Origin of the sequence: Streptomyces griseoruber, from assembly GCF_001514205.1 — a bacterium.
Classification (GTDB): domain Bacteria; phylum Actinomycetota; class Actinomycetes; order Streptomycetales; family Streptomycetaceae; genus Streptomyces; species Streptomyces griseoruber.
On record NZ_KQ948787.1, the window covers coordinates 1 to 93802 of the forward strand.

Annotated in this window: 93 protein-coding genes, 1 tRNA gene and 2 pseudogenes; 74 read left to right on the forward strand and 22 right to left on the reverse strand. The window is 69.9% G+C overall.

Going from position 1 to position 93802, the window contains the following annotated elements:
- A pseudogene (locus AQJ64_RS41130) lies at positions 1 to 255 on the forward strand (NERD domain-containing protein); the annotation flags it as partial.
- Between the two features lie 61 nt (positions 256 to 316).
- Here AQJ64_RS41130 and AQJ64_RS41135 read toward each other — a convergent pair.
- The gene (locus tag AQJ64_RS41135) at positions 317 to 949 is read right to left on the reverse strand and encodes a hypothetical protein (RefSeq protein ID WP_240512578.1); all 633 of its coding nucleotides are present in this window, start codon (positions 947 to 949) and stop codon (positions 317 to 319) included.
- A 545-nt stretch (positions 950 to 1494) separates the two neighbouring features.
- On the opposite strand from AQJ64_RS41135, the gene AQJ64_RS41140 reads away from it, so the two are divergent.
- Both AQJ64_RS41140 and AQJ64_RS41145 read left to right on the forward strand, forming a co-directional pair.
- Positions 1495 to 1956: a GntR family transcriptional regulator gene (locus tag AQJ64_RS41140; protein WP_055633453.1), complete on the forward strand. Its 462-nt coding sequence runs from the start codon at positions 1495 to 1497 to the stop codon at positions 1954 to 1956.
- Between the two features lies 1 nt (position 1957).
- Complete coding sequence (locus tag AQJ64_RS41145; protein ID WP_055633454.1) at positions 1958 to 2524, forward strand: HD domain-containing protein; 567 nt, start codon at positions 1958 to 1960, stop codon at positions 2522 to 2524.
- On the opposite strand, the gene AQJ64_RS41150 is transcribed toward AQJ64_RS41145, so the two are convergent.
- Both AQJ64_RS41150 and AQJ64_RS41155 read right to left on the reverse strand, forming a co-directional pair.
- Positions 2512 to 2985 (reverse strand): NUDIX domain-containing protein, encoded by a 474-nt coding sequence (locus tag AQJ64_RS41150; RefSeq protein ID WP_055633455.1) that lies wholly within the window; start codon positions 2983 to 2985, stop codon positions 2512 to 2514. The genes AQJ64_RS41145 and AQJ64_RS41150 overlap by 13 nt on opposite strands.
- A gap of 2 nt (positions 2986 to 2987) precedes the next feature.
- On the reverse strand, positions 2988 to 3746 hold the full coding sequence (locus tag AQJ64_RS41155; RefSeq protein ID WP_055633456.1) for a helix-turn-helix domain-containing protein: 759 nt from the start codon (positions 3744 to 3746) through the stop codon (positions 2988 to 2990).
- A gap of 1414 nt (positions 3747 to 5160) precedes the next feature.
- On the opposite strand from AQJ64_RS41155, the gene AQJ64_RS41160 reads away from it, so the two are divergent.
- From AQJ64_RS41160 to AQJ64_RS41215, 13 genes are all read left to right on the forward strand, one after another.
- Positions 5161 to 5418, forward strand: a complete 258-nt coding sequence (locus tag AQJ64_RS41160; RefSeq protein WP_055633457.1) for a DUF6284 family protein — start codon at positions 5161 to 5163, stop codon at positions 5416 to 5418.
- Positions 5418 to 5708 (forward strand): DUF6303 family protein, encoded by a 291-nt coding sequence (locus AQJ64_RS41165; RefSeq protein WP_055633458.1) that lies wholly within the window; start codon positions 5418 to 5420, stop codon positions 5706 to 5708. The genes AQJ64_RS41160 and AQJ64_RS41165 overlap by 1 nt, the downstream gene beginning before the upstream one ends.
- Positions 5705 to 6712, forward strand: coding sequence for a hypothetical protein (locus AQJ64_RS41170; protein ID WP_055633482.1), 1008 nt, complete (start codon positions 5705 to 5707; stop codon positions 6710 to 6712). The genes AQJ64_RS41165 and AQJ64_RS41170 overlap by 4 nt, the downstream gene beginning before the upstream one ends.
- Positions 6712 to 7095, forward strand: a complete 384-nt coding sequence (locus AQJ64_RS41175) for an RRQRL motif-containing zinc-binding protein (RefSeq protein ID WP_055633459.1) — start codon at positions 6712 to 6714, stop codon at positions 7093 to 7095. The genes AQJ64_RS41170 and AQJ64_RS41175 overlap by 1 nt, the downstream gene beginning before the upstream one ends.
- A gap of 78 nt (positions 7096 to 7173) precedes the next feature.
- Positions 7174 to 8700 carry a hypothetical protein gene (locus AQJ64_RS41180; RefSeq protein ID WP_055633460.1) on the forward strand — a complete coding sequence of 509 codons (1527 nt, stop codon included), beginning with the start codon at positions 7174 to 7176 and terminating at the stop codon, positions 8698 to 8700.
- Positions 8701 to 8702: 2 nt separating this feature from the next.
- Positions 8703 to 10835 carry a hypothetical protein gene (locus tag AQJ64_RS41185; protein WP_055633461.1) on the forward strand — a complete coding sequence of 711 codons (2133 nt, stop codon included), beginning with the start codon at positions 8703 to 8705 and terminating at the stop codon, positions 10833 to 10835.
- Positions 10836 to 11055: 220 nt separating this feature from the next.
- On the forward strand, positions 11056 to 11364 hold the full coding sequence (locus tag AQJ64_RS41190; RefSeq protein ID WP_055633462.1) for a hypothetical protein: 309 nt from the start codon (positions 11056 to 11058) through the stop codon (positions 11362 to 11364).
- A gap of 24 nt (positions 11365 to 11388) precedes the next feature.
- Positions 11389 to 11838, forward strand: a complete 450-nt coding sequence (gene ssb, locus AQJ64_RS41195) for a single-stranded DNA-binding protein (protein ID WP_055633463.1) — start codon at positions 11389 to 11391, stop codon at positions 11836 to 11838.
- A gap of 91 nt (positions 11839 to 11929) precedes the next feature.
- A complete protein-coding gene (locus tag AQJ64_RS41200; protein WP_055633464.1) occupies positions 11930 to 12661 on the forward strand; it encodes a DNA cytosine methyltransferase in 732 nt (243 codons plus the stop codon).
- Positions 12658 to 13584 (forward strand): bifunctional DNA primase/polymerase, encoded by a 927-nt coding sequence (locus AQJ64_RS41205; protein ID WP_055633465.1) that lies wholly within the window; start codon positions 12658 to 12660, stop codon positions 13582 to 13584. The genes AQJ64_RS41200 and AQJ64_RS41205 overlap by 4 nt, the downstream gene beginning before the upstream one ends.
- 193 nt (positions 13585 to 13777) lie before the next feature.
- Positions 13778 to 15025 carry a DUF3631 domain-containing protein gene (locus tag AQJ64_RS41210; RefSeq protein ID WP_055633466.1) on the forward strand — a complete coding sequence of 416 codons (1248 nt, stop codon included), beginning with the start codon at positions 13778 to 13780 and terminating at the stop codon, positions 15023 to 15025.
- 190 nt (positions 15026 to 15215) lie between these two features.
- Positions 15216 to 15410: a helix-turn-helix transcriptional regulator gene (locus AQJ64_RS47195; protein WP_079062245.1), complete on the forward strand. Its 195-nt coding sequence runs from the start codon at positions 15216 to 15218 to the stop codon at positions 15408 to 15410.
- Positions 15407 to 16879: a tyrosine-type recombinase/integrase gene (locus AQJ64_RS41215; protein WP_079062246.1), complete on the forward strand. Its 1473-nt coding sequence runs from the start codon at positions 15407 to 15409 to the stop codon at positions 16877 to 16879. Before AQJ64_RS47195 ends, AQJ64_RS41215 begins: the two co-directional genes overlap by 4 nt.
- Before the next feature lie 62 nt (positions 16880 to 16941).
- Here the strand turns inward: AQJ64_RS41215 and AQJ64_RS41220 are convergent, their stop codons facing one another.
- Entirely contained in the window at positions 16942 to 18234 is a 1293-nt protein-coding gene (locus tag AQJ64_RS41220; protein WP_055633467.1) for a serine/threonine-protein kinase, read from the reverse strand.
- Between the two features lie 503 nt (positions 18235 to 18737).
- On the opposite strand from AQJ64_RS41220, the gene AQJ64_RS41225 reads away from it, so the two are divergent.
- From AQJ64_RS41225 to AQJ64_RS41290, 17 genes are all read left to right on the forward strand, one after another.
- On the forward strand, positions 18738 to 19004 hold the full coding sequence (locus AQJ64_RS41225; RefSeq protein WP_055633468.1) for a DUF6959 family protein: 267 nt from the start codon (positions 18738 to 18740) through the stop codon (positions 19002 to 19004).
- Positions 19005 to 20486: 1482 nt separating this feature from the next.
- A complete protein-coding gene (locus AQJ64_RS49395; RefSeq protein ID WP_157880901.1) occupies positions 20487 to 21176 on the forward strand; it encodes a hypothetical protein in 690 nt (229 codons plus the stop codon).
- Entirely contained in the window at positions 21176 to 21697 is a 522-nt protein-coding gene (locus AQJ64_RS49400; protein WP_157880902.1) for a hypothetical protein, read from the forward strand. Before AQJ64_RS49395 ends, AQJ64_RS49400 begins: the two co-directional genes overlap by 1 nt.
- A gap of 365 nt (positions 21698 to 22062) precedes the next feature.
- On the forward strand, positions 22063 to 22914 hold the full coding sequence (locus AQJ64_RS41230) for a helix-turn-helix domain-containing protein (protein WP_079062248.1): 852 nt from the start codon (positions 22063 to 22065) through the stop codon (positions 22912 to 22914).
- Between the two features lie 96 nt (positions 22915 to 23010).
- Positions 23011 to 23412, forward strand: a complete 402-nt coding sequence (locus AQJ64_RS41235; protein ID WP_055633470.1) for an ATP-binding protein — start codon at positions 23011 to 23013, stop codon at positions 23410 to 23412.
- 175 nt (positions 23413 to 23587) lie between these two features.
- Positions 23588 to 24439 carry a sigma factor-like helix-turn-helix DNA-binding protein gene (locus AQJ64_RS41240; RefSeq protein WP_055633471.1) on the forward strand — a complete coding sequence of 284 codons (852 nt, stop codon included), beginning with the start codon at positions 23588 to 23590 and terminating at the stop codon, positions 24437 to 24439.
- On the forward strand, positions 24436 to 25257 hold the full coding sequence (locus AQJ64_RS41245; protein ID WP_055633472.1) for a hypothetical protein: 822 nt from the start codon (positions 24436 to 24438) through the stop codon (positions 25255 to 25257). Before AQJ64_RS41240 ends, AQJ64_RS41245 begins: the two co-directional genes overlap by 4 nt.
- Before the next feature lie 178 nt (positions 25258 to 25435).
- Entirely contained in the window at positions 25436 to 25783 is a 348-nt protein-coding gene (locus AQJ64_RS41250) for an SCO3933 family regulatory protein (protein WP_055633473.1), read from the forward strand.
- A gap of 5 nt (positions 25784 to 25788) precedes the next feature.
- Positions 25789 to 27159: an FtsK/SpoIIIE domain-containing protein gene (locus AQJ64_RS41255; RefSeq protein ID WP_055633474.1), complete on the forward strand. Its 1371-nt coding sequence runs from the start codon at positions 25789 to 25791 to the stop codon at positions 27157 to 27159.
- Between the two features lie 82 nt (positions 27160 to 27241).
- Complete coding sequence (locus AQJ64_RS41260; RefSeq protein ID WP_055633475.1) at positions 27242 to 27454, forward strand: hypothetical protein; 213 nt, start codon at positions 27242 to 27244, stop codon at positions 27452 to 27454.
- A 23-nt stretch (positions 27455 to 27477) separates the two neighbouring features.
- Positions 27478 to 28176 (forward strand): DUF2637 domain-containing protein, encoded by a 699-nt coding sequence (locus AQJ64_RS41265; RefSeq protein ID WP_055633476.1) that lies wholly within the window; start codon positions 27478 to 27480, stop codon positions 28174 to 28176.
- A 14-nt stretch (positions 28177 to 28190) separates the two neighbouring features.
- Positions 28191 to 28370 carry a mobile element transfer protein gene (locus tag AQJ64_RS41270; protein WP_055633477.1) on the forward strand — a complete coding sequence of 60 codons (180 nt, stop codon included), beginning with the start codon at positions 28191 to 28193 and terminating at the stop codon, positions 28368 to 28370.
- Between the two features lie 14 nt (positions 28371 to 28384).
- Positions 28385 to 28540, forward strand: coding sequence for a hypothetical protein (locus tag AQJ64_RS49915; protein WP_099053934.1), 156 nt, complete (start codon positions 28385 to 28387; stop codon positions 28538 to 28540).
- A 19-nt stretch (positions 28541 to 28559) separates the two neighbouring features.
- Positions 28560 to 28865 (forward strand): hypothetical protein, encoded by a 306-nt coding sequence (locus AQJ64_RS41275; RefSeq protein ID WP_055633478.1) that lies wholly within the window; start codon positions 28560 to 28562, stop codon positions 28863 to 28865.
- A 98-nt stretch (positions 28866 to 28963) separates the two neighbouring features.
- Complete coding sequence (locus tag AQJ64_RS41280) at positions 28964 to 30331, forward strand: replication initiator (protein ID WP_055633479.1); 1368 nt, start codon at positions 28964 to 28966, stop codon at positions 30329 to 30331.
- Positions 30307 to 30501, forward strand: a complete 195-nt coding sequence (locus tag AQJ64_RS41285; protein WP_013000706.1) for a helix-turn-helix transcriptional regulator — start codon at positions 30307 to 30309, stop codon at positions 30499 to 30501. Before AQJ64_RS41280 ends, AQJ64_RS41285 begins: the two co-directional genes overlap by 25 nt.
- Positions 30498 to 31904 (forward strand): tyrosine-type recombinase/integrase, encoded by a 1407-nt coding sequence (locus AQJ64_RS41290; RefSeq protein WP_055633480.1) that lies wholly within the window; start codon positions 30498 to 30500, stop codon positions 31902 to 31904. Before AQJ64_RS41285 ends, AQJ64_RS41290 begins: the two co-directional genes overlap by 4 nt.
- Before the next feature lie 229 nt (positions 31905 to 32133).
- On the opposite strand, the gene AQJ64_RS41295 is transcribed toward AQJ64_RS41290, so the two are convergent.
- Positions 32134 to 32205, reverse strand: a tRNA-Arg gene (locus tag AQJ64_RS41295).
- A 119-nt stretch (positions 32206 to 32324) separates the two neighbouring features.
- On the opposite strand from AQJ64_RS41295, the gene AQJ64_RS41300 reads away from it, so the two are divergent.
- The 26 genes from AQJ64_RS41300 (at position 32325) to AQJ64_RS41425 (ending at position 60724) form a co-directional block, all read left to right on the forward strand.
- Positions 32325 to 32855, forward strand: coding sequence for a response regulator (locus AQJ64_RS41300; protein WP_079062252.1), 531 nt, complete (start codon positions 32325 to 32327; stop codon positions 32853 to 32855).
- A gap of 165 nt (positions 32856 to 33020) precedes the next feature.
- The gene (nrtL, locus tag AQJ64_RS41305) at positions 33021 to 34301 is read left to right on the forward strand and encodes an ArgS-related anticodon-binding protein NrtL (protein WP_059203480.1); all 1281 of its coding nucleotides are present in this window, start codon (positions 33021 to 33023) and stop codon (positions 34299 to 34301) included.
- Between the two features lie 15 nt (positions 34302 to 34316).
- On the forward strand, positions 34317 to 35708 hold the full coding sequence (lysA, locus tag AQJ64_RS41310) for a diaminopimelate decarboxylase (protein WP_055633762.1): 1392 nt from the start codon (positions 34317 to 34319) through the stop codon (positions 35706 to 35708).
- A gap of 221 nt (positions 35709 to 35929) precedes the next feature.
- Entirely contained in the window at positions 35930 to 37228 is a 1299-nt protein-coding gene (locus tag AQJ64_RS41315) for a homoserine dehydrogenase (protein ID WP_055633763.1), read from the forward strand.
- A gap of 6 nt (positions 37229 to 37234) precedes the next feature.
- Complete coding sequence (gene thrC, locus AQJ64_RS41320) at positions 37235 to 38293, forward strand: threonine synthase (protein WP_055633761.1); 1059 nt, start codon at positions 37235 to 37237, stop codon at positions 38291 to 38293.
- A gap of 290 nt (positions 38294 to 38583) precedes the next feature.
- Positions 38584 to 39528 (forward strand): homoserine kinase, encoded by a 945-nt coding sequence (gene thrB, locus AQJ64_RS41325; RefSeq protein ID WP_055633760.1) that lies wholly within the window; start codon positions 38584 to 38586, stop codon positions 39526 to 39528.
- A gap of 406 nt (positions 39529 to 39934) precedes the next feature.
- Positions 39935 to 41965: a transcription termination factor Rho gene (gene rho, locus AQJ64_RS41330; protein ID WP_055633759.1), complete on the forward strand. Its 2031-nt coding sequence runs from the start codon at positions 39935 to 39937 to the stop codon at positions 41963 to 41965.
- Positions 41966 to 42124: 159 nt separating this feature from the next.
- Positions 42125 to 43948: a trypsin-like serine protease gene (locus AQJ64_RS41335; protein ID WP_244902724.1), complete on the forward strand. Its 1824-nt coding sequence runs from the start codon at positions 42125 to 42127 to the stop codon at positions 43946 to 43948.
- A gap of 168 nt (positions 43949 to 44116) precedes the next feature.
- Positions 44117 to 45250 carry an LCP family protein gene (locus AQJ64_RS41340; protein ID WP_055632552.1) on the forward strand — a complete coding sequence of 378 codons (1134 nt, stop codon included), beginning with the start codon at positions 44117 to 44119 and terminating at the stop codon, positions 45248 to 45250.
- Between the two features lie 148 nt (positions 45251 to 45398).
- Positions 45399 to 45623, forward strand: a complete 225-nt coding sequence (rpmE, locus tag AQJ64_RS41345; RefSeq protein ID WP_055632551.1) for a 50S ribosomal protein L31 — start codon at positions 45399 to 45401, stop codon at positions 45621 to 45623.
- A gap of 108 nt (positions 45624 to 45731) precedes the next feature.
- Entirely contained in the window at positions 45732 to 46808 is a 1077-nt protein-coding gene (gene prfA / locus AQJ64_RS41350; RefSeq protein ID WP_055632550.1) for a peptide chain release factor 1, read from the forward strand.
- A gap of 39 nt (positions 46809 to 46847) precedes the next feature.
- Positions 46848 to 47693, forward strand: a complete 846-nt coding sequence (prmC, locus tag AQJ64_RS41355; protein WP_055632549.1) for a peptide chain release factor N(5)-glutamine methyltransferase — start codon at positions 46848 to 46850, stop codon at positions 47691 to 47693.
- Positions 47694 to 47745: 52 nt separating this feature from the next.
- Positions 47746 to 48393 (forward strand): L-threonylcarbamoyladenylate synthase, encoded by a 648-nt coding sequence (locus tag AQJ64_RS41360; protein WP_055632548.1) that lies wholly within the window; start codon positions 47746 to 47748, stop codon positions 48391 to 48393.
- Positions 48390 to 49070 (forward strand): arsenate reductase/protein-tyrosine-phosphatase family protein, encoded by a 681-nt coding sequence (locus AQJ64_RS41365; protein WP_055632547.1) that lies wholly within the window; start codon positions 48390 to 48392, stop codon positions 49068 to 49070. The genes AQJ64_RS41360 and AQJ64_RS41365 overlap by 4 nt, the downstream gene beginning before the upstream one ends.
- A 168-nt stretch (positions 49071 to 49238) precedes the next feature.
- Entirely contained in the window at positions 49239 to 50489 is a 1251-nt protein-coding gene (locus tag AQJ64_RS41370; RefSeq protein WP_055635053.1) for a serine hydroxymethyltransferase, read from the forward strand.
- Positions 50490 to 50694: 205 nt separating this feature from the next.
- On the forward strand, positions 50695 to 51996 hold the full coding sequence (locus AQJ64_RS41375) for an MraY family glycosyltransferase (protein WP_055635052.1): 1302 nt from the start codon (positions 50695 to 50697) through the stop codon (positions 51994 to 51996).
- 311 nt (positions 51997 to 52307) lie between these two features.
- Complete coding sequence (locus tag AQJ64_RS41380) at positions 52308 to 52763, forward strand: Cg1360 family ATP-synthase-associated protein (RefSeq protein WP_055635051.1); 456 nt, start codon at positions 52308 to 52310, stop codon at positions 52761 to 52763.
- A 225-nt stretch (positions 52764 to 52988) separates the two neighbouring features.
- A complete protein-coding gene (gene atpB, locus AQJ64_RS41385; RefSeq protein ID WP_079062249.1) occupies positions 52989 to 53810 on the forward strand; it encodes a F0F1 ATP synthase subunit A in 822 nt (273 codons plus the stop codon).
- 72 nt (positions 53811 to 53882) lie between these two features.
- Positions 53883 to 54134, forward strand: coding sequence for an ATP synthase subunit c family protein (locus AQJ64_RS41390; protein ID WP_055635049.1), 252 nt, complete (start codon positions 53883 to 53885; stop codon positions 54132 to 54134).
- A 36-nt stretch (positions 54135 to 54170) separates the two neighbouring features.
- Complete coding sequence (locus tag AQJ64_RS41395; RefSeq protein ID WP_055635048.1) at positions 54171 to 54716, forward strand: F0F1 ATP synthase subunit B; 546 nt, start codon at positions 54171 to 54173, stop codon at positions 54714 to 54716.
- A complete protein-coding gene (locus tag AQJ64_RS41400) occupies positions 54713 to 55528 on the forward strand; it encodes a F0F1 ATP synthase subunit delta (RefSeq protein ID WP_055635047.1) in 816 nt (271 codons plus the stop codon). The genes AQJ64_RS41395 and AQJ64_RS41400 overlap by 4 nt, the downstream gene beginning before the upstream one ends.
- A gap of 146 nt (positions 55529 to 55674) precedes the next feature.
- On the forward strand, positions 55675 to 57264 hold the full coding sequence (gene atpA, locus AQJ64_RS41405; RefSeq protein WP_055635046.1) for a F0F1 ATP synthase subunit alpha: 1590 nt from the start codon (positions 55675 to 55677) through the stop codon (positions 57262 to 57264).
- Between the two features lie 21 nt (positions 57265 to 57285).
- Entirely contained in the window at positions 57286 to 58203 is a 918-nt protein-coding gene (locus tag AQJ64_RS41410) for a F0F1 ATP synthase subunit gamma (RefSeq protein WP_055635045.1), read from the forward strand.
- Positions 58203 to 59639 (forward strand): F0F1 ATP synthase subunit beta, encoded by a 1437-nt coding sequence (atpD, locus tag AQJ64_RS41415; protein WP_055635044.1) that lies wholly within the window; start codon positions 58203 to 58205, stop codon positions 59637 to 59639. Before AQJ64_RS41410 ends, atpD begins: the two co-directional genes overlap by 1 nt.
- Positions 59640 to 59757: 118 nt before the next feature.
- Positions 59758 to 60132 (forward strand): F0F1 ATP synthase subunit epsilon, encoded by a 375-nt coding sequence (locus AQJ64_RS41420; protein WP_055635043.1) that lies wholly within the window; start codon positions 59758 to 59760, stop codon positions 60130 to 60132.
- Between the two features lie 145 nt (positions 60133 to 60277).
- Positions 60278 to 60724, forward strand: coding sequence for a DUF2550 domain-containing protein (locus AQJ64_RS41425; protein WP_055635042.1), 447 nt, complete (start codon positions 60278 to 60280; stop codon positions 60722 to 60724).
- A 21-nt stretch (positions 60725 to 60745) separates the two neighbouring features.
- Here AQJ64_RS41425 and AQJ64_RS41430 read toward each other — a convergent pair whose 3' ends face one another.
- From AQJ64_RS41430 to AQJ64_RS41440, 3 genes are all read right to left on the reverse strand, one after another.
- Positions 60746 to 62566, reverse strand: coding sequence for a glycoside hydrolase family 18 chitinase (locus AQJ64_RS41430; RefSeq protein ID WP_055635041.1), 1821 nt, complete (start codon positions 62564 to 62566; stop codon positions 60746 to 60748).
- Between the two features lie 128 nt (positions 62567 to 62694).
- Positions 62695 to 63339 carry a response regulator gene (locus AQJ64_RS41435; RefSeq protein ID WP_055635054.1) on the reverse strand — a complete coding sequence of 215 codons (645 nt, stop codon included), beginning with the start codon at positions 63337 to 63339 and terminating at the stop codon, positions 62695 to 62697.
- Positions 63340 to 63371: 32 nt separating this feature from the next.
- The gene (locus tag AQJ64_RS41440; protein WP_055635040.1) at positions 63372 to 64550 is read right to left on the reverse strand and encodes a sensor histidine kinase; all 1179 of its coding nucleotides are present in this window, start codon (positions 64548 to 64550) and stop codon (positions 63372 to 63374) included.
- 153 nt (positions 64551 to 64703) lie between these two features.
- Here AQJ64_RS41440 and AQJ64_RS41445 point away from each other — a divergent pair, with 153 nt between their 5' ends.
- The gene (locus AQJ64_RS41445) at positions 64704 to 65318 is read left to right on the forward strand and encodes a hypothetical protein (RefSeq protein ID WP_055635039.1); all 615 of its coding nucleotides are present in this window, start codon (positions 64704 to 64706) and stop codon (positions 65316 to 65318) included.
- Here AQJ64_RS41445 and AQJ64_RS41450 read toward each other — a convergent pair.
- Complete coding sequence (locus AQJ64_RS41450) at positions 65238 to 65810, reverse strand: cob(I)yrinic acid a,c-diamide adenosyltransferase (RefSeq protein ID WP_055635038.1); 573 nt, start codon at positions 65808 to 65810, stop codon at positions 65238 to 65240. The genes AQJ64_RS41445 and AQJ64_RS41450 overlap by 81 nt on opposite strands.
- 434 nt (positions 65811 to 66244) lie before the next feature.
- Between AQJ64_RS41450 and AQJ64_RS41455 the strand changes: the two genes are divergently transcribed.
- Both AQJ64_RS41455 and AQJ64_RS41460 read left to right on the forward strand, forming a co-directional pair.
- Positions 66245 to 66568 (forward strand): STAS domain-containing protein, encoded by a 324-nt coding sequence (locus AQJ64_RS41455; protein WP_059203481.1) that lies wholly within the window; start codon positions 66245 to 66247, stop codon positions 66566 to 66568.
- Positions 66569 to 66817: 249 nt separating this feature from the next.
- Positions 66818 to 69337, forward strand: a complete 2520-nt coding sequence (locus AQJ64_RS41460; RefSeq protein WP_059203482.1) for an ATP-binding protein — start codon at positions 66818 to 66820, stop codon at positions 69335 to 69337.
- 94 nt (positions 69338 to 69431) lie between these two features.
- Here the strand turns inward: AQJ64_RS41460 and nucS are convergent, their stop codons facing one another.
- A complete protein-coding gene (gene nucS, locus AQJ64_RS41465; protein ID WP_055637356.1) occupies positions 69432 to 70112 on the reverse strand; it encodes an endonuclease NucS in 681 nt (226 codons plus the stop codon).
- Between the two features lie 264 nt (positions 70113 to 70376).
- Here nucS and AQJ64_RS41470 point away from each other — a divergent pair, with 264 nt between their 5' ends.
- The gene (locus AQJ64_RS41470; protein WP_055637355.1) at positions 70377 to 70769 is read left to right on the forward strand and encodes an SCO5389 family protein; all 393 of its coding nucleotides are present in this window, start codon (positions 70377 to 70379) and stop codon (positions 70767 to 70769) included.
- Positions 70770 to 70858: 89 nt separating this feature from the next.
- Here the strand turns inward: AQJ64_RS41470 and AQJ64_RS41475 are convergent, their stop codons facing one another.
- Complete coding sequence (locus tag AQJ64_RS41475) at positions 70859 to 71887, reverse strand: LLM class flavin-dependent oxidoreductase (protein WP_055637354.1); 1029 nt, start codon at positions 71885 to 71887, stop codon at positions 70859 to 70861.
- A 222-nt stretch (positions 71888 to 72109) separates the two neighbouring features.
- Here AQJ64_RS41475 and AQJ64_RS41480 point away from each other — a divergent pair, with 222 nt between their 5' ends.
- A complete protein-coding gene (locus AQJ64_RS41480; protein ID WP_055637353.1) occupies positions 72110 to 72460 on the forward strand; it encodes a hypothetical protein in 351 nt (116 codons plus the stop codon).
- Between the two features lie 18 nt (positions 72461 to 72478).
- On the opposite strand, the gene AQJ64_RS41485 is transcribed toward AQJ64_RS41480, so the two are convergent.
- The 5 genes from AQJ64_RS41485 to mce form a co-directional block, all read right to left on the reverse strand.
- On the reverse strand, positions 72479 to 73357 hold the full coding sequence (locus AQJ64_RS41485) for an ABC-2 transporter permease (RefSeq protein WP_055637352.1): 879 nt from the start codon (positions 73355 to 73357) through the stop codon (positions 72479 to 72481).
- Positions 73354 to 74703, reverse strand: a complete 1350-nt coding sequence (locus AQJ64_RS41490; protein WP_059203483.1) for an ATP-binding cassette domain-containing protein — start codon at positions 74701 to 74703, stop codon at positions 73354 to 73356. Before AQJ64_RS41490 ends, AQJ64_RS41485 begins: the two co-directional genes overlap by 4 nt.
- A gap of 215 nt (positions 74704 to 74918) precedes the next feature.
- On the reverse strand, positions 74919 to 75857 hold the full coding sequence (locus AQJ64_RS41495; RefSeq protein ID WP_055635089.1) for a coiled-coil domain-containing protein: 939 nt from the start codon (positions 75855 to 75857) through the stop codon (positions 74919 to 74921).
- A 183-nt stretch (positions 75858 to 76040) separates the two neighbouring features.
- Entirely contained in the window at positions 76041 to 79922 is a 3882-nt protein-coding gene (gene scy, locus AQJ64_RS41500) for a polarized growth protein Scy (RefSeq protein ID WP_055635090.1), read from the reverse strand.
- Between the two features lie 232 nt (positions 79923 to 80154).
- On the reverse strand, positions 80155 to 80595 hold the full coding sequence (gene mce, locus AQJ64_RS41505) for a methylmalonyl-CoA epimerase (protein ID WP_055635091.1): 441 nt from the start codon (positions 80593 to 80595) through the stop codon (positions 80155 to 80157).
- Positions 80596 to 80746: 151 nt separating this feature from the next.
- Between mce and AQJ64_RS41510 the strand changes: the two genes are divergently transcribed.
- The 3 genes from AQJ64_RS41510 to AQJ64_RS41520 all read left to right on the forward strand — a co-directional run bounded on the left by AQJ64_RS41510 (position 80747) and on the right by AQJ64_RS41520 (position 84283).
- Complete coding sequence (locus AQJ64_RS41510; RefSeq protein WP_079062250.1) at positions 80747 to 81958, forward strand: acetyl-CoA C-acetyltransferase; 1212 nt, start codon at positions 80747 to 80749, stop codon at positions 81956 to 81958.
- A 34-nt stretch (positions 81959 to 81992) separates the two neighbouring features.
- Positions 81993 to 82949: a methylmalonyl Co-A mutase-associated GTPase MeaB gene (gene meaB, locus AQJ64_RS41515; RefSeq protein WP_055635093.1), complete on the forward strand. Its 957-nt coding sequence runs from the start codon at positions 81993 to 81995 to the stop codon at positions 82947 to 82949.
- Between the two features lie 143 nt (positions 82950 to 83092).
- Positions 83093 to 84283 (forward strand): MFS transporter, encoded by a 1191-nt coding sequence (locus tag AQJ64_RS41520; RefSeq protein ID WP_055635094.1) that lies wholly within the window; start codon positions 83093 to 83095, stop codon positions 84281 to 84283.
- Positions 84284 to 84371: 88 nt separating this feature from the next.
- On the opposite strand, the gene AQJ64_RS41525 is transcribed toward AQJ64_RS41520, so the two are convergent.
- The 3 genes from AQJ64_RS41525 to AQJ64_RS47200 all read right to left on the reverse strand — a co-directional run bounded on the left by AQJ64_RS41525 (position 84372) and on the right by AQJ64_RS47200 (position 86005).
- Positions 84372 to 84848, reverse strand: a complete 477-nt coding sequence (locus AQJ64_RS41525; protein ID WP_055635095.1) for a MarR family winged helix-turn-helix transcriptional regulator — start codon at positions 84846 to 84848, stop codon at positions 84372 to 84374.
- A gap of 92 nt (positions 84849 to 84940) precedes the next feature.
- Positions 84941 to 85705, reverse strand: coding sequence for an AIM24 family protein (locus AQJ64_RS41530; RefSeq protein ID WP_099054002.1), 765 nt, complete (start codon positions 85703 to 85705; stop codon positions 84941 to 84943).
- A gap of 141 nt (positions 85706 to 85846) precedes the next feature.
- On the reverse strand, positions 85847 to 86005 hold the full coding sequence (locus AQJ64_RS47200) for an Arc family DNA-binding protein (protein WP_079062251.1): 159 nt from the start codon (positions 86003 to 86005) through the stop codon (positions 85847 to 85849).
- 50 nt (positions 86006 to 86055) lie between these two features.
- On the opposite strand from AQJ64_RS47200, the gene AQJ64_RS41535 reads away from it, so the two are divergent.
- Positions 86056 to 87360 (forward strand): RNA-guided endonuclease InsQ/TnpB family protein, encoded by a 1305-nt coding sequence (locus AQJ64_RS41535; protein WP_240512699.1) that lies wholly within the window; start codon positions 86056 to 86058, stop codon positions 87358 to 87360.
- Here AQJ64_RS41535 and AQJ64_RS41540 read toward each other — a convergent pair.
- Both AQJ64_RS41540 and AQJ64_RS41545 read right to left on the reverse strand, forming a co-directional pair.
- Entirely contained in the window at positions 87311 to 87961 is a 651-nt protein-coding gene (locus AQJ64_RS41540) for an AIM24 family protein (protein WP_055635097.1), read from the reverse strand. The genes AQJ64_RS41535 and AQJ64_RS41540 overlap by 50 nt on opposite strands.
- A gap of 1 nt (position 87962) precedes the next feature.
- Positions 87963 to 88595: an AIM24 family protein gene (locus AQJ64_RS41545; protein ID WP_055635098.1), complete on the reverse strand. Its 633-nt coding sequence runs from the start codon at positions 88593 to 88595 to the stop codon at positions 87963 to 87965.
- A 176-nt stretch (positions 88596 to 88771) separates the two neighbouring features.
- Here AQJ64_RS41545 and AQJ64_RS41550 point away from each other — a divergent pair, with 176 nt between their 5' ends.
- Both AQJ64_RS41550 and AQJ64_RS41555 read left to right on the forward strand, forming a co-directional pair.
- A complete protein-coding gene (locus AQJ64_RS41550; RefSeq protein WP_055635099.1) occupies positions 88772 to 89125 on the forward strand; it encodes a DUF3817 domain-containing protein in 354 nt (117 codons plus the stop codon).
- The gene (locus tag AQJ64_RS41555; protein WP_055635100.1) at positions 89122 to 89415 is read left to right on the forward strand and encodes an MTH1187 family thiamine-binding protein; all 294 of its coding nucleotides are present in this window, start codon (positions 89122 to 89124) and stop codon (positions 89413 to 89415) included. Before AQJ64_RS41550 ends, AQJ64_RS41555 begins: the two co-directional genes overlap by 4 nt.
- A 44-nt stretch (positions 89416 to 89459) precedes the next feature.
- Here AQJ64_RS41555 and AQJ64_RS41560 read toward each other — a convergent pair whose 3' ends face one another.
- Complete coding sequence (locus AQJ64_RS41560; protein ID WP_055635101.1) at positions 89460 to 90113, reverse strand: TetR/AcrR family transcriptional regulator; 654 nt, start codon at positions 90111 to 90113, stop codon at positions 89460 to 89462.
- Between the two features lie 286 nt (positions 90114 to 90399).
- On the opposite strand from AQJ64_RS41560, the gene AQJ64_RS48700 reads away from it, so the two are divergent.
- The 4 genes and pseudogenes from AQJ64_RS48700 to AQJ64_RS41580 all read left to right on the forward strand — a co-directional run.
- Positions 90400 to 91452, forward strand: coding sequence for a matrixin family metalloprotease (locus AQJ64_RS48700; protein ID WP_240512700.1), 1053 nt, complete (start codon positions 90400 to 90402; stop codon positions 91450 to 91452).
- 100 nt (positions 91453 to 91552) lie between these two features.
- Positions 91553 to 92062, forward strand: a complete 510-nt coding sequence (locus AQJ64_RS41570) for a MarR family winged helix-turn-helix transcriptional regulator (RefSeq protein ID WP_055635102.1) — start codon at positions 91553 to 91555, stop codon at positions 92060 to 92062.
- A 43-nt stretch (positions 92063 to 92105) separates the two neighbouring features.
- Positions 92106 to 92444, forward strand: a complete 339-nt coding sequence (locus tag AQJ64_RS41575) for a DUF3817 domain-containing protein (RefSeq protein WP_055635103.1) — start codon at positions 92106 to 92108, stop codon at positions 92442 to 92444.
- A gap of 361 nt (positions 92445 to 92805) precedes the next feature.
- Positions 92806 to 93802 (forward strand): annotated as a pseudogene (locus AQJ64_RS41580) (virulence factor); the annotation flags it as partial.

The following is a 93802-nucleotide window of genomic DNA, read 5'->3' on the forward strand; positions in this document are numbered from 1 at the left end:
GAGGCCAAGCGGGTAGCCCGAGTGCTTGAGCGCTACTGCGGCTTTCCCGTACCAGTGGAGCCGGTGCTCGTTTTCGTGGGCGTGACTGATTTGAAGGTGGTTGCCACGCAGCTCAGCGTGCGCGTGTATCGGGAGCTTGAGGTGGCGGCACTGGCGCCGCTCTCAGGGGTGCTGACAGTCGAGCAGGTCGAGCAGGTGTACGGCGTCGCACGCCATCGCCAGGCTTGGAGCCAGGTCCCGCCGGCGGCGACATGACCTTGCTCGTGTTTCAGGGCTGTGGCGTGATGCCCAGAGGCCTCGTCGTTTCCTTGGCCCGTCAAGCAGGAGGGGTCGCCCGCGCCTGTTCGGAGGAGAGCAGGCGTTCAAGGTTCCTTCGCTCGCCATCGAGCGCGGCGAGTATCCGTGTGCAGGTGCGTTCGAAGTCGGGCTCGACCTCGACACCGAGGTCATGGCGCAGAGTGACCCGCAGCAGATACACCCCGTCGGACATTGGACCGCTGAACCAAGCTTTGGCACGGCTGTACGACTCGTCCGGGTCAGGACTGTTCGGCAACTGCTTGACTACGGAATACCCGACTCCGAGCGCCCTATTGAGGATCGAAACAATCTCGTGGACATACTTCGGCAGCGCCATCTGCGCCGAAGAGTATTGCTCCAACCAAGCGTCCCTGGCGGTGTCAAGGACTGCTGGCTCGACGGTTTCACCACGCTCGGCTGCTCGGACGGAGTCTCGGGCAGCGACCCGGTAAGCGCGAGCCGTGGTGTTCAGACGGGCGTAGAGATCCCGCCTAGCTTCCTGCGCTCGGTCGTGGCGGTCCTCTGCCCGTTCACGATCGGCGCGCTGGTTCTGCTCCCGGGTGACGCGCTGGCTGAGCAGCGCTCCGCCCAGAGTTCCGCCGAGCGTTCCTCCGACACCGATGAGCGCAACTGCAAGCGTGGTCACGTCCACGAGATCCCCCACCTCGTTCGATCAGCTGTCCGCCGCCCGTGGCGGTCGAAGACTGCGCGGCAGCGCCGAGCAACGCTCAGGCTTCCCACCCTCGACGCCATCCACTACCGGGACGACGATAGCGAGCCGCGCGGCTGCTCGACTTCGATGCGCTGCGCCACCTGCGGGAATGCCTCAAGATCCCGTCCACGTCTCGTCCACAGACGCCGACATACGGCCGCTCCGGGCTGCATTTGCCTGCACATACGCCAAGACCCCGTCCTCAGCGAAAGTGCTGGTGGCGGGGTCTTTGGGCACCTCGTGCAAGGTGCCCCCGGCAGGATTCGAACCTGCGCACACGGCTCCGGAGAGCATGCGCATGACGGGCTGTTTAGCCGGTCTGACCTGCTGCTTACCTGAGTCGTGACCCGTCATCCTGCGGGTTCACGCACTCCTCACGCACTCGCGGTTCCGGGCTCGGCGTTTCCGGAGACTACGGACGTCCGTAGTCTCGTGGCAGCCTTGGAGGTCTTGAGGTCACGAAGGAGAGCGGAGAAGGAGAGCGAGTGTCGCAGCAGGCCAACCCTCGGGGAACCTTCCTGAAGATTGCCGACTCTGTGAAGCGGCAGATCGAGGACGACCCGGACATGACGGAGCTACCGTCATTGGCTGAGGTCATGCGCGGCCACAAGGTCTCGCGCGGGGTCGCCCTCCGCGCGTTCGGCGTACTGCGTCAGGAAGGCGTGGCCGAACCGGCGCCGGGCGGGCGGTGGCGCGTCGTGCGCGCGGGTGCGCGAGTCGACCCGCGCCCGCTCGATCAGCGAATCGGGGACATCATCACGGCTGAGGGGCTCGAAGTAGGGGAAGCGTTCCCGAGCGCTTCCGCGCTGGCCGAACGGTTCGGGGTCTCACGTCCCACCGTGGCCAAGGCGTTGGAGAAGTTGGAGACCGCCGGCGTGCTGGCGGGGGGAGGACAAGGCAAGGTGCGGAGGGTCCGCGCCCTGCCGATACGAGAGGAGCGTTCCTAGCTTGCCGAAGTTGACGGAGTGGGCCTATCCCCTGGCTGAGTCCCTGCTCGCCGAACCGCTGCCGCGGCGGTGGAGGCACTGTCTCGGGGTTGCCGAGAGAGCACGCACGATCGCTCTCGTTCTCGACCAGGACGCGGACCTGTTGGAGGCTGCGGCGGTGCTGCACGACATCGGCTACGCGCCGGACCTGGCCAAGACGGGCTTTCACCCGCTGGACGGTGCGCGCTACCTCCGGGATGCGGCTGGCGCCGACGAACGGGTCATCAACCTGGTTGCTCACCACTCCTGCGCCTGGATGGAGGCGGAAGCGCGCGGCATGCGCGAGGAGCTGGAAGGCGAGTTCCCGCGTGCGAGTGCGCACCTGAACGATGCGCTCTGCTACTGCGACATGAACACGACGCCGGACGGCACGCCCACGAACCCGATCGACAGGATCAACGAGATCACCGGACGGTATGGGCCCGACAGCCTGATCGGGAAGTTCATCCGTCGCGCCGAACCCGAGATCCTCGCTTGCACGCATCGAGTCCTCGAACGCGTCGCCGCCGCCAAGCGTCAGCCGATGTAGGGAGCCGTGCGCGTCCGGTCCATGGCGTGCTCGATCCGGAGCCGCATCGTGGGGTGCACGTCCAGCGTCGTCAGGTCCGCGGGGGAGACCCATCGGACCTGAGTCGTCTCGTTGCTCGTGCGGAGTTCGCCGCCGACCGGGCGCGCGCGAAAGCAGATGCTGAACTGTTGACGGACCTCACCGTCGTCGTACTGCATCACGTGCCCCGGGTCCGTGTAGAGCCCGGACACGTCGACAACTTCCGCCTTGATTCCGGTCTCTTCCCAGACTTCGCGCACAACGGTGTCACTGATCGACTCCCCCACGTCGTGGCCACCGCCGGGGAGTGCCCAGCGCCCGTTGTCGGACCGCTGGATCATCAGTACCTGTCCCGAGTCGTTCTGCACGAACGCGACGACGGACGGCACGACCGAGTTGGCCGGCGGGGCGTCAGGGTCGTGCAGGTAGTCAATGCGTCCCATGCTCAGGCTCCTGTGATGTCTCGGTCCGTGACTTGGCGGGCGCCGCCCCAAGTCTGTTCGATGCTATTCGCATAGGTGTCGAACAGGCCGCCGCCCGGCATGCGCCGCAGGTGAAAGACCGGTGCCATGTAGGCGCCGATGCCGTAGACGTGCGGGTTGACGAGCATCTCGTCATCGGACCGGTATATGGAGTTGTAGAGCGTCGTCGCGTGAAGTCGGAAGCCGATTTCAGGGTGGCTCTCGGCAAGGGGGCGATAGTTCACCAGGGCGTTCCGAATCTTGCCGTCCATGATCCGGTGCCCCTCGTCGATGCCACGCTGCCGGACGGCTTCACAGTCCGGGTCGCCGAGCAGGATGCGCACCTGGGTGGACCCTTCTACCTTCCCCTTCAGGAGATCGTGGAACAGCGGATCCTCGGACAGGAACAGCCCCGAGTAGACGAGAACGTCCAGGTTGTTCTGCGCTCGCGCGTAGAGGTCACGCCAGAGGCCGGACGGCACTGTGTGCCGATGCGGATAGACGGCAACGATCTCGGCTTTGGTCAGATCCATCGCGCTGTCGACGGTGCGGCTGTCGTCCCACAGCGTCGTCACGTCTACCTTGAGCGCCGCCGCCGTCGCGTACTGGTGACGCCGGTACGGCACCTTGCCCTGTGTGATCCAGCGTTCGACCGTCTTCGGGTTGACCTCGATCGCTTCGGCGAGGCTCTGCACGGTCATGCCGCAGGCCAGCAGTGCGGACCGTAAACGCTCGTTCGACATCTGCACCCCCGTTGGGACGTCTAGGAACTTCTCGACCGTAGCCAGAAGTCCCGAAGCTGTCCACAGGTGCGGTGACCAACTCCCCTGACCTGCAGCGATTCTGAATGTGCGCCAAGAAGTCCCGGCGCGAAACCAAGAGGTTCCGGCAACGTACTTGACGGACCCTCATGCAGTACCTGTAAAACAGGTACTGCAACAAACGCCCGGAGGGCTCCGAAGGGGGCTCGAAGGAAGCGCATGCGTTGATTGAGAACTCAACAGGGTGTCAAGTTCGACGGGGTGTGAGTCCCCGTCCCCGTGGCGGATGGGTGAAGGCCGCCGGCGGCCACTTCTGTGCGTGTCAGCTCTGGAGAACGTCCCTGGGGATCATCCCTCCATTTCATGGGGGTCAGCTTCCGGAACGCCACCTGGTCACGCCGCCGCCCTGCTGGCGTCAGAGCAGTGACGATGACGCACCCGACTTCCCCCGGCTCGGGGCCGGTGCGCCGTAGCAAACGGCGTACCGGTGAAGCCGGTCGTCCCGACTCACCCCGGAGGTTCCGCGGTGAAGCGACCTATACGGGCACCGCCGCCGTGGACCGGGCGGCGGCGCCCTGACACCGCCCGGTCCGTTCCTGGCCCGCAGCGCACAACGCTGCGGCCGGCTGCCTCTCCCGGCCGTCCGGCGCCACGCACCGCGTGAGCACCGTACGGCCGGGAGCGCGGGGAGCCGGAATCCGCCGACTCCGGATACAGGAGCGGCCCCCCGGGTTGCACCCCGAGGGACCGCGTACAGGCGCCTAGTTGGAGGCAACCTGTGGTGCTCAGTCTGACAGACGAACAGCGTGCCGAGTTGGCACGCAAGAACGCCGAAGCGAACAAGCGCAGCGAGGACAACGCCCGTGCCCGGGGTGGCCGGTGATGGCTGGCTCCGAGCACGAGAAGACGAAGGACCCGCTACCGCAGCGCCCCCGCGGCCCGCACCCCTACCTGTGGTGATCGGCCGCTGAATGATCCGCCCTGAACTGAGCCCGTCAGCCCCGGTATCCAGCCGCGAAGGGCGCCGGATCGAATCCGGCCCGGGGCACTGCACGACTTCAACCGATCGCCCCAACACCGAAGGGACACGCCGTGGACGACATCGACCGGGAGTGGCAGGAAGTCGAACTCGCCGACCTCATAGAAGGCTACGAAGCCATGGACCAGGCCGAATACGCCGAGTTCATGGGTGACCTGCTGGACGACTGACCAACCCGCCCCGGATCCGGCACGACGCTGCCGGATCGAATCCGGCCCGGGGCACCGGCCGCCTCTGTGCGCGGCCCGCCGCACCACCCGGATGCGGCCTCACATTCCTCTCAACGGCGAGCGGCCCCCGGGGTGCCACCCGGGGACCGCGTTCGGGCCGTTTCACCTGTGAAGGAACCCACGACCCATGAACCACATCGTGACTGTTCAGGACGTTGTTACGGCGTTCGCAGACTGGATGGAGCCGACCGACGCCGAGCTGGACGCGATCGAGTCGGAGATGCCGCAGATCCTCGCGGACATCGAGACCCTGGACGACCAGCTCACCCTGCTCGACAGCGCGCCGAGGGAGCTGGACGCGCGGCGCGCGCGTCGCGGCCGGCACCGGACGCTGTCGGAGCGGGCGACGCTCGCCAACCGCGCTGTCTCGGGCGAGGTGGCGTGATGGCGCAGACGTTCACGGCGCAGATGTCCGTGTTCAAGGGACGGTGGCGTCTGTACGTCGTCCTGCTGGACGGCAGCACCACGCGGTGGCCTGAGTTCAGCTTTGACCGGCCGGCTCCGGTGCCGACGTTCACGGAGCGCGTGGACGCGCTCAGCGTCCTCGGCTTCGAGCCGGTCCCGGGCGCTGAGTGGTCGTGGACGGAGGACCGCGAGGACCTGGACGACCCCGCCTCCGCGGTGCTGCTGATCGCCGCCGTTCAGGTGCGTTCATGGACGGGGGCGGGCGCGTGAACGCTGTTCAGATCCGTTCAGCGGAGCGGGCGCTGTCGGTGGGCACGTGGCTGATCGTGTGCGGCGCGATGCTGTACTCGGTCCTCACCGTCACCCCGCTCATGGCCTCGCACACCCCCGCCAAATGGGCGTGGACTGCGCCGATCCTGCCGATCGTGGTCGACGCCGCGGTGGTCATCGTGGTCCGTCTCGACTCCGTCCTCGCCGGTCTGGGCGGGCACGGGGGCCGGTGGCCGGTGGCGCTGCGATGGATGACCGGCATCATGACACTCGCCCTGAACACCGCAGACTCCGCCCTGGTCAAAGACATGGTCGGGGTGGCGGTCCACTCGGTGGCGCCGCTGCTGCTGATCGTCACCGCCGAAACCGGACTCGCCTACCGCCGCGCCATCACCGCCGCCGTCACCGCGCTGGAAGCCCAGCAACGGGCCGACCGCGCAGCAGCCGAGCAAGCGGCCCGCGAGCGGGCGGACGCCGCCCGCCGGCAGGCGCGGGAGGAGCGCGAGCACGCCGCGACGCTGGCGCGTGAACAGCGTGAACACGAAGCCCGGTTGGCCGCCGATGCGGCGGAGCGGGAGGAGCGTCGGCGGCGGGAGGAGCGCGAGGAGCGCACCGCCCGCGAGACGGCGGAGCGGGAGGACCGTGAACGCCGCGAACGCGAGCGTGAACACGGCGAGCGGGAGCGTGAACGCGGTGAACGCGAGGCCGCAGAGCGCGCCGAGAACGAGCGCCGTGAGCAGGCGGAGACGCTCGCCCGTGAACAGCGTGAGCACGAGGAGCGCGTGGAGCGTGATCGCGCCGCGCTGCTGGCGCTCGGACCGGCTACGGAGAAGTTCGCCGAGGACCGGGCCCGCAGGCTCGTGAAGGCGGCGTTCGAGTCGGGCGTGGCGGTGCGGGCGGCGGCGGAGTTGTGCGGCTGGTCGGTCGGGTGGGTTTCCGCCCGCTACGCCGAGCTGCGCGACCCCGGTCACGGTGGCGCTGAACTAGCGATCGCGAGCCGCTGATGCCGACCGCCTACAGCCGCTGTTTCGACCCGAACGGCGCCCGCTACGGCATCCCCACCTACCCGTGGCGCATGGCCCCGGACGGCTACGCCACCCGGCGGCAGCTCCGTGCGTTGGGGCTGCGGCCGGGTGGTCAGCCGGTGGCCGCTCAGTGCATGCGGATCAACCGCCGCGCCGACACGCCCCGAGTCGCCTACCTCTACCTGATCGACCGCGCGAAGCCCGTGCGGCCGATGACGTCGCGGAAGTGGGGCGCGCTCGCGCTCGCGATGCGGGCCCGCTGCACGTGCCCGGCCTGCGGGATCACCTTCAGCTACTGCCTGTCGACCCGGTACGGCATCTGTGGCCTGTGCCTGGCCGCCGAGGAACAGCGCGCCGCCTGAAACCCCATGTCAGCAGGCCCGACCGCAACATTCCCAGGCTCCGGCCGGGCCCTACTCCGGTGAAGGAGTACCAGCAGCATGACGGAAGTCAGCACAGAACCGGTAGCCGTTCAGGCTCCCGCCGCACCGCCCCCGCCCCCGCAGACACCCGCCAAGTCATCGACCGCGGACGCGGTGGAGCACACGCCCGGCGGCTGGCCGGTCGTCCCGCTCGCCCTGTCGGGGGCGAACACGACCGTGGGCATGGTCGCCGCCGCCACCCTGGCCGGCGGCCCGATCGCCGGAGCCGTCGCCGCCACCGGCGCCGTCGTCCTCGGCGTCGCCGCCGCCACCCGCAGCCGCAAGCCCGACCCCCGCCGCGAAGCCCGCCGGACCGCTGCCCGCATCGCGGGCCGCAGTGCGGCATCGCGAGCAGCGGGCCGTACGAGTACGGGCCGGTCGGCCACGGGGTCGGGGCGGGTGCCCGGCCAGTCCCGCCGCGGCGCCTCGCCCACCTCCAGCCGCAGCGCGGCAGGCAGCAAGACCGGCCGGACCGCGACCGGCTCGAAGACCGCACCCCGCGGTTCCGGGTTCGGTGGCAAGGCTGCGGGCCGTGCCGGGCAGGTCCGGGCGCTGCGCGCCGCGCAGCAGGCCGCGGGTGGCTCGCGCGCCGACCGGCGGGCGCAGGCCACGGCCGCGCGCCGTGCGGTCGCCGACGCCCGCCGCACCCCCAACACCCGCGCCGGCAAGCACGGTTCGGCCGCCCGCCGCGGCCCGGTCGGCCGGCTGCTCGGCGGAGCCGCGGGGAAGGCGCGGGCCGCGCAGAAAGCGGCGATCGCCAAGCACCGCAACAGGCGGGACGCCAAGACCGCCGACCAGGTCGCCGCCCAGCGCAGCACGGTCCGCAAGGCACCCGCCCGCCGAGCAGCCCGCAAGGCGCTGCACCGGTCCGCGGCCCGCTTCCACGGGCGTCGGCTGCTGGCCGCGCTGCTCGCCCTGCCGCTCGGTCTGCTCGGGCTGATCACCACATCGCTCGGACGCAAGTTCGATATCCCGTGGCTGATGTACCCCGGCCGCCGCCTGTTCTGGGGCATGGTCCGCACCGCCAAACGGCAGCGCACCGAGCGGGACGAGGAGATCCGCGAGCAGCAGCGCGAGGCGGAGGCCGCCGCCGATGCGGAGGCCACGACGGACGGCACCGAGGGGATCGCCGACCACGTCAAGCGGCCCGCGGAGCGGGTTGCGACCAGCACGAACACCGATGTGAGTGAAGGAGAGCACGTGTCCGGTTTCCGGTTCGAAGATGCCGCCGCCGAGATGGAGCAGTCCGCCAACGCCTACGAGCCCGACAACGCCATGGAGATCCTCGCCATGGTCGAGGGACTCCCGGCCGCGCTGACCAGCGTGGCGAACGTGATGAAGATCCTCGCCGAGCGTTCCGACTCCGAGTTCCCGCTGGAGAAGGAGATCGCGGACGGCTTCAACGACATCTTCGGCGCCGTCATGAGCGCCGTCGCGGTCGCCGAGGACATGGGCCCGCTGTTCCGGCAGGTGCACGAGCAGGACATCGCCCGCCACGAGGACCCCCGCAACGGCACCGAGGCCGAGAAGGGCTGGAACGTCTAACCATGAGCAGCACCGCCACCGCCAAGAAGAAGAGCACCGCCAGGCAGGACGTGGGCAGTGGTCCGGTGCTGGACTGGGCGGCCGGTCACGGACCCGTGACCGGTGCCCTGTCCGCCACCACCGGAGCCTTCGCCGTCGCCACCACCGGCGCCGCTACCCACATGCCGCCCGGCTGGGCGCTCGCCGTCGGCGCCGCCGGCGCCCTCGGTCACACCGTGGCCGGCCTGCGGGTACGCAACGCCGGCCGCACCCTCGCCACTCGCGCCGCCTCCTGGCTGGTCGGGGGCGGCTGGACCACGTGGGCCATGACCCACGGCCCGCTCACCTGGGCCGCCCTCGGCTCCCTCGCCGCCATCGGCGTCGGGATCGGCGCTGCTGCCCGCTCCACCGCCCTGTTCGAGGAAGCCCGCGAGGAGGAAGCGCTCGCCGCGGCCGAGCGGCAGATCGCTGCGGAACTGTCCGCCGAGCGCCGCGCGATCGCCGCGGAATGGGTCGACCGCATCCAGCGCGTCTGCTCGATCACCGTGCGCGTCGTCGGTGTCGAGATGTGGGAGACCGGCGCCGGCTTCTCCCTCGACGCCGAACTCCCGCCCGGCGGCGCCACCTACAGCAAGATCGCCGCCGAGTCGGGCCGACTGTCCGCCGACGCCCGGCTGCCGCACGGCTGCACCGTCGCCGCCTCGCCCGGCATCGACCAGGGCAGGGTCATCATCGACGTGACCACCGTCAACGTCCTCGCCGAAGAGCGCACCTACCCCACCGACTACGCCCCGCTGTCGGTGCTGACCGGGATTCCGTGGGGGTATCGGACGAATGCGGAAGACATCCTGGTCTACCTGCGGGAACAGTGCGCGCTGGTGGTCGGGCCGACCGGGTCGGGCAAGACGAACATGGTCCACACGATCCTGGCCGGGTTCGCGCGCACCGTGGACGTGCTGACGTGGGTGATCGACCTGAACGCGGGTTCCGCCGGTCTGCCGTGGGTGCGGCCCGCGCTCACCGGCCGGCTCACCCGCGAGGACGGCAAGCCCGTGCGGCCCGGTGTCGACTGGCTCGCCGGAACCTACGAGGAAGCCGTGGCCATGCTCGATGCCGCGGTGCGGATCGCCAAGCACCGCAAGACCGCCTATCAAGATCTACTCGCCAGGGCGAACACCGATCTCCTCCCGGTCAGCGCGCAGATCCCTCAGATCATGCTGGTCGTGGACGAGGGGGCGGAGATCCTGGTCAGCACCGACCGGCAGATGCGCAAGCTCGGAGAGAAGATCCTGGAAGTGATCCGGATCGCCCGCGCCATGGGCGTGCGCACCGTGCTGACCGCCCTCGGCGCCACCGGCAGTGTGCTGGGCAATCTGATGATCCGCCGGGAGGGAAAGGTGCGCGTCGCCCTCACCGGCGGCGAGACCGAGGGCATGGATCTGTCGAAGATGTTCCCCGGCGCCCGCGGGCTGCGCGTCGACCAGGCCCCCTACAAGGGCGCAGGGTTCCTCGGCACCCCGGAGTCACCGGCCGCCCTGTTCAAGGCGTGGCGGATCCTCCCGAACCAGATCCGGGAGATCACCGCCGCCACCTCCGACCGGCACCCCGTGCTCGATGCGGTGTCCGCGAAGGCAGCCGGACCGGCCTACGCCCGACGGTGGGACGCCGAGCGCACCGCATGGATGGGCGACCAGCCCGACACCGACACCGGCGACGACTCCGCCACCGGTTCGGGCGGGGGCGGGCTGAACCTGTCCGCCCTGCGCAGCGAGCCGACCCGGCCGGGGTCGGCGGAGGACGAACTCGCCCGCCGCTTCCGCGAGCAGATCGACGCCGAGTTCGCCACCGCCCCCGACCCGGCCCCGCCCGCCGCGGCCGGGGGCGGGCTGAACCTGTCCGCGCTCCGCCGCGAGCCCGAGCAGGACAGTCCCGCGCAGCGCGCCGCGCTCGCACTGCTGCTCGCCGCCGGCACCGACGGCACCGGGGCATCGGCGATCGCCCGCGCGCTCGCCGACGAGCACGGAACGACCCGTCAGACGGTCGTCGGCTGGCTCAAGGACTGGGTCAACGACGGCACCGCCGTACGCGTCGGGGAGGGCACCAAAGCCCGCTACGTCCACCACACCAACGCCCCCGAACAGCCCCCGCAGGACTGATCACTTGTCGCTTGTAGCCCCACCGGAACACATGTCGTCTCCCGGCCCTGTGAGGGTCGGAAACGGTCTTTGACCTGCGAGGCGACAAGCGACAAGACAAGCGACAAGACAAGACAGGCGACAAGCCGCACGACAAGCCACGCGACAAGCACACAGCCACCCGCACGGGCCCGCACCGACCTTCGGCGCGGGCCCGCGGCACACCCCGAGGGGAGCACCGATGCACCAGCCCAACCCGCCCGGCACCATCGCCCAGCACATCCCCGCCGACGTCTACGCCCGCGCGCAGGCCACCGGACAGCCGGTCGTCATCGTCGTCAACGACCACACCGCCGACGGCATCGCGTGGGGGCGGCTGCTCTACCCGTTCGCGATCGCCGGCGCCGTCGCCCTCGGCGGCTGGGGACTGGTCGCCGCCCTGTGCTGGCTCATGGACGTCGCCGCCCACACGGCCACCGTCATCGCGGGCGCCGCCGGACCCGTCGGTGTCGGCGGCATCTCCCTCAAGCTCTTCAACTCCAAGCGCTGACCGACCAAACCAGGAGAGATCCGCATGTCGTTCGGAGAGACCCCGATCACCATCATCGGCAACCTGACCGCCGACCCCGAGCTGAAGTTCACCGAGGGCGGCGCCGCCCTCGCCCGCTTCACCGTCGCCTCCACCCCGCGCACCTTCGACCGGCAGAGCAACCAGTGGAAGGACGGCACGTCCACGTTCTTCCGCTGTGCCGCCTGGCGCCAGCTCGCCGAGCACGTCACCGAGTCCCTCACGAAGGGTTCCCGCGTCGTGCTGTCGGGGCGGATCCGGCAGCACGACTGGAAGACCCCGGAGGGCGAGAACCGCTCGATGCTCGCCGTGGAGGTCGACGAGATCGGCGCGTCCCTGCGCTTCACCACCGTCCAGATCAACGGCAAGCGCCCGGCCGGCAACGGCGCGGCCGGGGACGACCCGTGGGCCACGGCCGGTGGCGCCGCTGGCTCCGACGCCGAACCCCCGTTCTAGCTGCGCCAAGGGCGGCCCCCCACTCACGCCAATGATCGCGGGGCCGCCCTTGTCCAGCCAGTCACCATCAAGGAACTGGAGATCTCCCAGCATGACGCAACCCACCGACATCCGGCGAGTGCCCGGCCGCAGGCCGCGCTTACTTGACCTGTACTCGTGCGCCGGCGCTGCGGGCAAGGGGTTCGAGGACGCGGGGTTCGAGGTGGACGGCTGCGACATCGCCGACCGCCCGAACTACCCCTTCCCCTACCACCGCGGCGACGCCCTCACCTACCTCGCCGCCCTGATCGCCACCGGCGGCATCGAGCAGTACGCGTTCGTGCACGCGTCCCCGCCGTGCCAGGACAAGTGCACGCTGACCGTGGGCACCAACCGATCGCAGGGCTGGGGCGGCACCCACGAGGATCTCGTCGCCCCGACGCGCGCCCTGCTCGAACAGACCGGCCTGCCCTACTCGATCGAGCAGCCCAACGGGCGCGCCGAGATCCGCAAGGACTTGACCTTGTGCGGCGAGATGTTCGGACTCGGCGTCATCCGCCACCGCAACTTCGAGTTGGGCGGCTGGAGCATCGAGCAGCCGGCACACGTCCCTCACCGGGGCCGCGTGCGCGGCTACCGGCACGGTCGTTTCTACGACGGCCCGTACGTCGCCGCCTACGGCAACGGCGGCGGCAAGCCCACCGTCACCGAACTCCAGCAGGCCATGGGGATCACGTGGACCGACGTCCGCGAGGAACTCACCGAGGCCATCCCGCCCGCCTACACCCACTTCATCGGCCATGCCTACCTCGCCACCCTCACCGAGCAGGGGGTGGCCGCGTGAGCGAGCCGGTCACCGTGCCGCTGGAGCACCTGCACCTGTTCGCCGCCGCCCAGCTCTGCGCCGAACGCGGCTGGCCCGTCATCCCCCTGCACCCCCACACCAAACGGCCCGCCGGGCACCCCGAACGGTCCTGCCCTCGTACCGGGCGCTGCGCGGGCGGGCACCGCACCCCCGAGCAGCGCGCCACCACCGACACCGGACTCGTCCAGGTCGCGTGGGCCAACCGGCCGTACAACGTCGGGATCGCCACCGGCCCGGCCGGTCTGCTGGTCGTCGACCTGGACGTGCCCAAGGACGAAGAGCCAGAAGGAGCGCCTGACGGCGCAACTTCTTTCAAGGCGCTCTGCGAGCGCGCCGACCAGCCGTATCCGTACACCTACCAGGTGCGGACGCCCAGCGGAGGACGCCACCTGTACTTCACCGCCCCGCCCGGCGCCCGGCTGAAGTGCAGCGTGAAACGCCTCGCCCCGCGCATCGACACCCGCGCGTGGGGCGGCTACGTCGTCGCCGCAGGCAGCACCACCGAGCAGGGCTACTACGAGGTCGCCGAAGCCGCGCCCGTCGCCCCGCTCCCTTCCTGGCTCGCCGTCCTGCTCGCCGAGCAGGGCAAGCCGGCCGGGCCGCCCGCGTTCACCCCCGTGTTCGACGGCACCAGGGCCGCCAACACCGCGCTCCACCGCGAATGCATGGTCATCCGTGCGGCCTGTGAGGGCGGCCCGTCCGGGCGGAACAACACGCTGCACAAGAGCACGTGCAAGGTGGCCCGGTTCGTCGCCTGGGGCCACATCCCGCGCGCGACGGTCGAAGAAGCAATCCAGGCGGCGGGGGAGTCGACCGGACTGCCGGCGGCCGAGTGCCGCACCACCATCCGCAGCGCCATGGACTGGATCCTCGCCCACGCCACCCCCAGGGAGAGCGTGTGACCACCACCCGCTCCCCCCTCCTGGATTGCCTCTCCGCCGCCCTGTACGGGCCGCAGGACGCCCCGCACACCCGGCCCGCAACGAGCAGGGGCGGCCGAAGGAAGACCGCCCGTCAGGGCGTCCTTTCAGCCCTTCACCACACCGCTCACCGCACCCCGTGCTCGCCTCTCAACTCCGAAGGGAGGAACGCCGCATGACCGCGACCAGCCCGACCGCCCACCCCATCGACGGGGCCGCGCTGCTGGACGAGGTGGAGGCATTCCACCGCCGCTTCAACGTCTTCCCCACCGAAGCCGCCTACATCGCCGTGACCCTCTGGGACGCGCACGCGCACCTCATGGACGCCTTGGACGGTACGGCCCGCCTGGCGTTCCTGTCCCCCGAGCCGGGCTCGGGGAAGTCACGGGCGCTGGAAATCGTGGAGACACTCACGCCGAACGCCGCGCTTACCGTCAATGCCTCCGCCAACGCGTTGTTCCGGTTGGTCGAAGCCACCCCCGGCCTGCCGACCCTGCTGTTTGACGAGATCGACACCGTGTTCGGCCCCAAGGCCGGCGGCAACGAGGAGGTCCGCGGGTTCCTGAACTCCGGATACCGGCGCGGCGCATCGTCGTTGCGCTGCGTGGGTGACGGCTCCAACCAGAACGCCGGGTTCTTTCCCTCGTTCTGCGCGGTGGCCATCGCCGGGCTCGGCTCCCTGCCGGACACCATCCTGACCCGCTCGGTCATCATCCGGATGCGCAAGCGTGCGCCGAACGAGAAGGTGGAGCCCTACCGCCGGCGCATCCACGAGAAGCACGGCCACGCCCTGCGTGACCGGCTCGCCAAGTGGGCCGACACCGTGCGGGACGCCGTGGCCGAAGCCTGGCCCGAGATGCCCGAGGGCGTCACAGACCGGCCCGCCGACGTGTGGGAACCGCTGCTCGCCGTCGCCGACGCGGCTGGCGGACACTGGCCCGAGCAGGCCCGCGCTGCCTGCCTGGAATTCGTCAACGCTGGCCGTGACGACGGCGAAGCCTCCCTCGGGATCCGTCTGCTGACCGACCTGCGTGACAAGGTGTTCCGCGGCGCTGACCGCATGCCCACCGCCGTCATCCTCGAAATCCTGCTCAAGCTGGACGACGCCCCGTGGGCCGACGTGGACGACAAGCCCCTCAACGCCCGGATCCTGTCCAAGTTGCTCGGGCAGTACGTCACCCCCGGCAACAAGCCGATCAAGCCGCGTGGCATCCGTACCCCGTCCGGCTTCCCCAAGGGCTACTACGCGGAAGACCTCACGGACGCCTGGACCCGGTACTGCCCTGCGCCCCCCGGAGAATCCGCCACGTCCGCCACGTCCGCCACACCGCAGGTCAACGGGGGTGAATCCGTGGCGGATACCGCCACGGAGATCCGCCACACGGTCGCGGAAACCGCCACACAGCCCACCCTCACCGGCTGACCGACCGGGCGCCTTCGGTGCCGCCACGCCCGCCCGGTGTGGCGGCATCTACCCGCCACAAAACCGCTCTCCGCCACACGATCAAGGCCCTGACCTGCGATGTGGCGGCGTGGCGGACGTGGCGGATCCCTGAGGAGGGGCGAGTGTCCCTCCTCTTGCTCCACTCAACAACAGAAGAGAGGACGGCGGCATGAGCGCCCGTGTGGCGGACGAGAAGATGACCATCAAGGAAGTCATTGCCGATTTGAAGGTCCCCTCGTCGACCTTTTACCGGTGGCGTCAACTCGGAAAAGGACCCCGAGCAATCAAACTCCCGAACGGCGACGTTCGGATTCGGCGGTCTGAGTACGAGCGTTGGCTTGCGGAGCGGGAGGACGCTGCGTGAGCAACAGCACGACCGGTGCAACTCAGGGCGTTCACGGAAGTGGGCGCCCTGAGGGCAACAAGGAACGCGTTTTCTCCAATGATGTCCGTGTGTGGAGCGTCTGCAAGGTGAGAAGCAAGAGCGCTCCGTATCAACTCCGCTGGATCGTGGCGGGGAACGTTTCCTATGCGTCGTTCGCCAGTTCCGCACTTGCCGACAACCGCCGTTCGGAGTTGCGGCAAGCCGTACGGAGAGGCGAAGCGTTCGATGTGGAATCAGGTCTCCCTGAATCGGAGATCCGGCAGGCGGAAGCTGCGGCAGTTGCTGCGTTGGCGGAGAAAAAGAAGGACCCCACTTGGTGGGAGTTCTCGCGGGAGTTCATGAAGCGTCGTTGGCGCACTGCGGCGGCGAAGACGAGAGAAGGGTTCGCCGACAGCCTTGCGGCCGCTGCTTTGGGCATGATGGGGGAGGGGTCCGACGCTCCGGAACTCCGCATGGTACGGCGGGCTGTGAGGTGGGCCGTCGTGCCGACGCACGAGAAGGAGGAGCCTCCGCCAGATCTGGAGAAAGCCTGTGCATGGCTCGCCGAAAACTCCCTCCCACTGTCCGCGCTTAGGCAGTCCGGAATCGCTGAGGACGTGCATTACCGGCTGGCCTACAAGCTAGATGGCAAGCTGTCAGCAAAGGACACGTACAAGCGTCGCCGACGATGCTTCAACTCCGCTATGGCGTATGCGATTCAGAAAGGGTACGTGGACGAAAACCCGATCGCGAGATTGGATCGGCCCGCTACTGCTGCGAGCGGTCCGATTGATCCCCGCGTACTCATGAACGCTACACAGGGGCGAGAGTTCCTGACGGCCGTTTCGTACGTGGGGTCTGTGCACCGCAATCGGGGGCGGAGGCTGGTTGGCTTCTTCGGCTGCATTCTGTATGCCGCGATGCGACCGGCAGAGGTCGTAGGCCTCAAAGAAGCCGACTGCTATTTGCCCGAGATAGGATGGGGTGTCCTCACTCTTCGGGAAACGCGCCCTGTGTCCGGGAAGAAGTGGACTGATTCCGGCGAGCGGCACGACCGACGCGGGCTGAAGATGCGGGACCCCGAGACGGACCGCCCGGTACCCATTCCTCCCGTTCTCGTGGCCATGCTCAGGGCTCACCTGAAGGAGTTCGGCACTGCCGCGGACGGCCGGCTGTTCCAGAACGAGCGGGGCGGTCTCGTGGGCACATCCAGCTACTGGCGTGTGTGGCAGGAAGCGCGGCCGATCGCGTTCCCGCCGCACAAGGTCGTGTCGCCGTTGGCGCAGAAGCCCTACGACGGGCGCGCCACCTGCATCACGGATTGGCTCCGCTCCGGGCTCCCCGTGGCGGAGGTGGCCCGCCGCGCGGGCACGTCACCGGAGGTCATCGACCGGCACTATGCGGGCTGTCTTGACAACAGCGAGGAGGAGAACAACAGGAAGATCGAAAAGGCTATGGGGTGGGGGTGAGGCAACCGCCTAGCCTCTCGGGTGAGTTGCGGGGACTCCAGCCAAGCTCGAATCCCCGCATCCTAGTCCAGTGCGCGGAGGATTACGCGGGGAAGTGAATAGTTCCTCAGATATGATCCCATGAAATTGGCGCTTCCCGGGTCCTCGCGGAGTATGTCCGCTACATGGGAGATGTCTTCGGGGGCAGTGAGGCGTGATACTTCGCGTGCGAAAACCTCGCCGACGTAGTATCTATGGTGACTGGCTCCGACGATCATGATGCGTTTTAGGCTTAGATGCCGAACCGGCCTGCTGTGTTTGGCTGCAACCAAGACCCGCGCGAAGAAGTCGGCAATGTCATCCGCGTAAGCAAATGGGTGCCCACCCTCGGAATATTCGTCATAGACGCGCACCATGCGTTCGAAATCAAGGGGGTGGTCCGCCGCCATCTGTGTAAGAAGCACTTGCGGCAAGGAGGGTGTGAATTCCTTGATGAAGACCTCGTCGTCTGCTGAGTCAAGTAGCAGTCGGAGGAGGGCGTCAATGGACTCCGTGTCGCCGTCGAGTGCCCTCGCTTTCAGCTCGTTCGCTTGCACGGTGGGAGAAGCTAGCTCGGCTTGCGGCGCAGTGATCAGTTCCAGTTCATGCCGGAACTCGGCTACTGATTGATATCGATCGGCTGGTTCTTCGGCAACGCATCGGCTGACGAGATAGCGGAACTTTACGTCAAGCTTTCCTATGCGCGCACGAGGGAAAGGGATCTCGCCTGTGAGACAGTGGTACATAATCTGCCCCATCGAATAGATGTCGGCGGTTTCGTCTACCTCGTGAGCGTTGTCGAACTGCTCCGGCGCCATATATGCGAACGAGCCGATCGCGCTGTTCGCCTGAGTGATGGTTGTGCTCTCGGAGGTGACCTGTCGGCACAGACCGAAGTCTGAAATGACCCAGCGCCCGTCCAGGGAGAGTAGATTGGCCGGCTTCAAATCCCGGTGTAGAACCCCCTGCTCGTGAGCGTGCTCAAGGGCGTACAAAACCTCTATGGTGATTCCTATGGCCTCACTCTCGGGAAGTGGGCCATATTTCAGGAGATCCTGAAGTGATCCCTGAGCTAGAGGCATGACGAAGAACGGGTTTTCTCGCTTCAAGTTCATCGCAATGATGGGCATAATGCCGGGGTGTTTTAGTGAGGATTGGTAGCGGGCTTCTCGCTCGAAGCGTCTCCGATCCTCGGACCCTGATGACATGTCAAGGGTGTCGAGTGGGAACTTCATGACGACGGCGTCATCGGTTTCGAGGTTGATGGCTCGCCAGACGGCTCCGTACCCGCCGCCCGGTAGCTGCTCGATCCTCTTGAACCTGCCTCGACCTGCCACGTGCCCCTCCCGTCTGGACGACCTTCGGGAGTGTAGAACTTCGTGTGCCCGCCACGAGGGCCTCTTGCGATAGTGCCCCTGGGGTCCACCAGGGAGCGGAAGTGGCTCACGCACTCCTCACGCACAACCAGTGAGAGAGAGTGAGAAAGGGCGGGAGTCAGTGAGACTGACTCCCGCCCTTTTCTGTAGGCATCCGCCCTGGTCAGACCATGGTTTCGGGTTTCTGACCGGCGAGTGCCCCCGGCAGGATTCGAACCTGCGCACACGGCTCCGGAGGCCCTTTGAGTACCGGGCAACACAGCAGGTCACGGCCCTGCACGTGGTCGATCGGGCGGGACGAGTCCACGGATAGGCCACTGTCTGCTGAGCACCGCTCCAGGAGTTCGATCGAGCGGCTCTCCTGGGGCCCTCGCAGTCCTACCGGCATAGCGTGTGTGATTGCTCAAGGCCGCTTGCGTCCAAGGTCGTTGATGTCAGTTGGTGATGTCAGGTTGGATGGTCCGATGAAGCGCATTGAGGCCGAGCTGTTCACAGATGGCGGCAACGACGCCGTGGTTCGCATGCCCGGCAGACAGTTCCCCGGGGTCCTGGTGCAGGGCGACTCCCTTCACATCCTCCGCAGCGCCGTGGCCGAGGTGGTGGAGGCGTGCGAGCGAGGCGACCTGGTGGAAGCTCGGGACTCCGCCGGCCTTCTTCTGGCGGACCTGGATGCTCTGTTGATGCGGTACGAGGCTGCGTTGGGCGAGCACGAGATTCCGCGGCCGTACTGAGCTGTCGGGCCATCAGCTTGGGAAGCTGCGGGCATTTGGGGCTGGATTGGGTGCTGACCTGGGCGAACAGCGTGGCCGCTACTCCGTCGGCCTCGGCTGCTTTCACCGTGGTTCCCCGCTGTTCCCCGCTCGATCTGGTGCGCTTGTGGTGCGGCCGTCGTCACCCGCGTTGGAACCTGGTGTCATCGGAACACGCAGACCACGCGCCCGTAGTCTTTGATCTGCTGCTGTTGTTCGTCTGGGTGAGGCGCGTGCTCGTCGTCTCCGCACCTGAGGACTGTTCCGTCGTCTCCTCCAAACACGGAGACAACGCCTCCGTGATGGCTACAAGCTCCTTGCCGGCCGATAGAGTCTGATGGCCACCCGTCGGCGCACTCGTAGCCCTGATACGTCCACTGAACTGGCGTGTACGTGGCGGACGGTGTGCCAGAACTGACGGGCGGATCCTCGTCATCATCGTTCCACCCACTGAGTTGGGCTGTGACCGGGAGGACGACGAAGATCCCCACGCCTATAAGACCTGCCAGGGAGTAGGCCACCACCCGAGCAACCCGCCACGCGCGGCTCTCGACGAGCCTTTGCAGGAGACTACGCACGGAAGACTTCTAGCGCAGCAAAGGGCTGCGGCGAGCTTCTTCGCCGACATTGGCGGCAATTTCTCAGAGCTTCACGCGGCTGCTGCAGGTTGTGGTGTCTAGCACTCCCACACCCCAACAGGCGGGAGCGTCGGCCGTCGACTATGGCCGACGCCACACCGGCTCAGATTTTTTATCTGGCCTCATCCTCATCAGGTCGGTGATGGATGGCCGGGCACCTCGGGCAACCGGCCGTGGTCCTCGGAGGACCGTCCGCCGAGGTTCGGCGCTGACCGCCGCTGTCCGGGGCTGTTGGTGTCAGGTGGTGGCGTCACCCGCCATGAGCGGCCTTGACAGCTTCACCACCCACCCTCGCAGGCTGCGGCGCGGTCATCACCCCAGAGGTCGATCCGGGGCCGCGTCTGTACCTCAGCCGACGAAAGTCAGCCACGACGGCGGGTGCGCCGACCGACCAGGCGCGCGTGTGTCTCGCTGCACCCCCACCAGCCTCAGCCACGCTGTCGGTGTCGTCGACCAGAGAGACCCACACCGGCCCGACCGTGGAGGTGACTCGCATTGCCCGCCACGACTGTCAGATTGGGAAGCTTGGACTCTGCAGAAGTGCCAGCCAGCCTGACCTGCGGTGGAGCGGTGGCAGCGCTCCATGGCCACGGGCCGCGCGTTCCCTCGCCTTCCAGTGATGCGGAATTCTTCAACAAACGCATCCTGTCTGTTGCCAGATGGTGCTGCGTCTCGCTTTTTGTCGACGCTTGATCCTCTCATTACCTACTGACGACTAAGAACCTCAGCCTTCGCTCAATTCGGAAAAAGTTGCTTGACCTGGCGAAGTGCCGTGGACAAGTGTTCTAGTCATGTCAGCTCCCACGGGGGGAGAGGCAGTGAAGGGATGGACATGCACCTCGATGTAAAGCGTGTTGCAGCTTCGACCACTGCAGCACTGCTCGTCGTGCTGGGAGCGGGGAGCGGCATCGCTGCTGCTGACGACGTACCCACTGACAGTAGCGTTGTGATCCACACGGAACCGCCGCAGGAGACCGACCCGGCTGACACGGGCCTCGTAGACGTGCCTGCAGATCAGGTGGGCGTGGAGCCTGACATCCCGGGCAGTGGTGACACTGGTTCCGGTAACCATCCCGGCAGCGAATACTGCGACCGGCAGACTGTCTACACCCCGACATATAAGGGCGGAGATCATCACAAAGGGATTGGCGCGCAGCAAGCTAACACGAACAACACCAGTCACACTGCCAAGTCGACCTTCACGGCGGAAGTCTCCGGCACTGTCGGGGTGACGTTCAGCGGAACTCTGTCCACAAGCGTCGACGTGATGATCGCCAAGATCGAGACCAAGTACGACGTGAGCTTGTCCGCGTCACTGACGGCGAGGCTGGGCAACTCCATTTCCGTCGACACCCCGCCACACAAAATCACTCACGCCACATACGGGGTGTACCGATTGCGGAATCAGGGAAAGAGCTACGTCATCTACAGCAACTGCCAGACCTCAGCAAAGAGCACTGTCACGAGCTACACGCCCCACTACGTCGGCTGGTATATCTGGGAGAAGAACGCGTGATGGTGATCACTGTGCGATCCGTGGGCCTGACCGGTTGCGTGCTTGCCGTCGCTCTGGCGGCAGTGGGCTGTGGATCCAATGACCACAACAGCTCTTCGTCGGGCCGGACAGGCCATGCTGTAAGTTCACCGTCCACCAAGGCGACCACTGTCGCGACCAATGACCCTCATGCACCTTCGGTCGAGAAGGCCCCGAACATCGGGTCAGATGGCATCACACCGTTGACGCACGATGCCACACTCAAAGGCAAGGCCGTCTACCCGATCCCTGGCGGAATCAAGGCAGGCAAAACCCTCGCGATCGCGATCAACTGTCAGGGGCCTGGGAAACTCACTGTCCAGGTGCGACCGACCGGGGTCTCCTTTCCCCTTCTTTGCGAAAAGGGGAAGGTGCTGCCCACCATGAACGAAATTCACATGAGCAAGAATCGATCCACGAGCTCGTTGGAATTCACCGCAGAGCCCAATGTCAGTTGGTCTTTTGCGGTGGGATGGGACCCCCATCCGCCTGAACAAGGGTAAGCCCGTGATGGGCCTGTAGGGAATCGGAAAGGCACGTCGAACGGCTTTGGGGCGGAAAGTTGCTTTGGCGCGAGCGATCATGGCTCCGTAAAACCGTGGAGCCGACCGCCTCAGCCACGACGCACGCCTTCTCTGGCATCCTGTGGCATCAGCCGGCTGCATGCTGTGTGCGCGGTACGGGCGCCGGCCGGGCTGGAGCGGGACGGAGGCAGGAGCGCAGGCCCGGCCGGGGGCCGGGCCGCGCGCGGGGAGCGGAGCGAGACGCCTTGAACCAGTAGAGAAAGTTTGAATCATGGGCTGGGTGGTTCATGATCATCTAGGTCTCGTGCCTGGTGTCGGCTGCCTCGTGGTGTAGAACCCTGGATATGGGGAGTGAGCGGCGGGAGCGGATGAAGGCGCTTGGTGCGCGTCTTCGTGAACTGCGTTCGGATGCCGGTCTGACGGGTGCCGTGGTGGCACAGCGGGCCGGTGTAGGGCAACCGACCGTGTCCAAAGTCGAGAACGGCCGGATGATCCCCAGCGCCGACGTCTTGGGCCGCTTGTCACGTGCTCTCGGCCTCGACGAGGTGACCTCGCACGAGCTGCGCGACCTCCTGGCCGCTGTTGAAGCCGCTACGGACACTATTGAAGCGCTCGGGGACTTGGCCTCGGTCGGGGTGGTTCTCGATGACGTGGTGCGGTCTGCGCGCCTGATCCGCTCGTTCCAATGCGTCGTTCTGCCGGCCATGCTCCAGAGCGCGGAGTACGCCCGGCACGTCTTCGACAGTGCTCCGAACGCTTCCCCTGAGGCTGTCGGCCGTGCTGTCGCCGCCCGTGTGGAGCGGCAGAGTTTGTTGTACGAGCCGGGGCGGGAGTCGGTGTTCGTGCTCACGGAGGGTGTGTTGCGTACCTGGCCGGGGAGTCCTGCGCTGATGCTCGCCCAGCTTGACCGGCTGCTGGCTGTCGAGAGTCTGAGCACGGTACAGCTCGGCGTCATTCCGTGGCGTCGGCCTGTGCCGGTCATGCCCCGTCATGGGTTCACCCTGTGCGATCAGGGGCCGGTCGTCGTCGAGAGCTTCCGGGGTGAGCGGGTCGTGGACGACTCCGCCGAAGTTGCCGCGTACGAGGAGATGTTCGGGCGCTTCGAGAGTGCCGCGGTCTTTGGGTCTGAGGTGCGGGAACTGCTGCTCCACGTGATGGCGGACTTCCGGGACCTGGACGCTCCCGCCACCCGATAGAGGAATAATTCCTCAAGATGCCTGGCTCGTTGGATGCATGCCGGAATACTCTACTCACTGCAACGTCTAGCCCCCTAGACGCAGAGGAGTGTTCCCATGCCCAAAGACTGGGCCCGCATGTTTCCCGGCCATGCCTGGCAGGTGGCCGAAGCGCGCCACTTCGTTGCCTCTCTGCTGGAGGGTGAAGCCTCCGACCTCGTGAATGACGCCGTCCTGGTCGTCGGCGAGCTGGCGGCCAATGCCGTCCGGCATACCCGTAGCGGCTGGTACCGGGGATGGTTCCTCGTGGTTATCGGCTTCACCGACGACTTCATCCGCATTCAGGTCGTCGACCAGGGCAGCGACGACGAACCCATGGTGCGGAGCGTGAACAGTCCGGCGGACCAGGGCGGCCGTGGGCTGATGATGGTCTCGGCCTGCGCCAAGGGCTGGGGCGTGAAGGACCGGCCTGCTGGCGGGCGCTGCGTCTGGGCAGACCTCGCACGGGTGAGCGGGTGATGGTCTGGCTCGCGATGATGGCGTGCGCCTGCCTCGCGGGTAGTCGAGGGTGAGCCCCAAAGGTGTGCCCCGGCGCAGGGCTGCGTTCCACGTGATTGGGGTTCATTCTGGACGCCGTCTCGCGCCCGTTCTGTCTAGGGCCCTAGACTCCTGGTTACTTCTAGGAGGTGTGGTTATGTCGGACGAGTTGCAACGGATCATGGCGATCGATGATCCGTACCTGCTCCTGCGTGAGGTCACGGCCCGTTTGGCCGACGCGCAGCAGGAGGTGACCGAACTCGCCCGGCTCCGCCGCCGCGTCGTTCAGGACCTGCACGCGCAAGGGCTGTCGTACGCGCAGATCGCGGAAAAGGCCGGCCTGAGCCGCGGGCGGATTCATCAGATCCGGCACACAGGACCGGCGCCTGAGGGTGCTTTCCTCGGCGCTGGAGCGGTCACGATCGTCACCCCGTTGCGGTGGGACGGTGAGAAGAAGCGCCCGGTGGTCGCCATGGCCGACATGAACTCCGGGAAGCGGCTCGAAGAGCTGGCCAAGTCGTATGGGCTCGACGTCAGCTCCGGTCACGTGCAGGTGAGCGGTGAGGTCGACCTCAACCGTGACGGTCTGGTCGTCGTGTGTGGGCCCGGTATGTCTCAAGCCATGAGCGATCTGTACGCCCAGGATCCTGTACTCGGCTGGGAGCACCCGGACGGTGAGCCGTGGGCGCTGGTAGACCGTCGCACCGGCACCTCGTACCGCGCGGGAGCGGACACCGAGCCGTACCGCCCGCACGACGTCGGATACCTCGGCCGGCTGCCCCGCCCGGACGGGAACGGCTCGGTGCTCGCCATCGCGGGCATCCACACAGCGGGGTCCCTTGGCGTCGTTCACCTGCTCGCCTCGGATCTCAACGCGCTCTGGGGCCAAGTGGGCGAGCGTCATTTCTCGACGCTGGTCAGCGTCGAATACGACCCCGAGACCGACGAACCACAATCCGTCGAGCTGCTCACCCCGCTCTACCTGCACGACGAGGAGACGACGGCGTGAACGTCGTCCTCGACTCACAGCCCGCCGGACCGGGACGGGAGAACGAGGACTTCGCCGCCGCTGCTCCCACTGCGGCCGTCCTCCTCGACGGGGCCGGCGTGGCCGGGGCCGAGACCGGATGCGTGCACGGCATCGCATGGTTCTCCTCGACGCTGGGCGGGCTGCTGCTGGGCACCATCAGCGCGCAGCCCGCCCGGCCGCTTGCCGCCTGCCTGGCCGACTCGATCCAGGCTGTCCGCTCCCTGCATGAGGACACCTGCGACCTGGCTTATCGAGCCAGTCCGACCAGCACAGTCCTGGCCGTACGCGCCACTGCGGGAGCTCTGGAATACCTCGTCCTCGGCGACTCAACGATGCTGCTCGCCGACACGGACGGGAAGGCGACCGCGATCACGGATCAGCGCCTGGACGACGTCGGCAAACGGCTACGCGGGCCGGTCGACGCGCTTCCCACCGGCTCACCCCAACACGCCGCCGCCCTGGCCGAGTACCGCGACGCGCTGACAGGACTGCGTAACCGGCCTGGTGGCTTCTGGATCGCCGGGCCGGATCCGCACGCGGCCGAACACGCTCTCACGGGGGCCGTGCCGCTGACGTCGCTGGCGTCCGTGTCCCTGCTGAGCGACGGCGCGACGAGACTTGTCGACTCCTTCGAACTCTCCACCTGGCCAGAGACGTTGGCTCTCCTCAGTGCGGCCGGGCCTGCCGAGTTGATCCGTCGCGTACGGGAGATCGAGGCCGGCGACTTCGAGGGGCGACGCTGGCCACGGGGTAAGGCGCACGACGACGCCACGGCCTTGCACTGGGTTCTGCCGTAGCGGCTTCACGTCTTCGGCGACACGCACGTATACCCCCCTAGACAGTTCACGGTCGGCGGTCTACTGTTGTCGTCAACCCCCCTAGACAGTTAGGGCGGGCGGCCTCCCTTGCTGTCTAGGGGGGTATCCAGATTGCATCGGTGCTCACCAGGGCGCCGCCAACAGTGAGGTTCAAGAAATGCGTGTCATCCCCGTGGACGCCTCGGCCGCAACGCTCCTCGTCACGAAGCTGCCCGAGGTCAAGGTGAGGGACCGCCAGACCGGTGAGATCGCCGTGGACCCGGTGACCAACCAGCGGCTCATGGTGCTGGAGGTCGTGTTCATCGCGCAGGGCGGTTCGGACATGATCAAGGTGACCGTTCCGGAGCAGGGCATCGGTGAGGGCCTGGTGATGGGAGCTCCGGTCGTCCTGTCCGGGCTCGTCGCCCGGCCGTGGGAGAGCGAGTTCGGCGGCCGGATGCGGCACGGCATCGCCTACCGGGCGGATGCCGTCATGGTCAACGCGCCGGCGCCGGTGCGGGGCTGATCGCCATGACCGACACCGCGTGGACGCTCGTCCTGGGCCTGGTCGTCCTGGTTGCATTGCTGGTGCTGCGTCGTCGGGTGCCGGTCGCCTTCTGGTGGCTCGTCGGCTATCCGTTCGTCGCGGTGAGGGTGCTGGCGACCTACCGGGCCACGATGGACGCCTGCGGTCTGACCGTTCCTGCATCGGCCATGCGCCGGGCCACCGCCCGGATGATCGGGCGGGAAGCGGCGCCGGTACCGCCTCGCCGCTTGTTCCCTGTGCCGACCGGGTCCGGTCTCGTGATGCGGCTGCGTATGGCGACCGGGCAGGCTCCGGAAGACTTCACTGCGTCCGCCGACCGGTTGCGGCATGCCTGGGCCGCGCATGCGGTGCACATCCGCCCGACCAAGCCGGGGTGGCTTGAACTGCGGCTGATCGGCTGGGATGTGCTCGCGGACGTACGGCCCGCCCGGCGGCGTCGGCACAGCGGCGGCCTGCTCTCCCTTCCGCTGGCGCTGCGGGATGACGGACGGTGGCATGTACGGGACTTCCGTGCCGTGCCGCATGAACTCATCCTCGGTGCCACGCAGTCCGGCAAGTCCGTGTACCTGCGCAACCTGTTGTGCGGGCTTGCCCGGCAACCGGTCGTGCTCGTCGGTATCGACTGCAAGTGGGGTGTCGAACTGGCTCCGTTCGCGCCCCGCCTGTCGGCCCTCGCTGATACCCCGGACCGGGCGAACGAACTTCTTGACGTCCTGCTGGAAGAGATGGAGGCACGGTTCCGGCTGATCGGGCTCAGCTCCGCCATCGGGTCGGACACCGTCCTCACCTCGGACGTGTGGGGCCTGCCCGAGAAGGTACGTCCGGTGCCGGTCGTGGTCGTCGTCGACGAGGTGGCGGAACTCTTCCTCGCCGCGAGCCGCGACGACGAGAAGCGACGCGATGCCATGGTGACCAAGCTGATCCGCATCGCCCAGCTCGGCCGCGCGGCCGGCATCTACCTGGAGGTGTGCGGGCAGCGCTTCGGCTCCGAACTCGGCAAGGGCGCCACCATGCTCCGTGCCCAGCTCACCGGCCGTATCTGCCACCGCGTCAACGACGAGTCATCCGCCAACATGGCGCTCGCCGACATCTCCCCGGAAGCGGCCCTCGCCGCAACCGCCATTCCCGCCGAACGTCCCGGCGTCGCCATCGTCGGCGACTCCTCCGGCGGCTGGTCCCGTGCCCGCTCCCCGCACCTCACCCTCGACGAAGCAGCGGCCGTCTGCCGCGCCACCTCCGCCCTCGTGCCGGAGCTGCCCCGCCTCGACGCCTTCCGGCCCGCCGTCGCCGTCGAGCCCGCTGACGTCGCCTCGTCCGCCACTGGCGTGCCCATGGCCCGCCCGGTGACCGAGTAGCCGCACCCCCTTTCCACGGTCGGCGCGACTGCCTCGCGCCAAGTCCCTACCCCTCCCATGCCCGGAACCGGAAGGACACCCCATGTCCCGCCCCTCCATCGCCGAAGTCAGCGCGCTCATCGCCGACTTGGCCGCGCTCCGTCAGGACCGCACCCCTGGCGAGTTCGCCGCGCTCATGGCCCGTAAGGCCGACCTGCTGGAGCGCATTGCCACCCACACACCCGGCGACGCCGAGGCCGCCGAGGTGGCTCGTCTCGCCCGTGAGCGCGCTGACTCCCTCAAGTCCGCCGACTGATCACGCTGGAAGGAGTCGAGCCGATGCGTGCCCACCTCGCCCGCGTGGACGCCGTGATCGTCCAAGCCGTCATCGCGGGCGCCCTGTCCTTCTCCCACCTTCACGACCTGGCGGAGGCGGCCGGGCAGGGTGGCTGGAAGGCGTGGGCTTACCCGGTCAGCGTTGACCTGCTGCTGGTCGCCGCATGGCGCCGGATGCGCGAACAGCAACGCGCCGGACGTCCGGCCGGGGGCCCGCGGCTTTGGTTCCTGGTCGCCCTGGCCGCTTCCCTCGGCGCCAATGTTGCCACCGCTGGGCTCCTTGACCTGGATCACGTTCCCGCATGGCTCCGCGTCGTGGTGGCCGGCTGGCCCGCCGTCGCCTTCTTCGGTGGAACGCTGCTCGCGCACGGGCCTCGCACCTCGGAGGAACCGGCGGCCTCCGCGACGCCGGAGACAGAACCCGCGCCGACTTCAGCCCCCGTTGCGGTCGAGCTGCCCCGCCGTGACGAACTCCCCGCGCCCGCACCGGCTTCGGTGGCTTACGAACCTCCGACCGACCTCGTGACCGCGGCTCCGGCGCCCGTTCCGGCCGTCGTTCTGCCGCCCGTCCTCGTCGACCGCGTTCAGGTCCTGGCCGCAGAACACCTCGCCGCGACCGGCGAACCAGCCGACCCGGACGCCGTACGCGCCCGGCTCGGCCTGCCCCCGGCCATGACGCCCTCTGTCGCCGCCCACCTCTGAGAAGGGATGCCCGCATGACTCCGCGCTTCCGCAACGTCCGCCGCTTCGGTCCCGTGCAGGTCGCCTCGTTCCTCGCCCGCGGCCGTAACCGCCACTTGGCCGCCTGCACCGCGCCCCGCTGCGACTTCTCCGCCGAGTACGACAGTCGCGCCGCCGCCGAACTCGCCGCCCGCACTCACCGCTGCAAGGCCTGACAGGAGATCACGCCATGGACGTTCCCCTCTGGTTCGCCGTGCTCGTCGTCGCCGTCCTCGGTATCCAGCTCGCCCGCCCGCCGTGGTGGCTCGTCGCCCTCCTGCTCCTCGGCGGCTACCTCGTCGCGAACAGCGTCCTCGCCCCCGCCGTCGCCGCCCTCCTCGACTGAACCCCTGAAGGGACCAGCCATGTTCAAGCCCAAGTACCCGCCGCAGGACACTGCTGCGACGCTGATCACCCCGGCCCCGGCCGCCTACAGTCCGGCGCCCTACAACGCGGCCCCCGCTCCGGTTCCGTCCGCCCCCGCCTCCAACCGGCCCACGGTCCAGCTCACCCCGGGCAGCATGCTCACCCTGGCCGCCGGCGGTGGCGCCCTGGTCCTCGTCGTCGGCGCGGTCCTGGTCTCCATGCTCCTCGCCGTCGCGATCACCGCGGCCTCTGTGGCCGTCTGTGCGGTCACCGTCCGCTCGGTCCTCAAGAGCGACCGCCGCTGACCTCATCTGATCTGCAGCCCGGCTTGCCGACACTGTCTAGCCCCCTGGACAAGTCGGGCTGCTGCCTCAAGCTCCCGCCTCCAAGGAGGAACCCGCACATGCGCCCCGAGGCTCCGACCGGAGCCATCCGCCAGCTGGCGGCCCTCGCCCTGCACGGCGACCTGAGCACCTACGCACACCAGATCCAGCGACTCGGCGGCTGCGAGCGACCGGTGCGGATGGAGGGCCACCGTCTCGACGTCCACGCCGCGACTGGTGAAATCGTCCGTGAGATCGTCGACAGCGACCTTCCCGCCGGACAACTCCTCATCCGTTGCAACAACCGCCGCGCCACAAGGTGCGCCGCCTGCGCCGAGGTCTACCGCAAAGACACGTACCACCTCGTCACGGCCGGCCTGAGCGGCGGCAAGGGCATCGGCGCTTCCGTCGCCGCACACCCCCGAGTCTTCGCCACCTTCACAGCCCCCTCCTTCGGCCCCGTCCACAATCGCCCCGGCGGCGGACGCTGTCGCTGCGGACGCCTCCACCCTGACGGTGGCCCCGCCCTCGGCACGCCCCTGAAGCCCGACCGCTACGACTACCGCGCCGCCGTGCTCTGGAACGCGCACGCCGGCGCCCTCTGGGCCCGCTTCACCACCTACCTCCGCCAACAACTTGCCTCCCGCGCGGGTATCCGCCGCTCGGAGCTCCGCGACTGCCTCAAGGTGTCGTACGCCAAGGTTGCCGAGTATCAGCGGCGCGGCGCTGTTCACTTCCATGCGGTGATCCGGCTCGACGGGCCGGACGGAGCCGAGGACACCCCACCCACCTGGGCCACCACCGAACTCCTCACGGACGCGATCCGCTCGGCTGCCCGCCTCGCCGAGACACCCGGCCCGGTCCTCGACGGCCACGCCCACACGTTCCGTTTCGGCGAACAGCTCGACATCCGCCCCATCCGCTCGGCCGACTTCACCGGCGCTACCGACCTGACCAGCCGCGCCGTCGCCGCCTACATCGCCAAGTACGCCACCAAGGGCGCCGAAAGCGCGACGGGCACCCTGGACCACCCCATCCGCAACCCCATCACCGACCTGATCGGCGTAGAAGTCACCGACCACGCCCGTCAGTTGATCCTCACCTGCTGGCACCTCGGTGCCCTGCCCGAACTCGAAGACCTGCGCCTGCGCAAGTGGGCCCACATGCTCGGCTTCCGCGGCCACTTCTCCACCAAGTCCCGCGCGTACTCCGTCACCCTCGGCGCCCTCCGCCAGGAACGAGCCGACCACAACGAAGCACTCACCCGCGAACGTGCCGCCGCAGCCGGTCACCCACTGCCCGACCCGGACACCGTCCTCGTCCTTTCTCACTGGCGCTTCGCCGGCACCGGCCTGACCGCCGCAGAAACCCTGTTCGCCGCTTCGCGCCGACCCGACGACTCCGACACGGAAGGAGACTCCACATGGACCGGCGACGAGACGAACTGATGACCGTCCCGCAGATCCTCGCCGAGCTCGGCGGAGTCTCCCGCCGCACCTTCTATCGCTGGCGGGAGCTGGGGCAGGCTCCGGAAGCGATCAAGCTGCCAAACGGTGAACTCCGCTTCTGGCGAAGTGACTTCACCTCGTGGCTCCACGGACTCGGGGAGGCGGCGTGAAGTCGCACGACGTGAAGGTGTGGGGCATCCGCAAGCGACCGTACAAAACCCCGTCGTACGACGTGCGATGGAAGGTCGGTGATGTTCCGCCGTTCTCCGAGACCTTCCGTACAAAGGCACTCGCCGACAACTACCGCGCGAGGCTTCTCCGGGCTGCCCAGAAGGGCGAGGCATTCGACACGGAAACCGGTCTCCCGGACTCCATGGCACCGGTCAAAGAGTCCCTCACCTGGTACGACTTCGCGCGGGCCTATGTGGCCATGAAATGGCCGCACGCGGCTCCGAACTCTCGCGACAGCCTGAACGAGACAATGACGCTCGTCACCACTCAGCTCCTGGGGGACCGGCCCGGCCGTCCGGCAGATGACGTGTTGCGGCGGGCCCTACGCGGCTGGGCCTTCGTCGTCCAGGCCGAGGGCGAGAACCCTCCGCCGGTGGACATCGCGAACGCCCTCCGCTGGGTGGGCAAAGCCTCGCTGCCGCTGACGACGCTCAAGAATGCGGCGGACATCCGCGGCGTCCTCGACTCGCTCAAGCTCACTCTTTCCGGGGCTCCGGCCGCCGCCGAAACGGTGCGACGCAAGCGGGCTGTCCTCTTCAACGCTCTGGCCTACGCGGTCGAGCTGGGGGAGCTCCCGGAGAACCCGGTCAGCCTCGTGAAGTGGAAGCTTCCAAAGGTGACCAAGGAAGTGGACCGCCGAGTCGTGGTGAACCCCCGGCAGGCTGCCGAGCTCCTTGGTGCTGTCTCGTACGTTGGTGGCTACCGCCGGGCCCGTGGGCGCCGCCTCGTCGCCCTCTTCGCCTGCATGTACTTCGGTGGGCTGCGGCCGGCGGAAGCCGTGGCCCTGCGTCGTCCGGACTGCACTCTGCCGGACTCCGGGTGGGGATCGTTGATCCTTGAGAAGAGCCGCCCGACCGTGGGCAAGCGTTGGACCGGAACGGGAGAGGTACACGACAATCGCGGTCTCAAGAACCGGCCCGCGAATGAGACCCGCATCGTTCCGATTCCGCCCCGCCTCGTTCGCATGCTCCTCGCACACATCGACGAGTTCGGCACCGCCAAGGACGGCCGACTGTTCGCCAACGAACGTGGGGGAGTGGTCGCCTCCACCACCTACTGGCGTGTCTGGGACGAGGCTCGACACCTGGCGCTCACGCCGGAGCAGGTGGCCTCGCCGCTGGCCGCTCGACCGTACGACCTGCGGCACGCCGCGCTCTCCTCCTGGCTCAACGCCGGCGTCGATCCGACCGAGGTTGCGGAGCGCGCGGGCAACAGTGTTGAAGTGCTCCTGAGCCGGTACGCCAAGTGCCTCGACGGTCGGCAGGACGTCGCGAACCGTCGGATCGCTGAACTCCTCGGCGAGGACGCCGACCAGGAGGGCGAGCCCGGCGACGGGTCCTGACCCACGCGCCCCTCACGCACACCTGCAGCATGATGGCCCCTGGACTACGGTCCAGGGGCCTCGGCGTTTTCTGGGGATGACCTGCGGATTCCTGCCCTGCGGCCAGTCCACGCATAGTCCACAGCACCCGACATACGGCCGCTTGGAGCGGCACATGGCTGCACATACGCGAAGACCCCGTTCTCAGCGTTTCCGCTGGTGACGGGGTCTTTGGGCACCTCATAACGGGTGCCCCCGGCAGGATTCGAACCTGCGCACACGGCTCCGGAGGCCGTTGCTCTATCCCCTGAGCTACGGGGGCGTGTCGGGTGCGGGCTGTTGCTCGCGGCGACAGGTGGAACACTACCAGCTTCCTCGGGGTGTTCATGAACCGGTTTACGGGCGCCGGGGAGGGGCGGGTGTCGCCCTCGGGGGGTGGAAGTGGGGAAAACCCGGACGCGGTGGCCGGTGTCGACCTACTCTCAAGTTGTGCCAGGCGCGTCGGGTCGGGTGCTTGTTGTGGACGACAACAAGGTCATCCGGCAGCTGATCAGGGTCAATCTCGAGCTTGAGGGTCTCGAGGTCGTGACCGCCTCCGATGGTGCCGAGTGTCTGGAAGTCGTTCATCAGGTGCGGCCCGACGTCGTCACGCTCGATGTCGTCATGCCCCGTCTGGACGGCCTTCGGACCGCCGCTCGGCTGCGTTCCGATTCGCGGACGCGTGATCTTCCCCTCGCGATCATCAGCGCGTGTACCCCGTACGAGGTCGAGGCCGGCCTCGAAGTCGGCGTCGACGCGTTCCTCGCCAAGCCCTTCGAACCCCACGAGCTCGTCAGCCTCGTACGGCAGTTGCTGGACGGGAAGCGGCGGGAGGACGGCCGTGACAGCCGTGACGGTGGGGTGGGTCTGGGGTTCGGGCTCGGGACCTCTCTCGGGGCCGGGCAGGGGAGTGGAGGGCCCGGTTCGGAGTAGGGGGCGGGCACCCGACCCCTCACTCCAGCTCGCACCTCGCGCTCCGCCTACTTCCCTCGCCCCTCGCTCTGCCTTGCTCTCCCTTGCTCGGCCTCGCCGTCCACATCCCGGGACCTCCCCAAACCGGCTCGCCTAGCCACCCCCCTCCTCCCCTACGCTTGTCCCGTGACACCCGTCGAGCTCTCCCGCACCGTGCTGCACGCGGTGCGTCGTGCTGTCGACGCCGGAGAGCTGAGCGTGGCCGTCCCGGCGCACGCCGTCGTCGCTCCGCCGGGGCCCGGAGGGGCCGGGGACTACGCCACGAACATCGCCCTCCAGCTGGCCCGCCCCGCCGGGCAGCCCGCCCTGCGGGTCGCCGAGGTCCTGCGGACCCATCTCGCCTGCGCCGAAGGCGTCACCGGCGTCGAGATCACCGGGCCCGGGTTCCTCAACATCAGCCTCGATCAGCAGGCCGCCGCCACGGCGCTCGTCCAGCGGATCCGGAGGGACGGGATGCGGTACGGGCACGGCGACAGCCTCGCCGGGCAGGTGTACGAGGTACGCCTGCCGTTCGAGGTCCGGGCCGAGGTTCTCGCCGACGCCCTGGCGCGGATCGTCGCCTCGCAGGGCGGACGCGTCTCCACCCATCATCTGGCTTCGCAGACCCCCCGCCTCGCCTCGCAGGACGGGCGCGTCTCCACCCCCCACGGTGAGCCCCACCGCGAGATCCGCACCCCCGCTGATCAGCCCGGTGGGGACACCCGCACCCCCGCTGATCAGCCCGGTGGGGACACCCGCACCCCCGCTCATCAGCCCGGTGGGGACACCCGCACCCCCGCTGATCAGCCCGGTGGCGACACCCGCACCCTCCACCCCGATTCCGACGGCAGCACCCGCCCCACTCGTTCCCCCGAGGCCGCCCCCTTCGAGCTGCGCCCCCACCCCGCCCCCGAAGACCCCACCCCGCTGGGGCTCGACGCCGCCTGCTGGGCGCTGCTCCACCCCGCCCCCCACGACCGGCCGCGCATCACCGCCGATCATCTGGTCCAGCGGGAGAGCAACCCTCTCTTCCGTGTCCGTTACGCCCATGCCCGCACCCGGGCCCTCGGGCGTAACGCCGCCGATCTCGGATTCACCGCCGAGCCCGGAGGCGTGGGCGGGCAGCAGGAGCTCCCGGTGCCCCTGCCTCTCCTTTCCCTCCTCTCCCTCCTCGCCGACTACCCCCGCGTCCTGGCCACCGTCGCCGCCCTCCCCCGTGCGGAGGGGGTCGCCGCGCCCTCCCGGCTGGCGCGGCATCTCGTCGCGCTCGCGGACGCCACGCTGCTTCTGCTCCCCGTTGTGCTGCCGCTGGGTGAGGAGAAACCCTCGGCCGCCCACCGTGCCCGGCTCGCGCTCGCCGAAGCCGCCGGGACGGTGCTGGCCGGCGGCCTGTCCCTGCTCGGCATCGACGCACCCGACCATCTCTAGAGAGCCAGTCAGAACATGAGCCGTTCCGCCCACCCCGCCGGGCCCCGTCACGCCGATGTCCTTCCCGAGGGGCACTACTCCGCGCCGCCCAGTGACCTCAACGTCCTCGACCCGAAGGTCTGGGCGCAGACCGTCGGGCGGGACGGGGACGGGGTCGTCACCGTCGGGGGCATCGACGTCAAGAGCCTTGCCGAGGAGTACGGGACCCCTGCCTACATCCTCGACGAGACCGACTTCCGGGCCCGGGCCCGCGCGTGGCGCAGCGCGTTCGGCGGTGATGCCGACGTGTTCTACGCCGGCAAGGCCTTCCTCTCGCGGGCCGTCGTGCGGTGGCTGCATGAAGAGGGGCTCAACCTCGATGTGTGTTCGGGGGGCGAGCTGGCCACCGCCCTCTCCGCCGGGATGCCGGCCGAGCGCATCGCCTTCCACGGCAACAACAAGTCGAGCGAGGAGATCCACCGGGCCGTCAGTGCCGGGGTCGGGCGGATCGTGCTCGACTCGTTCCAGGAGATCGTGCGGGTCGCCCACATCGCGCAGTCGCTCGGCAGGCGGCAGCGGGTGCAGATTCGTATCACCGTGGGGGTGGAGGCGCACACCCATGAGTTCATCGCCACCGCTCACGAGGACCAGAAGTTCGGGATTCCGCTCGCCGGCGGTGTGGCCGCCGAGGCGGTGCGGCGGGCGCTGAAGCTCGACGGGATCGAGCTCATCGGCATTCACAGCCACATCGGCTCGCAGATCTTCGACATGTCCGGCTTCGAGGTCGCCGCGCACCGGGTCGTCGGGCTGCTGAAGGAGGTCCGGGACGAGCACGGGGTGGAGCTTCCCGAGATCGATCTGGGGGGTGGGCTCGGGATCGCGTACACGAGTGACGACGACCCGCGCGAGCCGCACGAGATCGCCAAGGCGCTGACCGAGATCGTCACGCGGGAGTGCGAGGCCGCCAAGCTGCGCACGCCGCGGATCTCGGTGGAGCCCGGGCGGGCCATCGTCGGGCCGACCGCCTTCACGCTCTACGAGGTGGGCACGATCAAGCCGCTCGACGGGCTGCGGACGTACGTCTCCGTGGACGGGGGGATGTCCGACAACATCCGCACCGCGCTGTACGACGCCGAGTACAGCGTCGCGCTCGTCTCGCGCACCTCGGACGCCGAGCCGATGCTCGCGCGGGTCGTGGGCAAGCACTGCGAGAGCGGGGACATCGTGGTCAAGGAGGGGTTCCTGCCGTCGGACCTGGCACCGGGTGACCTGATCGCCGTACCGGCCACGGGTGCCTACTGCCGGTCCATGGCGAGCAATTACAACCATGTGCTGCGGCCGCCGGTCGTCGCGGTGGCCGACGGGGAGTCGCGGGTCATCGTCCGGCGGGAGACGGAGGACGACCTTCTGCGGCTCGATGTCGGGTGACTCCCGATGGAAGGCGATGCCGGGTGAGCACGGACTCTGGTAGGCCTCTGGTGGGGGAAAAGCCGAACGGGAACGAGAAAACGAGGGGCGGGAGAATCTTCTGTCCGCCGCCCCTGTGAAAATGAAATAGATGTCTCACGATCCGGACCGGGGGCAGAAACTCCGGTCCGGTGAGTGAGACTGGTCCAACCGTAGACGGTATGAGGAAACGAGGTCGGATGATGCGTACGCGTCCGCTGAAGGTGGCGCTGCTGGGCTGTGGAGTGGTCGGCTCAGAGGTGGCGCGCATCATGACGACGCACGCCGACGACCTCGCCCAGAGGATCGGTGCCCCGGTGGAGCTCGCCGGGGTCGCCGTGCGGCGGCCCTCGAAGGTGCGCGACGGCATCGACCCGGCCCTCGTCACCACCGACGCCACCGCCCTCGTCAAACGCGGGGACATCGACGTCGTCGTGGAGGTGATCGGGGGGATCGAGCCCGCGCGGACGCTCATCACCACCGCCTTCGCGCACGGCGCCTCCGTCGTCTCCGCCAACAAGGCGCTGCTGGCCCAGGACGGGGCCGCGCTGCACGCCGCCGCCGACGAGCACGGCAAGGACCTCTATTACGAGGCCGCCGTCGCCGGGGCCATTCCGCTCATCCGGCCGCTGCGGGAGTCCCTCGCCGGGGACAAGATCAACCGGGTGATGGGCATCGTCAACGGGACGACCAACTTCATCCTCGACAAGATGGACAGCACGGGGGCCGGATACCAGGAGGCCCTCGACGAGGCGACCGCCCTCGGGTACGCGGAGGCCGACCCCACCGCCGACGTCGAGGCCTTCGACGCCGCCGCCAAGGCCGCCATCCTCGCCGGGATCGCCTTCCACACGCGCGTGCGGCTCGACGACGTCTACCGCGAGGGGATGACCGAGGTCACCGCGGCCGACTTCGCCTCCGCCAAGAACATGGGCTGCACCATCAAGCTGCTCGCCATCTGCGAGCGGGCCGCCGACGGAGGCTCCGTCACCGCGCGCGTGCACCCCGCCATGATTCCGCTGACCCATCCGCTCGCCTCCGTGCGCGGCGCGTACAACGCCGTGTTCGTGGAGTCGGACGCGGCCGGTCAGCTGATGTTCTACGGCCCCGGTGCCGGCGGTGCCCCCACCGCCTCCGCCGTGCTCGGCGACCTGGTCGCCGTCTGCCGCAACCGGCTCAGCGGGGCAACGGGGCCCGGCGAGTCGGCGTACGCCGCCCTGCCCGTGTCGCCGATGGGTGACGTCGTCACCCGCTACCACATCAGCCTGGACGTGGCGGACAAGCCGGGCGTTCTCGCCCAGGTCGCCACCGTCTTCGCCGAGCACGGCGTGTCGATCGATACCGTGCGGCAGCACGGACGACAGGACGGAGACGGCGAGGCCTCCCTCGTCGTCGTCACCCACCGCGCGTCCGACGCCTCCCTCAGCGGGACCGTCGAGGCGCTGCGCAAGCTCGACACCGTGCGGGGTGTCGCCAGCATCATGCGGGTTGAAGGAGAGTAACCAGCAATGACCCACCAGTGGCGCGGAATCATCGAGGAATACCGGGATCGGCTGCCGGTGTCCGACAGCACTCCCGTGGTGACGCTCCGTGAGGGCGGTACGCCCCTCGTGCCCGCGCAGGTGCTCTCCGAGCGCACGGGCTGCGAGGTCCACCTCAAGGTGGAGGGTGCCAACCCGACGGGGTCCTTCAAGGACCGCGGGATGACCATGGCCATCAGCAAGGCCAAGGAGGAGGGCGCCCGGGCGGTCATCTGTGCCTCCACGGGCAACACCTCCGCCTCGGCCGCCGCCTACGCGGTCCGCGCGGGCATGGTCTCCGCCGTGCTCGTGCCGCAGGGCAAGATCGCGCTCGGCAAGATGGGGCAGGCCCTCGTCCACGGCGCGCAGATCCTCCAGGTCGACGGCAACTTCGACGACTGCCTCACGCTCGCCCGTCAGCTGAGCGACAACTACCCCGTCGCGCTGGTCAATTCGGTCAACCCGGTACGCATCGAGGGGCAGAAGACCGCCGCCTTCGAGATCGTGGACATGCTGGGCGACGCCCCGGACATCCATGTCCTGCCGGTCGGCAACGCGGGCAACATCACCGCGTACTGGAAGGGCTACAAGGAGTACGCCGGGGACGGCATCGCCTCGAGGACGCCCCGGATGTGGGGCTTCCAGGCCTCCGGCTCGGCGCCCATCGTGCGCGGCGAGGTCGTCAAGGACCCGTCGACCCTCGCCACCGCGATCCGGATCGGCAACCCGGCGTCCTGGCAGTACGCGCTGGCCGCGCGGGACGAGTCGGGCGGCATCATCGACGAGGTGACGGACCGTGAGATCCTGCGCGCCTACCGGCTGTTGGCCGCGCAGGAGGGCGTCTTCGTGGAGCCCGCGTCCGCCGCGTCCGTGGCCGGTCTGCTGAAGGCCGCCGAGCGCGGCGACGTCGACCCGGGGCAGCGGATCGTCTGCACGGTCACCGGCAACGGCCTCAAGGACCCGGGCTGGGCCACCGAGGGTGCCCCGCGTCCGGTGGTCGTCCCGGTCGACGCGGCGGCGGCGGCGGCCCGTCTGGGTCTCGTGTAGGACGTCGTCGCGCATCACGTCGCCGTGCGACACGGCGTCGCACAACACGTCGACGCAGGGTCAACCCCGGAAGGGATGCACAGGGGGCTTACGACACGCATCGTGCGCCTCCTGTGCGCCCTATGTCGCCGCAGAACCTTCCTTCGATAGGCTGTACCGAACCCGCCCGCCGCATATGCCGCAGCGACGTGTCGCCCTCGCGGCCCCGGGGTCGTCACGTATCTATCGCACGTCATTCGACAGTCACGCAGCTCAAGACAGTCACGCAGCTCAAGGAGAGTCATCGCGAGATGGCCGGTCCCGCCTTCCGCGCCGCCCCCGTCCGGGTGCGCGTCCCCGCCACCAGTGCCAACCTCGGCCCCGGCTTCGACGCCCTGGGCCTGTCGCTGGGGCTCTACGACGATGTCGTCGTCCGGGTGGCCGACTCCGGGCTGCACATCGACATCGCGGGCGAGGGCAGCGAGACCCTGCCGCGTGACGAGAAGCACCTCCTCGTCCGCTCCCTGCGCACCGCCTTCGACGTCCTGGGCGGCCAGCCGCGCGGCCTGGAGATCGTCTGCGCCAACCGCATCCCGCACGGCCGGGGCCTCGGCTCCTCCTCCGCCGCGATCTGCGCCGGCATCGTCGCCGCGCGGGCGGTGACCATAGGCGGCGAGTCCCGGCTCGACGACGCCGGTCTGCTCGAACTCGCCACCGAGATCGAGGGCCACCCCGACAACGTCGCCGCCTGTCTGCTCGGCGGATTCACCCTCTCCTGGATGGAGGCGGGCGCCGCGCGGGCGATCAGGATGGAGCCCGCCGATTCCATCGTTCCGGTGGTTTTCGTACCGGGAAAGCCGGTACTGACCGAAACGGCGCGCGGCCTGCTCCCGCGCTCCGTGCCGCACGTCGACGCCGCCGCCAACGCGGGCCGCGCCGCCCTGCTCGTCGAGGCCCTCACCCGGCGCCCCGAGCTGCTGCTGCCGGCCACCGAGGACCGACTGCACCAGGAGTACCGCGCCCCCGCGATGCCGGAGAGCGCCGCCCTGGTGGAGCGGCTGCGCGCCGACGGGATCCCCGCGGTGATCTCCGGCGCCGGCCCCACCGTGATGGCGCTGGCCGACGCGGGAACGGCCGACAAGGTCGAGGCTCTGGCGGGCGCGGACTGGGCCGCGAACCGCCTGGCCATGGATCTGCAGGGGGCGAGTGTTCTGCCGCTCGCGCCCGCTGGTGAAACGCACTCCGGCGACATTTAAGTGCACGGTCGCCGGATTTCGAGAGGGGGAATGTTTGTTGGATCCGGTAGTGTTAACCTCAAGTCTGCACCCGACCCCACCATGGCGAGGTGCTTCGTGTCCCCGTCCGGGACAGACATTCTTCCGGGAGCTCCCCAAGCCGCACTGCGTTCCGTACGTCGTATCTGGGCAGTACGCCGTACACCGGCGCTGAGCGGTCTGCAGGGCACGCTCCGGAATCGGTGCTACCACGCCACGTGACACTGGGTGTCACGGTTCGTCGGGGAAGCGCCATCACCAGCAAATCTCTCTTCCGCCGTTGTGGCGGACCACCGCCCCGGCTTCGCCAGAGCAAGGACCGAAGCCGGACAGCACAACCGGTCGCCGAGCCAGACAGGCCGACGTCCGCTCCAGGGAAGGACCCTTCGTGAGCGACACCACCGATCTGATGGGCGCACGTGTCGAGGAGACCGCTGCCGCGCCCGCCACGGACGCCTCCGCGCCTGCCACCGGTGCCGGCTCCCGGCGGCGCCGCGGTACCGGCCTCGAGGGCATGGTGCTGGCCGAGCTCCAGCAGGTCGCATCCGGCCTCGGCATCAGGGGCACCGCGCGGATGCGCAAGAGCCAGCTGATCGAGGTCATCAAGGAGGCGCAGGCCGCCGGAGGCTCCGCCCCGGCGAAGGCCGACGCCCCGGCCGCCGAGACCAAGCCCAAGCGCCGCGTCGCCTCCAAGGCCCGCACGGGCGAGGACGCCGCCGAGAAGAAGGCGGACGCCGCCCCCAAGGCCGAGGCCGCCGCCGAGAAGGCCGTGGCCCAGCAGCAGATCGAGATCCCCGGCCAGCCGGCCAGCAACGAGGCTCCCGTCGAGCGCCGCCGTCGCCGCGCCACCGCCGACGCGGGCAGCCCGACGGCCTCCGGCGCCGAGACCGTCGTCGCCGAGGCCAAGGCCGAGCCCAAGGCCGAGACGCCCGCGCAGCCGCAGGCCGAGGCCCGGACCGCCGAGGCCGGCGAGGCCGACGGCCGCCGCCAGGGCCGCCGTGAGCGGGGCGACCGCGGTGACCGCGGCCGCGACCGCGGTGAGCGTGGCGACCGCGGTGAGCGTGGCGACCGTCGCGGCAAGGGCGACGACCAGCAGGGCGGCCAGCAGCAGCGCGGCCAGCAGACCCAGCAGCAGAGCCGTCAGGACCGCAACACCGGTCCGCAGGACGACGACGAGTTCGGTGACGGCCGCCGTGGCCGCCGCGGCCGCTACCGGGACCGCCGTGGCCGCCGTGGGCGCGACGAGATCGGCACCGTCGAGCCGCAGCTCGCCGACGACGACGTGCTGATCCCCGTCGCGGGCATCCTCGACATCCTCGACAACTACGCGTTCATCCGGACCTCCGGCTACCTGCCGGGCCCGAACGACGTGTACGTCTCCCTCGCCCAGGTCCGCAAGAACGGCCTGCGCAAGGGCGACCACATCACCGGCGCGGTCCGCCAGCCCAAGGAAGGCGAGCGGCGCGAGAAGTTCAACGCGCTGGTCCGCCTGGACTCCGTCAACGGCATGGCGCCCGAACACGGCCGTGGCCGCCCGGAGTTCAACAAGCTGACCCCGCTCTACCCGCAGGACCGCCTCCGTCTGGAGACGGACCCGGGCGTGCTGACCACCCGCATCATCGACCTCGTGTCGCCGATCGGTAAGGGCCAGCGCGGTCTGATCGTGGCCCCGCCGAAGACCGGCAAGACCATGATCATGCAGGCGATCGCCAACGCGATCACGCACAACAACCCCGAGTGCCACCTGATGGTCGTCCTGGTCGACGAGCGTCCGGAAGAGGTCACCGACATGCAGCGGTCGGTCAAGGGCGAGGTCATCTCCTCGACCTTCGACCGTCCGGCCGAGGACCACACCACGGTCGCCGAGCTCGCCATCGAGCGCGCCAAGCGCCTGGTGGAGCTGGGCCACGACGTGGTCGTGCTGCTCGACTCGATCACGCGTCTGGGCCGTGCGTACAACCTCGCCGCCCCGGCCTCCGGCCGCATCCTGTCCGGTGGTGTCGACTCGACCGCCCTGTACCCGCCGAAGCGCTTCTTCGGCGCGGCCCGCAACATCGAGGACGGCGGCTCGCTGACCATCCTCGCCACCGCGCTGGTGGACACCGGGTCCCGCATGGACGAGGTGATCTTCGAGGAGTTCAAGGGCACCGGCAACATGGAGCTCAAGCTCGACCGGAAGCTCGCCGACAAGCGCATCTTCCCGGCGGTGGACGTCGACGCGTCCGGCACCCGCAAGGAGGAGATCCTGCTCGGTGCCGAGGAGCTGGGCATCGTATGGAAGCTGCGCCGGGTGCTGCACGCGCTCGACCAGCAGCAGGCGATCGAGCTGCTCCTCGACAAGATGAAGCAGACCAAGTCGAACGCCGAGTTCCTGATGCAGATCCAGAAGACGACGCCGTCGCCCGGCAACGGCGACTGAGGCCACGCCGGACGCCGCGTAAGCGCCAAGTAAAGGGCCGCCCCCTGCGAAGGGGGCGGCCCTTCGGCATGTCGGTGGGCGTTGTTACGATCGCGCCCTTCGGTCGGCCGTTCGAGCCGGGACCGAAGCTCAGACTTCTGATCCCTAGGGGGGACTCGAGTGGGTACACCCACGCCCGGGAGCCGACGGCACAGACGCCGGATACGGATCGCGCTGCCCGTCGCCGCGGCCGGTCTGGCCGCCGCCGTCGCCGGTGTGTTCGTGACGACGTCGGCAGGGGCGGCCACGGCGGCGCCGACGCCCGTCCGCAGCACGCCGTCCACGTCCGAGATCGAGGCACGCCTGTCGACCGCGCTCGCCGGTGACGACACCGCGGGGGAGACCTCCAAGTCGTCTCTCGGCGCGAGCAGCAGCAGTTCCACGTCCGTCGACCCGAAGATCATCGGCGGTTCGACGACGACCATCACCACCGCGCCGTACATGGCCCAGCTCTGGTACGGCGACAACCGCGGCACCAGCACGACCAGCGACGACATCGGCTTCTTCTGCGGGGGCGCGGTCGTCGCCCCGACGAAGATCCTCACCGCCGCGCACTGTGTCGCCGGCTACAACTGGAAGGCGCACGGCGTCGTCGTCACGGGCACCGCGCAGCTGCTGTCGGAGGACTCGAGCGGGAACCCCGACCTGCACGGCGGCAACCCCAGCGGCGTCTGGCGGCAGTGGAACCACCCCTCGTACGACGACAACACCATCGACAACGACCTCGCCGTCCTGACCCTGCCGAACCCGGTCAAGGCGACGCCGATCCCGATGACGACGGCCGGCGACACCGCGTCGTACACCGGAGCGGCCGCCAAGACGGCCCAGGTCTTCGGCTGGGGCCGTACCAGTTCGACCAGCCAGGACATCTCCGACACCCTGAAGACGGCCACGCTGCCGATCCAGTCCGACGCCACCTGCTCGGCCGAGTACGGCAGTGACTTCATCGCGGGCCACATGGTGTGCGCGGGCGAGCCCGCCACCGGCTCCGACACCGGAACCACCTCCGCCTGCAACGGCGACTCCGGCGGCCCGCTGGTCGTCGGCGGCAAGGTCGTGGGCGTGGTGTCGTGGGGGGTGAAGGACTGCGTGGCGGCGGGCGCGTACAGCGTCTTCACCAAGCTCACCACGTACGTCGCCGCCGCCTATCCGCGCATCGACGACACCAACCTCAGCGGTGACCACAAGGCCGACCTCTTCGTGCGCAACTCCTCCACGAAGACCGGCTACGAGATCGACTCCAAGGGCACCTCGCTGGCCTCCCGTCTGTCCTGGGGCTCCCACAGCGCCTGGAACCTGGTCCTGCAGACCGATCTCGACCGCGACGGCTACACGGACTTCATCCGGCGCCGCGCCTCCGACGGCGACCTGTACTGGCGGCACTGCGTGTTCCCCAGCAATGGCACCACCTGCACCTGGACCAACACCCTCGTCGGTGACAACTGGAAGAGCCGCCTGGCCGTCGTCGTCCCCGGTGACGTCACCGGGGACAAGCTGCCCGACCTGCTGTCCGTGGACTCCGCGGGCGTCCTGTGGATCTACCCGGGCAAGGGCAACGGCAGGTTCGCCACCCGGGTGAAGGTCTCCACCGGCTGGAACCAGTACAACGTCGTGCGCGGTCACGGCGACCTCAGCAACGACGGCAGGGCCGACCTGCTCGCCCGCAACAAGAGCACCGGCGCGGTCTACCTCTACAAGGGCACCGGCAAGGCCGGCACGGGCGCCTTCTCGGCCCGCGTCAAGGTCCGCACCTGGAGCGGCACGACGTACAACGCCTTCGACGCGGTCGGCGACGTCAACGGCGACGGCAAGGCCGACTTCCTGGCCCGTACGCCGGGCGGCACGCTCTATCTCTACAAGGGCACCGGAAAGGCCACGAGCGAGATCTTTGCCACAAGGGTGTCACTCGGTACCAGTTTCAAGCAGTACGACTTGTTCGGCTGAGTTCGGCCGAAAGCACAGGTGAGCGGGGGCGCACCCCGCTCTGCTCCGCACGCTCTGTGTCCGTTCAGCCACTGATCGGGCACAGAGCGTCGTGCAACCCTGTCCCGAGTTTCCCTGTCTGACCAGGCGGGGCGACGATGGTGAGGCCGCACGAGAACAGAGGAGCACATGTCCGCCGAGCACACGCCGGAGCCCGGCATACCGGGTGAGACCGGCCCGACGGGTGGGAACGACAGCGGCCCGAGGCACCGCAGACAGCGGGGCCGGCGCAAGGGGCTGCTGATCACGGCGTGGACGGCCGCCGGCATCGTCGCCCTGGGCGGCACCGGCGCGGGCTACCTGTACTTCAAGCTCAACGGCAACATCAAGAGCGTCGACATCGACCAGGCCCTCGGCACCGACCGGCCCACGAAGGCCGACAACGGCTCGGAGAACATCCTCGTCCTCGGCTCGGACACCCGCTCCGGATCGAACAAGAAGCTCGGCGGCGGCACCGACGACGGCAGCGCCCGCTCCGACACCGCGATGATCATCCATGTGTACGAGGGCCACCAGCGGGCCAGCGTGGTCTCCATCCCGCGCGACACCCTCATCGACCGGCCGGCGTGCACCGACACCCGGGGCGTCCGGCACGACGCGGCGAACGGCGTGATGTTCAACTCGGCGTACACCACGGGCGGCGCGGCCTGTGCCGTGAAGACCGTCGAGTCGATCACCGGCCTGCGGATGGACCACTACCTCGAGGTCGACTTCTCCGGCTTCGAGAAGCTGATCGACGAGCTGGGCGGGGTCGAGGTCACCACCACCGAGGCGATCGACGACTCCGAGAGCCATCTGAGGCTCAAGGCCGGCACCCACACGCTGAACGGCAAGCAGGCCCTCGGCCTGGTCCGCACCCGGCACGGCGTCGGTGACGGCTCCGACCTCGGCCGCATCCAGCTCCAGCAGGCGTTCATCAAGGCGCTGGTCACCCAGGTCAAGCACATCGGTCTGTTCACCAGCCCGAAGAGGCTCTACGACCTCGCGGACACCGCGACGAAGGCCGTCACCACCGACTCCGACCTCGGTACGGTCAACTCGCTGATGTCCTTCGTCAACGGTCTCAAGGGCATCAGCGCGTCGAAGATGCACATGGTGACCATGCCGGTGGAGTACGACCCGGCCAACCTCAACCGGGTCGTCGTCCTGGAGAAGAAGGCCCAGCAGGTCTGGACGGCCCTGAAGAACGACCGGCCGATCCCGAAGTCGGCGACGGCGGGCAACGCGACGGGGGAGGCGGCGGGGGTCGTGGCGTCGTCCTGAGGGTGCGGGCATCCGCGGGGAATACTTCACGGCGACCCCCGGTTTTGGGGGATGGCGCCAGTCCTGGCAGACTGGTACGTCGGCTCCGGTTCACGTTTGCCGTATCCCGCGGCAGCGACCCGGCGCCCTCCCGAAACTAGGAGACACCTTGAAGCGCGACATCCACCCCGAGTACGTCGAGACGCAGGTCAGCTGCACCTGCGGCGCGTCGTTCACCACCCGCAGCACGATCGGCAGCGGTGCCATCCGCGCCGACGTCTGCTCCGAGTGCCACCCGTTCTACACGGGCAAGCAGAAGATCCTCGACACCGGTGGCCGTGTGGCCCGCTTCGAGGCCCGCTTCGGCAAGGCTGCCGCCGGCTCCAAGAAGTAGCGAGCCCTTTTTCGCCGGTCCACGGCCGTGCCCCCGCCCGGGGTGCGCCGGGACCGGCGTTTTTGGTCGTTCGCCTTCATCCACGCCACAGCATTTCAGGAGCCCATCATGTTCGAGGCAGTCGAGGAGTTGGTCGGTGAGCACGCCGACCTGGAGAAGAAGCTCGCCGACCCGTCGGTCTTCGCCGACCAGGCCAACGCGCGCAAGCTGAACAAGCGCTACGCCGAGCTCACCCCGATCGTCGCCACGTACCGCTCCTGGAAGCAGACCGGCGACGACATCGAGACCGCGCGCGAGTTCGCGGCCGCCGACCCGGACTTCGCCGCCGAGGCCAAGGAACTCGACAAGCAGCGCGAGGAACTCACCGAGAAGCTGCGGCTGTTGCTCGTGCCCCGGGACCCGTCCGACGACAAGGACGTCATCCTGGAGATCAAGGCCGGCGCCGGCGGCGACGAGTCCGCCCTGTTCGCGGGCGACCTGCTGCGCATGTACCTGCGGTACGCCGAGCGCGTCGGCTGGAAGACCGAGATCATCGACGCCACCGAGTCCGAGCTGGGCGGCTACAAGGACGTCCAGGTCGCCGTGAAGACCAAGGGCGGCCAGGGCGCCACCGAGCCCGGCCAGGGCGTGTGGGCGCGGCTGAAGTACGAGGGCGGCGTGCACCGGGTGCAGCGCGTGCCGGCGACCGAGTCGCAGGGCCGGATCCACACCTCGGCGGCCGGTGTCCTGGTGACCCCCGAGGCGGAGGAGGTCGACGTCGAGATCAACCCCAACGATCTGCGCATCGACGTCTACCGCTCCTCCGGGCCCGGTGGCCAGTCCGTCAACACCACCGACTCCGCCGTGCGCATCACGCACATTCCCACCGGAGTCGTCGCCTCCTGCCAGAACGAGAAGAGCCAGTTGCAGAACAAGGAGCAGGCGATGCGTATCCTGCGCTCCAGGCTCCTCGCCGCGGCGCAGGAGGAGGCGGAGCGGGAGGCCGCCGACGCCCGCCGCAGCCAGGTCCGCACCGTCGACCGCTCCGAGAAGATCCGCACGTACAACTTCCCGGAGAACCGCCTCTCGGACCACCGCGTCGGCTTCAAGGCGTACAACCTGGACCAGGTCCTGGACGGCGACCTCGACGCGGTGATCCAGGCCTGTGTCGACGCGGACTCGGCCGCGAAGCTCGCCGCCGCGTAACAACGGCACGAACGAGTACCACCACCACGGAGGACTTGCGTGAACCTGCTGCTCTCGGAGGTGGCCCAGGCCACCCAGCGGCTGGCCGACGCCGGCGTGCCCTCGCCGCGCAACGACGCGGAGGAGCTCGCCGCGTTCGTGCACGGCGTGAAGCGCGGCGAGCTCCACTCCGTGAAGGACTCCGACTTCGACGCCCGCTACTGGGAGGTCATCGCCCGGCGTGAGCAGCGCGAGCCGCTCCAGCACATCACCGGGCGGGCCTACTTCCGCTATCTGGAACTCCAGGTCGGCCCCGGTGTCTTCGTGCCGCGTCCCGAGACCGAGTCGGTCGTCGGGTGGGCCATAGACGCCGTACGGGCCATGGACGTCGTGGAGCCGTGCATCGTCGACCTGTGCACCGGCTCCGGTGCCATCGCGCTCGCCCTCGCCCAGGAGGTGCCGCGCTCCAGCGTGCACGCCGTGGAGCTGTCCGAGGACGCCCTGGTGTGGACCCGCAAGAACATGGAGGGGTCCCGCGTCGACCTGCGCCAGGGCAACGCCCTGGACGCCTTCCGCGACCTCGACGGGCAGGTCGACCTGGTCGTCTCCAACCCGCCGTACATCCCGCTGACCGAATGGGAGTACGTCGCTCCCGAGGCGCGGGACTACGACCCGAACATGGCGCTGTTCTCCGGCGAGGACGGCCTCGATCTCATCCGCGGTCTGGAACGGACCGCGCACCGGCTCCTGCGCCCGGGCGGTGTCGTCGTCATCGAGCACGCCGACACCCAGGGCGGCCAGGTGCCGTGGATCTTCACCGAGGAGCGGGGCTGGGCCGACGCGGCCGACCACCCGGACCTCAACAACCGCCCTCGTTTCGCGACCGCCCGCCGGGCGATGCCGTGAACACCCACCTGACTTCTGTCCAGCAGTACGTGCACGAGGAGGCCCGCTAGACATGGCTCGGCGATACGACACCAACGACGCGACCGACCGTGTGACCGGTCTGCGCGAGGCCGCGTCCGCCGTCCGCCGGGGCGAGCTCGTGGTCCTTCCGACCGACACGGTGTACGGCATCGGCGCCGACGCGTTCTCCAAGGAGGCCGTGGGCGATCTGCTGGAGGCCAAGGGCCGGGGCCGCAACATGCCCACGCCCGTCCTCATCGGCTCCCCGAACACCCTGCACGGCCTGGTCACGGACTTCTCCGAGCTGGCCTGGGAGCTGGTCGACGCGTTCTGGCCGGGCGCGCTGACGCTCGTCGCCAAGCACCAGCCGTCCCTTCAGTGGGACCTGGGCGACACCCGGGGCACGGTCGCCGTGCGCATGCCGCTGCACCCGGTCGCCATCGAGCTGCTGACCGAGGTCGGCCCCATGGCGGTCTCCTCCGCCAACCTCACGGGACACCCGGCGCCGGAGAACTGCGACTACGCCCAGGAGATGCTCGGCGACTCCGTCTCCGTCTACCTCGACGGCGGCCCGACCCCCGGGAACGTCCCGTCCTCGATCGTCGACGTCAGCCGCGAGATCCCGCTGCTGCTGCGCGAGGGGGCGATCACGGCCGACGAGCTGAGGAAGGTCGTACCCGACCTCGAGGTGGCGAATTGACAGCCCCTGACGCGGGGCGTGGCATAGGCAACGGGGAACGCGCCGCGGAGATCACGACGACCTTCGTCGGACTTCCGCGCGACACCTTCCGCATCCTCCACGTCAGCACCGGCAATGTCTGCCGCTCACCCATCACCGAGCGGCTGACCCGGCATTTCCTGTCGCAGCGGCTCGGAGTGCTGGGCGGCGGGATGATCGTGGAGAGCGCGGGCACCTGGGGCCACGAGGGCGCGCCGATGGAGGCCAACGCGGAGACCGTGCTGGCCGACTTCGGCGCGGACCCCACCGGCTTCGTCGGCCGGGAGCTGCTCGACGAACACGTCATCATGGCCGACCTCGTGCTGACCGCGACCCGCGACCACCGCGCCCAGGTCATCTCCATGGGGCACTCCGCGGGCCTGCGCACCTTCACCCTGAAGGAGTTCACCCGCCTGGTGAACGCGATCGACCCCGCCACCCTCCCCCCGCTGGAGGAGGGAGTGGTCCGCCGGGCCCGCGCCCTGGTCCGCGCGGCCGCCGCCCTGCGCGGCTGGCTGCTGGCCCCCACCCTGGAGGCGGACGAGGTCTACGACCCCTACGGCGCGCCCCTGCCGTTCTTCCGCTCGATCGGCGACGAGATACATCAGGCCCTGGACCCGGTGGTGACGGCGCTGACGGGTGTGCCGGCGCGGACCTGAGGCCGGGCCGGGGCGGCCCGGTGGACGCCAGCGCGTCCGGGAACGGTCCCGGTGGTGACGGCGCTGACGGGTGTGCCGGCGCGGATGTGGCCGCAGCGGCGGGCGGGCGGGGGGTGCGGGGCGGGCCTACATTGGTCGTACGGCAGCGTCGACGTCCCGGAGTCCGTCATGTCGGTCACCCATGTATCTGCTGCGGCCGCCGATGCCGATGTGCTGCGGCGGCAGGATCCCGAGATGGCCGAGATCCTGCTCGGCGAGGCGACGCGGCAGGCGTCGACGCTCCAGCTGATCGCCGCCGAGAACTTCTGCTCCCCGGCCGTGCTGGCCGCGCTGGGCTCGGTGCTCGCCAACAAGTACGCCGAGGGGTATCCGGGCGCCCGGCACCACGGGGGCTGCGAGATCGTCGACGTCGCGGAGCGGCTCGCGGTGGAGCGGGCGAAGCGGCTGTTCGGGGCCGAGCACGCCAATGTGCAGTCCCATTCCGGGTCGTCCGCGGTGCTGGCCGCCTACGCGGCCCTGCTGAGGCCCGGTGACACCGTTCTCGCCCTCGGTCTGACCCACGGCGGTCATCTCACCCACGGCTCGCCCGCGAACTTCTCCGGGCGCTGGTTCGACTTCGTGCCGTACGGGGTGGACGCGGAGACCGGGCTGATCGACCACAAGCAGGTGCGGACGCTGGCCCGCAGCCATCGGCCCAAGGCGATCGTGTGCGGCTCGATCTCCTACCCGCGCCATGTCGACCACGCCTTCTTCCGCGCCGTCGCAGACGAGGTGGGCGCCTATCTCATCGCCGACGCCGCCCACCCCATCGGGCTGGTCGCCGGGGGAGCGGCGCCCTCTCCGGTGCCGTACGCCGACATCGTCTGCGCCACCACCCACAAGGTGCTGCGGGGCCCGCGCGGCGGGATGCTGCTGTGCGGCGGCGAGCTGGCGGAGCGGGTCGACCGGGCCGTGTTCCCGTTCACCCAGGCCGGCGCGCAGATGCACACGATCGCCGCGAAGGCGGTCGCGTTCGGCGAGGCGTCGACCGAGGCGTTCGCGGCGTACGCCCATCAGGTGGTCGCCAACGCGAGGGTGCTCGCGGCCCGGCTGGCGGAGGAGGGGCTGGCCGTGACGACCGGCGGCACCGACACCCACCTCATCACCTTCGACCCGGCGCCCCTGGGCGTCGAGGGGCGCTCCGCGCGCGGGCTGCTCGCGGCCGCCGGGATCGTCCTGGACTGCTGTGCGCTGCCCCATGCCGACGTGCGCGGCCTCCGGCTCGGTACGGCCGCGGTGACCACGCAGGGCATGCGGGAGGAGGAGATGGCGGGCGTCGGGGCGCTGATCGCGGGCGTGCTGCGCGGCCGGGTCGAGGCCAAGCGGGCCCGCGAGGAGGTCCGGGAACTGGCCGCGGCCTTCCCGCCGTATCCCGGGTGAGGGGCGCGCGGATCCGGCCAACTTCGCGCGTACCGGCGGGGAAACCGGGTACGCGCGCTGTCACAAAACGCCCCCGTGCACCCACGCACACAGCCGCACGTGCAACCATCGTCGCTACCCGGAAGTCCCCACACATATGCGCCGTGTGTGAGTCGATCGCTAGGGTGTGGGGCTGAGATGGCCAGCGAGACCTGTGGGGAAGCCTGTGCGTGAATACCTGCTGACGCTCTGCATCACGGCCGCGGTGACGTATCTGCTGACCGGGCCGGTACGGAAGTTCGCGATCGTGGCAGGCGCGATGCCGGAGATCAGGGCCCGTGACGTGCACCGGGAACCCACTCCGCGGCTCGGCGGGATCGCCATGTTCTTCGGGCTGTGCGCGGGGCTGCTGGTCGCGGACCATCTCACCAACCTCAACGGGGTCTTCGAGAAGTCGAACGAGCCGCGCGCCCTGCTCTCGGGGGCCGCGCTGATCTGGCTGATCGGCGTCCTGGACGACAAGTTCGAGATCGACGCGCTGCTGAAGCTGGGCGGCCAGATGATCGCCGCGGGCGTGATGGTCATGCAGGGTCTGACGATCCTGTGGCTGCCGATCCCGACGGTCGGCACGGTCGCGCTGACCCAGTGGCAGGGCACCCTGCTGACGGTGGCGCTGGTGGTGATCACCATCAACGCGGTCAACTTCGTGGACGGCCTCGACGGTCTCGCGGCCGGCATGGTGTGCATCGCCGCCGCCGCGTTCTTCATGTACACGTACCGGATCTGGTACTCGTACGGCATCGAGGCCGCCGCCCCCGCGACCCTGTTCGCGGCCATCCTGATGGGCATGTGCCTGGGCTTCCTGCCGCACAACATGCACCCCGCGCGGATCTTCATGGGCGACTCGGGCTCGATGCTGATCGGCCTGGTGCTGGCGGCGGGTGCCATCTCCGTCACGGGCAACGTCGACCCGGACAACCTGTTCGGCGGCTCCGAGCGCTCCACCGTGCACCAGATGGTGCCGGTCTACATCCCGCTGCTGATGCCGCTGACGATCATCGCGATCCCGGCCGCCGACCTGATCCTGGCGATCGTGCGCCGCACCTGGCGCGGCCAGTCGCCGTTCGCCGCGGACCGCGGGCATCTGCACCACCGGCTGCTGGAGATCGGCCACTCGCACAGCCGGGCGGTGCTGATCATGTACTTCTGGTCGGGGCTGATCGCGTTCGGCGCGCTCGGCTACTCCGTCAACGCGGCCTCCATGTGGATCGTCCTCGGTGTGGTGTTCCTCAGCGCGCTCGGGCTGGTGCTGCTCCTGCTGCCGCGGTTCACCCCGCGTGCCCCGCGCTGGGCGGAGGCCTTCGTGCCGCCGCGCTACCGCCGCCGCCGGTCCGCCGAACTGGCCGCGGAGGCCGCGCTGGCCGCCGCCGAGGGGGCCGAGCCGCAGCCGCGTACGCCTGTGGCGGTCGGGGTCTCCGGGGTCAACGGAGCGACCGCCGTGGGCTCTCGTTCGCGGTCGGCAAGGTAAGAATCTGACTAGAGCATTGCCAAGTCGTGGGGGAAGCGGGCGAGGGCAAAGGTGCCCAATACCAGACAACTCGGCGCCGTTTCCGCGCAGACGCGCGCTGTCACTCTCATGTGTGACAGCAGGCACACCATCCAGGTAAAGACCTCATCAAATAGTTTGTGATACGGTTCACGAGAACCCCGGACACAGCCGAAGGACCGTAGTGCGACGGCCCCTTGGCGCGAGGTAGGCGTGAGGTCTTTCGCCCCTCGAACCGGGACTACGCTCGTCCATGACGACACCCTGCCCCCTTTGAAAGCGGAGTTGCCGCCATGCCGTCCAACGACGTCCGGATCCTGGCTCAGGCCGCCGTGCCCACAGCTGCCGCCGGCGCGATCGCAGCCGTCGTCAGCGGCCTGGTCGCGGGCGGCAAGGGGGCCATCGGCGCCGTCGTCGGCACGGTCATCGTGATCGCCTTCATGGGGATCGGCCTCTACGTCCTGCAGCGCACCGCCAGGTCGCTTCCGCAGCTGTTCCAGATGATGGGCCTGATGCTCTACGCGGCGCAGATCCTGCTGCTGTTCATCTTCATGGCCGCGTTCAAGAACACGACGCTGTTCAACCCCCGGGCCTTCGCCGTCACGCTCGTCGTCGCCACGATCGCCTGGATCGCCGCGCAGACCCGTGCGCACATGAAGGCCAAGATCCTTTACGTCGAACCCGATTCGGCCTCCTCCTCGAGTTCCTCGAAGGGCGAGAAGCCCGAAAAATCGGGGCACTCGTCGTGAGGGGTAGGGCCGGGATAAAGACGTCTGAGATCTCCTGCTATCGTCCGGTGCCAACTGCGGCATCGCGGGCGCGGGCATCCCAGCTGACGCCTGCTCAAGCGCGAGGCGAGATGCCCCACAGCCGCCCTCACATCCGAAACACCAGTCCCGTGCCGAAACGCGGCCTCACGCCGCGCCGACACAACGAGGTTGCCGTACCTATGCGCCACGACGAAGGAGCCCGCGGTGAGTGCTGACCCGACGCAGGTGCTCGCTTTCGAGACCGACTGCCACCTGTTCGACGGTTGTGGCTTCCCGGCTCCGGGCCTGCACTCGTTCCTGTTCGAGCCGCTCTTCGGCGACGCGGACGGCAACTCGTACTTCAACAAGACGATGCTGCTGGCGCTGCTCGGCTCCATCATCATCGTCGGCTTCTTCTGGGCCGCCTTCGCCAAGCCGAAGGTCGTCCCCGGCAAGCTCCAGATGGTCGCCGAGGCCGGCTACGACTTCGTCCGCCGCGGCGTCGTCTACGAGACCATCGGCAAGAAGGAAGGCGAGAAGTACGTCCCGCTCGTCGTCTCGCTCTTCTTCTTCGTCTGGATGATGAACCTCTGGTCGATCATCCCCGTGGCCCAGTTCCCGGTCACCGCGATCATCTCCTACCCCGCGGTCCTGGCCGGCATCGTCTACATCCTGTGGGTCTCGCTGACCTTCAAGCGCCAGGGCTTCGTCGGCGCCTGGAAGAACTTCACCGGCTACGACAAGTCCCTCGGCGCGGTCCTCCCGCTGTCGATGACGATCGAGCTGTTCTCGAACCTGCTCGTGCGGCCCTTCACCCACGCCGTCCGACTCTTCGCGAACATGTTCGCCGGGCACACCCTCCTGCTGCTCTTCACGATCGCCAGCTGGTACATGCTGAACGGCATCGGCATCGCCTACTCCGCCGTCTCGTTCGTGATGGTCCTCGTGATGACGGCCTTCGAGCTCTTCATCCAGGCGGTGCAGGCGTACGTCTTCGTCCTGCTGACCTGCAGCTTCATCCAGGGCGCGCTCGCCGAGCACCACTGAGCCAGCCCGACCCCCATCCAGACATCCGGTGGCCAACCCCCACCGGTCATTGAAAGAGAAGGAATAACCGGCATGTCCGCTCTCTCGCAGGCCACCCTCGCCGCCGTCGAAATCAAGGGCAACCTCGGCTCGATCGGTTACGGCCTCGCCGCGATCGGCCCGGGCGTCGGCGTCGGCATCATCTTCGGTAACGGCACCCAGGCGCTCGCCCGTCAGCCCGAGGCTGCCGGTCTGATCCGTGCCAACCAGATCCTCGGCTTCGCCTTCTGTGAGGCGCTCGCCCTCATCGGTCTGGTCATGCCGTTCGTCTACCCGACCTCCTGATCCGTCGGACCGCCCCTTTCGACGAAAGGCACTGATATGAGCCCCCTGGTTCAGCTGGCGGCTGAGGAAGCGGAAAACCCGCTCATCCCGCCGATTCCGGAGCTCGTGATCGGCCTGATCGCCTTCGTCATCGTCTTCGGCTTCCTCGCCAAGAAGCTCCTTCCGAACATCAACAAGGTTCTGGAAGAGCGTCGCGAGCAGATCGAGGGCGGTATCGAGAAGGCCGAGGCCGCTCAGACCGAGGCCCAGAGCGTGCTCGAGCAGTACAAGGCTCAGCTCGCCGAGGCCCGCCACGAGGCCGCGCGCCTGCGCCAGGAGGCTCAGGAGCAGGGCGCCACGCTCATCGCCGAGATGCGCGCGGAAGGCCAGCGGCAGCGCGAGGAGATCGTCGCCGCCGGTCACGCCCAGATCGAGGCCGACCGCAAGGCCGCCGCGTCCGCGCTGCGTCAGGACGTCGGCAAGCTCGCCACCGAACTGGCCGGCAAGCTCGTCGGCGAGTCCCTCGAGGACCACGCCCGCCAGAGCCGCGTCATCGACCGCTTCCTCGACGAGCTCGAGGAGAAGGCCGAGGCGTCGCGATGAACGGAGCGAGCCGCGAGGCCCTGGCAGCCGCACGTGAGCGTCTCGACGCGCTGACGGACTCCACGTCCGTGGACGCGGGCAGCCTCGCCGCCGAGCTGGCGGCCGTCACCGCGCTGCTCGACCGTGAGGTGTCGCTGCGTCGGGTCCTCACCGACCCGGCGCAGGCCGGTGAGGCCAAGGCCGAGCTCGCCAAGCGCCTGCTCGGCGGCCAGGTCAGCGGCACCGCCGCCGACCTGGTGGCCGGTCTGGTGCGCTCCCGCTGGTCGCAGTCGCGCGACCTGGTGGACGCGCTGGAGCAGCTGGCGGACATCGCCGACCTCACCGCCGCGCAGAAGGCCGGCGCGCTCGACGACGTCGAGGACGAGCTGTTCCGCTTCGGGCGGATCGTCTCCTCCAGCACCGAGCTGCGCGCCGCGCTGACCGACCGGAAGGCCACCGCCTCGGCCAAGGGCGAGCTGCTCGGCAGCCTGCTCGGCAGCCGTGCCGACGCGGCCACCGTTCGGCTGGTGACGCGCCTGGTGACCGCTCCGCGTGGACGTAGCCTGGAAGCGGGACTCGAGTCCCTGTCCAAGCTCGCCGCCGAGCGCCGCGACCGCGTCGTGGCCGTCGTCACGTCGGCCGTGCCGCTGAGCGACCCGCAGAAGCGACGCCTCGGCGCCGCCCTCGCGAAGCTCTACGGGCGCCAGATGCACCTCAACCTCGACGTCGACCCCGATGTCGTCGGCGGGATCCGGGTGCAGGTCGGCGACGAGGTGATCAACGGCTCGCTCGCGGACCGACTCGAGGACGCCGCCCGCCGCATGGCGAGCTGACAGCAACGCAACAACGCAGCAGTACGTACGCAAGCGGCCCGGGTTGGGCCGTGCAGAGGATTCACCTCTTTCAGGGGGGAGTCCGGGAGTTTAGGCATCCCCCCAAAGTGAAACTTCGGGCCCAACAAGGAGAGCAGGGAACCCAGATGGCGGAGCTCACGATCCGGCCGGAGGAGATCCGGGACGCGCTGGAGAACTTCGTCCAGTCGTACAAGCCGGACGCGGCCTCGCGCGAGGAGGTCGGTACGGTCACCCTTGCCGGCGACGGCATCGCGAAGGTCGAGGGTCTCCCCTCGGCCATGGCCAACGAACTGCTGAAGTTCGAGGACGGCACCCTCGGCCTCGCGCTCAACCTCGAAGAGCGCGAGATCGGTGCCGTCGTCCTCGGTGAGTTCAGCGGCATCGAGGAGGGGCAGCCGGTCACCCGTACCGGCGAGGTCCTCTCCGTCGCGGTGGGCGAGGGCTACCTCGGCCGCGTCGTCGACCCGCTCGGCAACCCGATCGACGGCCTCGGCGAGATCGAGACGTCCGGCCGCCGCGCCCTGGAGCTCCAGGCTCCGGGCGTCATGGCCCGTAAGTCGGTGCACGAGCCGATGGAGACCGGCTACAAGGCCGTCGACGCGATGACCCCGATCGGCCGTGGCCAGCGTCAGCTGATCATCGGTGACCGCCAGACCGGCAAGACCGCCCTGGCCGTCGACACGATCATCAACCAGCGCGACAACTGGCGCTCCGGTGACGTGAACAAGCAGGTCCGCTGCGTCTACGTCGCCATCGGCCAGAAGGGCTCGACCATCGCCTCCGTGCGTGGCGCCCTCCAGGAGGCCGGCGCGCTGGAGTACACGACCATCGTCGCCGCCCCCGCGTCCGACCCGGCCGGCTTCAAGTACCTGGCGCCGTACACCGGCTCGGCCATCGGCCAGCAGTGGATGTACGAGGGCAAGCACGTCCTGATCATCTTCGACGACCTGTCGAAGCAGGCCGACGCCTACCGCGCCGTGTCGCTGCTGCTGCGCCGCCCGCCGGGCCGCGAGGCCTACCCGGGCGACGTCTTCTACCTGCACTCCCGCCTGCTGGAGCGCTGCGCGAAGCTCTCCGACGAGCTGGGCAAGGGCTCGATGACCGGTCTGCCGATCGTCGAGACCAAGGCCAACGACGTCTCGGCGTTCATCCCGACCAACGTCATCTCCATCACCGACGGCCAGTGCTTCCTGGAGTCGGACCTGTTCAACGCCGGTCAGCGCCCCGCGCTGAACGTCGGTATCTCCGTCTCCCGAGTCGGTGGTTCCGCGCAGCACAAGGCGATGAAGCAGGTCTCCGGCCGCCTCCGCCTCGACCTCGCCCAGTACCGTGAGCTGGAGGCGTTCGCCGCCTTCGGTTCCGACCTGGACGCCGCGTCGAAGGCGCAGCTGGAGCGCGGTCAGCGCCTGGTCGAGCTGCTCAAGCAGGCTCAGTACCAGCCGATGCCGACCGAGGACCAGGTCGTCTCCGTGTGGGCCGGTACCACCGGCAAGATGGACGACGTCCCGGTCGTCGACGTCCGCCGCTTCGAGAAGGAGCTGCTGGAGTACCTGCACCGCCAGGAGCAGGGCCTCATGACCTCCATCAAGGAGGGCGGCAAGATGTCGGACGACACCCTCACCGCTGTTGCCGACGCCATCGCCGACTTCAAGAAGCAGTTCGAGACCTCGGACGGCAAGCTTCTCGGCGAGGACGCCCCGGCCGCGGCCAAGTGACGTAAGGAAGGGACCTGACTCATGGGAGCTCAGCTCCGGGTCTACAAGCGTCGCATCCGATCCGTCACCGCGACCAAGAAGATCACCAAGGCGATGGAGATGATCGCCGCCTCGCGCGTCGTCAAGGCGCAGCGCAAGGTGGCGGCCTCCACGCCGTACGCGACCGAGCTCACCCGCGCGGTCACGGCGGTGGGCACCGGCTCGAACACGAAGCACCCGCTGACCACGCAGGCCGAGACGGTCGTGCGGTCCGCGGTGCTGCTCCTGACGAGCGACCGTGGTCTCGCCGGCGCCTTCAACTCCAACGCCATCAAGGCCGCGGAGCAGCTGACGGCGCGCCTCGAGGCCGAGGGCAAGCAGGTCGACACGTACATCGTCGGCCGGCGTGGTCTCGCGCACTACAACTTCCGTGAGCGCAAGGTCGCGGAGTCGTGGTCGGGCTTCACGGACGAGCCGACGTACGCGGACGCCAAGACGGTCGCGGCGCCCCTGATCGAGGCCATCGAGAAGGACACGGCGGACGGCGGCGTGGACGAGATCCACATCGTCTTCACCGAGTTCGTCTCGATGATGACGCAGACGGCGCTCGACGACCGTCTGCTGCCGCTCAGCCTCGACGAGGTGGCGAAGGAGGCGAAGCCGGCGGGCGAGATCCTTCCGCTCTACGACTTCGAGCCCTCGGCGGAGGACGTCCTCGACGCCCTTCTGCCGCGCTACGTGGAGAGCCGCGTCTACAACGCTCTCCTCCAGTCGGCAGCCTCGAAGCACGCCGCCACGCGGCGCGCGATGAAGTCGGCGACCGACAACGCCGGAGAGCTCATCGAGACGCTCTCCCGCCTTGCCAACGCGGCCCGCCAGGCCGAAATCACCCAGGAAATCAGCGAGATCGTCGGTGGCTCCGCAGCCCTGGCCGACGCGACCGCGGGGAGTGACAGGTAATGACGACGACAGTTGAGACGGCCGTTGCCACGGGCCGCGTCGCCCGGGTCATCGGCCCGGTCGTCGACGTGGAATTCCCCGTCGACGCCATGCCGGAGATCTACAACGCCCTTCACGTCGAGGTCGCCGACCCGGCGAGCGAGGGCGAGAAGAAGACGCTGACCCTCGAGGTCGCCCAGCACCTGGGTGACGGCCTGGTCCGCACGATCTCGATGCAGCCCACCGACGGTCTGGTCCGCCAGGCCCCGGTCACCGACACCGGCACGGGCATCACCGTCCCGGTCGGCGACTTCACCAAGGGCAAGGTGTTCAACACCCTCGGTGAGGTGCTGAACGTCGACGAGAAGTACGAGGGCGAGCGCTGGTCCATCCACCGCAAGGCCCCGAACTTCGACGAGCTCGAGTCGAAGACCGAGATGTTCGAGACCGGCGTCAAGGTCATCGACCTTCTCACCCCGTACGTCAAGGGTGGAAAGATCGGTCTGTTCGGCGGTGCCGGTGTCGGCAAGACGGTGCTCATCCAGGAGATGATCTACCGCGTCGCCAACAACCACGACGGTGTCTCCGTGTTCGCCGGTGTCGGTGAGCGCACCCGTGAGGGCAACGACCTCATCGAGGAGATGGCCGACTCGGGCGTCATCGACAAGACCGCGCTGGTCTTCGGCCAGATGGACGAGCCCCCGGGCACCCGTCTGCGCGTGGCCCTCGCGGGTCTGACCATGGCGGAGTACTTCCGCGATGTGCAGAAGCAGGACGTGCTGTTCTTCATCGACAACATCTTCCGCTTCACGCAGGCCGGTTCCGAGGTGTCGACCCTGCTCGGCCGTATGCCCTCCGCGGTGGGCTACCAGCCGAACCTGGCCGACGAGATGGGTCTCCTCCAGGAGCGCATCACCTCGACCCGTGGTCACTCGATCACCTCGATGCAGGCGATCTACGTCCCCGCGGACGACCTGACCGACCCGGCCCCGGCCACCACCTTCGCCCACCTCGACGCGACGACGGTGCTCTCCCGTCCGATCTCGGAGAAGGGCATCTACCCGGCCGTGGACCCGCTGGACTCCACGTCCCGCATCCTGGACCCGCGCTACATCGCGGCGGACCACTACAACACCGCGATGCGCGTCAAGACGGTCCTCCAGAAGTACAAGGACCTCCAGGACATCATCGCGATCCTCGGTATCGACGAGCTCGGCGAGGAGGACAAGCTCACCGTCCACCGCGCCCGTCGGGTGGAGCGCTTCCTGTCCCAGAACACCCACGTCGCCAAGCAGTTCACCGGCGTCGACGGTTCGGACGTGCCGCTGGACGAGTCGATCACCGCGTTCAACGCGATCATCGACGGTGAGTACGACCACTTCCCGGAGCAGGCGTTCTTCCTGTGCGGTGGCATCGAGGACCTCAAGGCCAACGCCAAGGAGCTGGGCGTCTCCTGATCTCGGACTGCCCGAGAACGTGTGAGGGGGCGGGCGCGTCCCGCCCCCTCATCCACGCCCACTAGACTTAGTAACCAACACCCGGCAGATCCGCCGGGTGGTGACCCGAGGAGCCACCTTGGCTGCTGAGCTGCACGTCGCGCTGGTCGCGGCCGACCGAGAGGTCTGGTCCGGCGAGGCCACCCTGGTCGTCGCGCGCACCACGTCCGGCGACATCGGCGTCATGCCCGGTCACCAGCCGCTGCTCGGTGTGCTGGAGTCGGGCCCGGTGACCATCCGTACGAGTGAGGGCGGGACGGTCGTCGCCGCGGTGCACGGCGGTTTCATCTCGTTCGCGGACAACAAGCTGTCGCTGCTGGCCGAGACCGCCGAGCTGTCGGACGAGATCGACGTCCAGCGCGAGGAGCGCGAGCTCGAGCGCGCGCAGGCGGAGGGCGACGCCATCGCCGAACGCCGTGCGGACGTACGACTGCGTGCGGCGGCCACGCGCTGACAACCCGGCGCGGAGCTGTATGACGTCACTCAGCCGCGGTCGGCACCGGAGCAATCCGGAGCCGACCGCGGCTGAGGCAGATATGGATGTTTTTTCCGTTCCGTTACCTATTTTCGGTACCTAGGAGACGAGGAGGTCGGTGTCGATGGTCCTCGCTCTGACTGTGTGCGGAATCGTCGTGGCCCTGGTGGTGCTGGGGCTGTTCGTCTTCGGTCTGCGCCGCAGACTCATCCAGCGCTCCGGTGGCACCTTCGACTGTTCCCTGCGCTGGGACGTCCCCGAGAAACCGGACACCAGCGGCAAGGGCTGGAGCTACGGCGTCGCCCGCTACAACGGCGACCGCATCGAGTGGTACCGCGTCTTCTCGTACGCCTATCGGCCCCGCCGCGTCCTGGAGCGCGCCTCGATCGAGGTGGCCGGCCGCCGGCTCCCCGAGGGCGAGGAGGAGCTGGCGCTGCTGTCCGACGCGGTGATCCTCGCCTGCTCCCACCAGGGCATCCGACTGGAACTGGCCATGAGCGAAGACGCGCTGACCGGTTTCCTCGCGTGGCTGGAGGCAGCCCCGCCCGGTCAGCGCGTCAATGTCGCGTAGCCGTCGCTCTACAGGTTGTTGCTACAGGTTGTTGCTGATGGCGCTCACCAGCTCTCCGTTGCTGGTGTCTCCGCTGAACTCCCAGAAGAACGCGCCGCCGAGCCCCTGGTTCCTGGCCCAGGTCATCTTCCCCGCGATGGTGGCCGGGGTGTCGTAGGACCACCAGTTGCTGCCGCAGTGCGCGTAGGCCGTGCCGGCGATCGTGCCGGTGGCCGGACAGGACGTCTTGAGGACCTTGTAGTCCTCGATGCCCTGCTCGTAGGTGCCCGCCGCGGCGCCCGTGGCGGTGCCGCCCGGGGCGTCCTGGGTGACCCCGGTCCAGCCGCGGCCGTAGAAGCCGATGCCGATGAGCAGCTTGTTCGCGGGGACGCCCTTCGCCTTGAACTTGGCCATCGCGTCGGCGGTGGTGAACCCGGCCGTCGGGATGCCGCTGTACGAGGTGAGCGGGGAGTGCGGGGCGGTCGGGCCCTGGGCGGCCCAGGCGCCGAAGAAGTCGTACGTCATCACGTTGTACCAGTCGACGTACTGTGCGGCGCCCGCGTAGTCGGCGGCGTCGATCTTGCCGCCGGAGGAGCCGTCGGCCGTGGTGGCCGCGGTGACCAGGTTGCCCGTGCCGAACTTGGCGCGCAGGGCCTGCATGAGGTTCCTGTAGGCCGCCGCCCCGCTGGTGTCGCAGGACAGACCGCAGGCGTTCGGGTACTCCCAGTCGATGTCGATGCCGTCGAAGACATCGGCCCAGCGCGGGTCCTCGACCAGGTTGTAGCAGGACTGGGCGAAGGCCGTGGGGTTGGCCGCCGCCTGGGCGAAGCCGCCGGACCAGGTCCAGCCGCCGAAGGACCACAGCACCTTGATGTTCGGGTACTTCGCCTTCAGCTGCCGCAGCTGGTTGAAGTTGCCGCGCAGCGGCTGGTCCCAGGTGTCGGCGACGCCGCTGACCGACTGGTCGGCGGTGAAGGCCTTGTCGTAGTCGGCGTAGGAGTCACCGATCGCGCACTGTCCGTTGGTGACGTTGCCGAAGGCGTAGTTGATGTGGGTGATCTTCGCGGCCGAGCCCGAGGTGACCAGGTTCTTGACGTTGTAGTTGCGGCCGTAGATGCCCCACTCGGTGAAGTAGCCGAGCTTGACCTTGGAGCCGGTGGTCGGGGGAGGGGTGGTGCCGCCCGTGGTGTGCACGGCGACCGCGGCGCTGACCGGTCCGGTCTGGCCGGCGGTGTCGCGGGCCTGGACCGTGTAGGAGTAGTCGGTGCCGGCGGTGAGACCCGTGTCGGTGTACGACGTCGTCGTCACCGTGGCGACCTTGGTGCCGTCGCGCAGGACGTCGTAGTTCTTGACGCCCTTGTCGTCGGTGGCGGCGGACCAGGCCAGCTTCACCGAGGTGTCCGTGACGCCGGAGGCGGTGGGGGTGCCGGGCGCGGACGGGGAGGCGTCGCCCGGCACCGTCGTACCGTCACAACTGTCGTTGTTCAGCTTGCAGTTGGACGGGGAGCCGGAGCCCGCGCCGTTGAAGCCGAAGGACACCGAGGCGCCGGGGGCGAGGGAGCCGTTGTAGGACTTGTTCCTGGCGGTCCAGTGGGTGCCGGAGGAGGTGACGTCGGCGTCCCAGGCGGAGGTGACGGACGTGCCGGAGGGGAAGTCCCACTCCACGGTCCAGGAGCTGATGGTGGTGGTGCCGGTGTTCTTCACCGTCCACTTGCCCTCGAAGCCGGTGCCCCAGTCCTGGGTCTTGGCGTAGGTCGCCGTCGCCGTGGTCGCGGCCTGGGCGGGGCTCGCGAGGCCCACCAGTCCGGCCAGGGGGAGCAACAGGGTCGCGAACCCTGCCGCGGCTCTGTGTCTGAAGCGCATGCTGCGCCTCCTATGGGGAGTTGGGGGGCGTGACTGAGCCTTCACACCCACGGTGCCGCGAGAATAGAAAGGTCTGGACCACGGGTCAATAGGTCTGGACCACTCCCGTATACAACTGCCGGCTACGGCTACTGGATCCCCAACTCCTGTGCCAGCACGGCCGCTTGGACCCGGCTGCGCAGCCCCAGCTTCCCCAGCAGCCGGCTCACATGGGTCTTGACCGTCGCCTCCGCCATGTCCAGCCGCTCGGCGATCCCCGCGTTGGACAGCCCCTCCCCGAGACAGCCCAGCACCTCGCGCTCCCGCCGGGTGAGCGCCTCCAGCACGGCCGGGTCGGCGGCCGGTTCCCGCACCGGCCGGGCCGCGAACTCCGCGATCAGCCGGCGGGTCACGGCCGGGGCGATCAGCCCCTCGCCGCCGGCCACCGTACGGACCGCCGCCAGCAGCTCCCGCGCCTCCGTGTTCTTCAGCAGAAACCCGGCCGCCCCCGCCCGGAGCGCCCCGAACACATAGGCGTCGAGGTCGAAGGTGGTCAGCACCAGGACGTCCGCCAGCCTCTCCGCGACCACCTGACGGGTCGCCGCCACCCCGTCCAGCCGCGGCATCTGCACATCCATCAGCACCACGTCCGGCCGCAGCTCCCGGGCCAGCGCCACCGCCCGCTCCCCGTCCGCCGCCTCGCCGACCACCTCGATGTCGGGCGCGCTGCGCAGGATGAGGACCAGCCCCGCGCGCACGGCGGACTGGTCCTCGGCGACGAGGACGCGGATCACGGGCGGTGTCGCTGCGGGCGTCACTGCGGAGGTCACTGCGGGGCTCCTTCGGTGAGGGGGAGTGCGGCCCGTACGATCCACCGCGCGCCCTCGGGCCCGGCCTCGAACGCGCCGCCCAGCAGCGCCGCCCGCTCCCGCATCCCGACGAGCCCCGCCCCGGACCCGGGAGCGCGCGGACCGCCGTCCCGGTGGCCGTACGGGCTGCTCACCCGTACGTCGAGCAGCCCGTCCCGGCGGCCGAGGGACACGGTCACCCGGCCCGGGCAGGCGTGCTTGAGGGCATTGGTCAGCGACTCCTGGACGATCCGGTAGGCGGCGAGTTCGACGGGCGCGGGGACCCGGCCGGGGTCGGCGTCCAGGGTGACGTCGAGACCGTTGGCACGAGCGCCCTCGACGAGAGCGGCGAGGCCGTCGAGAGTGGGCGTCGCGGCGGGCTCCCGCTCCCCGCCGCCGTCGCGCAGGATGCCGATCAGCCGCCGCATCTCCGTGAGCCCGTCGACGCTGTTCTCCCGGACGACCCGCAGCGCCTGCCGGGAGGTCTCGGGGTCGTCGATGGACAGCGCGGCCGTGGAGTGGATGGCGATCGCCGACAGATGGTTGGCGACCATGTCGTGCAACTCCCTCGCCATCCGGGCCCGTTCGGCGAGGACCGCCTGGGAGCGGTCCTTCTCCGCCAGCAGCGCGGTCTGTTCGGCGCGCAGCCGGGCCGTGTCGGCGGCGTCGCGGTGGTCGCGCACGATCCAGCCGGTGGCGGCGGGACCGAACGCCACCGCGCCGATCACCACACCGATCAGCAGCGCCTCGGGCCGCCGCCACACCGCGAACGGCACCACCGTGCCGGCCACCGTGAGCAGCCCGGTGACCCAGGGGATCCGGCGGGCCGAGGCGGGCGGGCCGTACACGACGGCGGCGTACACCAGGTCGGTGAACATCAGGAGCGTGGCCACACTGCCCCGGGTGACCGTGTCCAGGGTCAGCGCGGCCGTACCGGTCAGCAGGGCGGCGCGCGGCGCGGTCCTGCGCAGCAGTTCGCAGCCGGACATCACCACGAGCGGCACCAGGACCGGCGGGGTGCCGTCGAGGAGCACGATCGGTTCGGTGGCCGGCCGGGTGCTCACGCCGAGGCCCACCAGCAGCAGACCGCCGAGCAGCCCGCCGGTCGCGATGTACACGTCGAAGCGATGGGGGCGGGGCGGACGTCGTACGGCCATGCCCTCCATCCAACACGGCCCGCGCCGCGCCCGCCTGCTGCCCGGGAACGGTCCTCGACTGCATCTTTCGATGTACGGCGGGTTCGTCACCGCCGACGACGCCCGCCGCCGCCCGGGCCGTGAGCCTGGAAGGGTGAACGAAAGGAGCGAGCCGTGGTCGTCGGACTGATCGTCGCGTGCGAGGTGGCCTTCTGGGTGCTGCTGGCGCTCGGGCTGGGCGCCCGGTATCTGCTGGGGTGGCGGCGCACGAGTGTGGCGCTGCTGCTGTGCGAGCCGGTGCTGGAGCTGGTCCTGTTCACCGTGACCGCCATCGACCTGAAGAACGGGGCCGAGCCGGGCTGGGAGCACGGCCTGGCCGCGCTGTACATCGGCTGCACCGTCGCCTACGGCCACTGCACGGTCCGCCGGCTCGACGGCCACGCCGCGCACCGCCTGGCCGGGGGCCCGCCCCCGCCGAAGCCGCCGCGCTTCGGTAGGGCCCGGGCCCGCCACGAGGGCCGGCTGTGGCTGCGTACGGTGCTGGCGGCGGCGGTCGCCTGCGCACTGCTCCAGGCCGCGGTCCGGTACGTCGGCGACTCCGGGGACGTCTCGTCCCTGCGGTCCTTCCAGTGGGTGGCGCTCCGGGCCGCCGGCGTCCACGGCCTGATCGCCCTGACCTACGCGATCCGGCCGAAGAGGATGCCCGCGTCAGCGCTCCCCGCCCGGCACCCAGAGCACGTCCCCGACGCCCTTGTTGGCCGTGCGCGCAAGGATGAAAAGGAGATCTGAGAGGCGGTTGAGGTAGGTCGCGGTGAGCGGGTTCATCGTCTCGGCGTGGGTCTCCAGGGCGGCCCACGTCGAGCGTTCGGCGCGGCGTACGACCGTGCAGGCCTGGTGGAGCAGGGCGGCGCCCGGGGTGCCGCCGGGCAGGATGAAGGAGCGGAGCTTCTCCAGCCGCTCGTTGAAGAGGTCGCAGTCCGCCTCCAGCCGGTCGACGTAGAACTGCTCGACCCGCAGCGGCGGGAACTGCGGGTTCTCCACCACCGGCGTCGACAGGTCCGCGCCCACGTCGAACAGGTCGTTCTGGACCCGGGTGAGGACCGCGACGACCTCCTCCTCCAGGCCGCCCAGGGCGATCGCGGTGCCGATGACCGCGTTCGCCTCGTTGGCGTCGGCGTAGGCCGCGATCCGCAGGTCGGTCTTGGCGACCCGGCTCATGTCGCCGAGGGCGGTCGTGCCCTGGTCGCCGGTCCTGGTGTAGATGCGCGTCAGATTGACCATGCGGCCAATCTAGACGGTCCCCGGAGATCCGCCGCGTTCGCTCGGTCACGTCGGCCTCTCGAAGATCCAAAAGGTGCTAATAGGCTTGAATCGGACAGGAATTGACGACGTGACCGGCGTCTCACGCCGTGAGACGTGAGACGCGTTACTAACCGGTCGCACAGCGCTCCACGAGCGCTAATCTCCGGCCGAGAGCCATACGTGAGCCATACGGCGAATGCGCCGGATGGTTGACGCCGGTGACATCCGAGGCGAGAGCGGGCAGGGCTTACTCCAAGCGCCGAAACCGCACAGGCCCCAGGGGTCTCACCCCTGCGGGTGAATTCGGTATCGGTTCGCTCACAGACGGCAACCTCCGACCGCTTCGCGCAGTCAGAGCATGCAACACCGGACATCACACCGCGGAGCACGAGACGCACGCTTAGGGGAGCGCTATGCACATCAGGGGCGACCACGTCGAGCTGGTCGTCGGGGGCCGCCTCGACGTGCGCAGCGCGGCGGACGCCCGCACGGCCCTGCACACGGCCGTGGACGACGGCGTCGGCGACCTGGTGCTCGACCTGTCCGAACTGGACTCCTGGGACGCCACCGGACTCGGCGTCATCATGGGCGCCCACCGGCGGGCCGGCCGCTGCGGCCGGCGTCTGGTGCTGCGCGGCGTACCCCCGCAGATGCAACGCCTGCTGGTGGCCACCCGGCTGCACCGCATCCTCGCCATCGAGGGCGGCATCGGCGTGGAGTCCCTGCCCCGGGTCTGACCGCGGCCGGACCGCGACAGGGGCCACCTGCGGCGAAACGTACGGCGGGCACCAATCCTCACCGGACTGTGACGTCTCGGACCGCGCGGCACCCCGGGCTGTCGTAGATACTGTGCGAAGGTTTACGGTTCGTCTGCCCGCCGCCCTCGGCCCTCTACCGAGCGGGCACCGGACCAGAAGCGACAGCGCAGTGTGCAGCGAGGCCGGGAGGGGCTACCGCCACACGACGCTCTTGGGGGGCTATAACCCATGGACCCGACGAACCAGGGGCCCGAGGAGTACGGTCACGAGGGCGACGGCCACGCGCCGCGCCCCCGCCCGCCCAGGGACCCCCTCACACCCGACTTCGGCGCGCACACCCCCGGACCCGCCCGCACGGTCCGGGTGATCGCCGGCGAGCATCTGCTCACGGTCAACCCCGTGGACGGCAGCGAGATAGAACTCTGCCCGCCCACCGAGCGGCCCGGCCGCCCCGCCAAGCGGTCCGCCGAAGAGCGCGCCGAGTACGACGAGCTCGCCGCCCGGCCGCCCGCCCCGGCCGGCCCCGCCCGTCCCGAACAGCCCCTGCTCGGCCGCCAGGACGAACGCGAACAGCTCGTCCGCCTGCTCGCCCGCGGCCGCTCGGTCCGCCTCACCGGACCCTCCGGCTCCGGCCGCACCAGCCTCCTCGACCTGGTCGCCGAGGACTGCGAGGACCTCGCCCCCGACGGCGTCGTCCGTCTCTCCGGCTACCGCCGCACCCCGGCCGAACTCCTCCACGACCTCTTCCACACCGTCCACGACGCCGACCTGCACCGTCCCGACCCCGAGGAACTGCGCACCCTCCTCCGGGAGATCGGCGCGGTCGTGGTCGTCGACGACCTCGGCTTCGGCGGCGCGCTCCTCGACGAACTCCTGGACGCCACCCCCGAGTGCGCCTTCCTGCTCGGCGCCACCCCCGACACCCCGCCGCCCTCCGCCGACTCCGCCGTCGAGGAGGTCGTCCTCAGCGGCCTCGACCGGGCCGGCGGCGTGGACGTCATCGAGCGCGCCGTGGGCCGCACCCTCACCGAGGAGGAGGCCAACTGGGCCGGCGACCTCTGGTTCGAGTCCGAGGGCCTGCCGCTGCGCTTCGTCCAGGCCGGCGCCCTGCTGCGCCAGCGCGACCAGCTCCGCGCCGACGTGGACGCCGTGGACGCGTTCGGCGTGTTCGAGGACGCCCGCCCGCTCGCCGCGCCCGTCGACGCCGGGGCCGGTGACGCCGAGGAGATACCGCTGCCCTCCCTCGGCGAGGCCGCCGCGCCCGCCCCGCTGCTCGCCGCCCGCCTCAGCGCCTCCGCCCGCGCCACCCTGCGCTTCGCCGTCGCCCTCGACGGCGAGGTCCCGCACCAGGCCCATCTGCCCGCCCTCATCGGCGACACCCACGCCGACGCCGCCCTCGGCGAACTCGTCGCCTGCGGACTCGTCTCCCCGGTCGGCGTCCGCTACCGGCTCGCCGCCGGCATCCAGACCCAGCTGGAGGCCGCCGGATACGACGACGACATCGAGGCCCGCGCCGCGGCCGCCGCCCAGCACTACGCCTGGTGGGCCGGGCACCCCTCGGTCACCCCCGAACGGGTCTGCGCCGAGGCGGACGCCGTCCTCACCGCCCTCGCCCTCGTGGTGCCCTCGACGACCCCGCCCGCCGAGGACGAGGAGGCCACCGCGGTCCTGCTCGCCCGCGCCGCCGCGCCCGCGTTCGCCGCCGGACTGCACTGGAGCGCCTGGGAAAGCGCCCTGCACGAGGGCGCCGAGGCCGCCCGGCTCGCCGGGGAGTCCGCCGACCGCGCCTACTTCCACCACGAACTCGGCGTCCTCGCCCTGTGCGCCGGGGACCTCGACCGGGCCCGCTCCGAACTCGAGGCCTCCCTCGGGCTGCGCGGCGCCCTCACCGACAAGCGCGGCACCGTCGCCGGCCGGCGCGCCCTCGCCCTCGTCGCCGACGCCTCCGGGGACGTCCCGGGCCTCGCCGCCGCGACGGTCGGCGAGGAGGTGGCCGACGCCCGCCCCGAGGAGCCCGTGTCCCCGCCGCGCGGCATCCAGGCGGCGCTGCCGACCTACCCGCCGGAGGCGCGGACCGTCGTCCACCGCGCGGTGACCCCGCCGCCCGCCCCGGCCGCGTTCCAGCAGCGCAGGGGCGGCCTCAAGGGCCTGGCCAAGCGCAACCTCGTCGCGGCCGGCGCGGGCGCGCTCCTCGTCGCCGTCCTCGGTACGGTCGTCACGCTCGGGGCGACCTCCAACAACGACGCGGGCGACCCCGCCGACCGCGGCGGCGTCAACCCCTCCGCCAGCACCGGCCCCGACGCCGGCGGCCTCGACTCCGACACCCCCGGCGCCGACACCGGCACCGGCGACACGGGCACGGCGACCAGCCGGCCCACGGACCCGGGGCCGGACGGGACGATGGGGACCTCGGACGATCCGACACCGTCGGAGTCGGCGTCGCCCACGGACGGGGAGAGCGGCTCGACGGGGTCGGACACCGGAGGGTCGTCGCCGACGCCCAGCAGCAGTTCGTCGCACCAGTCCCCGAGGCCCTCGCACTCCACATCGCCGAGCCCGACGTCGTCCGGCACCGGTGGCAGCTCCTCGTCGCCCTCGCCGACCGTCAGCGTGTCCCCGGACCCCGAGCCCAGCGACAGCGCCTCGACCTCGGCCAGCGGCACCGCCTCCTCCGCCCCGATCAGCTCCGCCAGCTCCGCCAGCTCCTCCCGGAGCGGCGGCGCGAGCGCGTCGGACCCGGTGATCTGAGACACCCCCGGGCACGCCGGAGGGCCGGGTTCCTCCCCAGGAACCCGGCCCTCGTCGTCGTACCGGAGTCGGAACCGCCGCTCGGAACCGCCGCTCAGAACAGCCGCAGCTTGTCGTCCTCGATGCCGCGCAGGGCGTCGTAGTCCAGGACCTGGCAGCCGATGCCGCGGTCGGTGGCGAGGACGCGGGCCTGGGGCTTGATCTCCTGCGCGGCGAAGATGCCGCGGACCGGGGCGAGATGGGGGTCGCGGTTCAACAGCTCCAGATAGCGGGTGAGTTGCTCCACGCCGTCGATCTCGCCGCGCCGTTTGATCTCGACCGCGACGGTCTGCCCCGCCGCGTCCCGGCACAGGATGTCGACCGGGCCGATGGCCGTCATGTACTCGCGGCGGATGAGGGTGTACCCCTCGCCGAGGGTCTCGATGCGGTCGGCGAGCAGTTCCTGGAGGTGCGCTTCCACGCCGTCCTTGATCAGGCCCGGATCGACGCCCAGTTCGTGCGACGAGTCGTGGAGGATCTCCTCCATCGTGATGATGAGCTTCTCTCCGCCCTTGTTGACGACGGTCCAGACGCCCGCCACGCCGTCGGAGTCTCCGGTGTCCTCCTTGAGCGTGCAGGGCGGCGACATCCAGTTCAGGGGCTTGTAGGCCCGGTCGTCCGCGTGGATCGAGACGCTGCCGTCCGCCTTCACCAGGATGAGACGGGGGGCGGAGGGGAGATGGGCGGTGAGCCGGCCGGCGTAGTCGACGGAGCACCGGGCGATGACGAGACGCATGGTCGGCAACGCTATCCGACACCTCGGGCCCCACGCGATTCGCCCTGGAAAACGATCGTTCGGACTACGGCCGACTCTGGCCGATTGTGTGCCCCGCAGGGACCGCCTATGTGCCCATTCTCCTGGTGCCGTCACGGTCAGTTGCCTACCGTAGTAAACGGGAGGTCGCGATGCGTGTACTCAGCGTTGCGGTGTTTTGGCATGGCGAACTCCCGTGCCCTGTCCGGCAACCCCTGCTCTCTTAGGGGTGCGAGAGGAGAACCCATGTCGCTCGACGTCTCACCGGCCCTACTCGAACAGGCCGAGCGAGGCGAGGTCGACGAAGCTGCATTCGTCGACTGCGTCCGGACCTCCCTGCCCTACGCATGGGAGATGATCAGCTCCCTGGTGGCCCAGCTGAAGGTGGACGGCGGAGCCTTCGCCGACAACCAGACGCCCCCGCCGGACGAGCAGGCCCGCGGGCAGCTGCTGCGCGCGCTCGCGAGTGACGCCATACGCGGCGCCCTGCAGCGGCACTTCGGTGTCCGGCTGGCCTTCCAGAACTGCCACCGGGTGGCGGTGTTCCCGTTGGACGCGGCTGTCGACGAGAAGCTCGCCCGCTTCACCTCGGTGCGCAGCCAGGTGCTGAACCAGTCGCCGGAGTTCCGGGACTGCTGAGGCATCGGTGTGAGCCTGTTGCTTGCCGCTCCGCACGCAGGAGGTGCGATCAGTACCGGAGCGGCAAGCTCCCGGCCGTCCCGCCCCGTTCAGCGGAGGTGGGGGAGCACCTCCGCGCCCAGCCGCCGGACGTTCTCCTCCGTGGCCGCCAGGTCGCCCGAGCCCTCCACGAGCAGGGCGAAGCGCGAGATGCCGGTCCGTTCGCAGGTCGCCGCGAGACGGTCGGCGCACAGCCGTGGGGTGCCCACCGGGTGCAGCCCGCAGAGCAGTTCGGTGTACGCCACCGGGTCCCGCATGGAGCGGGGGCGGCCGTCCACCGTCACATGGGCGTCGAGCCCCTGCCGCAGCCAGCCCGGCATCGCCTTCACGAGGGTCTCCACCGCGTCCGTGCGCCGGTCCGCGAGCTGGCAGACGCCCGCCGAGACATGGGCCGCGGCCCGGATCTCGTCGCCGGAGCGCCCCGCCGCGCGCGCGTGCTGCCGCCACAGGGCGACCATCTCCGCCTTCTCCTCGTCCCCGACGTGCATCCCGAGCAGCATCGGCAGTCCGCGCTCGGCGGCCAGCCGCACACTCGCCGGCGAGGTGCACGCCACGATCACCTCCGGGCCGCCGGTGTCCGTCAGCGCCTCCGACGGGCGGGGCACGACGGGGACTTCACGGAAGCGGAAGCGCTCGCCCTCGGCTCCCACGGACGGCTCGCGCAGCCAGCGCACCAGCAGATCGAGTGATTCCGGGAACCCCTTCTCGTACGCCGCGAGGCCCGATCCGAAGACCTCCAGATCGATCCAGGGCCCGCCGCGGCCGACGCCCAGCGAGAACCGGCCGCCGCTCGTCAGATGCAGCAGCGCGGCCTGTTCGCCGAGGGCGACGGGGTGGACGGTGGGCAGGACGCTCACCGCCGTACCGACCCGGATGCGCCGGGTGCGGCCCAGCAGCAGCGCGGCGAGTGTGACCGCCGACGGGCAGGTGCCGTACGGCACGAAGTGGTGCTCGGCCAGCCAGACCGAGTCAAGGCCCGACTCCTCGGCGACCTCGGCGGAGCGGACCGCGCGATGCAGTGCCTCTCCCTGGCCCTGCCCGGGGAACTGGGCACCCAACACGAAACTACCAACGCGCATGGACTTTCCTGCTTCCTTGGCTCCGACACGGAGCTCCCCCACCCGGCATAACCGTCTGACACGTGCCGAGGACACGGCCTGGCGGAGAGATTTGCCGATTGTCTGCAGAATGGGGTGTCAGGTAGGGGGACTTGTGGGGATCGGTCCCTTCCGGGTACCCCTGTCGGCGCCGCGTAGGCTGGACGGGAACCCAGCTTCCTGTATAGCCCCGTGAGGTGTTCCGTGTCCCCGCGTCGCAACCGACCCAAGGGTGCCGATCCGTCCGGCGCGTCCGGCTCGTCCGGCCGGAGCGCGGAGGACGACCGCGCGAGCCGGTACGGCGGCTGGCAGTCCTCGGTGAGCTGGCAGGGCGAGGAGTGGAACGTACGGCATGTGGCCGGCGCGAGCGCGCAGGGCAAGAGCTACCGGTGCCCCGGCTGCGACCAGATGATCCCGGACGGGGTGCCGCATGTGGTCGCCTGGCCCGAGCACGCGGGCGTCGACGACCGCCGGCACTGGCACAAGGCCTGCTGGAACGCGCGAGACCGCCGCAACCCGGGGGTGCAGCGGTCTCGTCACGCGCCTCGCTTCTGAGGGTGCCTCCGTGCGGGTCTACACGTCCCGCTTCTCCAGCAGGGCGAAGGCGCCGGCGAACGCGGCGGCCGTGACGCCGAGCGCGATCCACAGCGGGTCCCAGCCGGAGGGGCCGGTCTCGCTGAGCTGGGTGGAGTACCAGACGCCGAGCTGGCTGGGGATCGAGTACTCGAACAGGGCCTCGCGGAGCTTCTGGAGGGACTCGGCGAACATGAAGATCGCGATGACCAGCGGGGCCAGCAGCAGGCCGATCATGATGGTGATGGCGCCCGCCGAGTGGCGGATGATCGAGCCGACGGCCAGGGACAGCAGCCCCAGCAGCGCGATGTAGAGGGACACGCCGACGGTGGTCTTCAGCCACTCACCGGCCGAGGGCTCCCGCGCGCCGGTGAACAGGGCCGCGTCCACCATGGCGACGAACCCCGTGGAGACCAGGGTCACGACGAACGCGATCGCGAAGAACACGATGCCCTTCGCCGCGAGGACCCGGCCGCGCGAGGGGCAGGCGACCATCGTGGTGCGGATCATGCCGGTGCCGTACTCGGAGGCGGTGGTGAGCACACCGAGCGTGATGATCGGCATACTGCCCAGGAGCACGCCGAAGAAGCCGAACGACAGCGGGCTCTCGCCCGCGAGGTCGCCCTCGGAGGCGTTCGCGTCGACGATCAGGGCGACCATCATCCCGATGCCGACGACGAGGAGCACGAACACCCCGAGCGTCCACATCGTCGACCGCACCGACCGGATCTTCGTCCACTCGGAGGCGATGGCGTGCCCGAGGTGCGTCCGCACGACGGGAATCGGCGAGGTGTAGCCCGGGACGGCGTACGAGGGACCGGGCGCCCCCTGCCAGCCGGGCGCGGCGGCCTGCGGGGACGGGTGCTGCGGGGTGCTCATCGGGCGTCCTCGGGCTGAGTCGTCGGGGCGGCATCGGAGACGGGGGCCTTCGCAAGCGAAGCGGGAGCGGCCGCCGCCTGGCCCTGCGGGGCGTCCGACGCGGGGGAGGGCGCCGCGGCGGGCACCGGAGCCGCGGGCTGGGCAGGGCTCGCGGGCGCCGGGGGCGCCGCGGGCGGTACCGGGCTCGCGGCCGGGGGCTGCGGCGTGGCCGACGGCGCGGGAGCCTGGGCGTACGGGTTGGCGCCGTTCGGGGCCGGGGGTGCGACCGGGGCGCCGTAGCCGGTGCCGTACGGCTGGGCGGGCTGTGGTGGGGCGTAGCCGTGCTGCGGGGGCGGTGGCGCGTACCAGCCGGGCTGGCCCTGGCCGGGTACCGGCATGGGCGGTGTGGCACCGGGCGGCAGGGGCTGCTGGAGGCCGGCCTTCTGGTCGGTCGTCGAGCGGTAGTCGACGGCGCCCTGCGTCATCCGCATGTACGCCTCCTCCAGCGAGGCCTGGTGCGGCGACAGCTCCCACAGGCGTACGTCCGTGTCGTGGGCGATGTCGCTGATCTGCGGCAGCGCCAGTCCGGTCACGCGCAGGGCGCCGTCCTGCTCGGGCAGGACATGGCCGCCCGCCGCCGACAGCGCCCCCGCGAGCTTCTCGCGGAGCTGCGGCTCGGTCTGCGGGGTGCGGACGCGCGCGAAGTCGGCCGAGTTGGCCGAGATGAAGTCCTTCACGCTCATGTCGGACAGCAGCTGACCGCGTCCGATCACGATCAGATGGTCCGCGGTCAGCGCCATCTCGCTCATCAGGTGCGAGGAGACGAAGACCGTGCGGCCCTCCGCCGCGAGGGACTTCATCAGGTTGCGCACCCAGAGGATGCCCTCGGGGTCGAGGCCGTTGACCGGCTCGTCGAACAGCAGCACCTGCGGATCGCCGAGCAGCGCCGCCGCGATCCCGAGCCGCTGCCCCATACCGAGGGAGAAGCCCTTGGACCGCCGCTTCGCCACGTCCTGGAGCCCGACCACGCCGAGCACCTCGTCCACCCGGCGGGCGGGGATGCCCGACAGCTGGGCCAGGGACAGCAGGTGGTTGCGCGCGGACCGGCCCCCGTGCACGGCCTTGGCGTCGAGCAGCGCACCCACCTGGCGGGCCGCGTTCGGCAGCCTGCGGTACGGGTAGCCGCCGATCGTGACCGTCCCCGAGGTGGGGTTGTCCAGGCCGAGGATCATCCGCATGGTCGTCGACTTGCCCGAGCCGTTCGGCCCGAGGAAGCCGGTGACGGCACCCGGCCGTACCTGGAAGGAAAGGTTGTACACAGCGGTCTTGTCGCCGTAGCGCTTGGTCAGGCCGACTGCTTCGATCATGCTCCGCACCCATCGACAGGTTCAGGACAGCGGGGCACACGCCCCCGTAAGGGTTAGGAGCTTAGCGAGGCGCTGACGGTTCCGCTCAAATGAAAGTAAAGCCCAGAGGTTCACGCATCTCGTTTCCGCAGGCCGGCCGCGCCGGAACGCCACGAAGCCCGCTGCCACCGCTGGCAACGGGCTTCGTCCGACGTTCGGCCGGTGTACCCCGAGGGTTACCGGGACTGCTGCGCCGGCACTCCGCGGGAGATCGGCTCGTCGTCCGTGACCGGGGCGCCGGCCGCGGCCACCGCGGCGCCGGTCAGCGTGGCGAGCATCTCGCGGACGTTCGTCAGCTGGGCGTTGATGCTGTCGCGACGGTTGGTGAGGGCCGCCAGCTCGCGCTCGGATTCCGAACGGATCCGGTCCGCCTTGGCGTTGGCGTCGGCCACGATGTCCTCGGCCTGGCGCTGTGCCGTCTCGACGGTCTGGCGGGCGCGGCGCTCGGCGTCCGTGCGCAGCTTCTCCGCCTCCAGGCGCAGCTGCTCCGCGCGGTGCTCGATCTCCGCGAGCCGCTTCTCCGCCTTCTGCTGACGGGACGCCAGGTCACGCTCGGACTGCTCGCGGCGCTTGGCCAGGTTGGTCTCGAAGTCGGCGGCGGCCTGGGCGGCCTTGGCGCGGGTCTCCTCGAAGAGGGCGTCCGCCTCCTCGCGCTTCGACTGCGCGTCCTTCTGGGCCTCCTGGCGCAGCTGCGACGCGTCGCTCTTGGCCTTCTCGACGATCCGGACGCCCTCGTCCTCCGCCTTGGCCTTGCGGTCCGCAGCGAACGATTCTGCGTCGTTGCGCACCTGCTGGGCCGCCGACTCGGCGAGCTCGCGGTGCTGCTCGGACGCGCGACGGGCCTCCTCACGCAGATCCTTGGCCTCTTCCTCGGCGAGGCGGAGGATCTTCTCGACCCGCGCGCCGAGCCCGGCGTACGACGGCTCGGCGTCGGTGACCTGGGCCTGGGCGTTCTGGGTCTCGAGGTGGAGCTCCTCGATGCGCTTTTCCAGAGCGGTGATGCGGGCGAGAGCGCTGTCACGGTCGGAGACGAGCTTGGAGATCCGTTCGTCCACCTGAGCGCGGTCGTACCCACGCCGCACTAGCTCGAAGCCGTAGGGGGAAGTGTCGCTCATGGGGTTCCTGTCGAATGAGACCGGTGAGGTGATAGGTGGAATCCTAGGGGCCAGAGCGCTGTGTCATCGAGCGTATGCGTGTTTGATCTGAGGAATGACACCCCTTTTGGGTGGCTGAACCCCACACCCCTTGCCAAAAACTCGGGGTAAGGGAGCAGACTTTAACGCAATCCACACATTCTGCTAGCCGTCAGTGGCTTTCCCACCCGATCGTGGCGCGCCGATGCTCGCGCCCGCCCGGACGCTCCCGTCCTTGTTCGCGGACGGGATCTCGAAGGACTCCAGCGCCTCCAGCACGTCCTGGACCCGGGAGATCTCGGCGTTGATGTCCTCGCGCCGCCGCACCAGGACCTCCAGCTCCCGCTTGCCCTCCTCGACCGTGAGCCGCGCCTCGCGGATCGCCTCGGCCTTGAGCTCCTCGGCCTCCCGGATCAGCGTCGACTTCTTCTGCTCGGCCTCCTTCAGCAGGCCCTCCGCCTTCTTCACCGCGGCGATCCGGACCTTGCCGGCCTCGGAGTTCGCCTCCGACACCAGCTCCTTCGCCTTGGCCTGCGCCTTGGCGAGCTGCTCCTCGGACGCCTTGATCAGCGCGTCGCAGCGGTCGCCGGTCGACTTCATCGTCTCGGCGGCCTCGCGGCGGGCCCGCTCGTGCAGCGCCTCGATCTCGGCGGTGATGCGGTCGCGCAGTTCCTCCGCGCGCTCCCTTATCGCGGTGGCGTCCCGGCGGGCGCCGACGAGCAGCTCGTCCGCGTCCGTACGGGCCTTCTCCACCCGGGTGTTGCCCTCGCGTGTCGCCTCGGAGACCAGCCGGTCGGCCTCGGCGCGGGCGGCGCCCACCATCGAGTCGGCCCGCGTCTCGGCGTCCGCGGTGGTCTGGAGCGCCTGCTCCTGAGCCTCCGCCAGCAGCTTGTCGACCTCGGCCGTGGTCTCCGTGATCAGCGTGTCGACCTGCTCGGCCGCCTCGGAGCGCCGCTTGTTGGCCTCCTTGCGGGAGGCGTCCAGCGTCTCGTCGGCCTCGTCGCGGGCCACGCTCAGCATGCGGTCGGCCTCCGCCGCCGCCTGTGCCTTGACCCGCTCCGACTCCAGACGGATCCGCTCGGCGGCCTGCTGCGCCGAACCCACCGTCTCGGCGGCCTCGGCCCGCAGCCGCTCCGCGTCCCCGCTCGCGTCCTGGATCAGCTTCTCCGCCCTGGCGACGGACTCGGCACGGACCCGCTCGGCCTCCGCGGCCGTGTCGGCCGTCAGCCGCTCCGCCTCGGCGATGGTCTCCGTCTGGAGCCGCTCGGCCTCGTTGCGGGCCTCGGTGATGAGGGTGTCGGCCTGGGTCGCCGCGTCCGACCGGATGCGGTTGGCGTCCTCGCGGGCTTCGGCCCGGGTGCGGGCCGCGGCCTGGTCGGCCTCCGCCAGCGCGTCCGAGGCCTCCGTGCGCACCCGCTGGGCGTACGCCGAGGCCTCCGTCCGCAGCCGCTCGGCCTCCGCGATCGCCTCGCCGACGGTCCGCTCGGCCAGCTCCTGCGCGGCCTCGGAGGCCGCGGCGGCCTCGCGGCGGATCCGGCTCGCGTCCTCGCTGGCCCGCTCCCGCTCGGCGTAGGCGTCGGAGCGGACCCGGTCCGCCTCCTCCTCGGCCTCGCGCCGGGTACGGTCCGCGGCGTGCTCGGCGGCCGAGCGCAGCCCGTTGATCTCCTCCTGGGCCTGCTCGTGCAGCCCGGCCACGGAGTCCCGTACCTGCTGGGCGTGGAGTTCGGCCGCGCCGACCATCTCGGCGGAGCGCCGGTCGGCCTCCTCGACCAGCCGGACCGCCTCGGTCTGCGCCTCCTCCACGCGGTTGCGCGCCGACGCCAGCAGCTCCTCGGACTGCGCCCGGGCCCGCTCGCGCTCCTGGTCGGCCTCCTGACGGGCGGAGCCGAGGAGTTCCTCGGCCTCGCGGCGCCGGCGGACGGCCTCCTCCTGGGCGGCGTCCAGCGTCTCGGTCGCCTCGTCGGCCAGCCGCTCGGCGGCGGCCGTGGCCTCCGCGCGCACCCGGTCGGCGGTGTCCTGCGCCTCGTTCTTGAGCCGCTCGGCCTCGGCCGCGGCCTCCGACCTCAGGCGTACGGCGACGGCCTCGCCCTCGGCCCGCGAGGCGGACGCGTCGGCGGCGGCCTCGGTGCGCAGCCGGTCGGCCTCGTCGGCGGCCTGCTGCTGGAGCGTACGGATCCGCTCGGCGGCCTCGCCGCGCAGCCGGTCGGTGTCCTCGGCGGCCTCCCGGCGGATCCGCGCGGCCTCCTCACGGGCGTCCGTCAGCGCCTGCTCGGCGGACGCCAGCCGCGACTCGGCCTCCGTGTGCAGCCGGGTCAGCTCCTCGGCCGCCTCCGCCTGCCGGGCCTCGACCGCGCGCTCGGTCTCCGCGCGCAGCTCCTCCGCCGCACGCTCGGCGCCGGAGGTGATGGTCTCGGCGAGCTCCACCGCCTCCTCGCGGGAGCGCTCGGCCTCGGAGCGGGTGCGCTCCAGGGTCTCCTCGGCCTGCCGGCGCAGGGCGGTGGCGCGCTCGATGGCCTCGGTGCGGACCTTCTCGCTGTCCGCCGTGGCCTTCTGGCGCAGCTCGTCCGCGTCGGCCTTCGCCTTGGACAGCAGCTCCTCGGCCGACCGGGCGGCCTCCTCGATCTGCTGGACGGCCTCCCTGCGGGCCTCCGCACGGATCTTCTCGCCCTCGGCGACCGCGTCGGAGCGCAGCTGCTCGGCCTCGCCGCGCAGCCGGCGGGCCTCCTCCTGGAGCTCGACCGTCTTGGCGCGGTACTCCTTGGTGTCGTCCTTCGCGGAGCCCTTGAGCTGCTCGGCGATGTCGTGCGCCTCGGCGCGCAGCCGGTCCGCCTCGTTCTCCGCCTCCCGGCGGATCCGCTCGGCCTCCTCGGCGGCCGCCTTGGTGGTGCCCCGGGCGTCCTCCTGCGCCTTGTTGAGGACGTCCTCGGCGGTCTTGGCCGCCTTCGACAGCTGGGTGGCGCTCTCCTCGGCGGTGATCGTGCGGGCCTTCTCGGAGGCCTCCGCGACGATCTTCTCGGCCTCGGCGCGCGCGTCGGCGACGACCTGCTCGGCCTCCGCCTTGGTGGTCTCGGCCTCCTGGCTGGCCTCGGTGACCAGCCGGGCGACCTGCTCCTTCGCCGTCCGGGTGCGCTGCTCGTTGGTGGACTCGGCGCTCGCGAGGGCCTTCTCGGCGGCGGCCTTGGCCTCGGCGACGACCTTCTCGGCCTCGGACTGCGCCTTGCGCAGCGCCTCCTCGGCGTCGGCCATCCGCTGCTCGGCGGCACGGCTCAGTTCACCCGCCTGGCGGCGGGCCGTGTCCGACTCGTTCACCGTGGAGCTGCGCAGCGCCTCGGCGTGCTCGGTGGCCTCCTGGGCCTGGGTGGAGGCGGCGTTCAGCATCCGCTCGGCGTCGGTGCGGGCGCGCAGCAGGAGCTGCTCGGCCTCCGCGCGGGTCTGCTCCGCGTCGGCCTGGAGCCGCTGGCGGGCCTCCGCGGCCACCCGTTCGGCCTCGGCGCGGGCGGCGGCCATGGCCTGCTCGGCCTCGGCGCGCGCCTCGTCCAGGAGACGGCGGGCCTGGGCCTCGGAGCGGGCGCGCAGCTGCTCCGCCCACGCCACGTTCTCGTTGACGTGCGACTCGACGGTCTGCCGGCGCTCCGCCAGCTCCTGGTCGAGCTGCTGACGCCGGCTGACGGCCTCCTGGTGCAGCTCCGCCTGGAGCCGGGCCGCCTGTTCGGCGTGCTCCTGGAGGATGCGCTGGGTCTGCGCGCGGACCTGGCTGAGCTCGCGCTCGGCGTCCTGGCGCAACTGGTCGGCCTGCATCTGCGCGTTGCGCAGCATCTGCTCGGCCTGGTACCCGAGGTCGCCGCCGTCGAAGGACGGCCGGGACATGAGTGTGCGGCGCGCCTCGTGCAACTTGGCGCGCAGCACCTCGACCTGGTAGCCGAGGTCCTCGGCATGCTGGATCGCCTTCTCACGCTCGGTCTTCAGCCGCTTCATCTCGGCTTCGAACCGTGTGAGGTGGTCGACGTCAGCCGCCGGTTCCCGCTCCTGGCTCTCGTAGCCCCGCACTGCGCGGTCCCATCCGTCCCTGGTCGCAAGCTTCCCGAACGAGCTCCGTCCATCCGCCGAACGGGGCCCCCGGGGAATGGTGTCAGATCAACGACGGAGCATGGGCTGCTGCCCCGACGCTCGTCCCCCGAAACCCGGACCCCGGCAACGTCCCGCCGTCCAAGGCGGCAGGACCGGTCGCCGCGTGGGAGCGACGACCGCCCCCAACCCTACCGGCCCATATGTACGAGGGTCAGTGCTCAGGTGACTCAACAGGCGCCGAAGTGACCAGTTCTGTCAGTACTCCGTGGCAATCCTTGGGGTGCAGGAAGGTGATTCGTGACCCCATGGAGCCGCGTCGCGGCTCTTCGTACAGAACGCGTACGCCCTTGGAGCGGATGTCCTCGGCCTCTCCGTCCACATCCGCCGTACCGAAAGCGATGTGGTGGACGCCCTCGCCGTTCTTGTCGAGCCACTTGGCGACGGTGGAGTCCGGGCGGGTCGGCTCCAGAAGCTGCAGGTAGGAGGCCCCGCCGTCGGAGGTGTCGTTGATCTTGAGCATGGCTTCCCGGACACCCTGCTCCTCGTTGACCTCGGAGTGGAACACCTCGAAGCCGTACGTGGAGCGGTAGAACTCGACGGTCGCGTCGAGGTCGTGACAGGCGATCCCGATGTGGTCGATTCGCGTCAGCATGGTGTTAGTGGAGCGCGGCGGAGGTGGTTACGCAACGTGCGCGCGATCACACTGAAGGGCCGATGACGGCACGGAGTGCCACTCAGTACATTCGCAGTAAACCCTCGTTCACTCCTCGGCCAGTGCAGGCCGGTAAGGGGAATCGCAGCTCATGACTGGATCGACTGGAACCAACGGCAGGACCTCGGTGATCGTCGCGGGCGCGCGTACGCCCATGGGACGGCTGCTGGGCTCGCTGAAGTCCTTCTCCGGAGCCGACCTCGGCGGCTTCGCGATCAAGGCCGCCCTGGACCGCGCCGGGATCGGCGGCGACCAGGTGCAGTATGTGATCATGGGCCAGGTGCTCCAGGCCGGCGCGGGCCAGATCCCGGCCCGCCAGGCCGCCGTCAAGGCCGGCATCCCGATGAACGTCCCGGCGCTCACCATCAACAAGGTGTGTCTGTCCGGCCTCGACGCGATCGCGCTGGCCGACCAGCTGATCCGCGCGGGTGAGTTCGACGTGGTCGTCGCGGGCGGCCAGGAGTCCATGACCAACGCCCCCCACCTGCTGCCGAAGTCCCGCGAGGGCTACAAGTACGGCGCGATCGAGATGCTCGACGCGATGGCGTACGACGGTCTCACGGACGCCTTCGAGAACATCGCCATGGGCGAGTCCACGGAGAAGCACAACACGCGCCTCGGCATCCTGCGCCCCGAGCAGGACGAGATCGCCGCCCTGTCCCACCAGCGGGCCGCCGCCGCGCAGAAGAACGGGATCTTCGAGGCCGAGATCACCCCGGTCGAGATCCCGCAGCGCAAGGGCGAGCCGGTGGTCTTCAGCAAGGACGAGGGCATCCGCGGCGACACCACCGCGGAGTCCCTGGGCAAGCTGCGCCCGGCCTTCACCAGGGACGGCACGATCACCGCGGGCACGTCCTCGCAGATCTCCGACGGCGCAGCCGCCGTCGTCGTGATGAGCAGGGCCAGGGCCGAGGAGCTGGGGCTCGCCTGGATCGCCGAGATCGGCGCCCACGGCAATGTGGCCGGCCCGGACAACTCGCTCCAGTCCCAGCCCTCCAACGCCATCGCGCACGCCCTGCGGAAGGAGGGCCTGGCGGTCGAGGACCTCGACCTCATCGAGATCAACGAGGCCTTCGCCGCCGTCGCGGTCCAGTCAATGAAGGACCTCGGCGTGTCCACGGAAAAGGTGAACGTCAACGGGGGTGCGATCGCCCTCGGTCACCCGATCGGCATGTCCGGTGCCCGGCTCGTGCTGCACCTCGCCCTGGAGCTCAAGCGGCGCGGCGGCGGTGTCGGCGCGGCCGCGCTGTGCGGCGGCGGCGGCCAGGGCGACGCGCTGATCGTGCGCGTGCCCAAGGCCTGAGCCCGCCGTACGACCCTTCGTGAACGGAGCTGTGATGGAGGACGTCCCCTCGCTGGTCGCCCAGGCCAGGGAAGGCAGGCCGCGAGCCGTGGCCCGGCTGATCTCCCTGGTGGAGGGGGCGTCCCCGCAGCTGAGGGAGGTCATGGCGGCCCTGGCCCCGCTCACCGGCAACGCCTATGTCGTCGGCCTCACCGGCTCCCCGGGCGTCGGCAAGTCCACCTCGACGTCCGCACTGGTGACGGCGTACCGCAGACAGGGCAGGCGGGTCGGGGTGCTCGCCGTCGACCCGTCGTCGCCGTTCTCCGGCGGCGCCCTGCTCGGCGACCGGGTGCGGATGTCCGACCACGCCTCCGACCCCGGTGTCTACATCCGCTCGATGGCCACCCGGGGGCATCTGGGCGGCCTCGCCTGGTCCGCCCCGCAGGCGATCCGGGTGCTGGACGCGGCGGGCTGCGAGGTGATCCTGGTCGAGACGGTCGGCGTCGGCCAGTCGGAGGTCGAGATCGCCTCCCAGGCGGACACCAGCGTCGTCCTGCTCGCCCCCGGCATGGGCGACGGCATCCAGGCGGCCAAGGCGGGGATCCTGGAGATCGGCGACGTGTACGTGGTCAACAAGGCCGACCGGGACGGCGCGGACGCCACCGCCCGGGAACTGAACCACATGCTGGGCCTCGGCGAGTCCCGCAGGCCGGGGGACTGGCGCCCGCCGATCGTCAAGACGGTCGCCTCCCGCGCCGAGGGCGTCGACGAGGTCGTCGAGGCCCTGGAGAAGCACCGCGCCTGGATGGAGGAGCACGGCGTCCTCACCGAGCGCCGTCGCGCCCGCGCCGCCCACGAGGTCGAGACGATCGCCGTCACGACCCTGCGCCGGCGCATCGGCGACCTGCGCGGGGACCGCCGCCTGGGCGCCCTGGCCGAGCGGATCGTCGCGGGCGAACTGGACGCCCACCGGGCGGCGGACGAGCTGATCGCGGGCCTCACCGGGAGCTGAGCCCTCGTCATACGGACGCCCCCGCTGGTACGTTGACCCCCATGTTCCTCGCCCAGGCATAGAGCGCGCACCGAGCCACCGCCCCCACGACGGGACGGGTGGCCCTCAGGTGTCCCCGCTCACGCCTCCTTCGAGGAACTCCCATGTCGCATTCCTACGCGGCCGTGCTGCGCCTCCCGCACGCCCGCCGCACCTTCGCCGCCGCCCTGCTCGGCAGGCTGTCGTACGGCATCGTCCCGCTGTCCGTGATGCTCGCCGTGACCCGCGCCTGCGGCTCGTACACCGTCGCGGGCGGGGTGATGGCCCTGTTCGGCGGCACCGCCGTGTTCCTGTCGCCCGCCCGGGCGGCCCTCGTCGACCGGCACGGCCCCCGCCGGGCGCTCCCCGCGATGAACGCCGCCTACCTCACGCTCCTCGCCCTGCTGACCCTCTGCCTCACCCGCCCCTCCCCGCTCGTCCTGGCCCCGCTCGCCGCGGCCGCCGGATCCTGCTGTCCCCCGCTCGGGCCGACCATGCGGGCGGTGTGGGGCCGTCTGGCCCCCGACCGGCACCTGCTCCAGCGCGCCTACAGCCTCGACGGCGTCGCCGAGGAACTCCTCTTCGTCACCGGGCCCCTGCTGGTCGGCGTCCTGGTCGGGTTCGCCCCGCCGGCCGCCGGGATCCTCCTCGGCGCCGTCCTGATGGGCGCGGGGACGGCCGCCTTCGTGACCTCCCCCGCGGTGCGGGCGGTGCCGCCCGGGAAGGGGGCCGGGCGGCGCGGCGGAGGCGGCGGGCCGCGCCGGCTCGCGCGGCCGGTGGCCGCCGCCCTGGCCGTGGGGCTCGCGATCGGGGTGGCCGACCTGCTGATCGTGGCGTTCACCGAGAGCCATGGCTACGGCGGTGCGCACGTGGCCTGGCTGCTGGCGGCGATGTCGGCCGGCAGCGCGGTCGGCGGGCTGGCGCACGGCGCCGTGTCCTGGCGCGGCGCTCCCGGGGCACGCCTCCCGCTGCTCACGGCGGGCCTCGGGCTGACCCTGTGCGCCGCCGGACTGGCCCCCGGGATCGTCACCCTCGGGGCGGCCGTCGCGGCCGTCGGGTTCTTCGCGTCGCCGACGATCACCACCGGCTATCTGATGGCCGACGAGAGCGCCGCGCCCGAGGCCCGGGTGCGGGCCGGGGCCTGGGTCAACACGGCCGTCAACGCGGGCAGCACGGCCGGTACGGCGGTCGCGGGCGCGCTGGCCGGGCGGCTGCCGGTCGCGGGGTGCTTCGCGCTGACGGGCGCGGTGGTGCTGACGACGGCGGCGGCCGTCACCCTGCGCTCCTACGGGGGTGGCCGTCGCGTGCCCGCGTGACCTTCCCGAGGGGGACGAACGCCGGCGGGCGGAGCCCTGTCCGGGCTCCGCCCGCCGGTTGCCCAAGCGTGGTGACGGGCGTCCGTGGTTACGGGCGTCCCCGCTGGCCGCGCAGATGCTCCGCGATCGGCTTCAGGGACTTGTCGAGGTCCACGAGGGCCTCGGGGGAGAGCAGGTCGATGAAGTGCCGGCGCACGGATGCCACATGATGCGGGGCGACCTTCATCATGGTCTCCATGCCGTGCTCGGTCAGGACCGCGTAGAGCCCCCGGCGGTCGGACTCGCAGTTCTCGCGCCGGACCAGGTTCGCGTTCTCCATGCGGGTGATCTGGTGCGAGAGACGGCTCTTGGACTGGAGGGTGGCGGACGCGAGGTCGCTCATCCGCATCCGGACGTCCTCCGACTCGGAGAGGTTCACCAGGATCTCGTAGTCGTTCATGGTCAGGCCGAACGGCTGCAGGTCCTTCTCGAGCTGGTACGTCAACAGCCTGTTGACCTCCAGGTGGGTGCGCCAGGCACACTGCTCCGCTTCGGTCAGCCAGCGTGTGGCCGTTTCGGTCTCCATATGTGAAGTCTACCTAAAATGTTGAAAGGCGAACTAGTGAGGGTGGTGTGACGGTGCGCACGCGTTCGATGTCACACTCCGCAGACTACCGCTCACAGCCCGAAGCGACGCTGGAGGTCACCCAGCTGTCCGGGAAGGCGCGGTACGCCGCTCTGACCGCCGTGCCCACCCGGGACACCTGGCATTCCGCCCCCGCCGGGCACTCCCGGCTCATGCGGAACGGCCCCCGTGGCCTGCTCCGCCATGAGGGTCTCGGTCGACTGCAGCAGCACCGTGCCGGCGCCGACGAACTCGAACTGGTGCTCCTCCCCGGAGGCCCCGCCGAGGCCCGTCAGTGCACGTAGACCGCCCATGACACCCGTCATGTACCCGTGGTCGTAGTGATGGCACGGGGAGGGGCAGTCGGCCCAGCCGACGAGCGCCTGGGGGTCCACCCGAAGGGGAGGTTCCATGAACACCACCGGGCCGTTAGATGCGGCCACGAACTTTCCGGTTCCGATCAGCGTGAGAAATCCCGGCACGATCGACTGCTTGAGGGACAGAGTTGGCTGAAAAGCGAGCAGATTGCCCGAGCGAATGGTCAGGTTGCCGTCGTCCAGGTCGTACGAATTCACATCGAAGGCCCGGTCGGCGAGGAGCATCTTGCCCGAGCCCTCCGCCACGACCCAGTCGCTCGCGTGCAGAGGCGAATGGAACGAGGTGCGCACCAGCCGGTCCAGCCGGCCGTGCCCGATGCCGTTGAAGTCGATCGAGCCGTAGTAGGCGATCATCTTCCCCTTCTGGAGGAACCACTGGCTCCCCTTCAGCTCCACACAGAAGGTGTAGTGGTTGACGTTGTCGTCGACCGGGAGGGTCATCGGGTCGTACACGGTGGGGCCGGCGGGGCCCGCGCCCGGGCCCGGGTAGTGGCTCACCTAGTTCCTCCGGGGGTGCCCCGGCCTTCAGGCCGGGGAGGAATCGGACTCCTGCGGAGCAGGGCAGGGAAAGTCGAATCGCCGTCAGGGTGATTCGACGTCGGCCACGGCGGCGTCGCGCTCAAGCTCCAGCCGGTAGACGATCTCGGAGTTGAGGGACCTGCGGGCGGACCTGGCCTGAGCGGCCAGCCACGCGTGCAGGTCGGCGGGCAGGCGGAGCGTGATGCGCTTCTCTTCATCCATGACCCCAGATTAGTGGATTTCGAGTGGCTGGCCAGTGGCATAATGGTGTCATGGCGACACGAGAGGTTTCGGGGGATGCCGGGCACGCCCGGTACACCTACCGGCTCCGCGTGTCGTCGACCGCCCGCACCGGCCTCCTCGCCGAGTGGGCGCGCTGCCGGTGGGTGTGGAACGAGTGCGTGGCCATGTCCCGCAAGATCCACGCCGCGAACCAGGGCGCCGCCGAGAAGGTGACGTGCGGTCCGGCGCAGCTCGACAAGATGCTGACCGAAGCCCGCGCCGCGATGTCGTGGCTGCGTGAGGGTGCGTCGGTGCCGCAACAGCAGACCATCCGCGACTTCGCCAAGTCCCGCGCCAAAGCGATCAAGGACGTCAAGGCCCGGCTTCCGATCAAGCAGCGCGCCGGGATGCCCCGCATCAAGCGCAAGCGCGAGGCGCTGCCCACCATGAACTACACCCAGCGGGGATTCCGGTTGAAGGACGGGCGCCTCCACATCGCGGGCGGGATCGCCCTGACCATGGTGTGGTCCCGCGACCTCCCGGCCGCCCCCACCAGCGTGCGCGTCTACCAGCACAGCCTTGGGCACTGGTACGCGTCGTTCGTCGTCGCCACCCAGGTGCAAACGCTCCCGGCCACGGGCGCCGTGCTCGGTGTGGACTGGGGCGTCAAGGAAACCGCCACCACCACGAGCGACGCCCACGATCTCCCCCACGCCCAGCACGGCAAGCAAGCCGCGCAGCGCCTTGCCCGCCACCAGCGGATGATGGCCCGCCGCCGCCCTGCACGCGGACAGGCCGCGTCCAAGGGCTACCGGCAGGCACAGGCACAGATGGCGAAGCTGCACAAGAAGGTGGCCCGGCAGCGGCAGGACACCGCCCGCAAATGGGCCAAGTCCGTCGTCCGTGACCATGACGCGATCGCCGTCGAGGACTTCCGCCCGAAGTTCCTCAGCCGTACCACCATGGCCCGCAAGGCCGCGGACGCGGCGATCGGCGCCACGAAGACGGCCCTGATCGAGATGGGCCGCAAGCACGCACGGGACATCCGCCTCGTGCATCCTGCGCACACCACCATGGACTGTGCGTCGTGCGGAGCGAGAACCAAGCACGCACTTCCTCTTTCGGAACGTACCTACACCTGCACCGCGTGCGGAGTCGCATCCCCCAGGGACAAGAACTCCGCCCGCGTGATGCTGGTCCGGGCTGGTCTCAACCCGGCTGGTGCTGACCGTGTAAGGGCTGGTGGACCGCTGGTCCCCAGCCAACGTGAGCCAGGAATCCCCGTCCTTTGGGGCGGGGAGGATGTCAAAGCTTCTCCTCCGACGCCTGGACGAACACCGCACCGCTGCCGCTGAGCTCCAGTTGGAACGCCTCGCCGGAGCCGCGCCCCACCATGTCCCGCCAGCCGAGCGCCGTCGACAGCTTGTTGCGGACGTCGCCGTGATGGGCGACGTAGGCCTGCGGATCGACGTGGACCGGGCGCTGCGGGGTGATCGGGATCTCGAAGACCCCGCCGTGGGCCATCACGGCGACCGCGCCCTGCCCCTTGAGGGTGGTGGTGAACAGGCCCTGGCCGCTGATCTGGCCCCGGACCATGCCCATGACCCCGCCCTGGGAGCCCAGGAACATCGTGCCCTGCTGGAGGGTGCCCTCGAAGGCGAGCAGCCGGTCCGCCTCGACGTACAGGGTGTCCCCGGTGAGCCGGATGACCTGGACGTGGTGGCCGCCGTGCCCGAAGAGGACCGTACCGCTGCCCTCGACCGTCATCAGCGGGGTGTCCTCGTTGGCCAGCCGCCGGCCGATCATGGACGTCACACCGCCCTGGCCGCCCTGCATGTTGGGGGTGAAGGAGACCTCGCCGCGGTACGCCAGCATGGCGCCGCGCTGACTGAACAGCCGCTGGCCCGGCACGACCGTCGCCTCGACCATTTTGGAGTTGATCTCTCGGAAGGTCACCTCAGACGTCCCCCGCGATCGTGTTGCGCTCGCTCGGCTGGACGTACACCAGGCCGTCCCCCTCGAAGCGGATCTGGAAGGCCTCGCCGCCGCCCTCGCCCAGCAACGTGCGGAACGTCACACCGGACTGGAAGGACTGACGGACATTGCCCTGGTGCGCGATGTACGCCCCCGGGTCGACGGTCAGCGGGTACTGCGGGCTGACCCGCAGCACGACGGCCGGTCCGTCGGAGGTGATGGCCGCCTGGCCGTGCCCCTCCACCGTCGTCGTGAACAGTCCGTTGCCCTGGGAGGCGCCGCGCAGGCCGGTGAAGCTCGTCCCCGTCCGCAGGCCCGCGTCCGTGGCGAGCAGGTTGCTCGACTCCACGAACAGCTTGTCTCCCTGGAGGCTGACGAGGTTGATCTCGGAGGCGCGGTCGGCGAACCAGCACGTCCCCTGTCCCCTCACCTCCATCACGGTCATCTGCTCGCCGGTGAGCCGCCGGGTCACCATCCCCCGGATCCCCTCACCGCCGCCACTGAGCTTCTTGAAGGCCATCTGACCGTCGTACGCGACCATCGAGCCGTTCTTCGCCTTCACGGCGTCCCCGGTCATGTCGACGGCGAGCACCTTGCTGCCTTGCAGTCGGAACATCGCCACGCTGCGAAGGTAGCGGCCCCGCGGGTGCGCCGAACAGCACCTGTGGATGGAGAACGACCCTGAGCGCACCCCTAGGTGACAGGTTTGCCACAATGGACGAATGCTTGTGCGTACGTTCACAAGCGAACCGACCGACGTAGTCCCCCCGAAGTCCCATCGAAGGTGACCCCGTGGACCTGAAGACCGCCTCCGCCCTCCGCCGCCTCCGTCTGGTCTCCGCCCCGGAGGCCGTCTCGTTCCTGCTGCTGCTCGTCTGTTCGGTGCTGAAGCGGACCACGGACTTCAACGCGGTGCCCGTGATGGGCATGGTCCACGGCATCCTGTTCGTCCTGTACGTCCTGTTCTGGGCGGACGCCTGGAACCGCGCCAAGTGGCCCCTGCGGACGGCCGCCCTCTACTTCGTCCTCTCCGTCCTGCCGACCGGCGGCTTCTTCGCCGAGCGCAGGCTGCGCCGTGAGGCCGAGACCGCCGTCGACGCGGCCATCGCCTCCCGCGCCCGCAAGGAAGGCGTGGTGAACGCGTGATCGTCGCCTTCTCCGTCACCCCGCTCGGCGTCGGCGAGGACGTGGGGGAGTACGTCGCCGACGCCGTCCGGGTGGTCCGCGCGTCCGGCCTGCCCCATCGCACGGACGCCATGTTCACCTCCGTCGAGGGCGACTGGGACGAGGTCATGGACGTCGTCCGGCGCGCCGTGGCCGCCGTGGAGGCGCGCGCCCCCCGTGTCTCCCTCGTCCTCAAGGCGGACATCCGCCCGGGTGTGACGGACGGTCTGACCTCGAAGGTGGAGACGGTGGAGCGGTACCTGGCGGACTGAGGGGTCCCGGGAGCGGGTCCGGGAGGAAGCGTCCGCGGGGCGGCTCACCGCCGCGCGGACGCCCGCCGCAGGTACTGCCGCACCGCCCGCTGGGCCACCGGGCCGAGTTCCTCCAGGGCGGCGACCAGGAGGCCCAGCTGTTCCAGGGCGTCCAGCGCGGAGGTGGCGCCGGCCGCGTCGACCCCTTCGTACAGTTCGATCCCGACGAACGAGGCCGCGACGGCGCGGGCGAGCCCCGGGGGGTCGGTGAACTCCCCGAACGGGGTGCCGGCGAGGACGCGTTCGAGGACCTTCTCGATCTCCGTGATCCACAGGTCGAGGCCCGCCGCCGTGGCCGGGCCGAGCGTCGCGTGGGTCGGGGCGCCGGCCAGCAGCTGGCCGAGGAGTGCCACATGACCGCCCGCACGCTCGAGGTCGTGGATCTCACGCCCCAGGGCGAGCAGTTCGGTGAGCGAGGCGACGGTGGCGAGACGGGGCCGGTAGCGCGCCACCGTGCGCTCGGCGCCGTAGCGGCAGGCCGCCGCGAGCAGTTCGTCCACCGAGCCGAAGTGGTAGAAGACCAGCGCCTGGTTGACGCCGGCGGTCGCGGCGATCGTACGTGCCGACGCCTTGGCGATGCCCTGCTCGGTGAGCGTGCGCAGGGTGCCTTCCAGCAGCTTGGTCCTGGTGTCCGGGCCGGTCCTCGGGGCGGGGCTCAATCGGGTGCCTCCGTGCGCGGAGAATGGTCGATACGGGTGAAATGCGAGTGAATTACAGGCCCCACCGGTGGCGCTGCGAAGGGTCCTGTGTTCGCGCCCGGACCTCGTCGAGGCGGACCCGGGTCCCCGCCTCCGTGTAGATCGTCATATGAATCCCCCAGGTCGGGGCATGTTTGAGCGATCGCTCAAACGGTCTGCGAGGGACGGTACACCCGTTTGAGCAGTCGCTCAATAGGGCGACCGGGGGACGGGTTTCGACCCGGCGGGCGCTGGCTAATCTCTCCCGGTGTCGATCAAGTCCTGTGTGATGAACCGTTGTTCGGCCGCCGTGCTCCTGGCGGCCTCGCTGGCCTTCCTCGCGTCCGGAGCCGGTACGCACACACGTGCGGAACACCCCGGCCACGCGTGCGTGCTCGCCCCCGGCGAGCTGACCGTCGACGACCTGCCCGCCGGCTCCTCCGCGATCCGCTGCGGCGCCGTGGGCCGCCTGGTCACCCACGGCGGCGCCGGCCTCACGGTCCCCGAACCCGGTACCAAGGTCGGCGTCGACTCCCTCACGGCGGACGGTTCCAGCCGCGGCTTCACCCTGGCCGTCGCCGCCGACGGCACGGTGTCCTACGGCTACGACGACGGCGAGGGCGACAGCGCGGGCGACCGCAGTCACGGCGACGCCAGGCACCGGCCGTCGGGCAGGGGCGACCGCCCCGTCCGTCTCCCGGGCAGCCGCGCCGACGCCCCCGACCCCTGCGCGGACACCGCCTACTCCGTGGCCGACCGCAAGGAGTACGGCACGTACGAGTGGTTCATCGGCGACGGCCCCCAGCCGGGCGACCTGCCCCGCCGTCAGGTCCGCCAGGCCTTCGAGGAGGGCATCACCGCCATCATCCGCGGCCGCAACGCCTGCGGACTCGCCGACACCATCGGGGCCCGCGCCAGATTCCTGGCCGCCACCGGTCACGAGGCCGGGATCGACCACATGGCCCGCTGCACCGTCCGCGACGGCATGAACGTCTGGGACGCCGGGGACCTCAGCAGCGACAGCGTCGCCACGACCTGCTCCTGGAGCCGCCCCGTCTCCCGCGGCCCGGACCGGCTGATCGAGGCCGACGTCCGCTTCAACATCCACGACTACACGTTCACCGACGACCCGACGGGCGCCTGCGACGACGCGTACGACATCCGCAGCGTCGCCACCCACGAGGCCGGCCATGTCTTCGGTCTGGGCCATGTCGGGTCCGGCCACGAGAACCTCACCATGTACCCGAGTTCCTTCGCCTGCTCCACCACCGCCCGCACCCTCGGCAAGGGCGACGTGCTGGGCCTGCGCAGCATCTACTGAACACCGGTGTCCGCCGGACGCGCGAAGGCCCCGCGCGCCCCGCGGACCGAAAGCCGAGACAGGGCTGACCGTGATATGACCGGCGGGTAGGGTCGATTCCGTGCCGAAGCCGCTCAGTCTCCCCTTCGATCCCATCGCCCGCGCCGACGAGCTCTGGAAGCAGCGGTGGGGCAACGTGCCGTCCATGTCGGCGATCACGTCGATCATGCGGGCGCACCAGATCCTGCTCGCCGAGGTCGACGCGGTGGTCAAGCCGTACGGGCTGACGTTCGCCCGCTACGAGGCACTGGTACTGCTCACCTTCTCCAAGGAGGGCGAGCTGACCATGTCGAAGATCGGCGAGCGGCTCCAGGTGCACCCGACCTCGGTGACGAACACCGTCGACCGCCTCGTGAAGTCGGGTCTGGTCGCCCGGCGCCCCAATCCCAACGACGGCCGCGGCACCCTCGCCGTCATCACCGGAAAGGGCCGCGAGGTCGTCGAGGCGGCCACCCGCGACCTCATGGCGATGGACTTCGGGCTCGGCGTGTACGACGCCGAGGAGTGCGCCGAGATCTTCGCGATGCTGCGCCCGCTGCGGGTCGCGGCGCGCGACTTCGACGAGGACTGACCCGGCCCAAGATCTACCGGAACGGGCGGTTACGCTCGACGGCATGAAGAAGAGCGTGCTGACCCGCTACCGCGTGATGGCCTACGTCACCGGTGTGCTGCTGGTCCTGCTGACCCTGGGCGTGATCGCCAAGTACGTGCTCGACCTCGACGGCGCCGACGCCTTCACCCGCGCCGTGGGCATCGCGCACGGCTGGCTGTACGTCGTCTACCTCGTCTTCGCCTTCGACCTGGGCTCCAAGGCGAAGTGGCCGGTCGGCAAGCAGCTCTGGGTGCTGCTCGCCGGAACCGTGCCGACGGCCGCGTTCTTCGTGGAGCGCAAGGTGACGCGCGAGCTGGAGGAGCGGGTCGCCGACGGCGCCCCGGACGTCGTCAAGGCGTAGACGTCGTAGGGGCGCGGTCCCCAGTGCGATCACGGTTTCTTCACGATCGGGACTGAAATCCTTGTCCTGAACCCGTCACTTCTGCGTATGGTGATCGCCGCGCCCGGCGGACCCGACCACTCCGTCATCGTGCGCGTCGAAAGGCGACCGGGGGGGGGATGTCCGTCGCCGACGGGGAGAGACAGACCGTTGCGTCCTGTCCTGCCGCGAGCCGGCTCTTCACGCATGCCCTGACGCAGGGGCGGCCCCTGGCCGCCTCCATGCGATGAAGGGATGCCTCTTGCGCCCCGTACGAGGGTTCATCAGAACCGGATCGGGATCACCCCGGTCCGGACCACTCCGCTCCGCCCTGACCACCGCCGTGACGTCCACCGTGGCGGTGGCCCTGATCGGCGGCCTCGCCGTGCAGCCGTCGCTGTTGGGCCGGTACGCGGCCGACGACATGGCCACGGTGGCCGACAGCGGTGACAGCTATGACGGCTTCGACGCGGCGGCGGCCGAGCAGCTCCGCCAGGACCAGTGTCTGATGTCCGACGTGGTGCGGCTGGGCGGCCGGACCATGTTCGGTGTCGCGCAGGACGGCCTGAACCAGACGCCGGAGAAGCTGCGCACGGCGGCGAACCGCGCGTACTGGGAGACGACCCCGCTCTCCCAGGCGTTCGAGCAGGACAGGGACCTCCTGGACGCCGATTCGGCTGCGCGCGCAGTACGCCGGAATGCCTGGAAGGCGCCGCTCACCAGCCTGTCCTTCCCTCCGGTGTTCAAGAGCGTCGCCGACTTCCAGTGGCCGCCGGGCACCGGCGACGACGGCCAGGACTTCTTCGAACAGACCGGTCTGCCGCAGTGGTCAGGCGCTCAGTGGTGGCGGGCGGAGGGTGATTTCTACGAGGACCCGACCCCGAAGGCGGACGCCGCCACGCTCAAGGCCGTTAAGGACCTCGGCGACCCGCTCTACGGCAAGAGCCCGGACCCGAGCCTGCCCACCACCCAGTGGTCGACGGAGTTCACCGAGTACCAGGCCTACGACCTGCTGATGAATCGGAGCTTCCAGCCGACGAGCGCGGACAACGCCCGCCTGTTCCTGTCGTACGGCGGTTTCCCGGAGACCGCCCCCGAACCGGGCAGTCTCGATTTCCGGCTGGCCGTGGAGGACCTGAAGTCCCGGTTCGCGTCCTGTGCCTGGCGCGGGCCGATCGACCCGAACAAGGTCCTCGGCAAGGAGGTCGCCACCGCGTCCGCCGAGTGGCAGCAGGAGATCACCTCCCAGGCCGCCCAGCGCAACCAGATCCTCAACGCCAACCGTGACACCGTCAAGGCGCTCACCACAGGTGCCACGGCGCTGGGTGAGCTGCTCGGGC

Bases quoted from the DNA above. Each gene is read 5' to 3' on its own strand.
- AQJ64_RS41150 (WP_055633455.1), bottom strand. From the start codon at position 2,985: ATGGGACGCATTGACTACCTGCACGACCCTGACGCCCCGCCGGCCAAC.
- AQJ64_RS41155 (WP_055633456.1), bottom strand. From the start codon at position 3,746: ATGTCGAACGAGCGTTTACGGTCCGCACTGCTGGCCTGCGGCATGACC.
- AQJ64_RS41160 (WP_055633457.1), top strand. From the start codon at position 5,161: ATGAACCACATCGTGACTGTTCAGGACGTTGTTACGGCGTTCGCAGAC.
- AQJ64_RS41165 (WP_055633458.1), top strand. From the start codon at position 5,418: ATGGCGCAGACGTTCACGGCGCAGATGTCCGTGTTCAAGGGACGGTGG.
- AQJ64_RS41175 (WP_055633459.1), top strand. From the start codon at position 6,712: ATGCCGACCGCCTACAGCCGCTGTTTCGACCCGAACGGCGCCCGCTAC.
- AQJ64_RS41180 (WP_055633460.1), top strand. From the start codon at position 7,174: ATGACGGAAGTCAGCACAGAACCGGTAGCCGTTCAGGCTCCCGCCGCA.
- AQJ64_RS41185 (WP_055633461.1), top strand. From the start codon at position 8,703: ATGAGCAGCACCGCCACCGCCAAGAAGAAGAGCACCGCCAGGCAGGAC.
- AQJ64_RS41190 (WP_055633462.1), top strand. From the start codon at position 11,056: ATGCACCAGCCCAACCCGCCCGGCACCATCGCCCAGCACATCCCCGCC.
- ssb (WP_055633463.1), top strand. From the start codon at position 11,389: ATGTCGTTCGGAGAGACCCCGATCACCATCATCGGCAACCTGACCGCC.
- AQJ64_RS41200 (WP_055633464.1), top strand. From the start codon at position 11,930: ATGACGCAACCCACCGACATCCGGCGAGTGCCCGGCCGCAGGCCGCGC.
- AQJ64_RS41210 (WP_055633466.1), top strand. From the start codon at position 13,778: ATGACCGCGACCAGCCCGACCGCCCACCCCATCGACGGGGCCGCGCTG.
- AQJ64_RS47195 (WP_079062245.1), top strand. From the start codon at position 15,216: ATGAGCGCCCGTGTGGCGGACGAGAAGATGACCATCAAGGAAGTCATT.
- AQJ64_RS41225 (WP_055633468.1), top strand. From the start codon at position 18,738: ATGAAGCGCATTGAGGCCGAGCTGTTCACAGATGGCGGCAACGACGCC.
- AQJ64_RS49395 (WP_157880901.1), top strand. From the start codon at position 20,487: ATGGACATGCACCTCGATGTAAAGCGTGTTGCAGCTTCGACCACTGCA.
- AQJ64_RS49400 (WP_157880902.1), top strand. From the start codon at position 21,176: ATGGTGATCACTGTGCGATCCGTGGGCCTGACCGGTTGCGTGCTTGCC.
- AQJ64_RS41230 (WP_079062248.1), top strand. From the start codon at position 22,063: ATGGGGAGTGAGCGGCGGGAGCGGATGAAGGCGCTTGGTGCGCGTCTT.
- AQJ64_RS41235 (WP_055633470.1), top strand. From the start codon at position 23,011: ATGCCCAAAGACTGGGCCCGCATGTTTCCCGGCCATGCCTGGCAGGTG.
- AQJ64_RS41240 (WP_055633471.1), top strand. From the start codon at position 23,588: ATGTCGGACGAGTTGCAACGGATCATGGCGATCGATGATCCGTACCTG.
- AQJ64_RS41250 (WP_055633473.1), top strand. From the start codon at position 25,436: ATGCGTGTCATCCCCGTGGACGCCTCGGCCGCAACGCTCCTCGTCACG.
- AQJ64_RS41255 (WP_055633474.1), top strand. From the start codon at position 25,789: ATGACCGACACCGCGTGGACGCTCGTCCTGGGCCTGGTCGTCCTGGTT.
- AQJ64_RS41260 (WP_055633475.1), top strand. From the start codon at position 27,242: ATGTCCCGCCCCTCCATCGCCGAAGTCAGCGCGCTCATCGCCGACTTG.
- AQJ64_RS41265 (WP_055633476.1), top strand. From the start codon at position 27,478: ATGCGTGCCCACCTCGCCCGCGTGGACGCCGTGATCGTCCAAGCCGTC.
- AQJ64_RS41270 (WP_055633477.1), top strand. From the start codon at position 28,191: ATGACTCCGCGCTTCCGCAACGTCCGCCGCTTCGGTCCCGTGCAGGTC.
- AQJ64_RS49915 (WP_099053934.1), top strand. From the start codon at position 28,385: ATGGACGTTCCCCTCTGGTTCGCCGTGCTCGTCGTCGCCGTCCTCGGT.
- AQJ64_RS41275 (WP_055633478.1), top strand. From the start codon at position 28,560: ATGTTCAAGCCCAAGTACCCGCCGCAGGACACTGCTGCGACGCTGATC.
- AQJ64_RS41280 (WP_055633479.1), top strand. From the start codon at position 28,964: ATGCGCCCCGAGGCTCCGACCGGAGCCATCCGCCAGCTGGCGGCCCTC.
- AQJ64_RS41285 (WP_013000706.1), top strand. From the start codon at position 30,307: ATGGACCGGCGACGAGACGAACTGATGACCGTCCCGCAGATCCTCGCC.
- lysA (WP_055633762.1), top strand. From the start codon at position 34,317: ATGAGCCGTTCCGCCCACCCCGCCGGGCCCCGTCACGCCGATGTCCTT.
- AQJ64_RS41315 (WP_055633763.1), top strand. From the start codon at position 35,930: ATGCGTACGCGTCCGCTGAAGGTGGCGCTGCTGGGCTGTGGAGTGGTC.
- thrC (WP_055633761.1), top strand. From the start codon at position 37,235: ATGACCCACCAGTGGCGCGGAATCATCGAGGAATACCGGGATCGGCTG.
- thrB (WP_055633760.1), top strand. From the start codon at position 38,584: ATGGCCGGTCCCGCCTTCCGCGCCGCCCCCGTCCGGGTGCGCGTCCCC.
- AQJ64_RS41340 (WP_055632552.1), top strand. From the start codon at position 44,117: ATGTCCGCCGAGCACACGCCGGAGCCCGGCATACCGGGTGAGACCGGC.
- prfA (WP_055632550.1), top strand. From the start codon at position 45,732: ATGTTCGAGGCAGTCGAGGAGTTGGTCGGTGAGCACGCCGACCTGGAG.
- AQJ64_RS41360 (WP_055632548.1), top strand. From the start codon at position 47,746: ATGGCTCGGCGATACGACACCAACGACGCGACCGACCGTGTGACCGGT.
- AQJ64_RS41370 (WP_055635053.1), top strand. From the start codon at position 49,239: ATGTCGGTCACCCATGTATCTGCTGCGGCCGCCGATGCCGATGTGCTG.
- AQJ64_RS41380 (WP_055635051.1), top strand. From the start codon at position 52,308: ATGCCGTCCAACGACGTCCGGATCCTGGCTCAGGCCGCCGTGCCCACA.
- AQJ64_RS41390 (WP_055635049.1), top strand. From the start codon at position 53,883: ATGTCCGCTCTCTCGCAGGCCACCCTCGCCGCCGTCGAAATCAAGGGC.
- AQJ64_RS41395 (WP_055635048.1), top strand. From the start codon at position 54,171: ATGAGCCCCCTGGTTCAGCTGGCGGCTGAGGAAGCGGAAAACCCGCTC.
- AQJ64_RS41400 (WP_055635047.1), top strand. From the start codon at position 54,713: ATGAACGGAGCGAGCCGCGAGGCCCTGGCAGCCGCACGTGAGCGTCTC.
- atpA (WP_055635046.1), top strand. From the start codon at position 55,675: ATGGCGGAGCTCACGATCCGGCCGGAGGAGATCCGGGACGCGCTGGAG.
- AQJ64_RS41410 (WP_055635045.1), top strand. From the start codon at position 57,286: ATGGGAGCTCAGCTCCGGGTCTACAAGCGTCGCATCCGATCCGTCACC.
- atpD (WP_055635044.1), top strand. From the start codon at position 58,203: ATGACGACGACAGTTGAGACGGCCGTTGCCACGGGCCGCGTCGCCCGG.
- AQJ64_RS41425 (WP_055635042.1), top strand. From the start codon at position 60,278: ATGGTCCTCGCTCTGACTGTGTGCGGAATCGTCGTGGCCCTGGTGGTG.
- AQJ64_RS41430 (WP_055635041.1), bottom strand. From the start codon at position 62,566: ATGCGCTTCAGACACAGAGCCGCGGCAGGGTTCGCGACCCTGTTGCTC.
- AQJ64_RS41440 (WP_055635040.1), bottom strand. From the start codon at position 64,550: ATGGCCGTACGACGTCCGCCCCGCCCCCATCGCTTCGACGTGTACATC.
- AQJ64_RS41450 (WP_055635038.1), bottom strand. From the start codon at position 65,810: ATGGTCAATCTGACGCGCATCTACACCAGGACCGGCGACCAGGGCACG.
- AQJ64_RS41455 (WP_059203481.1), top strand. From the start codon at position 66,245: ATGCACATCAGGGGCGACCACGTCGAGCTGGTCGTCGGGGGCCGCCTC.
- AQJ64_RS41460 (WP_059203482.1), top strand. From the start codon at position 66,818: ATGGACCCGACGAACCAGGGGCCCGAGGAGTACGGTCACGAGGGCGAC.
- nucS (WP_055637356.1), bottom strand. From the start codon at position 70,112: ATGCGTCTCGTCATCGCCCGGTGCTCCGTCGACTACGCCGGCCGGCTC.
- AQJ64_RS41470 (WP_055637355.1), top strand. From the start codon at position 70,377: ATGTCGCTCGACGTCTCACCGGCCCTACTCGAACAGGCCGAGCGAGGC.
- AQJ64_RS41475 (WP_055637354.1), bottom strand. From the start codon at position 71,887: ATGCGCGTTGGTAGTTTCGTGTTGGGTGCCCAGTTCCCCGGGCAGGGC.
- AQJ64_RS41485 (WP_055637352.1), bottom strand. From the start codon at position 73,357: ATGAGCACCCCGCAGCACCCGTCCCCGCAGGCCGCCGCGCCCGGCTGG.
- AQJ64_RS41490 (WP_059203483.1), bottom strand. From the start codon at position 74,703: ATGATCGAAGCAGTCGGCCTGACCAAGCGCTACGGCGACAAGACCGCT.
- AQJ64_RS41495 (WP_055635089.1), bottom strand. From the start codon at position 75,857: ATGAGCGACACTTCCCCCTACGGCTTCGAGCTAGTGCGGCGTGGGTAC.
- mce (WP_055635091.1), bottom strand. From the start codon at position 80,595: ATGCTGACGCGAATCGACCACATCGGGATCGCCTGTCACGACCTCGAC.
- AQJ64_RS41510 (WP_079062250.1), top strand. From the start codon at position 80,747: ATGACTGGATCGACTGGAACCAACGGCAGGACCTCGGTGATCGTCGCG.
- meaB (WP_055635093.1), top strand. From the start codon at position 81,993: ATGGAGGACGTCCCCTCGCTGGTCGCCCAGGCCAGGGAAGGCAGGCCG.
- AQJ64_RS41520 (WP_055635094.1), top strand. From the start codon at position 83,093: ATGTCGCATTCCTACGCGGCCGTGCTGCGCCTCCCGCACGCCCGCCGC.
- AQJ64_RS41525 (WP_055635095.1), bottom strand. From the start codon at position 84,848: ATGGAGACCGAAACGGCCACACGCTGGCTGACCGAAGCGGAGCAGTGT.
- AQJ64_RS41530 (WP_099054002.1), bottom strand. From the start codon at position 85,705: ATGACCCTCCCGGTCGACGACAACGTCAACCACTACACCTTCTGTGTG.
- AQJ64_RS47200 (WP_079062251.1), bottom strand. From the start codon at position 86,005: ATGGATGAAGAGAAGCGCATCACGCTCCGCCTGCCCGCCGACCTGCAC.
- AQJ64_RS41535 (WP_240512699.1), top strand. From the start codon at position 86,056: ATGGCGACACGAGAGGTTTCGGGGGATGCCGGGCACGCCCGGTACACC.
- AQJ64_RS41545 (WP_055635098.1), bottom strand. From the start codon at position 88,595: ATGTTCCGACTGCAAGGCAGCAAGGTGCTCGCCGTCGACATGACCGGG.
- AQJ64_RS41575 (WP_055635103.1), top strand. From the start codon at position 92,106: ATGAAGAAGAGCGTGCTGACCCGCTACCGCGTGATGGCCTACGTCACC.